General features: G+C 64.5%; 88 protein-coding genes and 10 pseudogenes (1 of these 98 only partly in view). 55 read left to right on the top strand and 43 right to left on the bottom strand.

Features of this window, described 5'->3' with window-relative positions:
• Positions 1-209 carry the beginning of a hypothetical protein gene (locus MPSD_RS00805; protein ID WP_086085610.1) on the bottom strand. 880 nt of this gene lie to the left of the window's left edge, so 209 of the gene's 1089 nt are visible here — the first part of the coding sequence; the start codon lies at positions 207-209; its stop codon lies off the left edge, out of view.
• A gap of 374 nt (positions 210-583) precedes the next feature.
• Between MPSD_RS00805 and MPSD_RS00800 the strand changes: the two genes are divergently transcribed.
• The 3 genes from MPSD_RS00800 to MPSD_RS00790 all read left to right on the top strand — a co-directional run bounded on the left by MPSD_RS00800 (position 584) and on the right by MPSD_RS00790 (position 2938).
• Complete coding sequence (locus MPSD_RS00800; RefSeq protein ID WP_012392160.1) at positions 584-1309, top strand: hypothetical protein; 726 nt, start codon at positions 584-586, stop codon at positions 1307-1309.
• Positions 1310-1320: 11 nt separating this feature from the next.
• Positions 1321-2112: a mannan-binding lectin gene (locus tag MPSD_RS00795; RefSeq protein ID WP_165601480.1), complete on the top strand. Its 792-nt coding sequence runs from the start codon at positions 1321-1323 to the stop codon at positions 2110-2112.
• 247 nt (positions 2113-2359) lie between these two features.
• Entirely contained in the window at positions 2360-2938 is a 579-nt protein-coding gene (locus MPSD_RS00790) for a hypothetical protein (RefSeq protein ID WP_020785348.1), read from the top strand.
• A gap of 162 nt (positions 2939-3100) precedes the next feature.
• Here MPSD_RS00790 and MPSD_RS00785 read toward each other — a convergent pair whose 3' ends face one another.
• The gene (locus MPSD_RS00785; RefSeq protein WP_420811993.1) at positions 3101-4303 is read right to left on the bottom strand and encodes an ISAs1-like element IS2404/ISMul1 family transposase; all 1203 of its coding nucleotides are present in this window, start codon (positions 4301-4303) and stop codon (positions 3101-3103) included.
• A 687-nt stretch (positions 4304-4990) separates the two neighbouring features.
• Here MPSD_RS00785 and MPSD_RS00775 point away from each other — a divergent pair.
• The 4 genes from MPSD_RS00775 (at position 4991) to MPSD_RS00760 (ending at position 10898) form a co-directional block, all read left to right on the top strand.
• Positions 4991-7228 (top strand): NADP-dependent isocitrate dehydrogenase, encoded by a 2238-nt coding sequence (locus tag MPSD_RS00775; RefSeq protein ID WP_020785349.1) that lies wholly within the window; start codon positions 4991-4993, stop codon positions 7226-7228.
• A 113-nt stretch (positions 7229-7341) separates the two neighbouring features.
• A complete protein-coding gene (locus MPSD_RS00770; protein WP_020785350.1) occupies positions 7342-8466 on the top strand; it encodes an adenylate/guanylate cyclase domain-containing protein in 1125 nt (374 codons plus the stop codon).
• A gap of 122 nt (positions 8467-8588) precedes the next feature.
• Positions 8589-9812 carry an acyl-CoA dehydrogenase family protein gene (locus tag MPSD_RS00765; RefSeq protein WP_086085250.1) on the top strand — a complete coding sequence of 408 codons (1224 nt, stop codon included), beginning with the start codon at positions 8589-8591 and terminating at the stop codon, positions 9810-9812.
• A gap of 30 nt (positions 9813-9842) precedes the next feature.
• Complete coding sequence (locus MPSD_RS00760; RefSeq protein WP_232022716.1) at positions 9843-10898, top strand: phosphotransferase family protein; 1056 nt, start codon at positions 9843-9845, stop codon at positions 10896-10898.
• A gap of 21 nt (positions 10899-10919) precedes the next feature.
• Here MPSD_RS00760 and MPSD_RS00755 read toward each other — a convergent pair whose 3' ends face one another.
• Positions 10920-11960, bottom strand: coding sequence for an LLM class F420-dependent oxidoreductase (locus tag MPSD_RS00755; protein WP_015353986.1), 1041 nt, complete (start codon positions 11958-11960; stop codon positions 10920-10922).
• A gap of 58 nt (positions 11961-12018) precedes the next feature.
• A complete protein-coding gene (locus MPSD_RS00750) occupies positions 12019-12450 on the bottom strand; it encodes a nuclear transport factor 2 family protein (RefSeq protein WP_011742421.1) in 432 nt (143 codons plus the stop codon).
• A gap of 127 nt (positions 12451-12577) precedes the next feature.
• On the opposite strand from MPSD_RS00750, the gene MPSD_RS00745 reads away from it, so the two are divergent.
• The 6 genes and pseudogenes from MPSD_RS00745 to MPSD_RS00720 all read left to right on the top strand — a co-directional run bounded on the left by MPSD_RS00745 (position 12578) and on the right by MPSD_RS00720 (position 18514).
• A complete protein-coding gene (locus MPSD_RS00745; protein ID WP_012392152.1) occupies positions 12578-13144 on the top strand; it encodes a PadR family transcriptional regulator in 567 nt (188 codons plus the stop codon).
• A 139-nt stretch (positions 13145-13283) separates the two neighbouring features.
• A complete protein-coding gene (locus MPSD_RS00740; RefSeq protein WP_020785353.1) occupies positions 13284-14501 on the top strand; it encodes a GNAT family N-acetyltransferase in 1218 nt (405 codons plus the stop codon).
• Positions 14502-14578: 77 nt separating this feature from the next.
• Positions 14579-15223 (top strand): annotated as a pseudogene (locus tag MPSD_RS00735) (TetR/AcrR family transcriptional regulator).
• 4 nt (positions 15224-15227) lie between these two features.
• Positions 15228-16439: an acyl-CoA dehydrogenase family protein gene (locus MPSD_RS00730; RefSeq protein ID WP_012392149.1), complete on the top strand. Its 1212-nt coding sequence runs from the start codon at positions 15228-15230 to the stop codon at positions 16437-16439.
• A 68-nt stretch (positions 16440-16507) separates the two neighbouring features.
• Positions 16508-17716 carry a glycosyltransferase gene (locus tag MPSD_RS00725; protein WP_086085249.1) on the top strand — a complete coding sequence of 403 codons (1209 nt, stop codon included), beginning with the start codon at positions 16508-16510 and terminating at the stop codon, positions 17714-17716.
• 54 nt (positions 17717-17770) lie between these two features.
• Positions 17771-18514, top strand: a pseudogene (locus tag MPSD_RS00720) (lysostaphin resistance A-like protein).
• A 21-nt stretch (positions 18515-18535) separates the two neighbouring features.
• Here MPSD_RS00720 and MPSD_RS00715 read toward each other — a convergent pair.
• Entirely contained in the window at positions 18536-19699 is a 1164-nt protein-coding gene (locus MPSD_RS00715) for an AAA family ATPase (RefSeq protein ID WP_020785358.1), read from the bottom strand.
• Between the two features lie 133 nt (positions 19700-19832).
• Between MPSD_RS00715 and MPSD_RS00710 the strand changes: the two genes are divergently transcribed.
• The 4 genes and pseudogenes from MPSD_RS00710 to MPSD_RS00695 all read left to right on the top strand — a co-directional run bounded on the left by MPSD_RS00710 (position 19833) and on the right by MPSD_RS00695 (position 22506).
• The gene (locus MPSD_RS00710; RefSeq protein WP_011742428.1) at positions 19833-20324 is read left to right on the top strand and encodes a MarR family winged helix-turn-helix transcriptional regulator; all 492 of its coding nucleotides are present in this window, start codon (positions 19833-19835) and stop codon (positions 20322-20324) included.
• 30 nt (positions 20325-20354) lie between these two features.
• A complete protein-coding gene (locus MPSD_RS00705; protein WP_012392145.1) occupies positions 20355-20771 on the top strand; it encodes a DUF5313 domain-containing protein in 417 nt (138 codons plus the stop codon).
• A 95-nt stretch (positions 20772-20866) separates the two neighbouring features.
• Positions 20867-21265 carry a Zn-ribbon domain-containing OB-fold protein gene (locus MPSD_RS00700; RefSeq protein ID WP_012392144.1) on the top strand — a complete coding sequence of 133 codons (399 nt, stop codon included), beginning with the start codon at positions 20867-20869 and terminating at the stop codon, positions 21263-21265.
• 30 nt (positions 21266-21295) lie between these two features.
• Positions 21296-22506, top strand: a pseudogene (locus MPSD_RS00695) (thiolase family protein).
• Between the two features lie 8 nt (positions 22507-22514).
• Here MPSD_RS00695 and MPSD_RS00690 read toward each other — a convergent pair.
• A complete protein-coding gene (locus MPSD_RS00690) occupies positions 22515-23090 on the bottom strand; it encodes a TetR family transcriptional regulator (protein WP_011742432.1) in 576 nt (191 codons plus the stop codon).
• A 314-nt stretch (positions 23091-23404) separates the two neighbouring features.
• Here MPSD_RS00690 and MPSD_RS00685 point away from each other — a divergent pair, with 314 nt between their 5' ends.
• The 3 genes and pseudogenes from MPSD_RS00685 to MPSD_RS00675 all read left to right on the top strand — a co-directional run bounded on the left by MPSD_RS00685 (position 23405) and on the right by MPSD_RS00675 (position 27854).
• Positions 23405-24271, top strand: coding sequence for an amidohydrolase family protein (locus tag MPSD_RS00685; RefSeq protein ID WP_020785361.1), 867 nt, complete (start codon positions 23405-23407; stop codon positions 24269-24271).
• Positions 24272-24311: 40 nt separating this feature from the next.
• A pseudogene (locus MPSD_RS00680) lies at positions 24312-26505 on the top strand (acyl-CoA dehydrogenase family protein).
• Between the two features lie 155 nt (positions 26506-26660).
• Positions 26661-27854: an amidohydrolase family protein gene (locus MPSD_RS00675; RefSeq protein WP_086085248.1), complete on the top strand. Its 1194-nt coding sequence runs from the start codon at positions 26661-26663 to the stop codon at positions 27852-27854.
• Positions 27855-27893: 39 nt separating this feature from the next.
• Here the strand turns inward: MPSD_RS00675 and MPSD_RS00670 are convergent, their stop codons facing one another.
• From MPSD_RS00670 to MPSD_RS00655, 4 genes are all read right to left on the bottom strand, one after another.
• Positions 27894-28160 carry a YdeI/OmpD-associated family protein gene (locus MPSD_RS00670; RefSeq protein ID WP_020785366.1) on the bottom strand — a complete coding sequence of 89 codons (267 nt, stop codon included), beginning with the start codon at positions 28158-28160 and terminating at the stop codon, positions 27894-27896.
• A gap of 51 nt (positions 28161-28211) precedes the next feature.
• On the bottom strand, positions 28212-29396 hold the full coding sequence (locus MPSD_RS00665; protein WP_086085247.1) for an MFS transporter: 1185 nt from the start codon (positions 29394-29396) through the stop codon (positions 28212-28214).
• Between the two features lie 158 nt (positions 29397-29554).
• Positions 29555-30274: an NUDIX hydrolase gene (locus MPSD_RS00660; protein ID WP_015353971.1), complete on the bottom strand. Its 720-nt coding sequence runs from the start codon at positions 30272-30274 to the stop codon at positions 29555-29557.
• Positions 30275-30283: 9 nt separating this feature from the next.
• Entirely contained in the window at positions 30284-30598 is a 315-nt protein-coding gene (locus tag MPSD_RS00655; protein WP_015353970.1) for a hypothetical protein, read from the bottom strand.
• A 361-nt stretch (positions 30599-30959) separates the two neighbouring features.
• Here MPSD_RS00655 and MPSD_RS00650 point away from each other — a divergent pair, with 361 nt between their 5' ends.
• Complete coding sequence (locus MPSD_RS00650; RefSeq protein WP_020785369.1) at positions 30960-32054, top strand: GAF domain-containing sensor histidine kinase; 1095 nt, start codon at positions 30960-30962, stop codon at positions 32052-32054.
• On the opposite strand, the gene MPSD_RS00645 is transcribed toward MPSD_RS00650, so the two are convergent.
• A complete protein-coding gene (locus MPSD_RS00645) occupies positions 32026-32604 on the bottom strand; it encodes a response regulator transcription factor (protein ID WP_020727637.1) in 579 nt (192 codons plus the stop codon). The two genes, MPSD_RS00650 and MPSD_RS00645, sit on opposite strands and share 29 nt — an antisense overlap.
• Before the next feature lie 240 nt (positions 32605-32844).
• Here MPSD_RS00645 and MPSD_RS28675 point away from each other — a divergent pair, with 240 nt between their 5' ends.
• From MPSD_RS28675 to MPSD_RS00610, 7 genes are all read left to right on the top strand, one after another.
• Positions 32845-32988: a Methane monooxygenase component A alpha chain gene (locus MPSD_RS28675; RefSeq protein ID WP_020785370.1), complete on the top strand. Its 144-nt coding sequence runs from the start codon at positions 32845-32847 to the stop codon at positions 32986-32988.
• A gap of 10 nt (positions 32989-32998) precedes the next feature.
• Positions 32999-34384 carry a ferritin family protein gene (locus tag MPSD_RS00640; RefSeq protein ID WP_232022715.1) on the top strand — a complete coding sequence of 462 codons (1386 nt, stop codon included), beginning with the start codon at positions 32999-33001 and terminating at the stop codon, positions 34382-34384.
• Complete coding sequence (locus MPSD_RS00635; RefSeq protein ID WP_020785372.1) at positions 34384-35475, top strand: aromatic/alkene monooxygenase hydroxylase subunit beta; 1092 nt, start codon at positions 34384-34386, stop codon at positions 35473-35475. Before MPSD_RS00640 ends, MPSD_RS00635 begins: the two co-directional genes overlap by 1 nt.
• A complete protein-coding gene (locus MPSD_RS00630) occupies positions 35472-35789 on the top strand; it encodes an MmoB/DmpM family protein (protein WP_020785373.1) in 318 nt (105 codons plus the stop codon). Before MPSD_RS00635 ends, MPSD_RS00630 begins: the two co-directional genes overlap by 4 nt.
• Before the next feature lie 8 nt (positions 35790-35797).
• Positions 35798-36820, top strand: a complete 1023-nt coding sequence (locus MPSD_RS00625) for a 2Fe-2S iron-sulfur cluster-binding protein (RefSeq protein WP_012392130.1) — start codon at positions 35798-35800, stop codon at positions 36818-36820.
• Positions 36821-36954: 134 nt separating this feature from the next.
• A complete protein-coding gene (locus MPSD_RS00615; protein ID WP_020785374.1) occupies positions 36955-38064 on the top strand; it encodes an NDMA-dependent alcohol dehydrogenase in 1110 nt (369 codons plus the stop codon).
• 69 nt (positions 38065-38133) lie between these two features.
• Positions 38134-38892: an SCO6745 family protein gene (locus tag MPSD_RS00610; protein WP_020785375.1), complete on the top strand. Its 759-nt coding sequence runs from the start codon at positions 38134-38136 to the stop codon at positions 38890-38892.
• A 31-nt stretch (positions 38893-38923) separates the two neighbouring features.
• On the opposite strand, the gene MPSD_RS00605 is transcribed toward MPSD_RS00610, so the two are convergent.
• Positions 38924-39358 (bottom strand): MarR family winged helix-turn-helix transcriptional regulator, encoded by a 435-nt coding sequence (locus MPSD_RS00605; protein WP_020785376.1) that lies wholly within the window; start codon positions 39356-39358, stop codon positions 38924-38926.
• 133 nt (positions 39359-39491) lie between these two features.
• Here MPSD_RS00605 and MPSD_RS00600 point away from each other — a divergent pair, with 133 nt between their 5' ends.
• On the top strand, positions 39492-40424 hold the full coding sequence (locus MPSD_RS00600; RefSeq protein ID WP_020785377.1) for a quinone oxidoreductase family protein: 933 nt from the start codon (positions 39492-39494) through the stop codon (positions 40422-40424).
• Positions 40425-40479: 55 nt separating this feature from the next.
• Here the strand turns inward: MPSD_RS00600 and MPSD_RS00595 are convergent.
• Positions 40480-43815 (bottom strand): annotated as a pseudogene (locus tag MPSD_RS00595) (LuxR C-terminal-related transcriptional regulator).
• Between the two features lie 153 nt (positions 43816-43968).
• Here MPSD_RS00595 and MPSD_RS00590 point away from each other — a divergent pair.
• Positions 43969-45207: a cytochrome P450 gene (locus tag MPSD_RS00590; RefSeq protein ID WP_020785381.1), complete on the top strand. Its 1239-nt coding sequence runs from the start codon at positions 43969-43971 to the stop codon at positions 45205-45207.
• A 16-nt stretch (positions 45208-45223) separates the two neighbouring features.
• Here MPSD_RS00590 and MPSD_RS00585 read toward each other — a convergent pair whose 3' ends face one another.
• Positions 45224-47566, bottom strand: coding sequence for an FdhF/YdeP family oxidoreductase (locus MPSD_RS00585; protein ID WP_086085246.1), 2343 nt, complete (start codon positions 47564-47566; stop codon positions 45224-45226).
• Positions 47567-47727: 161 nt separating this feature from the next.
• On the bottom strand, positions 47728-49116 hold the full coding sequence (locus MPSD_RS00580) for an ATP-binding protein (protein WP_086085251.1): 1389 nt from the start codon (positions 49114-49116) through the stop codon (positions 47728-47730).
• Between the two features lie 185 nt (positions 49117-49301).
• On the opposite strand from MPSD_RS00580, the gene MPSD_RS00575 reads away from it, so the two are divergent.
• The 5 genes and pseudogenes from MPSD_RS00575 to MPSD_RS00560 all read left to right on the top strand — a co-directional run bounded on the left by MPSD_RS00575 (position 49302) and on the right by MPSD_RS00560 (position 51969).
• Positions 49302-49877 carry a TetR/AcrR family transcriptional regulator gene (locus tag MPSD_RS00575; RefSeq protein WP_020785384.1) on the top strand — a complete coding sequence of 192 codons (576 nt, stop codon included), beginning with the start codon at positions 49302-49304 and terminating at the stop codon, positions 49875-49877.
• Between the two features lie 516 nt (positions 49878-50393).
• Positions 50394-50693: a hypothetical protein gene (locus MPSD_RS00570; RefSeq protein WP_020785386.1), complete on the top strand. Its 300-nt coding sequence runs from the start codon at positions 50394-50396 to the stop codon at positions 50691-50693.
• Positions 50694-51344: pseudogene (locus MPSD_RS28670) on the top strand (hypothetical protein); the annotation flags it as partial.
• Positions 51345-51505: 161 nt separating this feature from the next.
• Complete coding sequence (locus MPSD_RS28665) at positions 51506-51712, top strand: hypothetical protein (protein WP_232022713.1); 207 nt, start codon at positions 51506-51508, stop codon at positions 51710-51712.
• Positions 51709-51969 (top strand): hypothetical protein, encoded by a 261-nt coding sequence (locus MPSD_RS00560; RefSeq protein WP_012392117.1) that lies wholly within the window; start codon positions 51709-51711, stop codon positions 51967-51969. Before MPSD_RS28665 ends, MPSD_RS00560 begins: the two co-directional genes overlap by 4 nt.
• 839 nt (positions 51970-52808) lie before the next feature.
• Here MPSD_RS00560 and MPSD_RS00550 read toward each other — a convergent pair.
• Complete coding sequence (locus tag MPSD_RS00550; RefSeq protein WP_036427044.1) at positions 52809-53690, bottom strand: haloalkane dehalogenase; 882 nt, start codon at positions 53688-53690, stop codon at positions 52809-52811.
• A gap of 349 nt (positions 53691-54039) precedes the next feature.
• On the opposite strand from MPSD_RS00550, the gene MPSD_RS00545 reads away from it, so the two are divergent.
• The gene (locus MPSD_RS00545) at positions 54040-55014 is read left to right on the top strand and encodes a PE family protein (RefSeq protein ID WP_119571690.1); all 975 of its coding nucleotides are present in this window, start codon (positions 54040-54042) and stop codon (positions 55012-55014) included.
• 35 nt (positions 55015-55049) lie between these two features.
• Here the strand turns inward: MPSD_RS00545 and MPSD_RS00540 are convergent, their stop codons facing one another.
• Both MPSD_RS00540 and MPSD_RS00535 read right to left on the bottom strand, forming a co-directional pair.
• Positions 55050-56489 carry an FAD-binding oxidoreductase gene (locus MPSD_RS00540; protein WP_020785392.1) on the bottom strand — a complete coding sequence of 480 codons (1440 nt, stop codon included), beginning with the start codon at positions 56487-56489 and terminating at the stop codon, positions 55050-55052.
• A gap of 159 nt (positions 56490-56648) precedes the next feature.
• Entirely contained in the window at positions 56649-56924 is a 276-nt protein-coding gene (locus tag MPSD_RS00535; RefSeq protein ID WP_232022712.1) for a hypothetical protein, read from the bottom strand.
• Between the two features lie 237 nt (positions 56925-57161).
• Here MPSD_RS00535 and MPSD_RS00525 point away from each other — a divergent pair, with 237 nt between their 5' ends.
• Positions 57162-58364, top strand: a complete 1203-nt coding sequence (locus MPSD_RS00525; protein WP_420811992.1) for an ISAs1-like element IS2404/ISMul1 family transposase — start codon at positions 57162-57164, stop codon at positions 58362-58364.
• Here the strand turns inward: MPSD_RS00525 and MPSD_RS00520 are convergent.
• From MPSD_RS00520 to MPSD_RS00510, 3 genes are all read right to left on the bottom strand, one after another.
• Positions 58361-59101 (bottom strand): hypothetical protein, encoded by a 741-nt coding sequence (locus tag MPSD_RS00520; RefSeq protein ID WP_232022710.1) that lies wholly within the window; start codon positions 59099-59101, stop codon positions 58361-58363. The genes MPSD_RS00525 and MPSD_RS00520 overlap by 4 nt on opposite strands.
• A 123-nt stretch (positions 59102-59224) precedes the next feature.
• Positions 59225-59830 carry a TetR/AcrR family transcriptional regulator gene (locus tag MPSD_RS00515; protein ID WP_015353950.1) on the bottom strand — a complete coding sequence of 202 codons (606 nt, stop codon included), beginning with the start codon at positions 59828-59830 and terminating at the stop codon, positions 59225-59227.
• Positions 59831-59971: 141 nt separating this feature from the next.
• Positions 59972-60985: a glycoside hydrolase family 6 protein gene (locus MPSD_RS00510; protein ID WP_232022709.1), complete on the bottom strand. Its 1014-nt coding sequence runs from the start codon at positions 60983-60985 to the stop codon at positions 59972-59974.
• Positions 60986-61245: 260 nt separating this feature from the next.
• Between MPSD_RS00510 and MPSD_RS00505 the strand changes: the two genes are divergently transcribed.
• Positions 61246-62277: a fused (3R)-hydroxyacyl-ACP dehydratase subunits HadA/HadB gene (locus MPSD_RS00505; RefSeq protein WP_036427045.1), complete on the top strand. Its 1032-nt coding sequence runs from the start codon at positions 61246-61248 to the stop codon at positions 62275-62277.
• 206 nt (positions 62278-62483) lie between these two features.
• Entirely contained in the window at positions 62484-62747 is a 264-nt protein-coding gene (locus tag MPSD_RS00500) for a 2TM domain-containing protein (RefSeq protein ID WP_086085761.1), read from the top strand.
• 104 nt (positions 62748-62851) lie between these two features.
• On the opposite strand, the gene MPSD_RS00495 is transcribed toward MPSD_RS00500, so the two are convergent.
• The 5 genes from MPSD_RS00495 to MPSD_RS00475 all read right to left on the bottom strand — a co-directional run bounded on the left by MPSD_RS00495 (position 62852) and on the right by MPSD_RS00475 (position 74391).
• Positions 62852-64237, bottom strand: a complete 1386-nt coding sequence (locus MPSD_RS00495) for a phenylacetate--CoA ligase family protein (protein ID WP_232022708.1) — start codon at positions 64235-64237, stop codon at positions 62852-62854.
• Between the two features lie 63 nt (positions 64238-64300).
• The gene (locus MPSD_RS00490) at positions 64301-65134 is read right to left on the bottom strand and encodes a hypothetical protein (RefSeq protein WP_232022707.1); all 834 of its coding nucleotides are present in this window, start codon (positions 65132-65134) and stop codon (positions 64301-64303) included.
• 276 nt (positions 65135-65410) lie between these two features.
• Entirely contained in the window at positions 65411-72925 is a 7515-nt protein-coding gene (locus MPSD_RS00485; protein WP_264001298.1) for a type I polyketide synthase, read from the bottom strand.
• Positions 72925-73767, bottom strand: a complete 843-nt coding sequence (locus tag MPSD_RS28660) for an AMP-binding protein (protein WP_106407456.1) — start codon at positions 73765-73767, stop codon at positions 72925-72927. Before MPSD_RS28660 ends, MPSD_RS00485 begins: the two co-directional genes overlap by 1 nt.
• A gap of 27 nt (positions 73768-73794) precedes the next feature.
• Positions 73795-74391, bottom strand: a complete 597-nt coding sequence (locus MPSD_RS00475) for a chorismate--pyruvate lyase family protein (RefSeq protein WP_232022909.1) — start codon at positions 74389-74391, stop codon at positions 73795-73797.
• Between MPSD_RS00475 and MPSD_RS28655 the strand changes: the two genes are divergently transcribed.
• Complete coding sequence (locus MPSD_RS28655) at positions 74281-74565, top strand: hypothetical protein (RefSeq protein ID WP_232022918.1); 285 nt, start codon at positions 74281-74283, stop codon at positions 74563-74565. The genes MPSD_RS00475 and MPSD_RS28655 overlap by 111 nt on opposite strands.
• Here the strand turns inward: MPSD_RS28655 and MPSD_RS00470 are convergent.
• Positions 74562-75083 carry a thioesterase domain-containing protein gene (locus tag MPSD_RS00470; protein WP_020785404.1) on the bottom strand — a complete coding sequence of 174 codons (522 nt, stop codon included), beginning with the start codon at positions 75081-75083 and terminating at the stop codon, positions 74562-74564. The two genes, MPSD_RS28655 and MPSD_RS00470, sit on opposite strands and share 4 nt — an antisense overlap.
• Before the next feature lie 177 nt (positions 75084-75260).
• Between MPSD_RS00470 and MPSD_RS00460 the strand changes: the two are divergent.
• Both MPSD_RS00460 and MPSD_RS00450 read left to right on the top strand, forming a co-directional pair.
• Positions 75261-76061 (top strand): annotated as a pseudogene (locus MPSD_RS00460) (ISAs1-like element IS2404/ISMul1 family transposase); the annotation flags it as partial.
• A gap of 141 nt (positions 76062-76202) precedes the next feature.
• Positions 76203-77405 (top strand): ISAs1-like element IS2404/ISMul1 family transposase, encoded by a 1203-nt coding sequence (locus MPSD_RS00450; protein WP_420811991.1) that lies wholly within the window; start codon positions 76203-76205, stop codon positions 77403-77405.
• Here MPSD_RS00450 and MPSD_RS00445 read toward each other — a convergent pair.
• The 3 genes and pseudogenes from MPSD_RS00445 to MPSD_RS00435 form a co-directional block, all read right to left on the bottom strand.
• Positions 77371-78705, bottom strand: coding sequence for a DHA2 family efflux MFS transporter permease subunit (locus MPSD_RS00445; protein ID WP_232022908.1), 1335 nt, complete (start codon positions 78703-78705; stop codon positions 77371-77373). The genes MPSD_RS00450 and MPSD_RS00445 overlap by 35 nt on opposite strands.
• A 249-nt stretch (positions 78706-78954) precedes the next feature.
• Positions 78955-81822: pseudogene (locus MPSD_RS00440) on the bottom strand (MMPL/RND family transporter).
• Positions 81819-82256, bottom strand: a complete 438-nt coding sequence (locus MPSD_RS00435; RefSeq protein ID WP_020785407.1) for an MmpS family transport accessory protein — start codon at positions 82254-82256, stop codon at positions 81819-81821. The pseudogene MPSD_RS00440 and the gene MPSD_RS00435 overlap by 4 nt, the downstream one beginning before the upstream one ends.
• Before the next feature lie 906 nt (positions 82257-83162).
• On the opposite strand from MPSD_RS00435, the gene MPSD_RS00430 reads away from it, so the two are divergent.
• Entirely contained in the window at positions 83163-83399 is a 237-nt protein-coding gene (locus MPSD_RS00430) for an MbtH family protein (protein ID WP_086085885.1), read from the top strand.
• Here the strand turns inward: MPSD_RS00430 and MPSD_RS00425 are convergent.
• Positions 83365-84567, bottom strand: coding sequence for an ISAs1-like element IS2404/ISMul1 family transposase (locus MPSD_RS00425; RefSeq protein ID WP_420811990.1), 1203 nt, complete (start codon positions 84565-84567; stop codon positions 83365-83367). The genes MPSD_RS00430 and MPSD_RS00425 overlap by 35 nt on opposite strands.
• A gap of 364 nt (positions 84568-84931) precedes the next feature.
• On the opposite strand from MPSD_RS00425, the gene MPSD_RS28650 reads away from it, so the two are divergent.
• The 4 genes and pseudogenes from MPSD_RS28650 to MPSD_RS00405 form a co-directional block, all read left to right on the top strand.
• Positions 84932-85876, top strand: a complete 945-nt coding sequence (locus MPSD_RS28650) for a beta-ketoacyl synthase N-terminal-like domain-containing protein (protein ID WP_232022704.1) — start codon at positions 84932-84934, stop codon at positions 85874-85876.
• A 57-nt stretch (positions 85877-85933) separates the two neighbouring features.
• Complete coding sequence (locus MPSD_RS00415) at positions 85934-88090, top strand: acyltransferase domain-containing protein (RefSeq protein ID WP_020785409.1); 2157 nt, start codon at positions 85934-85936, stop codon at positions 88088-88090.
• Positions 88087-94631, top strand: a pseudogene (locus MPSD_RS00410) (amino acid adenylation domain-containing protein); the annotation flags it as partial. The gene MPSD_RS00415 and the pseudogene MPSD_RS00410, both read left to right, overlap by 4 nt.
• Positions 94613-94945: pseudogene (locus MPSD_RS00405) on the top strand (ISAs1 family transposase); the annotation flags it as partial. The pseudogenes MPSD_RS00410 and MPSD_RS00405, both read left to right, overlap by 19 nt.
• 289 nt (positions 94946-95234) lie before the next feature.
• On the opposite strand, the gene MPSD_RS00395 reads toward MPSD_RS00405, so the two are convergent.
• Positions 95235-95894, bottom strand: a complete 660-nt coding sequence (locus MPSD_RS00395; protein ID WP_086085369.1) for a class I SAM-dependent methyltransferase — start codon at positions 95892-95894, stop codon at positions 95235-95237.
• A 141-nt stretch (positions 95895-96035) separates the two neighbouring features.
• On the opposite strand from MPSD_RS00395, the gene MPSD_RS00390 reads away from it, so the two are divergent.
• Entirely contained in the window at positions 96036-96638 is a 603-nt protein-coding gene (locus MPSD_RS00390; protein ID WP_020727602.1) for a TetR/AcrR family transcriptional regulator, read from the top strand.
• A gap of 147 nt (positions 96639-96785) precedes the next feature.
• On the opposite strand, the gene MPSD_RS00385 is transcribed toward MPSD_RS00390, so the two are convergent.
• Complete coding sequence (locus tag MPSD_RS00385) at positions 96786-98552, bottom strand: GNAT family N-acetyltransferase (RefSeq protein WP_020785415.1); 1767 nt, start codon at positions 98550-98552, stop codon at positions 96786-96788.
• Positions 98553-98642: 90 nt separating this feature from the next.
• Between MPSD_RS00385 and MPSD_RS00380 the strand changes: the two genes are divergently transcribed.
• A complete protein-coding gene (locus MPSD_RS00380) occupies positions 98643-99422 on the top strand; it encodes an alpha/beta fold hydrolase (RefSeq protein WP_036426060.1) in 780 nt (259 codons plus the stop codon).
• Between the two features lie 128 nt (positions 99423-99550).
• Here the strand turns inward: MPSD_RS00380 and MPSD_RS00375 are convergent, their stop codons facing one another.
• The 10 genes from MPSD_RS00375 to MPSD_RS00330 form a co-directional block, all read right to left on the bottom strand.
• Complete coding sequence (locus MPSD_RS00375) at positions 99551-100210, bottom strand: maleylpyruvate isomerase family mycothiol-dependent enzyme (RefSeq protein ID WP_020785417.1); 660 nt, start codon at positions 100208-100210, stop codon at positions 99551-99553.
• Positions 100211-100775: 565 nt separating this feature from the next.
• Positions 100776-102158 carry a replicative DNA helicase gene (gene dnaB / locus MPSD_RS00370; protein ID WP_012392079.1) on the bottom strand — a complete coding sequence of 461 codons (1383 nt, stop codon included), beginning with the start codon at positions 102156-102158 and terminating at the stop codon, positions 100776-100778.
• 531 nt (positions 102159-102689) lie between these two features.
• Complete coding sequence (gene rplI / locus MPSD_RS00365) at positions 102690-103148, bottom strand: 50S ribosomal protein L9 (protein ID WP_012392078.1); 459 nt, start codon at positions 103146-103148, stop codon at positions 102690-102692.
• A gap of 42 nt (positions 103149-103190) precedes the next feature.
• Positions 103191-103445 (bottom strand): 30S ribosomal protein S18, encoded by a 255-nt coding sequence (rpsR, locus tag MPSD_RS00360; protein ID WP_011738471.1) that lies wholly within the window; start codon positions 103443-103445, stop codon positions 103191-103193.
• Between the two features lie 45 nt (positions 103446-103490).
• Entirely contained in the window at positions 103491-104006 is a 516-nt protein-coding gene (locus MPSD_RS00355) for a single-stranded DNA-binding protein (RefSeq protein WP_020785420.1), read from the bottom strand.
• Positions 104007-104097: 91 nt separating this feature from the next.
• Positions 104098-104388 (bottom strand): 30S ribosomal protein S6, encoded by a 291-nt coding sequence (rpsF, locus tag MPSD_RS00350; protein WP_011738469.1) that lies wholly within the window; start codon positions 104386-104388, stop codon positions 104098-104100.
• A 123-nt stretch (positions 104389-104511) separates the two neighbouring features.
• Positions 104512-105150, bottom strand: coding sequence for a DJ-1/PfpI family protein (locus MPSD_RS00345; protein ID WP_020785421.1), 639 nt, complete (start codon positions 105148-105150; stop codon positions 104512-104514).
• Positions 105150-106790 (bottom strand): glycosyltransferase family 87 protein, encoded by a 1641-nt coding sequence (locus MPSD_RS00340; RefSeq protein ID WP_020785422.1) that lies wholly within the window; start codon positions 106788-106790, stop codon positions 105150-105152. The genes MPSD_RS00345 and MPSD_RS00340 overlap by 1 nt, the downstream gene beginning before the upstream one ends.
• Positions 106787-109342, bottom strand: a complete 2556-nt coding sequence (locus MPSD_RS00335) for a transglycosylase domain-containing protein (protein ID WP_106407437.1) — start codon at positions 109340-109342, stop codon at positions 106787-106789. The genes MPSD_RS00340 and MPSD_RS00335 overlap by 4 nt, the downstream gene beginning before the upstream one ends.
• Complete coding sequence (locus MPSD_RS00330) at positions 109317-109751, bottom strand: DUF5318 family protein (RefSeq protein WP_012392073.1); 435 nt, start codon at positions 109749-109751, stop codon at positions 109317-109319. Before MPSD_RS00330 ends, MPSD_RS00335 begins: the two co-directional genes overlap by 26 nt.
• A 112-nt stretch (positions 109752-109863) precedes the next feature.
• On the opposite strand from MPSD_RS00330, the gene MPSD_RS00325 reads away from it, so the two are divergent.
• The 6 genes from MPSD_RS00325 to MPSD_RS00300 all read left to right on the top strand — a co-directional run bounded on the left by MPSD_RS00325 (position 109864) and on the right by MPSD_RS00300 (position 115317).
• Positions 109864-110733, top strand: coding sequence for a DUF1707 SHOCT-like domain-containing protein (locus tag MPSD_RS00325; RefSeq protein ID WP_012392072.1), 870 nt, complete (start codon positions 109864-109866; stop codon positions 110731-110733).
• A 155-nt stretch (positions 110734-110888) separates the two neighbouring features.
• The gene (locus MPSD_RS00320) at positions 110889-111431 is read left to right on the top strand and encodes a PadR family transcriptional regulator (RefSeq protein ID WP_011738463.1); all 543 of its coding nucleotides are present in this window, start codon (positions 110889-110891) and stop codon (positions 111429-111431) included.
• A 61-nt stretch (positions 111432-111492) separates the two neighbouring features.
• Complete coding sequence (locus tag MPSD_RS00315; RefSeq protein ID WP_011738462.1) at positions 111493-112611, top strand: inositol-3-phosphate synthase; 1119 nt, start codon at positions 111493-111495, stop codon at positions 112609-112611.
• 90 nt (positions 112612-112701) lie between these two features.
• Complete coding sequence (locus MPSD_RS00310; protein WP_015353930.1) at positions 112702-113613, top strand: alpha/beta fold hydrolase; 912 nt, start codon at positions 112702-112704, stop codon at positions 113611-113613.
• A 31-nt stretch (positions 113614-113644) separates the two neighbouring features.
• Entirely contained in the window at positions 113645-114442 is a 798-nt protein-coding gene (locus tag MPSD_RS00305) for an LLM class F420-dependent oxidoreductase (protein WP_012392069.1), read from the top strand.
• A gap of 110 nt (positions 114443-114552) precedes the next feature.
• Positions 114553-115317, top strand: coding sequence for a GntR family transcriptional regulator (locus MPSD_RS00300; RefSeq protein ID WP_020727590.1), 765 nt, complete (start codon positions 114553-114555; stop codon positions 115315-115317).
• Positions 115318-115343 lie beyond the last annotated feature (26 nt).

The raw sequence follows: 115343 nt of genomic DNA, 5'->3' as shown, positions 1-115343 counted from the left end.
AGGTCGGACAACAGGGAAAAACCGACCGCGCCGACCAGGAACAACCCCTTGTGGCTACCGGCGGCAAAGAGGACTGCCGACAGGAAGGCACCCAACCCGAATACCAGGAGGATGTCTACCCGTTGTCCGACGAACCACCCTGGCTGCTGCGCCCCATCGCGCGACAGCGGTTTGGCCGCTTCGGTACGACCACTCGCGAGCCCCTCCATGTACACTCACCTCAACCGATTGGTAATGACAATAATTTTCATTTAGCCTGGCACACGATATGGACTCCGCAGTCCGCATGTCAAACGCAGGCCGCACGTCTTCCCGCTTCGCCTCCGGCCCCCGCCGCTAACAGCGCACGCTGGACCGGCGGGCGCTGCGCGTGACCGGGCCGAGCAGGTTCGGCGGCGCTCAGTTCAGCGCGCGATGGCCCGATCGACGGCTCAACCGTTGGCCGAGCTGCGGGGGCCATCTCGGACTCGAAGGTCGGCCTTAGGCGCGTCTGGCAGGTGGCGGATCTTCACCACCCGCCACGGCCTCGTTGTCCCACAGGCAAGAGGTTTATCAGGCTAGCCGTTGGAAAGGAGCCGTTGCCTTGGTCGCCATCACCGGAGACGACGTCGAGAACAGCAACATCACACAACTCACGGATACGACGGATACGACCGAACGTGGCCAACCTGCTATCGCCACTGATGAGCTCGAGTCACCCAGCACGGCCGCGGGGCCCTGCGCCGATGTGGAATCGGGTAACGCTGACGATGTCGACTGCACGGACACCGACGCCCATGCCCCGCGTGCACCCCGGCGTTGGCGTTCCCGGTGGTCGCGGATGCGAGTCAAGCGGGTCCGCGTCGGATTCAACCAGGCAATCCTGGCCGTGATTCTCGCGTCCCTGAGCGTTTCCGCCGTGCTGGGGTGGCACCTGTTTGCGGCGCATCACGCCAACGTGGCGGCCGAGCTGGCTCAGCAAACAGCGATTGGATACGCCCAGACATTAACGAGTATCGACAGCAACAATGTAGATGCAAACTTCAACCAAGTCCTCGACGGCGCGACAGGCGAATTCAAGGATATGTATACGCGCTCGAGTGTTCAGCTCCGCCAGCTGCTGATCGACAATAAGGCCACAGCACACGGAGTCGTGGTTGATTCCGCCATCCAGTCGAAGTCCAAGAGCAGGGTCGTTGTGCTGCTGATGATCGATCAGACGGTAACCAATGCCGCTCGCCCGGATCCCCGAGTCGACCGGAGCAGGATGAAGATCACCATGGAGAAGACCGACGGGCGTTGGCTCGCCAGCAAAGTCGAGCTCTCATGACCGGCCCCGCTATGTCTGGGTGGAAAGCCGCGTTAGCGGCAGGGGTGCTGGTGGCCGGCTGCGCTGTCTCGACCGCCCCCTCGGCATGGGGGTCTGCCCAGTCGTTCTGCGGTGAGCTCGGCGGCGACTTTGACGGCCGCTATTGCCATACCACCGTGACCTCGGTCCGCAAGGCGGACCGAGACATCAGGATGGCAATTCCGGGCGACCTGGTAGACAACGCCGTCAGCGGTCCGGTGGTCCGGGACTACCTGCGGACCCTCTACAACAATTGGAGAGAAAAAGGCGCAGACATGGTTCAGGACAGCTGGGGCGAAGAAAACTACCAGCAGTTCGGCCACCAGAGCGCCGTATCCGTGGTGTTCCATGAGGATTACCATGCCGACGGTCCCAAGATCAACAACGCCTACCGGACCTTCACCTTTGACACGGCCCTCGGCCGGCAACTGCAGCTGACCGACATTGTGAAAGCGGGACTGGATCCTTTGGCCGTCATTCCGCCGCTGGCTGAACCGTTCGTCGCGGCAGCACTCGATCGTGCCGCCCCACCGCACCAGCCGGGAACCTATCCCTTCACCGTCGATCGGTGGACTCCTGACAAGGATCACTCGGGCGGGTACAAAGCGTGGGCATTGACGCCAAGCGAATTGATCCTCTATTTGCCGGACTACCCTGTCGCGCACGACAACCCGATCAACTATGAGCCCGGCATGCCGGTGTGGTCGATGGACGGGGGTGCGGTTGAGGCCCACATCCCGATTGATGTGCTGGCCCCGGTGTTGAGGTCGGGCTATGGAGGGTAAAGACGACGGGTGCATCTCCCCGCAGGAGGGAGGAACCACCCGCAAGCCTCGAAGAGTCGGTCCTGACGCCAAGGCCAAGGCGGGGCGCACTTCAGCTACGACAGATGCCGCCGCCCAACCGGGGCCCGATCCGACCCGAGATCCGGTCTCCGACTCACCCGAGACATGCGGAGGAGACCACGGCGGCAATACGATCGGTCGCGCGCCGGGTGCTGCCGAACCAAGTAGCCAAGAAACGGAATTGGAGGTGGATCACGACGATCTCGATCCCGGCATCCAAGCCTGTGCCGCCGCTGGCGATGGTCCCGATCCTGCCCTCGAGCCAGGACATGACGTAACGCCACAACGTCGGGCGCGATCACGGACAAAGGTCGCTGCCGCACTTGCGGCGGCCGCCGTTCTCGCCGGCACCGCGGCGTTGGGGTGGTTATGGAAAGAGCAGCGTGACAACGAGATTGCTGGCCGACAGGCGCTCAGCGCAGCGCTGCGGTTCACTGAGAACTTGACCACGATCGACAGCGCCAATATTGATGAGAACTTCCGCGAAACCATCGACGGGTCGACCGGAGAGTTCAAAGAGATGTACCTCAAGTCCAGCGCCGCGTTGCAGCAGGCACTGAGGGAGAACAAGGCATCAGCGCACGGAGTGGTCGTCGAGTCGGCCATCAAGTCGACATCACCAGACACGGTTGTAGTGGTGCTGTTCGTCGATCAGTCGGTGAGTAATGCGCGAGCACCCGAACCTAGGCTGGACCGAAGTCGCGTCGAAGTCACCATGAAAAAAGTCGACGGCCGCTGGCTGGCCGCGAAGGTCGAGTTGCCCTGACACGAATCACCGGTGAGCAGTCGGCGTTCCGATCAGGACGAGCCGCTCGGCCTCTGACAGCTTGATCGGGCCCGAGTCGACTGCGAGGTATCAGAAGCGCGCCAAATCGTTGGGCAGCATCAGATCGAAGCCCTCCTTTAGGCAGGGCTCCGGCGTTGTTGATTAGCAGGCTTGTGAGCTGGGGAATTGTGGATTGAGGAGGTCTAGGCGGCGGTTGGCGGTCAAAGCGGTGATCCGGCAGGCTTCGGCGATGTTGTCGGCGCCGTTGAGGCGGTGCAGATTGATCGCGGTGTTGCGTAGCGTTGCTAAGACCTGTGCGCCGTTTCCGGTATGTGCCCTTTGACGGTCTTCGTCGAAGGTGACGTCGCGTATCCAGTGCAGGCTGTTCTCGATTCCCCAGTGTTGACGCATCCAGGTCATGATCGCGGTAGGGCGGGCGTGCTCGAACGGCAGGCTGCAGATGGCATAGACCACCTCCACGCTGCGCTGGTCGGTGGCGGTGATCAAGCGTTCACGAGTGATCCGAATGATTTGTTTTGCGTAGGGGAAGCCGATTCCTCGTGCAGCGGCGATGATTTGCAGGGTGCGGGTCTCGACACGGCCGTGGCCGCGGGAGTCGTCGGTAGCGGCTGCGGGCACCTCGGCCCAGGGCAGCGCGGTGATACGCGCAAATATTTTGGCTTGGTTGGACTTGACGATCATCAGGTAGTGCGACTTCAAGGTGGCGCAGATCAACTTCGCGGTGACGACCTGGGTATGCATCGCATCCACGGTGACCAGCCACCGCAAGCTACCCGGCAGCAGCGTGAGCAGGGCACGTACGCAGGGAATTTCATTGCTTTTCTCGGCGACAGCGAGTTGACCGAGCACCAATCGGGCACGGTGGGCGAACACCGACACGAGATGCGTGGCTGTCGCTTTGGCGCGTAAAGCACCACGCAGCATCTTGCCGTCCAACGCGATCGGCACCAATCCACTGGGGTCGCTGCTGGCCACGTGTGCAGTGAAGTAACTGCCCATCCTGGCGTTGAGGTCGGCGGGGTCTAGCCGAGACAAAACAGCGCGGAAGGTCTTCTCACTGGGCCGCCGGAACCGGACCCCTAATTGGGCCAACACATCATCGGGAGCGGTGGCCGCCCATGTGGCAAAACCAGCATAGCCGCGCATCCCCGCGGCAGTGGCCAGAACCGCGATCGCCAACAAAGCCACCAGCGAATACCTCCGACCGCGTGGGCCCCTCAGGTCTGGCACCGAGGCCAACACATCGAGAAACTCCGATCCGATGAGCTCGCTGCGCTCACCAGGACTCCAGCAGTCGAACACCTCTGGAACCGACGACACAGGCAATACTGAAACGGTAGGCACGGGCAACTCCAGACCAACGACGAACAGTAACCAACTCGATCGTTCTCCAGATAGCCCGTGCCTACACTCCGGCCCCAATAGCGCGGCACCAAAGATCATCAACCCAGCTCACAAGCCTGCTAATCAACAACGCCGGAGCCCTGCTCCTTTAGGCTATTCCACCGCTGCGTGAAATGACGGCTGGAATGCGCGCTTGGCGCCGAGATCAAATTCCCTTTCATGACACGACCGCCCAACTGGTGAAGCTGCGAACACTCCGGCAAACCGACTAGTCACCTGGTTAGTGGCCAAATTCAGCCCCAAAATAGTTCACTCCGACACACTTTCCACATGATGCGCTGAACACAATTCAGCCAGAAATCCGACCGTCGCATGCGCGTAAATCTGATAACCCACTAGCAAAACTACTACGTACGCCTTGCCGGCCGCTATTGCCGCCTCCGCCGAGAACCGCCATGATCGGCGCGTGGCCCACCTTGCCCACCTTGCCCACCCGTGCCGACCGGGCCCGAACGCGGCCCACACTAGGCTTGAGGAGAAGTCGCAGATATCAATGCAGGCGACAAGCTGTATGCCGCCGAGCCGCAGCGGGCTGTCTGCCGAGGACGCCGATCCGCGATACTGGTAGCCGCACCTACAACGCAGAGAACCTCGAAACCGAACCGACAGTGACGCCGGGAGATACACATGAGCGCCGAGCAGCCGACCATCATCTACACGCTGACCGACGAGGCGCCACTGCTGGCGACCTACGCTTTCCTGCCCATAGTGCGGGCTTTTGCCGAGCCCGCTGGCATTCAGATCAAGACCAGTGACATCTCGGTGGCCGCACGCATCCTGGCCGAATTTCCCGACTACCTCACCGACGAGCAGCGGGTCCCGGACAATCTGGCCGAGCTGGGCGAGCTGACGCAGGACCCGGACACCAACATCATCAAGCTGCCCAACATCAGCGCATCGGTGCCCCAGCTCAAGGCGGCGATCAAGGAGTTGGAAGACAAGGGGTACGCGATTCCGGACTATCCGGCCGACCCGAAGACCGACGAGGAAAAGGCGCTCAAGGAGCGCTACGCCAGGTGCTTGGGCAGTGCAGTGAACCCGGTTCTGCGCCAAGGCAACTCGGACCGTCGGGCGCCCAATGCGGTCAAAGAGTACGCCCGCAAACACCCGCACAGCATGGGTGAATGGTCGATGGCTTCGCGTACCCACGTCGCCCACATGCGACACGGCGACTTCTATGCCGGTGAGAAGTCGATAACGCTGGACCGCGCGCACAAGGTGAAGATGGAACTGGTGACCAAGGGCGGCCAGACGCTGGTGCTCAAGCCCGAGGTCTCGCTGGATGACGGCGACATCATCGACAGCATGTTCATGAGCAAGAAGGCCTTGTGCGAGTTCTATGAAGAGCAGATCGAGGATGCCTACAAGACCGGCGTGATGTTCTCCCTGCACGTCAAGGCGACGATGATGAAGGTCAGCCATCCCATCGTCTTCGGCCACGCCGTCAAGACCTTCTACCGGGACGCCTTCGCCAAGCACCAGAAGCTGTTCGACGAATTGGGTGTCAACGTCAACAACGGGTTGTCAGATCTCTACAGCAAGATCGAGACCCTGCCGGCCTCCCAGCACGATGAGATCATCGACGACCTGCATCGTTGCCACGAGCACCGCCCCGAGCTGGCGATGGTGGATTCCGCCCGCGGAATCACCAATTTCCATTCCCCCAGCGACGTCATCGTCGACGCCTCGATGCCGGCGATGATCCGGGCCGGCGGCAAGATGTACGGCGCCGACGGAAAGCTCAAAGACACCAAGGCGGTCAACCCGGAGTCCACGTTCTCGCGGATCTACCAAGAAATCATCAACTTCTGCAAGACCAACGGACAGTTCGATCCGACAACGATGGGCACGGTCCCCAACGTCGGCCTGATGGCGCAACAGGCCGAGGAATACGGCTCACACGACAAGACCTTCGAGGTTCCCGAGGACGGCGTCGCCAACATCGTCGACCTTGACACCGGCGAGGTGCTGCTCACCCAGGATGTCGAAGCCGGCGATATCTGGCGCATGTGTGTGGTCAAGGACGCGCCGATCCGCGACTGGGTCAAACTGGCCGTCACCCGCGCCCGCAATTCGGGCATGCCGGTGCTGTTCTGGCTGGACCCGTACCGTCCGCACGAGAACGAACTCATCAAGAAGGTCAAGACGTACCTGAAGGATCACCACACCGAAGGTCTGGACATCCAGATCATGTCTCAGGTGCGTTCCATGCGGTACACCCTGGAACGCCTGATTCGCGGGCTGGACACCATTGCCGCGACCGGCAACATTCTGCGTGACTATCTGACCGACCTGTTCCCGATCCTGGAGCTGGGCACCAGCGCCAAGATGTTGTCCATCGTGCCCCTGATGGCCGGCGGCGGGATGTATGAAACCGGCGCCGGAGGCTCAGCGCCCAAGCACGTCAAGCAACTGGTCGAGGAGAATCACCTGCGCTGGGATTCGCTTGGCGAGTTCCTCGCCCTGGGAGCCAGCCTGGAAGACATGGGCATCAAGATCGGCAATGACCGGGCCAAGATTCTGGCCAGGACTCTTGATGACGCAATCGGCAAGCTGCTGGGCAACAACAAGAGCCCCTCACGCAAGACCGGTGAGCTCGACAACCGGGGCAGCCAGTTCTATCTCGCCCTGTACTGGGCCCAAGAACTTGCCGAGCAGACCGACGACGCGGAACTTGCCGAACACTTCGCCAAGCTCGCCAAGGCGCTGGCCGATGGCGAGGAGGCCATCGTGGCCGAACTCGCCGAAGCGCAGGGCGAGGCGGTTGACATCGGCGGCTACTACGCGCCGGACAACGAGAAGACAACCGCGGTCATGCGGCCCAGCAAGACGCTCAACGCCGCGCTGGAGGCCGCACAGGGCTGAGGCCCGCCACCCTCTGAATAGCCTGTGTCCGCTGGAAATCCCGGGCCGGGCGGGCCCAGCTGCGCGGCGCTGGTCCCGCTCACGGCCGCGGGTTTCCAATAGAGTGAGCAGCTATGGCCGCAGACGTCGATATCGAGGCGTCAGGCCTGCTCGACGGGCTTGAGGGGACCGCACGCCAAGACCGCGCGGAGCTGATCGCTTGGCTACTCGAGCGTGGGTTCAGTCTCGAGCACATCCAGGCGTCGGCGGCCGCACCGGTGATGCTGCCCGCCTACCGGGTGCTCGGTGATGATGGAACGCTGGTGTCCGCGCGCGAGATCTGCGCGGCAACCGGCATCGAACTCGATGTGCTGCAGCGCCTGCAACGTGCCGTTGGCCTGCCCCGGATCGACGATCCGGACGAGGCCGTCTTGCCGTGGGCCGACGCCGAGGCGGTCAGACACGCGAAGGTCTTTCTGGATATCGGCTACGACCTCGAAGATGCGGTTGCCGTCATGCGGGTACTGGTGGAAAGCCTGGGGCATGCCGCCGCCATGATGCGGGAGGCGGCGCTGAAGACGCTGTTGCGGCCGGGGTTCTCCGAGATCGAGCTGGCCGAGGCGTCCGAGCAGTTGGCCCAGGCAGCGATTCCGTTGCCGCCTCCGATGATGGACGATCTGATGCGCCTGGAGCTGCGCCATTCGGTGGAGACGGAAGCCGTCAACGCGGCGGAACGGGCCGCGGGCACGCTACCGGGCGCCCGACCCGTCACCGTTGCTTTCGCCGATATGGCGGGCTTCACCCGGCTCGGCGAAGTGATGCCGGCCGAGGACCTGGAACGGGTGGCCGCCCGGCTTGCCGACCTCGCCCACGACGCCGCGACCATGCCGGTCCGGTTCGTGAAGTCGATCGGCGACGCGGTGATGCTGGTCTGCCCAGAACCCGCACCGCTGCTGCGGGCGGCGCTGGACTTGGCCGCCGCCGCGGCAAACAACCTGCCACCCTTGAGGATTGGTGTTGCATCTGGGGCTGCGGTCACTCGGGCGGGTGACTGGTTCGGCAGTCCGGTCAACCTGGCCAGCCGGGTCACCTCGATCGCATACCCGGGCACGGTCGTGGTTGCCGAATCGACCCGTGATGCCGTCGGCAACGCTGGTGACTTCGAGTGGTTTTCGATCGGTGCCCAACGGATCAGGGGGATGCGCGCCGAGGTCAAACTCTTCCGGGTAGAGCCGGCCCGCCCCGCTGGGCGCGGCTGACACCGGCTGGGGCGGTCGGCGGCACACCCCGCGGCGGGATCATCGCAAGGGTGTAGGAAGAGATCACGCCACCCTCACATGGCGGGTGGCCGACCCCGTGTCAACAGATGCCAGAGGTTCTCATGTCACTGTTCGATATTTCCGATCGCGCCAAGCAGTACCAATCAGACCTGCTCGAGTTCATGGATTCCCAGGTGTACCCGGCTGAGGCCATCTACGACGAACAGATGCGCGCCGCCGGCGACCCGCATTTCCATCCTCCGATCTTGGAGGAACTCAAGGCCGCGGCCCGAAATCGCGGGCTGTGGAACCTGTTTCACCCGCACCCCGAGTGGGGGCCGGGATTGACCAACCTCGAGTACGCGCCATTGGCGGAGATCCTGGCCCGCAGCCACATCGCCTCGGAGGCCTGCAACTGTAGCGCCCCGGACACCGGCAACATGGAGGTGCTGACCCTCTTCGGTACCGATGAGCACCAGCAGCGCTACCTCAAGCCGCTGCTAGAGGGCAAAATCCGCTCTGCCTTCGCCATGACCGAGCCCGCGGTGGCCAGCTCCGATGCGACGAACGTCGAGATGTCGATGGTGCGCGACGGTGACAGCTACATCCTCAACGGGCGAAAATGGTTTGCGTCCAACGGCATGCACCGTAATTGCAAAGTCTTGATCGTGATGGGTAAGACCGACCCCACCGCGCCGGTGCACCGCCAGCAATCGATGATGGTGGTGCCGATCGATGCGCCGGGCCTCACCGTGCAGCGCAACCTGCCCGTCTTTGGCTACCAGGACCGCGAAGGACATGCCGAAATCGACTTCGTCGACGTACGGGTGCCGGTCAAAGACGTGCTCAAGGGCGAAGGCGAGGGATTTGCCATCAGCCAGGCCCGGCTGGGCCCCGGCCGCATTCATCACTGCATGCGCGCGATCGGCATGGCGGAGCGGGCGCTGGAGTTGATGTGCAAACGAGCCCAATCCCGGGTCACCTTCGGCAAGCCCATCAGCGAGAACGCGAACGTGCGCGACTGGATCGCCGAGGCCCGGATCGAGATCGAGATGATCCGATTGCTGACCCTCAAGGCCGCCTACCTGATGGATACGGTCGGAAACAAGCACGCCCGTACCGAGATTGCGGCGATCAAGGTGGCGGCCCCCAACATCGCGCTCAAAATCGTCGACCGGGCCATTCAGGTGCACGGCGGTGGCGGGGTCACCGACGACTTTCCGCTGGCGATGGCCTGGGCCCACCTGCGCACATTGCGGCTGGCCGACGGCCCAGACGAGGTGCACAAACGAGCGATTGCCACCCAAGAGTTGCGCAAGTACCGCAACGGCGCCCACGGATCGTGAACCCGGTCAACCGCACCGATGCCCGGACCCATGAGTGAGGACATTCCCGGTGTCCACGCCGACGCGGTGTCACGGTGGCTGGTCACGCTGGGGCACCAAGTCGCCGCGCCACTGCGTTTTCAACGCATCGGTCTCGGTCAGTCGAATCTGACCTATCGGGTCACCGATGCCGCTGGCCGCGCCTGGGTGTTGCGCCGCCCGCCGCTGGGGCATCTGCTGGCCTCGGCCCACGATGTGGTGCGCGAGGCCCGCATCATGGCCGGGCTGGCCGAGACCGACGTGCCGGTTCCCCGGATCCTCGGAGTTACAACGGATTCGGAGTTTTCCGAGGCGCCATTGGTGTTGATGGAGTTCGTTGATGGATTGGTCGTCGACACCATGGAGGTTGCCGAGGCGCTGACGCCACGGCAGCGCCGCCAGATCGCCTTGTCGTTGCCCCGCACCCTGGCCAAAATCCACGCCGTCGACCTGGCGAAGGTGGGGCTCGACGATCTGGCCAGCCACAAGCCCTACGCCCAGCGCCAGCTCAAACGCTGGGCGGGACAATGGGAGCTGTCCAAGACGCGCGAGCTTCCCGAACTTGACGACCTGACCCGCCGGCTGGTCGCCGCCGCTCCCGAGCAACGGGAAATCAGCTTGGTGCATAGGGACTTTCATCTGCGCAACCTGATCACCTCGCCGGAGACCGGCGCGGTGGTGGCGACCCTGGACTGGGAACTGTCGACGCTGGGCGATCCGCTCGCTGACATGGGAAGCCTGCTCACCTACTGGATGGAGCCCGGTGAATCTGGCGTCGGTGACTTCGCACCCTCGACCCTCAACGGATTCCCCGACCGCGCCGAAATGACCCGCCTCTATCTAGAGGAGACCGGCCGCGATCCGGCCGCGCTGCAGTACTGGCATGTTCTCGGGCTGTGGAAATTGGCGATCATCGCCGAGGGCGTCATGCGACGGGCGATGGACGAGCCGCAGAACAAGGCGTCTGAGGGGACTCCGACCGTCGCATGGATCGATGCGCGGGTACACATGGCTCGCGAAATCGCCGATGCCGCAGGCATGAACCAAGTCTCCGACTCAGCTTCCTGACCCCGGAAAGGCCCCGAGCGCCTAGTCGACCAGTTGGCGAAGCGTGTCGATGAGCTTCACCCGCTCGGCAGCCGTTTCCGCGATCGGCGCCACATTCAATGTCGTGACCCCGGACTCGCGGAACGCCGCAAGCCGGTCCCTGACGAACCCTGGCGTGCCGATCAGGTTGACGTCTCGCACCAGCTCGTCTGGGACAACCTTGGCGGCGCCGTCCTTGTCCCCGGCCAGGTACAGCTGCTGGATTCGGTCCGCCTCGGCTCCGTAGCCATATCTGGTCGCCAGCATGTGGTAGAAGTTCTTGCCCTTGGCACCCATCCCCCCGATGTAGAGCGCCAGATGCGGCTTCACGAATTCGCGAAGGGATTCCACGTTGTCACCGATCGCCAGCACCGGGCCGGCATACACGTCGAGTTCGCCCAACGCCGGGTCCCGTTTGGCCCGGCCGGCCGCCAGCGCCTGGCCCCAGACATCGTGGGCCTTCTCCGGCAGGTAGAAGATGGGCTGCCAGCCTTCGGCCACTTCGGCCGCCAACTCGACGTTCTTGGGCCCCAACGCGGCTAACAAGATCGGGATACGCTCCCGCACAGGCTGATTGATGATCTTGAGTGGCTTGCCCAGCCCGGTACCCTGGCCGGCCGGTAGTGGGATCGTGTAGTGCTTACCCTGATATTCCAGGCGCTCACGGCGCCACACCTGACGACAAATCTCGATGATTTCGCGGGTACGCGCAATCGGGGCGTCATAGGGCACCCCGTGAAAGCCTTCGATCACTTGCGGACCTGAGGCACCGAGCCCAAGGGTGAACCTACCGTCGGATACATAGTCCAGCCCGGCCGCGGTCATCGCCGTCAAGGTGGGCGTCCGCGTGTACAGCTGCAGGATGCCCGAGGCGAGCTGAACGCGGTCCGTGCAGGCCGCCAGGTATCCAAGAGCACTGACGGCGTCGAACGAATACGCCTCGGGGACAAAGACGATGTCCAGTCCGGCACCTTCGAGGTCGGCCACTTCGGCGGCCACCTCCTTGAAGCCGCCCGCGTAATTGATGGCCAATCCGATTCGCATGACCAACACCCTTCCTCAAATTTGTTCACGCTCGGCGCGGAGCCAAGCGATGAAAGTTCTATGCCCCGGCGAACTGCTGGGCCAGTTCCAGCGCCTCTTGTTGGATCCGGTCGAACTGGGCGCCCATCGCCTCCGACAACGCCATGGCGCCCGACATTGGCCGCACCATCACCATGAAGTCATCGATCAGTCCGTCCTCGTTGAAATGCAGGAAGTCACAACCCATGACTTTCTTACCCGACGCCCCGGAAGCCCCGGCAATCGTCGCCTCGAACACGAAGGCGTGGTCACGTCCGTTGCCGTCGGCGATCTCGCGGATGTAGCGAAAGTCTTCGAACACCCGCAGAACACCGCGCAGCAGCGCTGCGGTGATCGCTTTGCCCACGTACGGTTTGAACACTACCGGGCTGGTAAAGACCACCGTGTCGGCCAGCATCGCCTCAACGGCTGTCACATCACGTTCTTCAACCGCTTTACGGAACGGATGCATCAAACACCTCCACCTAGTGTATTTATCGAATATTCATATTTTCGGGTAGCCGCCGTCGCGCCCATAGCGAGCGAACCACTCACGAAGCCAGTTCGCCAGATCTTGCTTGCCATGTATCATTGGCCAGATGTCACTCCGTGACGCGGTTTTGGCTGCCCTCTTGGAAGGCGAGTCGTCCGGATATGACCTCGCGAAAGAGTTCGACGCCTCGATGGCGAACTTCTGGATGGCCACACCACAGCAGCTGTATCGCGAGCTCGAACGCCTGACCGAGCAAGGGCTCATTCAGGCCCGTGTAGTCCACCAAGAGCGCCGGCCCAACAAGCGCATGCACTCGTTGACCGAGTCAGGTCGTGCGGCGATCCTGCAGTTCACCAGCAAGCCGCCCAAGCCCGCGGTGATTCGCGACGAACTGCTCATCAAGATTCAGGCCTGCGATGCCGGAAACATCGACGCCGTTCGGGAATTCGTTGTCGAGCTACTGCAATGGGCCACGGCAAAACTGGAGCGCTACGAGCGGGCACGCAGGCGCATGCTGGACGGCCGCACCGAGCAGGAATACTTGACCCAGGCCGAACGGATAGGCCCTTACCTGACGCTGCTGCGCGGAATTTCCTTCGAGCAGGCAAATATTCAGTGGGCCGAGCAGACGTTGAAAATCCTGGACTTCCGTCTCGCTACGCAAACGGGATAGAAAACGACTGCACGACCCTGGGGAAAAATTGCCCCAGGCGGCAATTTCGGCCGGACACTCGAGTCCATGCCGTCGGCGCGCATGACCCGATCCTGACGCGCTGCAGACCAGCCTCGCACGGACGCGACATGATGGCCGGGTGAGCACCAACATCCGCGTTCTCGACACCGAGCAAGACCTGATGGCGGCGGGCAAAGTGTTCCGCGTCGCCATGGTCGGCCTACCCCCCATGCCGAACCTGTCGCCGGGCCAGGTCACCACACTTCTCGAGCCCGGGCGAACCGTGGGCACATTCATCGATGAGCAACTGGTCGGTACCGCCGACGCCGCCACCAGCGACCTGACCCTGCCCGGCGGAGCGATCGTGCGCCATGCCGCCGTGACGCGCATCGGTGTGCTGCCGACGTTTCGCCGCCAAGGCATCGCTACCGAGCTGATGAGCCATCAGCTACGCGACTTCGCCGCACGGGGCGAGACGGTGGCGACGCTGCGAGCCTCGGAGGCAACCATCTATGAACGGTATGGCTACGGCGTGGCCAGTTCAGCGCAGAGCGTTGAAATCCAGACGGCACGGGCGACGTTGCGCCCGGGTGTCGGAACCGGCGGACCGGTGCGGCTACTCGACACCGTCGATAGCTGGGACGTCCTTGCCGGGATCTACGCGAGGAATCGGCCGTCGCGACCGGGAACCATTGACCGCCCGGGGGTTTGGTGGCAGTTCCAGCGACTGCGCGCCGAAACATCGCCGGGGCCTTCGTATATCGCAGTCCACGGCGAGCCGGGGCGGGAGACGGGATTCGTTCGCTACCGCCCCATCGACACCGAGAAGTGGTTCGTCGCCGACCAACGCACCATCGTGGTCGAGGACTTCTTCGCGCCGACCGGCGCCGCCTATCTTGGATTGCTGCGTTTCCTGTTCGGACTCGATCTGATTGACCGCGTGGTCTTCTGGATGCTGCCTTTGGACGATCCGCTGCCCTGGCTGCTTGTTGATCGACGGGCCATGAAGGTGACGGCGGTGCATGACGAGACGTGGCTGCGCGTGATCGATGTCCGGGCCGCCTTGGCCGCCCGGCGTTATTACGGCGATGGCACCGTCACCATCGCGATCGATGATCCCTTGCTGGCCGGCAACTCGGGTCACTTCACCATCTCGGGCGACGGGGCCGAACCGACGAGTCGGCGTCCCGCGTTGCACCTCGACGTTGCGGGCCTTGCCGCCGTTTTGCTCGGTGGCGCGCGTTGGCGCGACCTCGCCATGGCAGGTTTAGCCCGGTGCGAGGACCCGACCGCACTTGCCGTTGCCGATCAGCTGTTCGCGGCGCCGGAAGCGCCCCACGCCGGGTTCTTCTTCTAGGGCGTACTGGCGTTCTACCAGGTACTGGTGGCACCGAGCCACTTGCGCCCGACTTGGTGAGTGAGTACTCTCTCACCATGTCCACGTCCGGACGAGATCGCCTGCTCTCGGCGGCACTGAAGCTCTTTGCCGCCCAGGGCTACGCGGCGACGTCGGTCGCCGACATCCAGCGCTGCTCGGGCCTCGCGCCGGGATCTGGCGCGTTGTACAAGCACTTCGGCTCCAAACACTAGCTGCTCGAGGCCGCGGTTGAGCACCGCATCGACAGCATCGTGGCAGCGCGCGAGCAGTACGACGCCGGCGAGCCGGGCGGTGTGGAGCAGGCGGTGCGAACCGCCGGACACCTCATCTGGACCAACCTGAAACAGAGCGAGGATTTGCTCAAGGTGATGCTGCGCGAGCCCGGTGCACTCGGTGACCTCGACGAGAAAACCTGGCAGATCATCACCGACAACGCCTACCAGCGATTCGCCGACGAACTGGCGGCGTCCAACCGGTCGGGCCGCACCCGAATACCCGATCCCGAAGCGGCGTCCAGTGTCGCCATCGCCTCGCTGTCCTACGCCGCGACGCTGCAGGCACTGACCGGTCGCTCGCCCGGAAACATCGATGACAGCCGCTACTTCGAGGCGTGGGTCAATCAGACCGTCAGCATGCTCTCTCAATACACCAACCCCGCGCCCTCCAGAAAACCCTGGGCCGACAACAAATTCCAGGAGTAAGACTGTGACCTTCTCACTAGAACTCAGCGACGACGTGATCGAAGTACGCGACTGGGTGCACAAGTTTTCGGCCGAGGTTATCCGCCCGGCCGCCGCAGAATGGGATGAACGTGAAGAGACTCCCTGGCCGGTAATCCAGGAGGCCGCGAAGGTGGGGCTCTACTCGCCCGACTTCTTCGCCCAGCAGTCCGTCGAGCCGTCCGGGGTGGGCATTCTCGCCGCGTTCGAGGAGATGTTCTGGGGCGATGCCGGTATCGCGATTTCCATCATGGGCACCGGGCTGGCCGCCGCGGCCCTGGCCGCCAACGGAACTCCCGAACAGCTGGGCCGCTGGCTGCCGGAGATGTTTGGCACCCCCGGCGATCCCAAGCTCGGAGCGTTCTGTTCCTCAGAACCCGACGCAGGCTCCGACGTCGGCGCCATCCGCACCCGTGCGCACTTCGACGAGGCGGCCGGGGAGTGGGTTCTCAACGGAACCAAGACCTGGGCGACCAATGGCGGCATCGCCAACGTGCACATCGTGGTGGTATCGGTACACCCCGAACTGGGCACCCGCGGGCAGGCCACGTTCGTGATCCCGCCCGGCACCAAGGGCCTGACCCAAGGGCAGAAGTTCAAGAAGCACGGCATCCGCGCTTCCCACACCGCTGAGGTGGTGCTCGACAACGTGCGTCTGCCCGAGGACGCGATCCTCGGCGGGCGAGAGAAGTTCGAGGCGCGCATCGCTCGGGTCAAGTCCGGCGCCTCTGCGCGCGGGCAGGCCGCGATGAAGACCTTTGAGCGCACCCGGCCCACCGTAGGGGCAATGGCGGTCGGCGTGGCCCGAGCGGCCTATGAGTACGCCCTGGAATACGCCTGCCAACGCGAACAATTCGGGCGCAAGATCGGCGAGTTCCAGGCGGTGGCGTTCAAACTAGCCGACATGAAAGCGCGCATCGATGCGGCGCGTCTGTTGGTGTGGCGAGCCGGATGGATGGCCCGCAACAATCACAACTTCGATTCGGCGGAGGGATCGATGGCCAAGCTGGTGGCAAGTGAGACCGCCGTTTACGTCACCGACGAGGCCATTCAGATCCTCGGGGGCAACGGCTACACCCGCGACTACCCCGTTGAGCGGATGCACCGCGATGCGAAGATCTTCACCATCTTCGAGGGCACCAGCGAGATCCAGCGCCTGGTGATATCGCGAGCGCTGACCGGGCTGCCCATCCGATGAGCATTCGGTGCGGTAGCGCCGACGGCCGTTGATGATCCGGTAGACGTTCGCAGCCGAAATTTCCGCCGATGAAAGCTGTGGTCGCAAGCTACGGAAGCCGCGGCGACGTTGAGCCGTGCGCCGCCGCCGCGCGTGAGCTGCTGCGACGTGGCCATGAGGTGCGGGTGGCGGCCCCACCCAACCTGGTCGGCTTCCTCGAGTCGGCCGGGCTGACCACGGTCGCCTATGGCCCCGATTCACACCAGCAGATGGGCCCCGCCCCGAACCTGGTTGGCGACTTAGCGGCCACGGCCCAGCACCCAATCACCATGGTGCCCAAACTCATTGAACACCTAACCCGGGTGAACGCGGCCAAGAGTGAGACGCTGACCGCGCTGGCGGACGGTGCCGACCTGCTTGTGGTCGGCTTCAACGAGCAGGCGGTGGCCGCCAATGTCGCCGAGTACTTCGGCATTCCGCTGGCCGGGCTGCACTTCTTCCCTGCGCCGGCATTGCCGGCGGGCATGCTCTCGACGCTGGCAACGAAAGCCGCCGACGACGCCCAACGCCAGGCCCTGGGACTGCCGCCGGCATCGGAATCCGTCCCGCAACGGGTCGCGGAACAGGGATCGCTCGAAATCCAGGCCTATGACCAGATCGTCCTGCCCGGACCACCGGGCCGGTGGGTGCAAGCCGATGGCCGACACCCATTCGTCGGCGCGCTGACGTTGCAGTCACCCACCGATGACGATGACGCGATCCTCGCCTGGATTGCCGAAGGAGCCCCACCGATCTACTTCGGCTTTGGCGGCACCCCGTTGACCTCGCCGGCGGAGCAGTTCGCCATGATCAGTGCCGCGTGTGCTCAGCTGGGTGAGCGGGCGCTGATCTGCGCCGGGCCGAACGACTTTGGCCAGATGCCGCATTCCCACCAGGTCATGGTCGCACCGGCGGTCAACCACGCGGCGGTCTTTCCGGCCTGTCGCGCGATAGTTCATCATGGGGGCGCCGGAACCACCGCAGCCGGCCTGCGCGCCGGCATCCCCATGCTGATTCGCTGGCTATGGCTCGATCAGCCGATCTGGGCCGCTGGCATCGAAGAGCTTGGAGTCGGTGTCGGACAGCCCTTTTCGGCAGCCACTTCGGAGTCGCTGGCCGCCGGCCTGGGTAGCATCCTGGCCGCGCAGTACATCGCCCGTGCCCGCACGGTGGCGGACCAGATGACCCCACCCGCCCACAGCATTGCCATGGCGGCCGACCTGCTCGAGCACACCGCTCACGTCGACCGGCGCAGCTGAGGCGGCTAGTGCGCTAGCGTCACGGCAGTGCAAGCAGAACCCGGCGATGACCCGTTGCTGCCCACCTCGTCGAGCACGCCGGATGCGCCTGCCCTTCGGCCAACCGCGGCGCCCGCACATCGCTGGGGGCTGGGCGCCTTCCTCCTGGTAGAGCTGGTCTACCTACTCAGCTCCACGTTGTTGGCGCTCGTCGTGGCGAGCGCGGGTCCCCGGTCCGCCGCGCTCATTTCACTGGCGGTGGCCGCTCCCACGGTCATCGCGGCGGGGCTGGCCGTATTCATCACGATGCGGCGTGGCAATGGTCCCCGCACCGACCTACGCATGGGCGGGACGTGGCGCGACGTGCGCTTGGGACTCGTTTTCGGTCTCGGCGGGCTGGTGGTCAGTGTGCCCGCGTCCATGCTCTACGCCTCGATCACCGGTCCCGACGCGAATTCGGCCCTATACAAGGTGTTTGGTGACGTCCGGGCCTCGTGGCCGTGGGCGGTGGCCGTGTTCATCGTCGTCGTGTTCGTTGGGCCGCTGTGTGGAGAGATCCTCTACCGCGGGCTGCTCTGGGGAGCGCTGGAGCGGCGTTGGGGGCAGTGGGTCGCGCTGGTGGTCTCCACCGCGGTGTTCGCACTGGCCCACTTCGAGTTCACCCGAGCACCGCTATTGCTGGTGATCGCCGTCCCGATCGCGCTGGCCCGGTTGTACTCCGGCGGCCTGTGAGCAAGCATCGTCGCGCACCAAGTGACCAACTCATTGCCCGGCTTGGTACTGATGCTGATATTGACCGGCACCATGCCCGCATCCTGAGCGCGTCCGGCCCATCAGCGGTTAGCGGGGCGGCCAATGCCAGGACGGCTGATCGAGCATGCCCTGACCCACGATCCGGGTTTCACCGAGTTCTTTGGTCAGGCGGATGGTGTGCACCTCCGCGGCCTGCTGCAGACCCGCCACCAGGGGCTCGGAATGGGTAACGACGATTATCTGGCTGCGTTGGGCGGCCGTGGCGATCAGCGACGCCAACGCCGGCAGCAGCTCGGGGTGCAAGCTGGTCTCGGGCTCGTTGAGCACCAGCAACTGCGGCGGCCGAGGGGACAGCAAGGCTGCGCTCCACAGCAGATATCGCAGTGTTCCGTCGGAGAGCTCCGCGGAACCCAATGGCCGCAGCATTCCGGGCCGTTTCAGCGCCAGTTCAAAGCGGCCGTTGTCGCTGGCGACGTCTATCCGACTGCCCTCAAATGCTCGATCGATGGCTTCATCGAGCGCCGCCTCGTCGCCAATCTCGCGAATCGTTTCCAGCGCGGCGGCCAGGTCGGCCCCATCGTGTCCGAGCACCGTGGTGCGGGTGCCGATCCGGGCCTGCCGGGCGGGTGCGTCGGCATCGGTGCGCAGGTGATCATAAAAGCGCCAGTTCCGGATGCGCTCACGCATCTCGATGAGTTCCGGGGCCCGCACCGGATCTGCCAACTCACTGAGCATCGAATCGAAGGGCCGCAGCGCGTCGGTGATCAGGTGCCAGTTGTCGTCACCGTCGCGCAGCCGCGCGACCGGGCCACCCCGTTCGGCAATCGCCGTGGCGCTGCGCCACACCGGCCCGACCCAGAGCGCCTCCACTTTGACTTCGGGATCGAGTTTGAACTTGCTGATCGACGCCTGCGGCAGACCAAGATCCATCGCATAGCCGAAATCGGATCCGGCGAAGCCGAGTTTCAAACTAACCGAATCGGTGCGAACCGTCCCCTGGACCTGGTGGCGCCCCTGACGCACCGATTTGCCGATCACCGCCGGCCCGGCCCACATGGTCGAACTCAACCCGCCTTCGCGGGCCAACGCGGCCACCGCCCCGTTGCGGGCCGAGTCGGCCATCAGGCGCAACGCGCGATAGAGATTGGATTTGCCGCTTCCGTTGGCACCGGTGACCACATTGAGCTGGTGTAGCGGGACCACCAGCTGGCGCAGCGACCGGTAGTTCTCCACCGCGACAGTCACCAGCACCTGGCCACGCTAATCCAAAACCGGCACGGCGCGCCCGAGCACCCCCGGGCGCACCCCATCGCGGCCGCTCAAGCCCAGAAAGTGACCAATGGCCCTATTGCTAGTGCACTAACTATTAGGGCACGATGTAGATATGGCCGCACCAACGACGCCGCAGGCCGATCCACTTGCCCTCGAACAGCAGGTGTGTTTCGCGCTCGCGATCACCAATCGGGCCGTCCTGGCCGTCTATCGCCCGCTACTGGAACCGCTTGGCCTGACCCACCCACAGTATCTGGTGATGCTGGCCTTGTGGGATAACCAGAGAACATCATCGGGACAGGGTTCTGCGCTGGCGGTCAAGCAGATCGCCGCGACCCTGCAGCTGGATTCGGCCACGCTGTCGCCGATGCTCAAGCGCCTCGAAGCACTCGGCCTGGTCACGCGGACCCGAAACGCGACCGACGAACGCTCCACCGACGTCAAGCTCACCAGGTTCGGTATCGCACTACGCGAACGGGCGGCTGAGGTACCCGCTGCCGTAATCGCGCGCCTGGGCGTCGACCCGACCGAACTCGAGCAACTCCACCGTGTGCTCACCCGTATCAATGTGGCGGCCTTGGCGGCTGACGCACCGCAGTCCTAACAGTTCGAAATTGTCCCTATAGGAGTCCTGATGGCCGCCGACAAACCGAATTTCTGGCAGTACATTGCCTACTCGTATGGGAAGTGCCTACCCGATTCGATGCGCAGCTGGGTTGCCAACGACCTAGCCGGCAAGGGAGCCATCCGCCGGCACATGATCAGGTGGGCGCTTCCCCCGATTCTGATCCTCGCCCCGTTGTGGCTGTTGCCGGCCTCGCTGTATGTGCATTCCGAGATGACGGTGCCGCTCTACATCTGGTCGCTGTTGATCTCGCTGGCCCTGAACAAGGTCTGGCGCCGGCACCGACTGGCCCAGCACGGTCTGGATCCGAACCTGGTTGACGTGCTCAAACAGAAGAAGCAGGCGCGGATGCACGAGGACTACGCTCGCCGCTACGGCCCGCGGCCCGAAGAGGCGCACTGGCAGTCCAACAGCAGCCCGTTCTAACCGCCTCGAGCGCGGCCGTCGCCGCATCTGTCGCTGATGGCGCGCACCCGCTACGGTCGGGATAGACCGGGGATAGACATGGCGGAGGTGCTCACATGACCAAGCAGATCCCGTTGGTCGACTACCTGGTGCTCGACGACGGCGATCCGCACCTCATGGCCCGGGAATGCACCCACTGCGGCGCCCGCTTCTTCGACCGCCGCAACGCGTGCGCCAACTGCTTTGCCACCGAGTTCACCACCGTGCCGGTGCCAACCGAGGGCACGGTGCGCACGTTCACCATCGTCACTTTCGCCGCACCCGGGATCCCCACCCCGTTCATCGCGTCCGTGGTCGACTGCGACGGCACCCAGGTCCGCGCCAATCTCATCAACATCGACCCCGATCCCGAGCACGTGCACGACGGGATGAAGGTGCGCCTGGCCACCTACGCGATCGGCACCGACGCGCAGGGGACCGAAGCGATCGGCTTCGGCTTCGAGCCCGCTACTTGACCATCCGGCACCGCGGAAAGGGCAACGACGATGAGCGCCAGCGACGAGATTTGGATCCTCGGGATCCGGATGACCAAGTTCGGCAAGCACCCCGACCTCGACACCGTCGACCTGGCGGCCCAGGCCGCGATGAGCGCGCTCGATGACGCCGGCGTGAGCATGGCCGACATCGGCGTACTCGCGGCCGGCAACCTGATGGCCGCCAACGCCGGGATCGGTCAGCAGCTGCAAAAACAGATCGGCCAGACCGGCATCCCGGTGTACAACGTGGCCAACGCCTGCGCCACCGGGGCCACCGCGTTGCGGACCGCCATCATGGCGGTGAAGGCTGGCGAGGTCGACTACGGCATGGCTGTCGGGGTCGAAAAGTTGTCCGGCGCCGGGCTGCTCGGTGGGGGAGGTAAGAAGAAGAGCGACGCCGACGTCTGGACCCCGGCCGGTCGCTACGGCGCGGTCGCGCCGGTGGATGGGCGGATCGGCACCGAGACCATGCCGGGCGTATTCGCTCAGATCGGCACCGAATACGGACACAAGTACGGCGGCACCAGCTTCGAGCTGTTCGCCAAGATCAGCGAGAAAAACCACGCCCATTCGACACTGAACCCGCTGGCCGCCTATCAGAAGAGGTTCACGCTCGAGCAGATCATGAACGACGTCATGATCGCCTACCCCAACACCCGGCCGATGTGCTCGGCCAACTGTGACGGCGCCGCCGCCGCGATCGTGTGCAATGGCGAGACGCTGAAGTCTCTGTCCGCACGGCAGCGTCGACGCGCGGTGAAGGTTTCGGCATCGGTGCTGACCACCGATCCCTACGAGCCGGGCTGCCAGGTCCTGCCAACGTCAACACGTTGACCCGCAACGCCGCCAAGACCGCCTACGAGCAGGCTGGCGTTGGACCCAGCGATCTCGATCTAGTCGAGCTGCACGATTGCTTCGCCACCGCCGAGTTGGTGCATTACGACAACCTGATGCTGTGCGAACAGGGCGGTGCCGCAGACTTTTTCGAGTCAGGCGCCCCGTGGCGCGACGGCTCCACGCCGGTCAACGTGTCCGGCGGGCTGCAGTCCAAGGGCCATCCCATCGCGGCCACCGGCATCGCCAACGTCTGGGAGATCTGCCATCACCTGCGCGGCGAGGCCGGCGACCGTCAGATCGACAACGCCAAAGTCGGGCTGGCTCACGTGATCGGTTTGGGCTCTGCGTGCGGCGTGCACATCCTGGAAAGGTCGGCGGCCTAACGCCCGCTTCACGGATGCGGCCGGCCTTCATCGAGCAGAGCACGCGCGACCCACTCGACATGGCCAAGCGCTTCCTCCAAGGTCAGCCTGCTGGTCAGCAACCCGGTCAGCGCACCGCTAAGTGCGGCGTTGAGAGCGAAGCTGACATTCGAAATGTCTGCTGGGGCAACACCGTGCAGCAGGCGATTGAACATCTCGACGTTGGTGCGATCCATCTGATCGATCGTCGCTTTCGCGTCCCGATCGGTAGAGGTCATCATCTGAAGCATCAACGCCGTCATCTCGGGATTGCGATGAAAGGCGCGCAACGCGCGGCGCAGGTAGTCCAGGATGCCGGGCAGCGGGTCTTGATCGGGTGAGCCACTGGCGCTCAGAATGCGGCGGGTCAGCCGCATCTGCCAGTCCTGAAGCGCCGCCGCCAACAGGTGCTCCTTGGAACTGAAGTAGCGATAGACGGTGGCCAGGGCCACTCCCGAACGCTGGGCCACGTCACGCATCTGCACCGCGTCGGCGCCGACATCGGCGATCAGATCGATCACCTCTTCGATCACTTTTGCGCGACGAAACAGCTGGCTGGCGGTCATCTCCGCCAGCGGAACGACGTCGGGGTTGGCGCGATTGATCCGCGAGCGGCCCTGCGCCGCCTCGGGCGACAGTGTCAGGCCGGGGGCTGATGTACCGATGGCGCGACCTCCGATTCAACCCGACGGCAAGAACGGGCCCCGTTTCCAGAACACCCTTCTTTGTGTTGACCAAATGCTACGGCATACAAACGGCATATCCGGCCTGTTATCCCAGCTTTTGCCCACCACCGTCCTTGACGTGGGTAGAACCTGGTTTCACTATTGTGTCAGGCGCGGTGCTAGTGTCGAAGACTCGCGCCTGATCGGAGGACGCAATGGCCGGACCTGTCGGTTTGCCGGTGATCGACACCATGATCGGATTCCCGCACGAGGGGTCCGCCCAATATGACTTCATTCGCAAGCAGACCAAGGACCGTGAGTCCAAGGAGAACTTCGAGTTCCCCGTCGAGTACATGTTCAAGGACGTGCCCAAGGGCCTGCCCACCGATGATCCGGTGTCCCTGGTGCTGCAGCAGATGGACCGGTTCAACATCGAGAAGGCCATGATCGGGGTCCGGGAGGACTCCGCGCAGCTGGCACTCAAGACATTCCCCGACCGGTTCATCCCGTCCGGAGCGATCGCCGATCCGAACGATGTGATGGGGTCGGTCGCCGCGATCCGTCGGGAATACGAGCAGTTCGACATCCGCGCGACCTCAGTGTTTCCGGCCGGCACCTTCCCCCAAGTCCCCATCGATGATCCGAAGATGTATCCCATCTATGCCACCTGCGTCGAACTCGGCATACCCATCTTCGTCTGCGCCGGCATCCCCGGCCCGCGGCTTCCTTTCCGGCCCCAGGAGGTTTCCCGGATCGACATCGTGATGTTCGACTTTCCCGATCTGGTCTTCGTCACCCGCCACGGCTGCGAACCCTGGGAGGAGCTAGCCGTCAAGCTGGTGCTGAAGTGGCCTAACCTGTATTACTCCACCTCTGCCTTCACGCCCAAGTACTACCCGAAGGCCATCATCGACTACGCGAATTCGCGCGGCGCGGACAAGGTTCTCTACGCCGGCTACTTCCCGATGGGGTTGTCACTGGAACGGATATTCAGCGAGCTGCCCAAGGTCGGCCTCAAAGACGAAGTCTGGCCAAAGTTCCTCTACGGCAATGCCGCTCGCATTCTGGGCTTGACGGGCTGACCATCCAGTGGCGCTGGCGATCACGGCCGAACAAGAGTAACTGGCCCAGGCCGTCGCTCAGTTCGCGGCCCGGCATGCGCCGATAGACAAGACCCGGGCCGCATGGGACTCGATCGCGGCCGGCGAATTGCCGCCGTGGTGGGAGGAATTGACCGCGCACGGCTTTCATGCGGTGCATTTGAGCGAGGACGCCGGCGGCCAGGGCGGCACGCTTGGCGGACATGGCCTGCGTGCTCGAGGCAGCCGCCGCGGCGTTGCTGCCGGGGCCGTTGTTGAGCACCGCGACGGCAAGCGCGGTCGCGGGGTTGGCGGACACATCCGCGGCAGCACTGATAGCGGAGCTGGCTGGCGGCGCGACCGCGACCGTCGTGCTGCCCGAACATTGCGACGTGCGCGCCGCCCGGGTCGCGGCCGGTTGGCGCCTTGATGGCTCGTCTCAAACGACGCTGGGAATCTGTGCGGCGCAACGTGTTCTGCTAGCCGCACGCTCCGAAGACGGCGCCCAGCTGTGGTTCGTGCTGGACCCGCGATCGCCGGGTTCGGGCCTTTCAGTCCAGCCGCAGCGCGGCACCGATCTGTGCACCGACGTGGGTGTGCTGACCCTCGCCGACCATGTCGTCGCGGCCGAGTCACTGGTGTCTGGGATCGCGACCGAGCGGGCTCGCTGCCTGGTGGTGGCCCTTGCGGCATGCGCCGCGGCGGGGACGGTACGCCGCGGCGCCGAAGCCGCCGTGGACTATATCCGCACCCGCGAGCAGTTCGGCAAACCCGTTGGGGCCTTTCAGGCCCTGCAGCACAAAGCCGCTGTGCTGCTGGTCAACGCCGAACTGGCCGCGGCAGCGGCCTGGGACGCGGTGCGCGCCGCCGACGAGCCCCTCGAGCAGCACCGCCTGGCCGCTGCGTCGGCCGCCCTGGTGGCGGTGGGTCCGGCCCCCGACCTGACTCTCGATGCCCTGCTGATGTTTGGCGCGATCGGCTACACCTGGGAACACGACATGCACCTGTACTGGCGCCGCGCGATCAGCCTGGCCGCGTCGCTGGGGCCGACAACGCGCTTCAGCCGTGCGGCCGGCGAGCTGGCCCGCACGCCGAGTCGCTCTACCGCAGTCAATTTGGGCAACGTCGAATCCGAGTTCCGGGCCCGAGTAGCGGCCACACTGGACCGGGCACAAGCGCTAGCCAACGAGCACCCCACCGATGACTCCAGGAATCCCGGCCTGGCGCACGGGTCACAACGGGATCTGCTGGCCGAGGCGGGTCTGGCCGCCCCACACCTAGCCAAGCCGTGGGGCCTGGCCGCGACGCCGGTGCAGCAGGTGATCATTGCCGAGGAGTTCAGCAAGCGCCCCGGCGTGACCAAGCCGTCCCTGGGTATCGCGGAGTGGATCTTCCCGACGATTCTCGACCGAGGATCCGACCTGCAACGCGACCGGTTCGGGTGGCCCATCCTGCGCGGAACCCAAAGATGGTGCCAGCTGTTCAGCGAACCGGGAGCCGGTTCAGACCTGGCGTCGCTGCGCACCCGCGCCGTCAAGGTCGACGGGGGATGGCTGGTCAGCGGGCACAAGATCTGGACCTCCCACGCCGACCGGGCACAGTTCGGGGCGCTGTTGGCGCGCACCGACCCCGACGCGGCGAAACACCGAGGGATCAGCTACTTCCTCGTCGACATGGCGTCCCCGGGCATCGAGGTCTCACCGATCAAGCAGGCCAGTGGCCGGTTCGACTTCAACGAGGTCTTTTTCACCGATGTGTTCGTTGCCGACGACATGCTGGTCGGAAATCCGGGCGACGGTTGGGATCTGGCGGTGGCAACCATGGCCGTCGAACGCACGGCGATAGGTAATTACGTCAATATCGATCGCACGCAGGTACTTCGACACGTGGCGATGGCCGATGGTCTCGACCAGGACGCGGCGCTGCGGGCAGTCGGAGATGTCGAGTCCCACACCACCGCCATCAAGGCAATGGTGTTGCGCTAGACGCTGCGACAGATCCAGGGACAAGTTGGCGGCCCGACCTCCAGCATCGCCAAGTACGCGATGGTGCTGCTGCTGCGGCGGGTCTGGACCGCAACGCTGGGCCTGGCCGGGCGCGTCGCAATGCTGGAGGACTCGGATCCGGCCGTACTCGGGCCGTACTTCGACATGCCTTCCGAGCTCATCGGCGGGGGTACCGCGGAGATCCAGCTCACCGTCATCGCTTCGATGATCCTCGGCCTTCCCCGCAAATAGCTTCACCTAAACAGAACACTGTTCTTGCCTTTTCCCGGATAAATGAGCACTATAACGCGCATTTGGCCTGTACAAAGTGAAACATCGTTCTAGCCTTCGATGATGCGGCCTGGCTCGGATGGATCGGGTCCGGCCACGGAAAGGACACGACGGCGATGAAGACCGAGCTCGGGTTCACGTTCTTCGACTGCGACAACCACTACTACGAGGCGGTGGACGCGTTCACCCGCCACATCGAGCGCGAATACAAAAAGCGTGCCATCCAGTGGGCCCAGCTGGACGGCAGAGCGCGGCTGATCGTCGGGGGCAGGGTAAACAGGTTCATCCCGAATCCGACCTTCGACCCGGTCGCCAAGCCCGGCGCGCTCGACGAGTACTTCCGCGGCCGCAATCCCAGAGGCGCCGACCTCAACGCACTGTTCGGCGACTTGGAGCCGATTCGTCCCGAGTACCGTGACCGCGACGCTCGGCTGGCGGCCATGGACGAACAGGGCATGCAGGGCTGCATCATGCCGCCCACCCTCGGGGTCGGGATGGAGCAAGCGCTGCTGCCCGACCTGGAGGCCACGGCGGCGACCTTCCGCGCCTTCAATCGCTGGATGCAGGAGGACTGGGGATTCGCCTATCAGGAAAGGATTTTCGCCGCCCCCTACATCACGCTGTGCATACCGGATAACGCTGTGCGGGAGCTCGAGTGGGCGCTGCGCCACGACGCGCGCTTCATCGTCATGGTTCCCGGACCGGTCACCACCGAGGTCGGCATGCGTGCGCCCGGTGATCCACTGTTCGACCCGTTCTGGCAGTTGGCCAACGACTCCGGCATCACCGTGTGCTACCACTCGGGCGAGACCTACTACTCGAAGTTCATGCCGGCCTGGGGCGAAGCGGACTACATGATGTCTTTTCAGGCGCTGCTGGGCTTTCGGTCGTTGTTCTCCGGGGATCCGTTGCAGGACACCTTCGCCAACCACTTGCACAAGGGCCTCTTTCACCGGTTCCCCAACCTGCGGATGGCCTGCATCGAGAGCGGTTCGGCCTGGGTCTTCCACCTGTTCGAGAAGCTGGCCAAGTCCTACGGCCAGATTCCCTTCATCTATCAGGAAGACCCCCGGGAGACCTTCAAACGTCACGTCTGGGTGTCCCCGTTCTATGAGGACGAGCTGGCGGACCTGCTGAAACTACTGGGTGCGGATCACATCATCATGGGTTCGGACTACCCCCACGTCGAAGGACTGGCCGAACCCGCCTCCTACATCAAGGATCTGCAGAACTTCGACTACGCGCCCGACCAGTGTCGCGCCGTCATGCGTGACAACGGCCTCGAATTGGCTCTCCGCCGGCCGGTATGACAGCCGATCGGTCCGGCCCGGAGATTCAGCGCGCCGGGCTCACTTGCCGGTGCGCTCGCGATGCTTGCACCCCGGCCAGCAGCAGGGCCGGCGCTGGCCTTCTTCCAGCTCTTCGCGTGTCCGGCGAATACGGCGCTCACGCGTCTTCTGTTGCTTGGCATCCTCGACCCAGCAGATGAACTCGTTGCGGGCCAAGGGCGTAATGTCGTTCCAGGCGGCCAGCGCGGTGGAGTTGGCCACCAACGCCTCACGCAGGTCTGGGGGCAGCGCGTGTACCACCCCACCGGGCACTTGCTTGCTGCTCACCAGGTCAGCGTAACCCGGTGCGCGCTGCCCCGGTCCGGACTCGAACCCCGATCACCTCGCCCGTCGCCGCGTACCGGCCGCGGCGGCCAGCAGCGCGAGCGCGAACACCGCTCCGGCCCCACCCGAGATCAGCAGCGGCAGCCGCCCGTCCACACCCCACAGGAACCCGGCCCACAGTCCCGCCGCCAGCACCGCAAATCCGCTCAGGCCCTGGAACACACCTTGGGCGCTGGACTGTAGCTCCGCACTGACAATCGCCGAGATCCAGGCCTTCCCCACACCGTCGTAGCAAGCGGTAAACAGCCCGTAGGCCGCGATCAGCGCCCATGCGGTTGCGGTGTCGGTGGTGATGCCCAGCCCGAGATAGCCGACCGCGAAAAACACCAGCCCAAACGCGTACACCACCGGCCGGCCCAAGCGGTCGGCAAGCACCCCCACCGGAAAACTCGCCAGTGCGTACACCGCGTTGTAGCCGACGTAGGCCATGATGACGCCCACCACCGAGAAGCCGATCTGCTTGAGCCGCAACAGCAGCAACGCGTCCGGGAAATTGGCGATGCTGAACAAGACCAGAAACGAGACCACCGCCCAGTATCGACGGGGCAGCCGCCGAGTCCCGTCGAGTATCGATGCAGGCTTGGCTTTCGCAAGATTGCGCGGTGGTTCCCGAACCCAGGCGATGAGCAGCACGCTGAGCACAGCGGGAATCACAGCCAGGTAGAGCACCGGGCCGATCTGGTGGTCGAACAGTTCGTATCCGGCCAGCCCGAGCAGCGGGCCGATGACCGCGCCGAGCGTATCCATGGTGCGGTGAAACCCGAATGCGCGACCGCGCTGCGCCGGCTCAACGCCGTCGACCAGCAACGCGTCGCGAGGCGCACCGCGCAGTCCCTTGCCCAATCGGTCCACAACCCGACCGGCCAGTACACCGGGCCAGGCGCCGGCGGCCGCGACGATGAGCTTGCCCAGCGCCGCCATCCCGTAGCCGCTCGCGATCAGTGGGCGCCGGGCGAACCGGTCGCCCAGCGGGCCCGACACGATCTTGGTGAGTGAGGCGGCCCCCTCGGCCGCGCCTTCCACCGCCCCAACCACCGATGGCGGCGCGCCCAATACGGTCGTCAGATAAATCGGCAGCAGCGGGTAGAGCAGCTCGCTGGCCGCATCTTGCAGCAGCGACACCAGCGAGAGCACCCGCAGGTTTCGGGTGAGCCATTGCGGCGCGCTACCGGAAGTCATCGGCGGTCACCTGAAGTCGCCCGCCGCAGGCATTCCCAAGGGGGGCAGCTGGTGCGCTTCGGTGTGTTGAGTGTGCATTTCGAATGAACTTACTGGCGATCCGAAGCCAGCGCCGGGTGTGCGGACGCCACACCGCAGCGGCCTGATTACCCACCGACCTATTTCCAGGCGAAGACCGGTTGTTCGAGTTCGTCGACCGGATCGTCTCGCCCTTCCAGGCACAGCCAGCGCACCTGCAGCAGCACGGCACCCGTCGGCGCATGAATGAGGTCGTTTCCCAACGGGACTTGAACGACCGGCCTGGGGCTCTCCGGGATGGCGACAAACCGCGGCGAATCCTGACGCTGCAGTTGGTGCAGGCCCACCCGGTAGACCGCCACCACCTCGTCGGGCACCGGGTGCGGATCGAGGCGGCCCCCGCCCCAGATCACCACCGGGGTGATGACATATCCCGATCGGGTCGGGTAGTCATCGAGCAGGCCCAGCACCGCCGAGTCCGGCAGCCTGATGCCGATCTCTTCGTCCAATTCGCGCAGCGCGGCCTCGATCGCGTTTTCTCCCGGGTCCACGCGTCCGCCCGGCAGTGCCCACTGGGCGGCATGCGCACGGAGCCGAGATGCTCTGCGACACAAGAAGAACGCCGCACCCCCTGACACGTCGACCATGCGGCCGTCGAGTCCGGGCTCCGGCATCGGGCGCCCCCCGATCCACTCGTCGACCGGCGCCGGATCCACCCGGTCCTCGCCGACTTCGGAGTCCACCAGCACCACCGCAACCGCCGCGTGCCGCTTGGTCGGATCGGTGACGGCGCGGCGCTCGTGCGACGTCAGGCGGGCCCGAATCCGCAAACGCAGCGCCTCGTCATAGGTGATCGTCACCGGTCGACCCTATGCCCGGCCACCACCCCGGTGGCTTACCCGTTGCGCGTGGGCGTCCAACATCTGGCGGATCCGATCGACGGCGTCGCGGATCTCCTCGGCGACGCGACGCTCGGGCTGGCCTTGACCCGCGGGCAGGAATCGGCGCCAACTGCCCCACCACGTGCCCAGGCCGGGACCGGATTCCCGGGCGGTGACATCCCAGACCGTCTCCAGCACGGCCGCCCCGGCACGCGGCGGCGCCACCACCTTGATGGTGATGTCCACGTCATCGAAGTGGAGATAGGCGGCGGCCTTGTGATCCGAACCTCCCGCACGCCACAAAGCTGGGCGGTATCGATGCTGGGCATCTCGGCATGGCTTTGCATACGGTGCACGGACCAAACATCGCACGAAGTCATCGATGCGCGACACCTCCGATCGGAGGTTTGACCACCGGCGTCTCGGCCCCCGCTCGGACATTCACCCGATTCGTCGGTGTCGGCCGCGAAGGCCGCCGCGGGCGGCGACAGCCGGGGCAACCCCAGCTGGGTTCCGGGATTCCAGACGGCGCTGCCCCAGCATCGGGGAGGACATATTGCCCGAACGGGACGCAGGAGATTAATTTCGAGTCAACCAGCGCCAACGACGGCGAAGCTGGCCGAGGAGGTCCACGCACCTGGACACCAATCCTGAGTTCAACGCGGTGTTGGCGCTGCTCGACAGAACAGCGGCGCTGCGCCATGGTGCCGATGTCGTGCACCGGCGCTTGGGTGCAGACCTGGCGGCCGGAGCCAATCGGATCGCCGAGGACGACACCATGGAAGTGGTCGCGGTCGTGGGCGGCCGCACCGAAGAACTCAACGGCTTGGTCATCGGGCCGCAGGAAGGGCTCGGCGGGCAGGCGGCGGTGCTCCGCCGAACTGTCGCGGTGCACGACTACTGCATGAGCCGAGACATCACCCACCACTTCGACCACGCGGTGCGCGCGAAGGGTCTGCGGGCGGCGATGGTTGCCCCGATCGTGCGTGCCCACCGGCTCTACGGGCTGCTCTACGCGGCCCGGCGGTCGCCGGTGGCCTGGACCGACCGTGACCGGGCGGAGCTGCTTTCCCTGGCGCGGCAGGCGGCAGTCGCCATGGAGGTTGCCGACAGCGCACGGGAGATGGCCGAGGTCGCCGCGTTCGGCGAACGCCAACGCCTGGCGATCCGGTTGCATGATTCCGTCGGCGCGACGTTGTTCAGCCTGCGGGTGGCGTTGATGTCGGCGCAGGAGGAAACCGAGCCCGGCCGTCGCGAAGAGCTGCTGTCGGATGCGCTGGTGCTCACCGAACGCGCGACGTCGGAGTTACGGGCTCAGACCTTGTCGTTGCATGACCTGCCGGAGGACAAGGCGCTGGCAGTCACGCTGGAAGGTGATTGCCGGGACTTCGCCACGCGCACCGGTACCGCCGCGGAACTGGTGGTCTTGGGCGACCTGCCGCTTCTGGATTCGGCCAGGACCGATGCGCTGCGGCGCACCGCCCGCGAAGCCCTGCTCAATGTGGAAAAACATGCCGGCGCTCACTCGGTGGTGGTCAGCCTCTACCGCGCAGAAGACGGTGTCGGGCTGACCGTGGCCGACGACGGTACGGCCCCCGACATCGCGTCCGAGCACCGGCGCGGGTTGGGGCTGCGGGCCACCGTCGAGCGCATCGAACGGGTGGGCGGGTGGTTGTCGTGCACGGCCAATGAGGAGGGCGGCGGCACCGTACAGGCGTGGGTTCCCGCGGCTAGAGCATTCCGGCCTGTTGGGCCTTGATCACCGCGTCCAATCGGTTGCGGGCATCGAGGTGCGCCAACAGCGACTGCACGTAGGACTTCACGGTGTTGGGTGCCAGCTGCAGCTTTTGGGCGATCTGCGCGTTGGTCTCGCCGATCGCCAGCCGCTCTAGCACCTGATACTCGCGCCGGGAAAGCTCCAGCGGATTGCCGGTGCTGATCACCGGGTCGCAGAATCGCCGTCCGGCGGCGACCTCTTCGATCGCGGTGACCAGTACGGCGCACGCGTTGTCCTTGTGCACCACCGCGTCCATCCCGACCAGTCCCGCAACCTGACTCACCGTCGGCTTGCTGTCCCCGGTGAACAAGATGAGCTTGACGCCCAGGCAAGCCCCTCGCAGCGCGGCGGCGGCTTCCGGCAGCGCCATGTCGGGCAGATGCAGATCCAACAACACCACGTGCGGCCGTTCGGCAGCGGCGACCGCGACGCCGGTTTTCACATTGCGTGCGCCCGTGCACATCTGGACCCTCGGGTTGCCCTGCACGAGCCGCTCCACGCCCAGATGCACGATCGGATGGTCATCGACCACGAGTACGCGCACCGCCTCAGGGGCTGTGTTCGCGGCAGCGGAATGCACAAGTGAGCCGTCCTGGCTTCCTCCGTGCGGATGCACAATTCGACTGTAGCCCCATGCCGGTTGGCTCCCGGGCAAAAGCCGTCGTCGCGACCTCCGATCGGAGGTAGTGCAGACCGGCGGGTGGTGTGATCCTGGTCTCAGCAGTGCTGAACTGCGCACGGGCTTGTACATAGGGGCAAGAGGAGAACGCCAATGACGGCATCGATCACAACCCAGCACGAGAAGATCAAGTCTTTCGACTGGGAGCCCAGCTACTTCCATCGAGACGCGTTGTACCCGACCAAGTACAAGATCCCGCCAAGGACCAAAGACCCGTTCCGCACCCCTGGTGCGTGAGTACGTGGGCATGGAGGAGGAAAAAGACAGCCGCCAATATGGTGCGCTCGAAGATGCGTTGAGCCGGATGAACAACTCGGCTCAGGTCGAGCCGCGTTTCATGGAGGTCTTGAAGCCGGTCCTGGCCTTCGTCGACTTCGGTGAGTACCCCGCGATGAAATGCACGGCCATGCTCATCGACACGGTGGAAAACCCCGAACTGCGCCAGGGGTACCTGGCCCAGATGATCGACGAAGTGCGCCATACCAATCAAGAGGCGTACTTGATGCGCTACTTCGCCAAGCACGCGCCCGACCCCGCCGGGTTCAATTCCGGCTTCGAGATGCGCGCCAACGACCCGATCGGACGACCGGCGCGGGCCGTGTTCGAAGCGTTCATGAACGACGACCCGATCACCAATTCGCTCAATCTTCAGGTCGTTGCCGAGACCGCCTACACCAACCCGCTGTTCGTGTCTTTGACCGAGGTGGCGGCCGCGAACGGGGATCAGGCGACCCCGTCGGTCTTCCTGTCGGTCCAGTCCGACGAGGCGCGGCACATGGCAAACGGCTATGCGACGCTGGCGGCGGTACTGAGCGAACCCGACAACTTGCCGATGCTCCAGGAAGACTTCGACACGGCGTTCTGGCGTCAGCACGCCTTCATCGACAACTTCCTCGGTGGCGTCAACGACTACTTCTCGAAGGCTCGGGTGAAGTCCTACAAAGAGTTCTGGCAGCAATGGATCTGGGAGGACTGGGCCGGTAGTTACATCGAGCGGCTGGAGCCGTTCGGCCTGCATGTGCCCCGGTGGATGGACGACGCCAAACGGCACGTGGAATGGGGCGGTCACACGGCGGCGATGGTGTCCGCAGCGTTGTGGCCGGTGCATGCCTGGCGGTCGGACTACATGACCGACGAGGACTTCACCTTCTTCGAAGACAAGTACCCCGGCTGGGAGAAGTACTACGGCGACTTTTGGCGCGCGTACCGGCAGATGGCCGATCCCCGCAACGGCCAACTCGCGCTCGGACTGTTCCCGGCCATGCCCCCGATCTGTCGGGTATGCCAGATGCCTGCGGTCTTCCCCAGGATTGACGTCAACGAGATCCGGCTATCGGTCGACAAGGCCGGCCAGCGGCACGCATTTTGCTCGCAGGCCTGCCAGCACATCTTCCGCCAGGCCCCGCATCGGCACACCGGCAAGACCTGGTGGGAAGTCAATGACGGCATCGAGCTGTGGCGCTACATCGAGATCAATCATCTGCTTCGATCCGATGGCAAGACGCTGATGGGGCAGCCGCACGTGCACACCGACGAACGCTGGCTGTGGACCATCGACGACATTCGGCGCACCGGGGTCGCCATCCAGGATCCGCTCAAAGCGGCTCCCGCCGAAGCCTTCACGGAGATCTGATGACAACCGGAGCAATTTCCGAAGGCGCGACTCCCGAGGCTATTGGTGAGGGGTTCTACTCGGAGCGCGAGCTGACCTACATCCAGCCCCAGAAGCGCCGACTGTCCGAATACGAGGCCGTCATCTGCAACGCCCAGCCCGACATGGGCCAGTTCGACTCCGGCGGTTGGTATCTACTGCGCCCGGACGGGCTGGGCTGCCAGGACACCCGGACCACCGCACTGGTCCACCCGAATTGGTTCGACTATCGCGACCCATCCGGGCTGTGGCAGCGGTCCTACATCAACATGGCGGCCCAACAGGAACGGTCCATCGCCGGGGCAAGTTCGTCGGCGAAGGCCAACGGCGCATTGGGCGAGATCGCACCGGACTGGCTGCACCTCGTGGCGCGCTACTACGAGGCGTACGGCTCCTTCGAGTGGGGGATGTTCAAGGCGCACGCGTTCGTCACCAGGGAGGCCTTGTCGGACACGCTGTCGATGACATACACCTTCAGCGCGATGGACCGGCTTCGGCACCAGCAGGACATCGCCCTCTACAGCCTGGGCCTCTACGAACAGGCGCCCGGCTACACCGAAGGGGCCGGCCGGGAGGCCTGGCTCAACGACCCGGCCTGCCAGGGGGCCCGCCGCCTGGTCGAACGGCTCCTTTCGCTGCGGGACTGGGGCGAGATGGTGACGATGACCAATCTGGTGGTGGAGCCGCTGATTGCCACGGTGATCGGCAGCGAGTTCTTCCGCCGGCTGGCCCCGTTGCACGGGGACCCGGTCACCGCGGTGATCGAGATGACGGTGGAGGCCGACCGGCGTCGCAACCGTGCCGCAACGCAAGCGCTGGTCAAGATGCTCACCGCCGACACCGACCGCGCGGGCCGGCCGGTACCGGCGGCAGAAAACCGCGACCTCATGCAGCGCTGGGTGGATTCCTGGTATCCGGACGCGTTGGCCGCCGTCGATGCGTTCTTGCCGGTCTTCGACGCCGCCCCGGTCGGCTCCGGTGGTGGTGAACAGGCCAAACGGCGCGTCGTCAGCGCGACCGCAGACATCCTCGAGCTGGCGGGCCTGCGCGCGCCGGTGGAGGTGACGTCATGAGCGCCAGCGAACAGCACGCGTCCACGACCGTCGGCATCGTCTTGATGAAGAGCGAAGAGGCCGACGCGACCGTCGCCTACTTCACCACGGAATGCCCGCAGGTCCGGATCCAGGACAGACACACCTTCTACCTGTGCGAGACCGAGGGCATGATCCGCATCCCGTTGGCCGAGGTCGAAGAGTTCCTCGGGAAGCCGCTGACCATGTCGCGTTTTCTGGTGGTCATGTCGAGCTACTACGGGCGCGCCCGGGTCGAGGACGACGCGTTCGTCATCACCTCCGAGATGTCCCAGCTCGAACCGGCGAGCAGCTGAGCAGCACCATGGCGCGGGTAACCCTCGAGCCCGGAGCCGAGGAATTCCTGGTCGGCCCCGACGAGGACATTCTGTCTGCGGCCCTGCGTAGCGGCATCAATCTGCAATACGGATGCCGGCACGGCAACTGCTCATCGTGTAAGCACTGGCTCATCGACGGTGACGTCGATGACTCGGCGGCCTCGGTGTACGCGATCCCGCGGGACGAACGCGAGAACGGGGCGATTCTGCTCTGCTGCACGTTTGCCCGCAGTGATCTGGTCATCGAGATCCACCAGAACGACGGCGCCGAGGCGCTGCCACCGATGACCCCGCCCAGCCGAAGGCGGGCGAAGGTCCTCGGGCTGCGGACCCGGACCTCGAACCTGATCGAGCTGCGGGTGGAACTCGACGATCCGCTGAGCTTTCGCGCCGGTCAGTATGCGGAGTTCACCCTGGATAGCGGTGAACGCCGCTCCTACTCACTGGTCAACCCGCCGAGTTCGGCGCGCGAGCTGACCTTCTGCATCAAACGCGTGCCGAATGGCTTGTTCAACAAGGTGCTGGACCGGATCGAACCGGGCTCCACGCTGCATCTGGAAGCGCCGTTCGGCACCATGTTTCTGCGCGACACCGAGCATCCGGTGATCGCCGTCGCGACCGGCTCCGGGATCGCGCCCATCCTGTCCATGCTCACCGATGCCGCCGAACAGCACCCGGACGTGCCCTTCCGTTTCTATTACGGAGCACGCTTCGTCCGCGATCTGGTGTACCTGGATGAGATCGCGGCGCTCTCGACGCGATTGAAGGATTTCCGGTTCATTCCGTGCCTGTCGCAGCAGGCGCCCGACCCGGTGCCCAACGGTCGATCCGGGCGCGTCACCCGGGCCATCGCCACCGACATCAGGGACGCCTCACCCTATGCCGCCTACCTGTGCGGCGCGCCCGAGATGTGCAACGACGTCGGCCGGCTCCTAGAGGCGAAGGGCCTGCCCGAGGCGCGCATCCACGCCGACAGGTTCTATCCGGCCGTGGAATCGATCTCGGTATGACACCGCGCACCACCAAACCGGCGAACCACCTTGACCAGCAACGTGCCGGGGGTATCTGATGACAACCATGGCCACGCCGTCCACATAGCCCTCTAAGAAGCTCTCCAACAACGCAATTCCATCAGGAGCGCATCATGAAGACCACAGCAGCCGTGTTGCTGGAAGCGGGCAAGCCCTTCGAGATCATGGAACTCGAACTCGACGGCCCCCGCGTCGGCGAAGTACTGATCAAATACACCGCCGCGGGTTTGTGCCACTCAGACCTGCACCTGACCGACGGCGACCTGCCACCGCGGTATCCGATTGTCGGCGGCCACGAAGGATCGGGCGTCATCGAGGAAGTCGGTCCCGGGGTCAGCAAGGTCAAGCCCGGGGACCACGTCGTGTGCTCCTTCATCCCCAACTGCGGCACCTGCCGATACTGTTCCACCGGACGGCAGAACCTTTGCGACATGGGCGCGACCATCCTCGAAGGATGCATGAGCGATGGCAGCTTCCGCTTCCACCGCAAGGGGGTGGACTTCGGTGCGATGTGCATGCTCGGCACCTTCTCCGAGCGCGCCACCATCTCGCAGCACTCGGTGGTCAAGATCGACGACTGGCTGCCACTGACCACCGCGGTGCTGGTGGGCTGCGGAGTTCCGACCGGCTGGGGTACCTCGGTATATGCCGGGGGCGTGCGGCCCGGCGACACGACGGTCATCTACGGCGCGGGCGGGCTGGGCATCAACGCCGTACAAGGAGCGGTGAGCGCCGGAGCCAAACACGTCGTGGTGGTCGATCCGGTTGCGTTCAAGCGGGACACCGCGCTGAAATTCGGCGCTACCCATGCCTTCCCCGACGCGGCCAGCGCGGCCGCGAAGGTCAACGAAATCACCTGGGGCCAAGGCGCGGACCAAGCGCTCATTCTGGTCGGCACGGTCGACACGGAAGTGGTCAGTGCCGCGGCTGCGGTGATCGGCAAGGGCGACACCGTGGTCATCACCGGGTTGGCGAATCCGGAGAAGCTCACGGTGCAACTGTCGGGCCTGGATCTGACCCTCAACGAGAAGACGATCAAGGGCACACTGTTCGGATCGGCCAATCCCCAATACGACATCGTGCGCCTACTCCGGCTCTACGACGCCGGCCAACTCAAACTCGACGAGCTGATCACCACCCAATATCGACTCGAAGATGTCAACCAGGGCTATCAAGATCTGCGCGACGGCAAGAACATTCGCGGCGTGATCGTCCACGACTGAGGTCAAACATTCATGCTGGGCCAGCGCACCGCATTGGTAGGTTGGAAACCCCCGCGAAGGAGAATTTTCATGAGCGATAGCGACATGTTCGACGCCGCCCGTGCCGCGGGCTCACCCATCGAACAAGCGGTCGCGGTGTTCATGCTGCACCCGGACACCTTCGCCGAAAGCATCGAGGCCGGATACGAGCACCCGTTCGCGGGATATGTGGCAGGCCGCGCCGGTGTACTGGGCGAGACCACCGGCGTCACGGTGCATTCGGTCTTCGCGGTATTCGAACCCAATTTCATCCATGGGATGTGGGAAACGGGCATCGCGGTTCGCGGCGCGATCGGTGCGGCCGAGCTCTACTGGGACCAGGTCGCCGGCTTCGCCCGCAAGTATCTGGCCGCCGCCACGGGGCTGGATCGCATCGCGGCGCTGGGCGAGAAGATCATCGCGGCGACACCGGACGCGGGCCTGCCGCTGTATGCCGGGTGGCGCACCATGGCGTTGGCCGACGACGCCGCAGCGCGGGCGCTGCAGGTGATGTTTGTCTTGCGGGAGCTGCGGGCCGGTGTTCATTTCAACGCCCTCACCATTTCCGGCATCACCCCGGTCCAAGCACACATGCTCAACAAGGGACATGAGTACACGACCATGTTCGGCTGGCCCGAGCCGTTCGCCGATGGCACGGACAAGAAGGACCGCTACGCCGCGGTCGAGGAGGCGACCAACCGCCGGATGGCCGAGATTTTCGGTGCCGCGCTCGACGGTGGCGAGGCCGACGAGCTGGCCCGATTGAGCACCGATGCCCTGGCGACGCTGAAGGCCAGCGCAGCTAGCTGAACGGGCGCGTTTGCGCGGCGCGACCGCAACATCAGCGCTCCAGCGTTTTACTCAGCAACGCCGCCAGGCGCTGCTGTTCCCTGGTGCTCAACCGCCCCAGCATTGGTGCGATCCGCTGCTCAATCGCCTTGGTGGTTTCCCGCTCCAGGCGGCGGGCCCCAGTGGTGAGGTTCACCCGCACCGCGCGGCCGTCGTTCTCATCGGCGGTCTTGACGACCAGGCCACGCGCCGCCGCGCGCTCGATCAGCCCACTGACCGTGGAGCGCTCCAAGCCCGTGTAGCTCGCCAGCTCGCCCATCGTCGGTTCGCGATCGCGCATGATGCCCAGCACGCGCAACTGCGTCAGCGACAGGTCGTGTTCGGCGGCCACTTCGGTAAGCACCGCCATCAGCGCAAAAGATGTTTGCACCAGTGCATCTCGCAGATCATCCGCGAGTTGTTTGCCGGGCGAACCGCCACCACTCATGGCGACAACCATATCCAAATAGATTGGATTGCGAACTATAATAGTTCGTAATACCATATTTTTACTCGAATCCACCCCTGGCAATCGCGCGGAGTCGCCCGCGCCGCGCAAGACCGGGGAGAAAATGGACACCATGAAAGCCGCGATCGTCCGCACCTTCGATGAGCCGCCCCACTTCGGGGACTTCCCCGATCCCACCTCAACCAAGCCGGGGGAACTGATCGTCGACGTCGTCGCCACGGCACTGCATCCGCGCGTTCGCGCCCAAGCCGACGGTTCGCACTACACCAGCACCGGCGAGCTTCCGTTCGTGCCCGGTATCGATGCCGTGGTCCGCGACGCCGAGGGCACGCTCTACTACGCCCATCTCGCGGACACCACGCTGGGCACCACGGCGCAGCGGACAATCATTGACCAGCAGTGGGCCGTCGCGCTGCCCGACGACGCCGATCCGGTCACGGTGGCCGCCGCGGTCAACCCCGTGCTCTCGTCGTGGGTGGCGCTACGAAATCGGATCAACTTCAAACCCGGATCACGAGTCCTGATCCTCGGCGCGACAGGCAGCTCCGGGGGCATGGCAATCCAGGTCGCGAAACGTTTCGGAGCCGCGGAGGTCATCGCCGCCGGACGCAATCGTCAGCGGCTCAACGAACTGACCTCGTTGGGCGCCGACCGCACACTCACCCTTGACCAGCTCGGAGCGGCCGGCGATGTCGACGTCGTCCTCGACTACGTGTGGGGACCGCCCACCGCCAAAGGCATGGTCGACCTGGTCACCAATCGTCGCGACCCGCACGAAGAGCTCATCTGGATCCAAATCGGCTCGACGGGTGGCCCCAGCGCCGATATCGTCTCGGCGGCCCTGCGCTCCACTCGCCTGCAGATCGTCGGGAGCGGCATCGGCTCCGTATCCGAACGCGACATCCGCAACGACATTCCCGGGATCGCCCAAGCCGTCGCCGCGGGCGAATTCGAGGTCCGTACCCAGGCGATGCCACTAAGCGACGTAACCTCGGCCTGGACGCGCCCGCTGGGCGCGGACCGGCGCGTTGTGTTTCTTCCCTAGACCGCCAACAGCGCGATACCTCCGTCGGCGCCCGCGTCGCCCGCCGTGACCCGGATCAGGCGTGACGGGCGACCGCATGAACGAGCTGGATCCGCGAGGTCAGCCCGAGTTTGGTGTAGACGTGGGTGAGGTGGGTTTGCACGGTACGCGGTGAGATGAACATCCGCGCGGCGATGTCCTTATTGGACAGCCCTTCCTGAACCAGTCGAACGACGTCATGCTCGGTGGGGGTGAGCGAACCCCATCCGCTGCTGGGCCGCCTGCGCGTGCCCCGGCCACGCCGCACATAGCTGATCACCTCGTCCGTCGAGATGACCGCGCCCTGTCCCCACACCGCGGCAAAGTCCTGCTCCCCCAACTCGTTGCGAAGTTCGGCGAGAACGACTTCGCAGTGCGCGTCGAGGATTTTCAAGCGGACTTCGCCGGTGCGGTGCCGAATCGCCTCAGCGGAAGCTAGCCACCGGGCGGCCTCTCGGCGATCGCCCTCAGTGGCTGCCAGCTCGGCGAGACATTCCAAGGTGTCGGCGACTCCTAGAGTCGTCCCGTTGGCCGCGCTACACGACAGGGCGGCATGGCTATCCCGATCGGCCTGCCCCAGTTCACCCTGCGCCAGCGCGACCCGCGCCCGGGCCGTCAGCGCCACCGATAGGTAGCAGCCGTAGCTGGTCGACACGACGTCGTCGGCCCAACGGCGCGCCGCGCTCAGGTCCCCACTCACCAACGGCGCCAACGCCCCAAAGGGAAAAACGCCGGCCATCTGCGGGTCCATACCCACGAGTTCGCGGGCCTTCTGATAGGCCTGCCAGGCCGCCGTCGCATCCCCTGCGGCCTGGCACGCAATTGCGGCTGTCGCATAGCCGAGCCCCTCGTTGGCGCCCACCAGCTCCGCCGAACTGGTGAAGACGGCATCCGCGCAGGCGCACGCACCGTCTGCGTCACCGACGTAGGCATAGGTAAATCCCTGCACCACTTGACTTATCATCAGCAGCAACAGATCGTGGGCCGCGCTGGCTTCAGCGATTGCCTCGCCGAGTTGGTGCAGTGCTCCGATTGGATCTCCCCGCCAGGCCCGCACCCAGCCGAGCGCACCGCGGCACTCCCGAGACGTCGTGCGATCGCCGATCGCCTCCGCGATCCGCAGCCCCTCCTCGCCCGCCGCCTCGAGCGCAATCGGGTCTCCGGCGGCCATCGCCGCCCGGGTCTGCAGGCTCAGGATCTGGCTCAATCACCAGGAATCCCCGAGTTCACGCGCGAGCTGGGCCGCCTCATCGAAGTAGGGGCGCGCGACGTCGGCGTCGTAGGCCGTGATCACTCCGCGGGCGACGAGCGCGCGGATCAACAGTGCGGGGTCGGCCAGCTCTCGCGCAATCGTCAGGGCACGCTCGGTGTCATCAAACCCTGCCATCGACCCCGTCCACGCCAACAACGTCACTTTGTCGGCGAGCGCGCGCGCCAGGGTTGAAGGAGAAACCTGGACATCCTCATTACCCAGCCCAGCTTCATTACCCAGCCCGGCTTCCAACCAGGCCAGTCCCTCTCGGCCCTGGCCGCGCGTCATCCACACCGGGTGAAGCGAAGTGGCCAGCTCCAGTGCGCTGTCGAAGTCGCGCGTCTCCAGGCTCCATCCGAACGCGCTTCGTAGATTGTCGAGCTCCTCCTCGGCCTGCGCGAGCCTGCGTTCATGGTCGGCGCCTGTGGGCGCGTCCAACAGCTTCGCCACTGACTTGTAGTAAGTGACGTGGCGCGAGCGAACCGCCTCGACTTCGCCGGATTCCGCGAGCTTCTCTTGGGCGTATTGACGCACGGTCTCGAGAAGCCGGTAGCGCGTTGGGCCCCCGCCGCTTTCGGCGATCACAAGCGACTTATCGACGAGCAGCGCGAGTTCGTCGACGACCTGGTAGCGCTGCACCTGCGAGTCACCCGCGACGGCTTGGGCGGCGTCGAGGTCGAAGCCACCGAGAAAGACTGCGATTCGGCGGAACAGCACCCGCTCCGGCTCGGTCAGCAGCGCATGGGACCAGTCCACCGACGCCCGTAGGGTCTGCTAGCGACGCACCACGGTTCGTGCGTCACCGGTGAGTAGCCGAAACCGGTCATGCAGGCCCGTGCGGATCTCCTCGATGGACAGGGCTCGGACTCGCGCGGCGGCCAGTTCGATCGCCAACGGCATGCAGTCCAGCCGATTGCAGATCTCGGTGACCGCGGTCGTGTTGTCGTCGGTCACCGCGAAGTCCGGGCGAACGCGCCGCGCCCGGTCGGTGAATAGCTCAGTGGCTTCGGTCACCGACAGCGACGGCACCAGGAACGTCACCTCGCCCGGCACACCGAGGGGTTCTCGGCTGGTGGCGAGTAGCCGCACTGCCGGACAGCGGCCGGTCAATTCCAGCAGCAGGGCAGCCGTCGCATCCAGTAGGTGCTCGCAGTTGTCGAGCACGACGAGCACCTGGTGCTCACCGATGAACCGAGCGAGCGCATCGACCGTTGAGCGCCCCGGTTGATCGGACAGGCCCAGTGCGCGGGCCACCGTCACCGGAACGGCCTCGGCGTGGCTGACCGGCGCGAGGTCGACGTACCAGAGGCCATCACCGAATTCGTCCACCGCGCTGGCCGCGATCTCCACCGCGAGGCGTGTCTTGCCAGCACCCCCAGCGCCGGTCAACGTGACGAGCCGGTTGTCCGCCAACAGGGACCGCACGTCCGCCATCTGCGCGATACGCCCCACGAACCGGGTCAGTCGCGCCGGCATCCGGTGCACAGCACTGGATTTGGTAGTCCGCAGCGGTGGGAAGTCATTTTGCAGGCCGGAATGACACAGCTGCACCACGCGCTCCGGCCGGGGCAGGTCCCGCAGCGGGTGCAGCCCTAGATCAGCCAGCCAGGCCCCATCCGGCAGCTGGTCGACAACCAGCAGTTGCGTGGCACCGGATATTACGGTTTGGCCGCCGTGGGCCAGTTCGCGTATGCGTGCGGTGCGATTGATGGTGGGTCCGATGTAGTTGGTCGGGTCATTGGGGTCGCGCAACTGGATATCGCCGGTGTGTACGCCAATGCGCAGCCGGATCGGCCCCAGCGGTGATCGCTGCAAGTCCAACGCGCATGCGATGGCCTCGCGAGCGGAAGCGAAGGCGACCACGAAGCTGTCACCCTCACCCTGCTCGACCGGCCGCACCCCATGATGAGTCGCGACGGTCGTGGCCAGCACGGAATCAAGGTGCGCGACGGCTGCCGTCATCGGCTCGAGCTGGTTCTGCCACAGCCGGGTAGGGCCTTCGACATCGGCGAGCAGCAAGGTGACCGTTCCGGTCGGCAGCAGCTCGCCCATGTCGACATCACTCCAGTCCACCAGCGGTGCTTCCGCGCGTGGGTCGATCTCGCTCATGCTAGCCAGCATCGCTGGGGTGTAGGTGGCGAAACATCGGCGTCAGCGCGTAGGTGCGCTCTCGGCACTGCGCAAATCTACGACCCCGCTGGCGCAGATCTACGCGTCGTGGCCGAGTCCGCACAGCCTCATCGTTGAGCCCGAGACGCGCCCGAGGAGGAGATCATGACCAGCACCGTTGACCGCCAGGTCGCCCCGAATGTCTTTGCCGCCGGTCTGCCGAACATTGACTACCAGAACGCGCAGAGCCCCGATGAGGCCCACCAGATCCTCGCCGAAGCGCGGCGCCGGTCGCCGATCGCCCTCGGCCCGCATGGGCCCGAACTCTTGACCTACGACTTGGTGCACACCGTGCTGCGCGACCCTCGATTCCGGATGCCGCCGGGCATGTTCCTTGCCGCCCAGGGCATCACGTCCGGACCGCTGTGGGATCGTCTTGCCGCCAACCTGATCAGTCTTGACGGCCCCGCGCATCATCGGCTGCGCCGGCTGGTGTCGCAGGCCTTCACCCCCCGCGCGACCGGGCGGTTGAACACCACGATCACCGAGGTCATCACCGATTTGGTCGACCGCTGTGCCGATCGTGGACGTTGTGATGTGGTCGCCGATATCGCTCGCCGGTACCCGATCCCGATCATCTGCGCGCTGCTGGGAGCACCGGCGGGTGACTGGAAACTGTTCTCCGGCTGGACCGACGACATCCTCAAGGCCTTCAGCTGGGATGCCGCCGCCCAGCAGCCAGCCATCCTGGCGGCCTGGGACGAGCTCGACGCCTACATCGACGACATGGTGGCCGCGCGGCGCGGCAGCTTGACCGAGGACCTGATCTCCGCGCTGATCCGCGCCGAAGACGACGGTGATTGCCTCAGCTCCGACGAGTTGCGGATGCTCGTCGCGGGGCTGCTCATCGGCGGCACCGACACTACGCGAAACCAGCTCGCCGCCTCGGTGCAAGCCCTATGCGATCACCCTGACCAATGGGTACTGCTGGCCCAACATCCCGACCTGGCGGCCAACGCCGCCGAAGAGACGATGCGCCACTCGCCGATCACCTTCAGCACATTGCGAATCGCACTGGACGACGTCGAATTGGCCGGCGTGATGATCCCGACCGGCACGCTGGTGATCGCCAACACCGGCGCCGCCAACCGCGATCCGGCGCTCTACCGTGATCCCGACCGGCTAGACATCAGCCGCCCGATCGCGGGGCCCATCCAAACCTTCGGTGCCGGTATGCACTACTGCCTGGGCGCCAATCTCGCCCGCCGCGAACTCACCGAAGCCCTCCGGATCATCACCCAGCGCATGCCCGGAGCCCGGCGCACCGGCGCTGCCCCATGGAAGTCGCTGACCGGGCTGAGCGGACCGACAACGTTGCCGATCGAGTTCGACGCCGGGCATTGAGCCGCGCCGAGCCGCACTACCGGCGGTCTTCGCCACCCGAGGCCGGCTCCACCCGCACGACGATCGCCTTCGAGACCGGGGTGTTCGACTTTTCCGCGGTGTGGTCCAGCGGCACTAGTGGATTGGTCTCCGGATAGTAGGCCGCCGCGTTGCCGACCGGAGTCGAATAGCCAATCACCAGAAAGTCTTTTGCCCGCCGCTCCTGCAGATTGCCGCCCGCATCGTGGTATTCCGACACCAAATCGACACGCTCCCCCGCCGTCAGTCCCAGCGCTTCGATGTCGGAGGGATGCAGGAACACCACCCGCCGGCCACCCTTCACCCCGCGATAGCGATCATCGAGCCCGTACACCGTGGTGTTGTACTGGTCGTGGCTGCGCAGCGTTTGCAGGATCAGTCGTCCCGGTGGCACCGGAACCCACTGCAGTGGGCTGACCGAGAAATTCGCTTTTCCGGTGCTGGTGGGAAATTCGCGGGCATCGCGCGGCGGATGGGGCAGCTGGAAGCCATCGGGCTGACGCACCCTGAGGTTGTAGTCCGCACATCCGGGCACCACGGAGGCGATGGCGTCGCGGATGGTGTCGTAGTCGCTCGCGAATCGCTCCCACGGAACCGGATGCTGCGCTCCGAGTAGGGTGCGTGCGAGCTGGCAGACGATCTGAACCTCGCTGCGCACCTGGTCGCTGGGCGGATGCAGGCTGCCGCGGGACAGCTGCACCATCGACATCGAATCCTCCACCGACACCACCTGCTTACGGCCGTCGCGAAGGTCGCGGTCGGTGCGGCCCAGGGTCGGCAGGATCAGCGCCGTGCTGCCGTGCACCAGGTGGCTGCGGTTGAGTTTCGTCGAAATCTGCACGGTCCGTGCGCAACTGCGCAAGGCCGCTTCGGTGACGGCGGTATCTGGAGTGGCCGATGCGAAGTTGCCACCCATCGCCATGAACACCGCCGCCTGCCCGTCGCGCATGGCCCGGATCGCGGCCACGGTGTCGTAGCCGTGTTTGCGCGGACTGTCGATGCCGAATTCGCGATCCAGCGCCGCCAGGAATTGTTCGGGCATCTGCTCCCAGATGCCCATCGTGCGGTCGCCTTGCACGTTGGAATGTCCGCGCACCGGGCACACACCCGCGCCCGGCTTGCCGATCATGCCGCGCAGAAACAGCAGGTTGGTGGCCTCGCCGATGGTGGCCACCGCGTGGCTGTGCTGCGTCAAGCCCATTGCCCAGCAAATGATCGTGCGCTGCGAGGCCATCACCATTGCCGCGATGCGCTCGAGCTGCGGCGCGCCAACGCCCGTCGCGGCCAGCACGGTGTCCATCTCGATCTGCAAGGTACGACGCCGATATTCATCGAACCCGGCGCAATGCTGGTCGACGAAGGCCTGGTCGACGACGGTGCCCGGGGCGCGTTCCTCGGCTTCCAGCAGCAGCCTGCCCAGCCCGGCGAACAACGCCATGTCGCCGCCGATGCGGATCTGCACGAACTCGTCGGCGATGGGCACACCGTGCCCGACCACCCCGTTCATCTTCTGCGGGTCTTTGAACCGGATCAACCCGGCCTCGGGTAGCGGATTGATGGCAATGATCTTTGCGCCGTTGGCCTTTGCCTTCTCCAGCACCGTCAGCATGCACGGGTGGTTGGTGCCCGGGTTTTGCCCGGCGATGATGATCAGGTCGGCATGCTCGACGTCCTCGACGGTGACCGATCCTTTTCCGATCCCGATTGATTCGCTCAGGGCCGACCCCGAGGATTCATGGCACATGTTCGAGCAATCGGGCAGGTTGTTGGTGCCGAAGCTGCGGACCAGAAGCTGGTAGCAGAAGGCGGCCTCGTTGCTGGTACGCCCCGACGTATAGAACAGCGCCTCATCCGGGCTTCCCAGCGCCTTGAGGTGCTCGGCGATCAGCCGGTAGGCCTCGTCCCAGCCGATCGGCCGGTAATGGTCGTCGCCGGGCCGCAGGACCATCGGATGGGAAAGGCGGTCCTGTTGGGAAAGCCAGTATTCGGGCTTGGCCAACAATTCCGTGACCGAATGCCGGGCGAAGAATTCCGGCGTGACGGTGCGCCTGGTGGCCTCCTCGGCAACGGCCTTGGCGCCGTTCTCGCAGAACTCGGCCAGTTTGCGGCCACCGGGCTCTTCGGGCCACGCGCAGCCCGGGCAATCAAAGCCGTTGCGCTGATTCAGGCGGGCCAGCGCGGCCGCGGTACGAAATGCGCCCATCTGTTCCAGGCCACGCTGTAGCGACACCAGCACCGCGCGCACACCCGCGGCTTCGCGTTTGGGCGAGGTGACCGTTATCGAGTCCTCGTCGTATTCGGCGGGAACGTCACCAGATGCTGCCGAGCGCTGGAAGGCCACCTCGTCAAACTACATCGCCGGGCGCGTCCATCGGCGGACCAACCGGCCGCGGCGAAACTCGCCGCCGCGCCCTTCGCACGCCAGACCGGGCTAATGTCCACTGAAGCAATGGCTTTCGCCGAGGCGGTGGTGGCGAACCGGCACCAATCCCGCCCGCGGCTCTACAGGTACATCCCGTGCGGCACCGTCGCCCGGTAGCGCCCGCTGCCCAGTTCAGCCAGCAGCGCTGCCGTGCTCACGGAGCCGCGATCGCCGGCCAGCACGGCGCGGCGGACGACTTCGCGGATATCGCTACCGCTGGTCCGCTCGGGGAGTGCGGCCACTACCGCCGCCGTGTCGACGGCCGCTCCCCCGGGAATGTCGCGGATCAGCGCCGCCAGAATGCGGGCGGCGTCGGCGCGGTTGGGGTAGCCGACCTCGACGATGGAGTCGTACCGCCCGGTGCGCACCGCCGCCTTGTCCAGGGTCTCGGCGTCGTTGGTGGAGGCCAGGGTCAGGATGCGGGCCTCGAGCCGAATGTCCATTGCCGCCAACAGCTCCGAGAGGCCGCCATCACCGGCCCGGCGGTCCCGGCACCACAGGTCGACGTCTTCCAACACGATGAGCACCGGACCGCCGAGGCGCTGGGCCTCTTCCACAACGGCGGTCAGCAGGTCCGCCCCCGCTTTGGCCTCGACGTAGATGACGGTGAATTCACCGACCACCTCGGCCGCCACCACCGCGCTGACCGCCGACTTGCCGGTGCCGGGCGGGCCGCACAACAGCACACCGCGCCGTGCTCCCAGGCCGTGCGCGTTGAGCAGGTCGTGGCGGTCGCGCACCGAGGCGACACCGAGATCTACCTCGGTCCACACCGCGTCGGGGACGATGACGGTGTCGCGGGTCGCCGTCGATGGCAGGTCGATCACACTGAAGTTCAGGCCGCGGTTGTTGGTCGCGCGCACCGCTTCGCCCCGGTATGGGTTGAGTTCGTTGGCCCGTTCGGCGAGCCGATCCAGCACGGCGCGGGCATGGGCCTGGTTGTCCGGCGTTGCGTACGCGCTGACCTCGGCGGAATGCATGACCGTCTCGCGCGCCTCGATGTGGATGACGCAACCCGTCTCAGCCAGCAGCGTCCCGGCCGGAAAGTGCACGCACAAGCACAGTGGGTGGCGGTAGCGGCGGCCACCGATCTCGGTCTGGGTCCACTTCGGCGGGTAAGCGTGCTCGCCCGGGCCGACTTCGCAGGCGTGCGCGTGTTGCTCGATCCATTCGGCCAGCGCCAGCGCGGTGGTCAACCGGGAAACGGGATTGAGATCGCGTTCTTCGTCCAGAAGGTGCCCGGAATCCGGCACGCCCAGACAGCGTGCGATGAAGCGATCGGCGTTCTCGCAACCTTCGCGCTCGGCGGCGCCGATCAGCAACTCGCCGAGTGCGCGCAGCGCGGGCCGGACGCCGTACTCCAGCCCGTCCAGCCACGCGTTGACGTCCGTGATGGGCTGGCGGCGCGCCTCATCACCGCCGTTTAGGCCGGTGGTCAGGTCGGTCAGTTCATCGTTGGTCAGGGTCATGGCTGTCTGCTGATCGGGTACCGGGTTGGATACTGGTCGGGCAATGGTCAACGGACCAGGATCACACCCGGCCAGCAGACGGTCAACCGATTTTGTTGCGGCCCGGCGCCCTCGGCCCGCCCGAGATGCTGTTCAGCTCTTGGGATCAGCGATCCAGCTCACGTCATAGTGCGGCACGTCCGCAAATGCCCAGATATATCGACGTCGATGGCCTATTCGACATTACGGTGACGGTTTTCGCCGAGTGCGGGTACCGGGCTACCACCACCCAGGAGATCGCCCGCCGGGCCGGCGTCAACGAGGTGACGCTGTTTCGCCGCTACGGCAACAAGGCCACGCTGATCAACAGCGCGCTCACCCACGCTTTGGCGAACTCCCCATTCGCGCGAGTGATGGCCACCGACGATATCCGGGGCGACCTCCTTGCACTGGTGACCGCCTATGCCGAGACCGTCCAGAAGTATGGGGGCGCGGTGGTGACCCTGGCGGTCGAGGTGCCCCGCAATCCCGAACTCGGTACGGCCATGGCGGCGCTGATACCCAACCTGCACAACGCGGCGCAGGTGATCGAAACGCACCAGACCCAAGGCCAACTGGCACCCGGCGACCCCTACCAAAAGCTGGTGATGCTGCTTGGACCGCTGATGGCCGCCGGCCTGTGGTCGCGCACCGGGGCCGAAGCACTGGCATCGCAACTAGACTTCGGCGCCCTGGTCGCGGCATTCCTTGATGGACACCGCGCACCAGAAGACCGTCGGTAGCCGAGTCCGGTTAGCCGCCCGCGAGGGCCCCGTTGTGCCGTGTCGGGAAACAGCGCGGCCCATCGCCGCTGAAAGCCCAAGGGGTCGTTACGTTCACCGAAGATGGTCAGCAACCGACGATCGCTACGCCCCCCATGCCGGCCAACGCCAAAGCCCGTGCCGTCATCCGCGGCAAAAGGGCGTCACCACATCGATTTCGCGCACCGATGCACTACCCATCAGGGCCAGCATCCGCCGGAAGAGCGCGCCGGTCGGCCGCCAAAAGCAGTTGATCGCCGACCTAGCTAGGACAACCGCCAACGCCGTTGGCCGGGCCAGCGATACTGCGGCCCGCCCGCCTGGCCGATGCACCGCTCTCCCCGGCCGCCGCGGCGGCATAAACCTACGACGACAGAAAAGCCACGGCAGGTGCGTCCAAACCTGGTCAACACGCGCACAACGTCACTGGTCACGAATCCAACGAGCGCGCATGAAGCTAAATGGCGTCCCCGCGGCCCTGGCTTTAGACTCGCGCGGGTGGGATCGGATGAACTGCATGTCAAACTTGGTCAGCTGGGAGTTACGGCTAGTCAATGGCAGGACCTTCGCGCCCAACTCGCTGCCGGGGCAACGCCGCCGGCACCGGGCCAGCCGTTTCAAGCCACTGCGGCGGCGGTCAGTGGTATCGGCGCAGCGATCGGCGGTACCGGGGTGGCCTTGGCCACCCGAACTCAGGCTACGGCTGCCGCGGTGGCCGCAGCTGCCGCAGGTTACGCCAACCAAGAGGCGACCGCAGCGGGCGAGATGGCCGCCGTGACGCAGGTGAGGGTGGTGTAGATGCCGGCCACCCTGTCCCCAGTCCGGGCATGGAGCACCGAGCACCTCATCGATGCGGCCGGCTACTGGACCAAGACCGCCGATCAGTGGGAAAACGCGTTCTTCCAGATGCGAAACCAGTCCTATGCCCTGGGCTGGAGCGGCGCTGGCGGGGACGCGCTACGGGAACGGACCAGCGCCGAACTGCCGATTGTCGGCGCAAAAGCCGATATGCTGCGCCAGGCAGCCGGGATCGCGCGCAATGGTGCCAGCGACATCAGCGCAGCCCAAAGACGAGTTCTCTATGCTGTCGAGGACGCCCACAACGCGGGATTCACTGTCGGAGAAGACTTGTCTGTCACCGACACCCACAGGAGCGGCACGCCCGCCGAGCAGGCCGCTCGACAAGCCCAGGCGCAAGCATTCGCCGGTGACATCCGGCTACACGCCCGACAGCTCGACGGGGCCGACGCCAAGGTGGCGGGTCAACTCACCGCCGCCACCGCTGACCTAAGCAGTGTCGGCTTTGCGCAAAACCCGATCCCCGCGACGCAAGCCCCAACCACCCACCCCAACGGGGTCCAGTTAGTCGACTTCAAACAGAACGGCGGCGAGCCACCTCCGTTTGCGCCGTGGGACACCCCTGATGGAACGCCCCCACCGGGAGCGCCCGGCCTGAGCCCTGAGCTGCAGCAAATGATCCTCGGTGGCGACCCAGCCAACCTCACCGGCCAGGGTCTTTTGGACAACCTGCAACAGCTCGTGCAGTCACTGCCCGAAAACGACCCCCGCACCGCCTGGTTGCGCGCCAGGTGGCGGATCTACAGGCGCACATGAGCGACATCGACTACGCCCGCACCCATTGCACTACGAGCGACTGGTTCGACCGGACCACCCTGTTCGCCAGCGGTCTGGTCAGCACCGGCATCTTGACGCTGACCGCAGAGACCGGGGTGGGGGGCGTCGCCGCCGTGGCCAGCGGCTTCGGCACCCTCGTCGCGGGCAAGAATCTGCTCGGATGCCTGGTAGGCAGCAAATGACAGACCTGCTCGTTGCTGCGATCCTGGCTGGCGCGTTTGGGCTGGCACTGTGGGGCGCTGGCGCGTTCGGGCTGGCGCGTCGCCCGCACTACCCTCTGGCGTCCTACCTCGCAGCCGGTGGTGTGGTCGTTGCGCTGATCGTGGTCCTGCTGACCACCGGCCGGACCGACTGGGTCATTGTCTCGGCCGGCGCGCTGGCCCTGTTCATTCCCTTGATTGTCATCAGAGAACGGCGAGCAGAGCGTAAGCGCCGCTGATGCCTGCGGCTGCGTAGGCCAGCCGCGCGGTGTTCCAGAATCGGTTGATATTGGGACACTTTCAACACGTGAGCCGTGACGTGCAGAAGCGCAGCACGCCCGGCCTCCCATACTGTATGCCTGAAATCCTTTTCGCGACCGGGAGATTGGTACACCGTGGAAGCACATACGTAGCTACTAAATGTACGGATCTGCTGAAAGCCTTCCGGTCAGTGTTCTGGGCCGTAATGCTCGTGAAATGCGCTGGAGTCGTGCTGCTCGTGGTGTGCCGCCTGGCTTGATCTCGGCGTTGTCCACGCAGGCCCAGTCGAAGATGTAGGTGAGACGGCGCAGTGGCTGGAAGTAGTACAACCGCTTTCTCGCCCACGTGTTGCTGATGCACGCCAGCCAACCACCATCGAAGCACCCCGAGTGGCAACGGCGACTGTGCATGGACCGGCTATTGCCGGAACTCGTCACGATCGACGTTGGCCAGGCGATCGTGGAATCACGCGGCCTCAAAGATGACCAAAAAGACCATCGAACCGTGGGCAATCTGCGCAGGAAACGCGCTTCGGAGGTCGTCTGCACCTTGATCACGTCGGTGGTCCCGCTAAGCCCATGCTGTGGATTCCCGACGCCTGTTGCGGCGCCGTCACGCAGCATCGTTGTGGCGATTCCGAGGACTACGCCCTGATCGAATCCCAAGTGACGATGATAGAAACCCGGGCCTGAAAAGCGCCAAACCCCAGGCCCTGTCTTCCGGCAGGAACTCCTGGGGTCCACTTCTGATAGCACCACAGTGCCTCAGCTGCTAGCTAGCGCAGGCAGTGCGCGCACTGCTCGGCGGTGCTGCGCGTTCAGCCGAGACTCGACAGCCAGTCAGCGATCGCCTGGCCGATCTCATGCGGGCTGTCCTCTTGGATGAAGTGGCTACCGGGCACCGTCACTTCGGTCAGGTTGGTCCAACTTCGGCAGAACTCGCGTTGCGGTCCGGTGAGAATGGCACCGGGTTCGGCGTTGATGAACAGCTTTGGGAAATCCGCGGTGGGCAGCCACTGGGCGTAGTCGGAAACGATCTGATGCACGTCGGCAGGCTCACCCTCGATTGGTATCTCACGCGGCCAGCTCAGCGTCGGCCGGCAGTGTCGCGGCTCGACGAACGGGCGCCGGTACTCGTCGTGTTCGGCGGGGGTGAGACCGCGCAGGACGGAACCGGGCAGGACCGCCTCCACAAACAGGTTCTTGTCAATGACCATCTGTTCACCCGCATCCGAGCGAAACCCCCGAAAGATTCCCGCTGCGGACTCGGGCCACTCCGCCCAAGTCACCGGCCGCACAATGGCCTCCATGAAAGCGATGCCGCCGATCCGCTCGCGGTGGCGATTAGCCCAGTCGAATCCGAGGGCCGAGCCCCAGTCGTGGATCACCAAAACGACATCATCGCCGAGGTCGAGCTGGTCAAGAAGGCCGTCGAGGTAATGCCGATGCTCAACGAAGCGGTAACTGCCCGGTCCGGTGTCATCGAGCTTGTCCGAGTCACCCTGCCCGATGAGATCGGGAGCGATACAGCGTGCGCGATCGGACACATGCGGAATGATGTTGCGCCACAAATACGATGAGGTCGGATTGCCGTGCAGGAACACAACCGAACGGCCCTCACCGCTTTCGTGGTACGCCATTTGCTTGCCGTCGACGGCCAGGCGGCGTTTGGTGAGTGGAGTGGGATCGATCTCGGTCATCGGAGCCTCCAAGTGGGTCGGCGAGAATGCCTGGACTCGAGCGTAGTAGCCGGGCAGGCCGTATCGGCAGTCGATCGGTGGCGCCCCGGCCGGCACTGGGCTCAAGTCCCTTCTCCCACAACGCGGCTAACCCGACGGTTCGGGCCTTCAACATTGCCCGTACCCGGGCATGCCGTCAGAGCCACTCCCAAATGAATGGTGATTGAACGGCGTTGCCGGAAAACGCGCGGGACCAAATTGCCCAATCAGTCAAAAATCAGTTTTCCCACCCGGCGAGCTGACGTGCCGTTACGCTCATTTTCGCCCTTATCATCGGGCACCCACGGTAATGCGTCGATGGGAGAAGGAAATGTCCTTTGTACTCGCGACACCAGAGCTGATGACGACGGCGGCCCAAGACTTGGCGGCTATTCGTTCCACGTTGGGAGAGGCAAGCGCGACCGCAGCCGCCCCCGCAACACCATTAGCGGCCGCGGCCGAAGATGAGATATCGACCGGGATCGCGGCGTTGTTCGGCGCCTTCGGCTCCGACTACCAAGCGATCAGCGCCCAGGCGCAGGCCTTTCACGAACAGCTGATCGATCTATTGACCGCTAGCGGTGGTGCCTACCTCAGCGCCGAGACCGCAGCTACCGCCACCGTCACTACCGGCGGTTTCCCGAGCCTGGTCGCCAACACCACCGCCAATCTGCAGACCATTGCAGACACCTGGACCAACCAAACGGTGCCCATCCTGACACACGCCGTCACCGGGTATCCGCAGCTGATTTCCAACTCACTGGCCAGCGGCAACGTGCTGCCGCTGCTGGCGATACCGGCAAACCTCGCACAGGGCTCCGCCACCCTGTATCAAGCGTTCAGCAGCCCGGTCTCGCTGTCGTTGACGTCGCTGACTCCGTCGGGCATATCGCTCGGGGTCGGGCTCGGGCTACCGCAGCTTCTGGCCCTCAACGCTTTGGGCGCCCCCGTCAATGCGAGCCTGGCCGTCGGAGCAAGCGGCACAGCATTTTTCGGGGCGCTACAGGCCGGCGACACGATGGGTGCAATCAGCACGCTCGCCGACACCCCCGCCAATATCGCCAACGGATTCCTCAACGGCAGCCAGACGCTATCGATGCAGCTGTCGCTTCCCGGGCTGTCCGTGGCCGCTGACATTCCGTTCTCCGGTCTGCTCAGTCCCCTACAACCACTCTCCCTGACGGCGACGACACCGGTACTCCCCCTGCTGAATTCACTGACCATCACCGGCCCACCGGTCGGCGGCCTCGTCCCGAGCCTGGTGCAGTATGTGCCGGAACTGCTGGCGACGTCGCTAGGCCCCTAGCCATCGGGCAGCCCGGGATTGCCGCCACTTGGCCGCTAGAGATTCAGTCCGGAGAACATCACCCGGCCGGGATCGTACTTCTGCCGAACGGCGCTCAGCCGGGACAGGTTCGGACCGAAGTAGCGCGACGCCGGCTGGTTTGCCTCCAGATAGTTCACGTAGCCACCAGCCGAATACGGTTGCACTGCTTGATGTGCCGTGTTGAGCCAGCCGCTCGCCGCGGCCGGGGAGCCCGGGGTTTCGACATACCACTGCACCAGCGCCGACTGCCGGCGCCACGGAAAGGCCGTGGCCCCCGGCGCCACCGTGGCCAGGGCACCGTCAAGTGCGTGCATGATCGCTAAAGCGCGGCCCGCACCGCGCGGGAAGGCGTCGATCGCCGAGGCGATCCCTTTTGCCGCACCCGCGTTGATGGTGGGCAGCACGTCGGACCCGCCAACGTAGCCAAGCGGTGCGGGGTTGAGGTTCCCGACGGCCAAGTACCGCACCAGATCCAGGTAGTTGAATGTGTGGTGGTCGGTACCGATCGGTTGCACCCCGACGGCGGAGGTGATGGCCGAAGCCACGCTGCCACCTGACCCCACCGGACAGGTGGCAAGAATCCGGCAATGCGTGCCCATCGGGTCGACGGTGGCGTCCGCCAGCGCCCAGTTGTTTCGATCGGCGGTGCGCAGCCATTGTTGCCAACCCAGCAGAACCTGCGCGAAGGCCTCGGGCGGGAAGTCGAGGTTCACCACGTCGAGGTCTTTGGTGGCGAATGTGGCAAAGGTCAGCGAGGTCGTGACGCCGAAGTTGCCGCCACCGCCGCCGCGCAAAGCCCAGAACAGATCCGGGTTGCTCGCGGCGGACGCGGTGACCGCCTGGCCGCTGGGCAACACCACCGCCGCCGAGGTCAACGCGTCGCAAAGCAGGCCCGCGTGCCGGGAATGAGCGCCCAGGCCTCCGCCCAACGCGTGCCCGGCGGCGCCGACGCTGGGGCAGGTGCCCGTCGGGATGCCTCGCCCCGCCCCGGCCAACACCTGGTGCATCTCATACAGACTGGTCGACGGTGTCACGGTGACCTGCCCGGTGGCGGCGTCGTAGTTGATGTCGCCGGGAAGCTGTCGCAGGTCGAGGACCATGGCACCGTTGGCGGTGGACGCGCCGATGTAGGAGTGTCCGCCACTGCGCGGGGCGACCTTGAGGTTGTGGGCGGTCGCGAAGGCCATCGCCTTCTGCACGTCTGCCGCCGATGTCGGGGTCACGACCGCCGCGGGCGTGAAATCGTTGTAGTTCGTGTTGAAAACCTGTTTGGCCGTTGCGAACTGGGGTCCATCGTCGGGTCGTAGAACCTTCCCGCCGAGGGCCGAAGAAAGCCCCTCCCAGCCGGAGGGATTCGGCTCGGCGGCGGCGCGGACCGAACCAAACACCGCACCGGCGGCCAACGCACCGGCGGCGCCACGCAAGAACGCCTGGCGCGAGATCTCACGCGCCAATGTCAGGCCCCCGCCGCGTGCGGGCCGGCCAATTGCCTCATGCCCGCATTGTTCAAGCAGCACCACCAGGGCACCGAACGACCTGTCGCGTCACGACCGAAACGTGCTCGAACCGTTACCCCGCCCGACTAGTTGAGCGCGGGCACTGGCGCCAAGAACCTAGCGCGCCCCCAGCACACTCGTGGCCGCCTCAGCGGATCCGGCGGCGGCCGCCAGGATCGGCCCAAATCCCTCGGCTTGCATCCGACGGATCATCTTGGTGGTCGACGGGCGATGCTCCAGCAGGGCGTTGACCGCCTCCTCGGCGGTATCGACCACCCGAATCAACCGGCCGAATTCCTCGGGCGTCAGCTTCGCATTACCCACGAATAGGCCTTCAAGAACCGGCAGCACCGGTAGTTTTTCGGTCCAGAATTCCCTGCCGTAGAAGATCATCGGAGAAAATTCCTGGCCGGATCTCGGGTAATAGTTTTGGGCGGCGTTCTGGAAAACCTCCTGCAGTGTTCCCGATGCGCCGGGGGTATATATGCAGGGCTCCGGCGTTGTTGATTAGCAGGCTTGTGAGCTGGGTTGATGATCTTTGGTGCCGCGCTATTGGGGCCGGAGTGTAGGCACGGGCTATCTGGAGAACGATCGAGTTGGTTACTGTTCGTCGTTGGTCTGGAGTTGCCCGTGCCTACCGTTTCAGTATTGCCTGTGTCGTCGGTTCCAGAGGTGTTCGACTGCTGGAGTCCTGGTGAGCGCAGCGAGCTCATCGGATCGGAGTTTCTCGATGTGTTGGCCTCGGTGCCAGACCCGAGGGACCCACGCGGTCGGAGGTATTCGCTGATGGCTTTGTTGGCGATCGCGGTTCTGGCCACTGCCGCGGGGATGCGCGGCTATGCTGGTTTTGCCACATGGGCGGCCACCGCTCCCGATGATGTGTTGGCCCAATTAGGGGTCCGGTTCCGGCGGCCCAGTGAGAAGACCTTCCGCGCTGTTTTGTCTCGGCTAGACCCCGCCGACCTCAACGCCAGGATGGGCAGTTACTTCACTGCACACGTGGCCAGCAGCGACCCCAGTGGATTGGTGCCGATCGCGTTGGACGGCAAGATGCTGCGTGGTGCTTTACGCGCCAAAGCGACAGCCACGCATCTCGTGTCGGTGTTCGCCCACCGTGCCCGATTGGTGCTCGGTCAACTCGCTGTCGCCGAGAAAAGCAATGAAATTCCCTGCGTACGTGCCCTGCTCACGCTGCTGCCGGGTAGCTTGCGGTGGCTGGTCACCGTGGATGCGATGCATACCCAGGTCGTCACCGCGAAGTTGATCTGCGCCACCTTGAAGTCGCACTACCTGATGATCGTCAAGTCCAACCAAGCCAAAATACTTGCGCGTATCACCGCGCTGCCCTGGGCCGAGGTGCCCACAGCCGCTACCGACGACTCCCGCGGCCACGGCCGTGTCGAGACCCGCACCCTGCAAATCATCACCGCTGCACGAGGAATCGGCTTCCCCTACGCAAAACAAATCATCCGGATCACTCGTGAACGCTTGATCACCGCCACCGACCAGCGCAGCGTGGAGGTGGTCTATGCCATCTGCAGCCTGCCGTTCGAGCACGCCCGCCCTACCGCGATCATGACCTGGATGCGTCAACACTGGGGAATCGAGAACAGCCTGCACTGGATACGCGACGTCACCTTCGACGAAGACCGTCAAAGGGCACATACCGGAAACGGCGCACAGGTCCTAGCAACGCTACGCAACACCGCGATCAATCTGCACCGCCTCAACGGCGCCGACAACATCGCCGAAGCCTGCCGGATCACCGCTTTGACCGCCAACCGCCGCCTAGACCTCCTCAATCCACAATTCCCCAGCTCACAAGCCTGCTAATCAACAACGCCGGAGCCCTGGGTATATATGATCCCGTTGGCGGCCAGCGAGAGCAGCATGTCTTCGCGGAGGCTGTTCTGGAAATACTTCGCCACATGGGTCGCCAGCGGTGTCAGCGGTTCGCAGCCGTAGTGCCAGGTGGGAACGGCCAGACTGCGCCCTCCGGCATCGGTGAATGTCTGGGCAATCTCGAAGGCGGGCTTGGCCCAACTGTGCAACTGGCGCACGATCGCGGTGTCGACCTCACCGGTCTGCGAGACCACCGACGTGGTGTCGGGCAACGTCGGCCACGACCTCAAGTGCTGCACCGCATCTGCCACGTCCTGATCCGAGGCGGTCGCCAGCAGCGCACCTAGGTGGGTGGCTTCCATCGTGCCGGGTCCACCGCCACTGGCGACCAGGCATCCACCTTGGGTCAGGGTCCGCGCAACGTGCACGACATCTAGGTATCTTGCGGCGCTACGCGGCACGTCGTGACCGCCCATGATCGCCACCGTGGGCACCTCGACGCTGGTGAAGAACTTCGATATTGCGCGCATGATCGAGTGATCGTGCAATGCCTGCATCATCCCGGCGTAGGGGTCATTCGGGCACGCGCCGCCATTGGCGGTGAAGTAACGATAGGTGTGAAAGTCCAACGTTTCGGCGGCGCTGAGTGGCCGTTCCGGATCGAAGCCGCTCATCAGCTCTAGGGACGTGTACAACGAATTTCGCAGCGGCTGAAATAGAATATCCATATTCGGCATGCCCACTCCCGGATAGTGAAGAAGGACTGACGCGTCACGGTACTACTCAGGCTGCGGACTCGTCACGTTTCGCCGAACTCCATAAATTCGCCAGCCTCCGGTCTCACCGCACCATTAGCGACTTGCGTCCCATTCGGCGCGTTTGGCGCGGACGCCATCGACAACGGTGCCTAGTGCCGCGGCCACACGGGCCCGGTCATTGCTGGCAAGCAGGTCGAATTGCAGGCCGCGCAACTGGGCGATGAGCAGCGTGGCGAAATTCTCGGCCTCTTCACTGGGGCATCCGGCCTGCACAGCGTGCTGACGGATCGTTTCGATCCAGTCCGTGACGATGCGGTCGAGGAACCCGCGGTACTCGTCTGGGTGGCGCACTGCCTGCGCGTAGGCCTCGAAAAGCAGTTGAGACCGCCGCTGCGCTCCCGGCTCGTTCCAACGCCGCCACAGCGCCTCGACATCATCGGCGCCGAGCTGCTCCGGAATCACGATCCGAGTGCCGATCGCGCCAAGAATTTCGACCAGCAGCTGGTCCTTGGTGCCGAAGTGGTGGCGCAGCGTCACATGCGATACGCCGACCGCGGCGGCCAGCGTGCGAAACGACAGACCGGTAATCCCGTGTTCGAGCACATGGGCCATGACCGCGTCGAAGATTTCGCCGCGCCGGTGCTGATAGCGCAGCTGACGGCCGTCGGCACGCCGCTCGGTCCCGCTGGTGGAGATCATCGCACTCGCCCCCTATCCCGCCCTCACAGAGGAATAGCCATACCATTTGGTAGGCCTAATCCGGAAAGATAGACCTACCACATGGTAGAGTCAGGCGGCAACGGGACCGGCCGGCCCGGCATGGGCCGGTACGTGAGACCGCTACTGGCCCGCGTTGTGGGCCAGGTCGATGGCGTACTGGCTGACGAAGTGACCCGCCTGAGGCTCACCGCGGTCGCATGACCCGTCGGACTCACCCGGACGCTTGATCCACAAGTACGCGTCGGCATGCGCGCCGGCGGTGGCGGTGGTAGGCGCCACGCCCAGGGCGCGGCCGTCAGGGTTGCACCAGTTGAGCGGGGACTCCGGGGCCGGGCCGACACCATTTCGGCCCGTGTCGATCACGTAGTGCGAACCGTTCGTCATCCCCGATATCGCCTCGCCGTAGCCGATTTCCTCATCGGTGGTGTAGAAGTTCGAGATGTTGAGGCTGAAACCCCGCGCGTGGCCCACATCGACCTGGTTGAGCCGGGCAGCCATCTCCTCGGCGCTCACCCAGCGCGAATGCCCGCCATCGACGTAGACGGCAGCGGCCGGATCACGGGTCAGCGTGTTGACGGCGTAGCGCACCAAGTCGAAGCGTTCCTGGCGCTGGTCGGCCGAAAGGCAGTCGGCCATGGCCAGCGCATCGGGTTCGACGATGATCGCCGCGGGCGCCGAGCCCAGGCCCGACGAGATGGCGTCGATCCATGCGCGGTAGTCGGCACCCGTCGCGAACCCACCCGATGCGTAGCTTCCGCAGTCACGATGCGGGATTCCGTAGAGCGTCAGAATCGGCATGGCGCCGGCGGCCTGCGCGGCACCGGTCTGCCTGGCAACCGTGCCGCCGACGGTGGAGGCCGGGAACGCTTGGTCGAGCCAGTAGGACTGTGGGGTGTTGGCGATGGCGTTCAGCTCAGGACTCGGCGGGTTGGCGTTGCGCGCCGCGACCATTGCGGCCGAGCCGGGATCGACGTAGAAAGGCTGCCCGGCCAGCGGGTTTGCCCCGTCGACCAGGGTCATCGGCGGGGCCGGAACGACCGGCGCCGGGGCGGCAAAAAACGCCAGGTATGCGGCGGCCGAAACGGCCAGGAAGGGGGCGATCCGGCGAGCGAGTGCGCCAAAAGCTGAGGACATCACCCCAGCAAAATAGTGCCACAATTCGACAAACGCCAATTAGGGACCGCAGCGCGGACGGAACAGAAATTCTCGATGGCGCCGCCGGGGTGGACCACATGGACGGCGTGGCGGGCTGATCAGGCCGGTCATCGGCACACCCCCGCCGTCGGCCACAGCAGCCAGGCAAACGCCATCGGTGTCTATTAACGCGGCTTTGGCGCGTTACTGTGCTCTGGTCGGCCACACCGAACAAGCCGATAGAAAAGTTGAGCAAATTCATGACCGCAGCAGCAGAAGCGTCGGCGATGGAATCGCGGGTCGGCCACTACTACCGGCTGGACGAAACCTACCGGGTCGGCCGCGAGAAAGTGCGCGAATATGCCCGCGCCGTGCAGGACTACCACCCTGCGCACTGGGATATGGCCGCCGCCGAAAAGCTGGGCTACTCCGGTCTGGTGACGCCGCTGACCTTCACGTCGATACCGGCCATGGCCGCCAATCGCTACCTGTTCGAGTCGGTGGTCGTCGGCTACGACACCTACATGCAGACCGAAGAAGTCTTCGAGCAGCACCGCCCGATCGTGGCCGATGACGAACTGCACGTGGATGTCGAACTGTCCTCGGTACGCAGGATTGCCGGCCGAGACCTCATCACCGTGACCAACACCTTCACCGACACCGCCGGCGAACGGGTGCACACCTTGCACACCACCGTCGTCGGCATCACCGCCGAGGATGTCGATCCGGCGATCAAGTCGGCCGTGCAGAACACGATCATGCACGACGTGAACATCCTCGAGATCGCCGCAGCCGATGCCGCGTATCAGAAGACGGTGCGCCCCGAGGGCGAGATTCGCATCGCCGACGGTGGCACGACCCGGACGCCGGGTACGCCGTCCTTCGATGACGTGCAGGTGGGCGACGAGCTGCCGGTCCGCCACGCGCGACTGTCCCGCGGCGACCTGGTCAACTACTCTGGCGTCGCCGGCGACGCCAACCCGATTCACTGGGACGAAAACATCGCCAAGCTGGCGGGGCTGCCCGATGTGATCGCCCACGGGATGCTGACCATGGGTTTGGGTGCCGGATTCCTCTCCGCATGGTCGGGGGACCCGGGCGCGGTTACCCGCTATGCGGTGCGGCTGTCCCAGCCCGCCATCGTGTCCGCCGCCGAAGGCGCGGACATCGAATACAGCGGCCGGATCAAGTCGCTGGACCCGGCGACCCGCACCGGCGTCGTCATCGTCGCCGCAAAGTCCGGTGGCCGCAAGATCTTCGGCCTCGCGACTCTGAACGCTCGCTTCAGCTGACCGCGGCCGCGGTGGACCCCACGCGGTAGGGCATCTGGACCACTCACCCGGGCAAGCGTTTTCGGGCCACAGCCGACCAGCCGGTGCGCGCACCGGCTACGTCACTGCCGGCAAAGGGGCCCCGACCTCGAGCAAGGCACTACGTTTCCGTCGAGCCTGCCCGTATGCTCGAGGACATTGGAGATTGCCGGCTCGAACGAGGCGATATGACCGATGAACAGCGACGCCAGGCGCTAGCCCGCATCCATGCGAAGCGCAGTTTCTGGTGGCACCTGGGCGCTTACATCCTCGGCAACGCGGCGCTGATCGCGATCTGGTTTTTTACCTCCGGCGGGTACTTCTGGCCGATATGGCCCGCGCTGGGCTGCGGGATCGGCCTCGTCTTTCATGGCCTCGGCGTTTTCCTGCGCATGCGACCGATAACCGAAGAGCAGATTCAGCGGGAAATCGACCGGGGCCATCTGTCGTGACGAAGCGGCGTAGCCCTGTTGACCCAGCGTCGCCGTTGCCTTCACCTGCCGGGCATGACCGCAAACATGTTGCATTCGAAAAGAACTCGCGATGGTGGTGACGATCAGTGCGCTGACCATACCTGGCGGAACTTGCCGCTGCGCGGGTCGACGGCGGGCGGTTCGACCGCGTGTTCCACCGCAACGGGTGCGGTTTGCTGCGCGGCGAAATACGCGTGCAACCGCTCGTCGACCGCACGCCACACCTGGCCCGGGTCCGTGTCGGGTGACATCTCCAGCCGCACCGTCAGGGCCCGTGGACCGGTGCGGATGGCCTGGCACCGGTGCACACCCGGGGTTTCTTCGATTACGGTCACCAGGGCCAGCGGCAACACCGTGATCGCGGTCCCATCGGGCGCCTCGAATAAGAGCAGATCGGCGGCGCGCCCTTCTACCGTGATGGCCGGCAGCCGATTGCCGCACGCGCACGGGGTGCCGGTCAGTTTCACCCGGTCACCCAGGTCATAGCGGATGCGCGGCTGCACCCGATTGGCCAGGTTGGTGACCAAAACGGTGTGGGAGACAGCCCCCGCTGCCACGGGTTGGTAGTTCTCATCGACCGGCTCGAATAGATACCAGTCGGTGTTGACATGCAATGACCCGTACCGACATTCCATCGACAAGCCGGGGAATTCGGCTGAGGCATAACGGTTTTGGATCGGGCAGCCGAACGCGGGCTCGATGTCGGCGCGCAGCGCGGGCGTCAGCTGTTCGCCTGCGGTGATCGCCAGCAGGGGCTCAATCGCTAGCCGGCCAGCGCGTTGTTCGCCGGCCAGCAGCGCCAACGCGCTCGGGTAGCCCTCCACGATCGTTGGCTGAAACTCGTTGATTTCCCGCACCAGATCCGGCACCGGTCGCAGCACCGAGAAGACCCGTGCGCGGCTGGCCAGAAAGGCGCTGCGGCGTCGCGCAGCGGCCAACGCGGCCGAGGCACCGATGTGCCCGTCGGCGACGAACAGCGCCGCCGCACGCAAACCGCGCCGCAGCACCCCCGACAGCAGCTCTCGTCGAGCGATGAACCGCGATTCGCCCCGGCGGCCCACGAACTGGAACACCGCCCACGACGCGTCATCGTGAATCAGGATGGCCGGCTCTCCGCTCGTTCCCGATGTAGTCGCGACGTGGTAACGGCCCAGATAGCGGGCCCCCAGCAGCGAGTGGTCGGACAAGAAGTCGCGCCGCAGGGACTCGATGGTGATGTCCGGGTCGGTCACCCAGTCGTCGAAATGCGCCATGAGGTCGCGCTTGGACACGACGGGCAGTGACGCCAGCGGGACCTGCCCCGAAGGAATGTCCCGGTACAGGCGGCGATAGTACGGGGACGCCGTTCGCGCATGCCGAACCAGCGTCTGCAAACGGGCCCGTTGACGCCGCGAGATCGCCGCGCCGTCACCGCGCCGGAAACGCCAGGCCTCCCAGGCAATCAGCGTGGTGCACTCCCCCACCGCCATCACCTACGGGCTCGCCAGGCGGACACCATGGCTTAGCGGGGGTGTGCCGGTGCGCCGGTCGACTCACTCATCGACGCCAGCTTGGTCCGTGGTGCGCTTGGCGCGCACCGCCGGCCGCGTCGACCGCCGCCGCGGAATGCGATCGGTGATGCCGCTGAGCGAGTTGACCATCTTGTTGAGGGTGACGACAGCGGACTCGAGGGTGTCGGTGGTGGGCGTCAACTTGTCCACGGCGGGCGCGAGCTGGCTCAGGATTTCGGCGGCTTCGGTGAATTGCTCGAGCGGCCCGTTTTTGACCAGCAGCTTGTCGATGACGCCGTCCGCGGCGAACATCCGCTCGATAATGCCGTCCGCGGCGAACATCCGCTCCAGCGGCCCGTCCTCAGCGAGCAGCCGATCAGCGAGCCCCCCGGGCGCCAGGATCCGCTCTAGCGAGGAACTGTCTGCAGCGGATACCCGATCGAGTAAACCCCCGGGTGCGGTCAACAGGTCAACAATCCCACCCGGACGCATCAGCTTGTCCGCCGCCCCGCCCCGGACCAGAGCGCGCCCCATCGCCCTGTCGTTTTCGGTCAACTCGGCAACCCGGTTGGCACCCACGATTGCGCCGCGCAGCGGAAATAGGTCGGTGATCGGGTCTACCGTCTTCGGGCTTTCCTCACCCAAGGATTGCTTCACAGCCCCGAGCGCGACGGTCGCAACGCTGAGTCCTGCGTCGGCCACCGCGACGCCGGCCCGGATAGGTGCTGTCGCTACGCCGACGATGGCCTTGCTGATGTTCACGCGGCAAGTGTGTGGCTCGGCGGCGCTTCGTGGGCCTGGCTCCATCCCATCAAAACGCTGCGCCGCACGATCATGCTGCCCCGTATCCCTTTCTTTTGAAGGCAACGCCCCCAACGCAAACATGTATTTCAAGCCGGGGTTGCACCCCGATGACGTTGACCACAGCGAAAACTTGGAAACGTGGCGGGAGAAATATTTGGGTCGACTGGCCTATTGCCCAAGCGCCGGTGGCTGACAACTGTGACCCGCTGAGTTTGAGCGCGCTAGGCCGGTCGGTGCTCGGCTGGCACCTTGACGAACGCGCCGCATCGAGCCACGCCCTATCCGGCTGCGACAGCTGACCGCGAGCGCACTTCGGACCCAGTTGTTGCATCGCATCGGGCCCGCGGGCTAACCGCCACTATCCATGCGATTGCCGCCGGAGGGCTCGGCGAGCGCCATCGCTACCAATTCTTCGGGGCTTAGTGAGTTGATCATGCCTTCGAGTTCCTGCTGCTTGGTTCCTACGTTGTCCACCCGGTCCACCCGGAGATTTGGATCGGGGTCTTTCCGCAGGCGTAGCAGTTTGTCCAGCAGGCCGGCATCTCGCAGATCGGCAACCGAGATCGTATTGAGCACGGACCGCAGCTTTTCGTCCTCAGAATCGGCGGGCGCCATGGCGTTGTGAGATTCGTGCTGATGGGTGGCGCACAACTGTTGGCCGAGGTGTTGGGCGAGCGCGCTCGGGGCTCGGTGATCGAAGATCAAAGTGGGCGGCAAAGTCAGCCCGGTAACGGTTTTGAGCCTGTTGCGAAGCTCGATAGCTGTCAGCGAGTCGAACCCGAGGTCGCTGAAGGTAGCGTTTGGGTCGATGTCGGCGGCGTTGAGCCGGCCCAGCACCATCACCGCTTGGGCACACACAACTTCGGTCAGCAGGTCGTGCTGCTCATCCTGGGTCATCATGTTCAAGCGGTTGACGAGCGCCAATTCCGTTGGCGTGCAGTCGTTATCGACGTTGCGCCGCATGGGCCGAGTAATCAAGTCGCTAAACAGGGTCGGCAAGTCGGCATTGAGCGCCGGGTTTTCCAACGCTCTGCGATCGAGACGGGCGGCCAGTACCGTGGGTTGATCCACAATCAGCGCGGCGTCGAATAGATCGAGCGCCTGCTGGGCGGATATCGCCGCGAACCCGCCGCGACTGAGCCGACTCACATCGCTGCCGCGCAGATGTTTGGTCATGCCGCTCGCCTGCTCCCATAACCCCCACCCCAACGACACGCCCGCCAAGCCGTGTGCGCGCCGGTCTGTGACGAGCGCATCCAAAAACGCGTTGGCCGCGGCGTAGTTCCCCTGACCGGGAGCCCCAACCACGCCCGCAATCGAGGAGCACAACACGAACATCGACAGCCCTAGACCACGAGTCGCGTGGTGTAGATTCCACGCCCCGTCGACCTTGGCCCGCAGCACCGAATCGACTTGATCCGGTGTCATCGAGGTGATTACCGCATCATCGAGCACCCCGGCCGCATGAATGACCCCAGTTAGCGCCGGATACTCCCGGCCCCAGCCGACTATCAATTTCTCCACCGCACTCTGATCGGCCACGTCGCAAGCGGCCACCAGCACACGGGCGCCAGCTTCGGAGAGCTCATCCACCAGCTCGGCCACACCCGCGCCCTGTTCGCCCATGCGGCTGACCAGCACCAGATTCCGCACGCCGTAGGCACTGACCAAATGGCGAGCCAACACCGAGCCGACCAGCCCGGTGCCGCCAGTGATCAATACCGTGCCTGCCGCCAGCGCATCGCGCAGTTCCGTTGGTGTGGAGAGGACCACTTTGCCGATATGACGGGCCTGACTGACGAACTGATAGGCCTGCGGAGCGCACCGCACATCCCAGCTCTTGACCGGCAGCCGATGCAGCTTCCCGGCCGCAAACAGCGTCATCAATTCGGCCAGCATCTGCCCAAGGCGTTGCGGCGCAACCTCGTTAGCCAGGTCGAATGCCCGATAGCTGACGCCAGGATGTTCTTGAGCAACCTCCTGGCCGTCACGGATATCGGTCTTACCCATCTCGATGAAGCGCCCCCCGTCGGCCAGCAACCGCAGCGAGGCATCGGTGAACTCTCCCGCAAGCGCGTTCAGCACAACATCGATTCCACGGCCGCCGGTAGCCGCCGAGAACTTCTCCTCAAACTCCAACGTGCGGGAGTCCGCGATTTGATCATCGTCAAAACCCATTGCGCGCAATGTGTCCCACTTGCCGCGGCTGGCAGTCACAAAGACCCGCGCCCCCCATAGCCGCGCCAGTTGAATCGCTGCCATGCCCACCCCGCCGGTGGCCGCATGGACCAACACCGACTCTCCACGACGAAGCCCCGCCAGATCCGACAACCCGTAAAAGGCCGTCAGGAACACGATCGGCACGCTGGCCGCCTCAGCAAACGACCACCCTGCCGGTATCGGAACCAACAGCCGCTGATCAACCACACACTCCGAACGGCCGCTCATCAGTCCCAGGACGCGATCACCGGGTTCCAGCCCGCTGACTCCCGGGCCGACCTCGACCACCACCCCGGCGCCCTCGCCGCCGAGGGTGGGCTTATTGCCGGGATACAGCCCCAACACCACCAGCACGTCCCGGAAGTTGACCCCAAGCGCAGCCAATGCGACCCGCACCTGGCCCACCGCCAGTGGTTCATCCGACCGCGGGCACGGCTCCAACACGACGTCATCAAAGGTGCCCCCGCCGGTGGCGGCCAGCTGCCACCCTTGGCCCGCGTCCGGTGTGCGCAGCGCCGCCCTGCCTCGGGCAAGCCGGGTGGCGTACACATCACCCGCGCGCACCACCAACTGCGGTTCCCCTACGCCGATGACTGTGGGCAGGGCCATCGATGTGTCGGTGTCGATCAGCACAATGCGACCCGGGTGTTCGGTCTGGGCCGACCGCACCAACCCCCACACCGCGGCCCCGGCCAGGTCAGTGTTGGCTTCGCCGGCGAGCCCCATCGCCCCCCGCGTACACACCACCAACACGGCGGGCAGGTCGTCAGCCAACCAGCGCTGCAGTACCTCTAGGACTCGGTGGGTGGCCGCATACACCGTGTTCACCACCGACTCAGCGCCGCCGGACTCCCACTGCCACACAACCGCAACGTCCCGGTCAAGGTCCCGCGCAGCCGCACAACGCCCGGCAAGGAAGTCATCCCAGGAGACCACCCGGCGTTCGCCTTCGCGCTGAACGCTGTCGCGCTCGAACGTGATCGGCGTCCACACCACATCCAACAGCTCCCGGCCGGTGCCATCGCCTCCCGCTGACATCGCGGCCCGTAGCTGCGCGGCGCCAACCGGGCGGGTAGTTAGCGAACCCACCGATAGGACCGGAAGACCCGCACCATCGGCCAACTCCACCGATACCGCGCTCGGTCCAGCCGGCGCGATGCGAACTCGCAGCCGCGAAGCGCCCGAGCCGTGCAATGACAAGTGCTGCCAGGAAAATGGCAGCACCGTCGCCTCGCCGTCGCCACCGAAGCCACCCACACACAGCCATGCGTGCAATGCCGCATCCAGCAGTGCTGGGTGGATCCCGACGTCGGTCAGGTCCAGGCCCTCGTCGTTGGGCAGGCCGACTTCGGCGAAGACGTCGCGGCCGCGCCGCCAGACCGCGCGCAGTCCCTGAAAGGCGGGGCCATACCCATAGCCGCGTCGCGCCAGCCGTTCATAGAGGCCACCGATATCGACCGCCTCTGCACCGGCCGGGGGCCGGGTCGACAGCTCCGCCGAGGCGGCCGGGGCCGGCTGCACCGCTGCGGGTGCCACACTGCCTTGCGCATGCAACACCCAATGCTGATCGGGTTGGTCCGCGCGGGAGTACATCGACACCAACCGCTGCCCCGACTGCCCGGCACTACCCACCACCACCTGCACCTGTACCGCGGTGCCGGCATTGAGTACCAACGGCGTCGCCAGCGTCAACTCCTCGACCACACCACATCCGACTTCATCACCGGCACGAATGGCCAGTTCCACGAATCCGGTGCCGGGGAACAGCACCGCGCCGCCGACCAGGTGATCGGCCAGCCATGGCTGACGCGCCAACGACAACCGTCCGGTCAGCACCACGGCACCGGTATCGGGCTGCTCAACGACCGCACCCAACAACGCATGCCCAGCCGCTACCAGCCCCGCCTCGCCCACATCGGCAGCGCTGGACGAGCCGTCCAGCCAAAACCGCCGCCGCGCGAACGCATACGTCGGCAACCCCACCTGCCGACCACCCGAGCCCGCAAACACCGCCGACCAATCCACCCCCACCCCGGCCACCCAGGCCTGGCTCAGCGACATCCAAAACCGCTCTACGCCGCCTTCATTGCGGCCCAATGTCGGAATCACGATCACCCCAGCGGAATCGGGCCGCCCGATCCCCTCGGCCAGCGATTCTTCGATACCGCCCAGCAACACCGGATGGGGACTGGCCTCAACGAAGGTCCGGCACCCTTGCTCGTGGCAGTAACGCACCGCTCGATCGAAGCGCACCGTCTGCCGAATGTTGCGATACCAGTAGTCGGCGTCCAACGAAGCGCCATCCACCGACGCACCGGTCACCGTCGAGACAAATTCGATGTCTGACGAACGCGGCCGCACCCCGGCCAGGGCTTCCACCAGGCTAGAACCGATCGACTCCACTTGCGCGGAATGCGACGCATAGTCCACCTCGACACGGCGCGCCCTCATGCCCTCGGCCTCACAACGCCCCGTCAATCCGTGCAAAGCTTCGGCTTCGCCGGAAACCACCACCGCCGCAACACCATTAACCGCAGCCAAGCTCAGCCGATCTCCGTAGTCGGCCAGCAACTCGCGCACCCGCTCGACACCGCATGCGATAGCCACCATGCCGCCGGTGCCAGCCAGATCTACCAACGCCCGACTACGCAAGGCCACCACAGCCGCGCCATCCCGCAGCGACAAAGCCCCGGCCACACACGCCGCAGCAATCTCACCCTGCGAGTGCCCAATCACCGCGTCGGGGACCATGCCCATCGAGCGCCATAACTGGGCCAAGGACACCATCATCGCCCACAAGACAGGCTGCACCACATCTACCCGATCCAGCGTCGGCGCCCCCGCGACGCCGTTGACCCCATCGAGCAACGACCAATCCACGAACTCGCCCAACGCCTCTGCGCACAAGCGCATGTGCTCCGCGAACACCGGCGATGCCGCTAACAATTCGCGGCCCATTCCCGGCCATTGCGAGCCTTGGCCGGGAAATACCATGACGGTCTTGCCTACCGTGGCGGCTCGGCCGTTGAGTACTGTTGGGCCGGGCTGCCCGGCGGCCAGTTCGGTCAATCCCGATATCAGTTGCTGACGGTCCTCGCCCAGGACCACGGCCCGATACTCAAACGCCGTGCGCCGTGCCAAGCTGAAGCCCACATCGAGCCGATCGAGGCCTTCATCGGCTTGCACGGCAGCAAGTAGCCGCTTTGCCTGCGCGGCTACCGCCGCCTCCGACTTGCCCGAAACCACCCACGGCAGCGAATCCGGGGACACATCAACGGCTTCGGCCACCACCGCAGGGCAAACCTGTTCCACGATCACATGCGCATTGGTGCCGCTGATCCCAAATGACGACACCCCCGCCCGACGCGGCCGGCCATCCACCGCCGGCCAGGGCCGCGGCTGGGTCAACAACGACACCGCCCCCGAGGACCAATCCACATGCGGGGAAGGCACATCCATATGCAACGTCGCCGGCATCAGCTCATGGCGCATCGCCTGCACCATCTTGATCACCCCAGCGATTCCCGCCGCGGCCTGAGTATGGCCCATATTCGACTTGATCGAACCCAGCCACAACGGCCGATCGGCCGGGCGAGCCTGCCCGTAAGTCGCTAACAGCGCCTGCGCCTCAATAGGATCACCCAACGTGGTGCCCGTCCCGTGGCCCTCCACCACATCCACATCCGCAGCGGTCAACCCCGCGTTAGCCAACGCCGCCTCGATCACCCGCTGCTGCGCAGGCCCATTGGGTGCGGTCAACCCATTAGAAGCACCATCCTGATTCACCGCCGATCCCGCGATTACCCCTAACACCGCAAGGCCCCGCCGCCGCGCCTCCGACAACCGCGTCAGCACCACCACCCCAGCACCCTCAGAAAACCCCGTCCCATCCGCAGCCCCCGCGAACGCCTTACACCTCCCATCAGCCGCCAATCCCCGCTGCCGAGAAAACCCCACAAACGTTGCCGGCGTGGCCATCACCGTCACCCCACCCGCCAACGCCACATCACACTCCCCCGACCGCAACGACGCCGCCGCCAAATGCAACGCCACCAACGACGACGAACACGCCGTATCCACCGACACCGCCGGACCTTCTAGCCCCAACAAATACGCAACCCGCCCCGAAGCCACACTCGCCGCCGCCGACGTCAACCCATAACCCTCCAAATCCCCAGACACCCGCCCCGCCCCATAATCAGAACTCATCAACCCGGTAAACACCCCAGTCACCGAACCCCGCAACGACACCGGATCAATCCCCGCGTCCTCCAACGCCTCCCAAGAAAACTCCAACAACAACCGCTGCTGGGGATCCAGCGCTAACGCCTCACTAGGCCCAATCCCAAAAAACCCCGCATCAAACCGATCAGCACCATCCAAAAACCCACCCAACCGGCAATACGTCTTACCCAACGCATCAGGATCCGGATCAAAAACCCCCTCCACATCCCAACCCCGATCAACCGGAAACCCCGAAATCACATCCCGACCCCCCACCACCACATCCCACAAACCCCCCGCCGACTCCACCCCACCCGGATACCGACACCCCACACCCACAATCGCCACCGGCGCCCCACCAACCACCGAAGGACCCGGCTTCCCCCGGCCACCCGATCCAGCTAGCTCGGTCTCCAAATGCGCTGCCAGCTGAGAAATCGAGCCATAGTCCCACCCGACCGTCTCCGGTAGCCGCAACCCGGTCACCGCCGCCAACCGATTACGCAACTCAACCGTCATGCGCGAGTCAAAACCCAGCTCGGCGAAGGCCACGTCGCGGTCTATTCGCTCAGCGGCCGGGTCCCCCAGGATCTGGGCCACCTCTGCGCTGACTGTGTCGGCGATCAGGCGGTGACCTTCTTGCTGTAGAAATGCCAGGCGCTCGTCAAGTGTTACCGGGCCGACTCTCGGGCCAACCTTGTAGTTGGTTTGCGTTTGGGGATCGCGCTGCCCATCCGAGTCGGACGTCCCCACCGTGGACCGGCGCTCCCAAACTGGCTGCGCCGCAGGCTGCGTGCGGAGTTGGCCGCGCTGTAGTTTGCCGGACGCGGTTCGGGGGAGCCGCTCTGCGATCTCGAATCGATGCGGTACCTTGTGCGGCGACAAGCTGCCAAGCAGCCGCCGATGAAGTTCTTTGATCGCCGATTCACCAAGCGACGCGCCACTTTCGGGCACCAGAAACGCTTGAAGCGACGATTCGCCGGTGGCTTCCCGTACGGAAACGACCGCCGTCTCGGCCACCAGGTCGTCTTCGAGAATGAGCTGTTCAATCTCGCGCGGATTGATGTTGATGCCGCCGACGATTTCTATGTCGTCCGCGCGGCACCGGTAAGTTACCCATCCGTGGGCGTCGACGCACACCCTGTCCCGCGTGTCGAGCCAGCTATCGCTGATCGACGGAGGCTCGGTAGGTCGATTCCAATAGCCGGCGGTCAGCGACGGTCCGCGGACCCAAAGGTCTCCCTCAACCCCGGGTGCGGCGGTGGTGCCATCCGGTGCCACCACACGTATCTCGTAGGGGGGCAGAACCTTTCCTAGAGTCCCGAGGCGCCATTCATCGACCGTGCTCGAGATGAACGTTTGCCCAACCTCGGTGAAGCCTATTCCATCGAGGAGGGGGATACCGCCAAAGAACTTCATCAGTCGCTGGGCCAGGCCGAGCTCAAGTGCCTCGCCTGCGGAGAGACCACACAGCGCAACGACCGGAACGCATCGGCGGCGCAGGTGTCGGCAACTCTCGCAAGAAAGGTTGGCACGCCATACAGAACCGATGGCGAGAACCTCTCGCTGAGGTTGGCCGCCGACTCGGCGCCCAGCGGCGAACGACTGATCACCGCAGAACTGCCGGTGGCCAGTGGAAACCACACCGAATTGCCTAGACCATAGGCAAAATACACGCGCGCGATGCTTAGCCCGACGTCGTCGGGACTGAGCCGTAGTGCATTGCGACACATGGCGTCGATGAATGCCCACACGTCGCCGTGCCGATGCAGCGCCGCCTTGGGGGCGCCGGTGGTACCGGACGTATAGGTGCCGTAGGCAAGGGCATCGCCGATCAACGGCTCGTAGGCCGCCGGTTTGGCCTGGTTGGCTTCCGCCCACAGCTCCCCCGGATCCACGATGCCGGACCGCGCAAACCTGTCGCGCAGAGCATCAGTGGTCACCACAAGTGCCGGCTGCGTGTCCTGCTCCTGGAATGCATGGTCGTCGGGGCGCAGCTCCGGATTCGCAATGAACGCCACAATCCCCCGAGCAAGACAGGCCAGCAGTAACTGCACCAAATCGGTTGAGTCCGGGAGGCACAGCAGGACACGGTCGCCAGTGCACAGACCCCGGGAACCAAATACGTTGCCGAGGCGCGCCGCACCCTCATGGATTTGGGCGTGGGTCACGATGTTCGGCGCGTAGTATGCCGGCGAGGACGCCCATTCTGACGCCAATGCTTGGTTGGCAAGCAGCCACGCTAGATTGTTATTTCGCATGCCGAATGACCCTGTCCTGACTCGCCACTATGAACACATTCGTTTCCCCGCATGGCGCAGGGATGCAGGCCCTTGTCTTAAGGCAGACCTACACGTGAAGAAGTTGGAACTTCCTACAGTCGGCTGGTGCCGATGCCGCCGCTTCAAGTCACTGTTTGGGCCTTGGTGCCGATATAGGCCGAATGTCCTTGTTGATCGCGATGTCGTTGTTGAGACAGCAGATGAATATCTCGGAAGGAAATGCTCCGTGATGACTATCGCCGGTTGACCCGAGATGATGATCGTGTATCGGCGGGCGAGGGCTTGATGTTGTGAGATTCGGTATTCCGGAGCCACGATCCACTCCGGCAACTCGCCGATCCAGACTTCCGGCGCTTCATTGAAGAACTCGATGCGACTCGCCACCAGCAACTCGCCAATCGGGCGGTCAGTGTTCATCAGGCTTTCTATGAGCTCGGGCGGGACTCGATCGACGACGATCGAAGTCTCTGCGGCTACGAATGAGCTCCCGGAATGCCTGCATTGGAGCACTACATTGCGCAGCAGAGTTCGGCCTTTGGGCAACTGCGCGCGGTCCGGCGGAGTCGGCGCGTCGGGCAGAATCTCCTGATCGATGTTCTGGATGACGATCTCGTCGGCGGTGACGATATTGAGAATCCTGGTGAGAGTGCCATTTGTCGTGACCAGTATTCGGAGGTCTCGGTTCAGGCCTTGTATCTCTTCATCCGACAAATAGCGGCGGTTCATTGGTCGTACCTCCAGTATCAGGGCGAGTCGGTCTTATTGCCGTTCAACTAATGCAGGTAGATAGCGATCCGCTCTCCGAATAATTGCAGTGATTCGATGTTCAACATCGACTCGTGCGTGCAATCGACGGGATATTCCGTGATATCGCCGGAAACGTATGGCCGCCAACTGTCTGCGAGTGATCGGCCGCCGCTGCCCCGCTTGGCGGAGAAGACGATCATGTCACCGTCAAATACATCCGGGACATGCTTCAATCTCATTGATTGATTGGCGTTCATGTTGTCGAGCATGATTTCTACAATCCGCCTGGGCGGGAGCGAGAACTCGATCGGTGTGCGTTGGTTGAGTAGTGCTTCTGCCTGCCGATAGGTAAGGGGCCGGGGGTGTGCCGCGATATCGATTCCCGCAGCGACCAAAATCAGTTCCAGGACATCGCTTTCGGATGCTGGCTCGGCAACGCTGTCGGCGCTATCGACCTCGCCGGTCGCGTCCAGAACGATGAGCCGGCCGACCTCGCATCCTCGCCGGCGGAGCTCAACGGCAATCTCATGGGCGACCACGCCCCCCATGGACCAACCGAGAAGGTTGTAGGGGCCATCAGGGCAGGGCTCCGGCGTTGTTGATTAGCAGGCTTGTGAGCTGGGTTGATGATCTTTGGTGCCGCGCTATTGGGGCCGGAGTGTAGGCACGGGCTATCTGGAGAACGATCGAGTTGGTTACTGTTCGTCGTTGGTCTGGAGTTGCCCGTGCCTACCGTTTCAGTATTGCCTGTGTCGTCGGTTCCAGAGGTGTTCGACCGCTGGAGTCCTGGTGAGCGCAGCGAGCTCATCGGATCGGAGTTTCTCGATGTGTTGGCCTCGGTGCCAGACCCGAGGGACCCACGCGGTCGGAGGTATTCGCTGATGGCTTTGTTGGCGATCGCGGTTCTGGCCACTGCCGCGGGGATGCGCGGCTATGCTGGTTTTGCCACATGGGCGGCCACCGCTCCCGATGATGTGTTGGCCCAATTAGGGGTCCGGTTCCGGCGGCCCAGTGAGAAGACCTTCCGCGCTGTTTTGTCTCGGCTAGACCCCGCCGACCTCAACGCCAGGATGGGCAGTTACTTCACTGCACACGTGGCCAGCAGCGACCCCAGTGGATTGGTGCCGATCGCGTTGGACGGCAAGATACTGCGTGGTGCTTTACGCGCCAAAGCGACAGCCACGCATCTCGTGTCGGTGTTCGCCCACCGTGCCCGATTGGTGCTCGGTCAACTCGCTGTCGCCGAGAAAAGCAATGAAATTCCCTGCGTACGTGCCCTGCTCACGCTGCTGCCGGGTAGCTTGCGGTGGCTGGTCACCGTGGATGCGATGCATACCCAGGTCGTCACCGCGAAGTTGATCTGCGCCACCTTGAAGTCGCACTACCTGATGATCGTCAAGTCCAACCAAGCCAAAATACTTGCGCGTATCACCGCGCTGCCCTGGGCCGAGGTGCCCACAGCCGCTACCGACGACTCCCGCGGCCACGGCCGTGTCGAGACCCGCACCCTGCAAATCATCACCGCAGGGCTCCGGCGTTGTTGATTAGCAGGCTTGTGAGCTGGGTTGATGATCTTTGGTGCCGCGCTATTGGGGCCGGAGTGTAGGCACGGGCTATTTGGAGAACGATCGAGTTGGTTACTGTTCGTCGTTGGTCTGGAGTTGCCCGTGCCTACCGTTTCAGTATTGCCTGTGTCGTCGGTTCCAGAGGTGTTCGACTGCTGGAGTCCTGGTGAGCGCAGCGAGTTCATCGGATCGGAGTTTCTCGATGTGTTGGCCTCGGTGCCAGACCCGAGGGGCCCACGCGGTCGGAGGTATTCGCTGGTGGCTTTGTTGGCGATCGCGGTTCTGGCCACTGCCGCGGGGATGCGCGGCTATGCTGGTTTTGCCACATGGGCGGCCACCGCTCCCGATGATGTGTTGGCCCAATTAGGGGTCCGGTTCCGGCGGCCCAGTGAGAAGACCTTCCGCGCTGTTTTGTCTCGGCTAGACCCCGCCGACCTCAACGCCAGGATGGGCAGTTACTTCACTGCACACGTGGCCAGCAGCGACCCCAGTGGATTGGTGCCGATCGCGTTGGACGGCAAGATGCTGCGTGGTGCTTTACGCGCCAAAGCGACAGCCACGCATCTCGTGTCGGTGTTCGCCCACCGTGCCCGATTGGTGCTCGGTCAACTCGCTGTCGCCGAGAAAAGCAATGAAATTCCCTGCGTACGTGCCCTGCTCACGCTGCTGCCGGGTAGCTTGCGGTGGCTGGTCACCGTGGATGCGATGCATACCCAGGTTGTCACCGCGAAGTTGATCTGCGCCACCTTGAAGTCGCACTACCTGATGATCGTCAAGCCCAACCAAGCCAAAATACTTGCGCGTATCACCGCGCTGCCCTGGGCCGAGGTGCCCACAGCCGCTACCGACGACTCCCACGGCCACGGCCGTGTCGAGACCCGCACCCCGCAAATCATCACCGCTGCACGAGGAATCGGCTTCCCCTACGCAAAACAAATCATCCGGATCACTCGTGAACGCTTGATCACCGCCACCGACCAGCGCAGCGTGGAGGTGGTCTATGCCATCTGCAGCCTGCCGTTCGAGCACGCCCGCCCTACCGCGATCATGACCTGGATGCGTCAACACTGGGGAATCGAGAACAGCCTGCACTGGATACGCGACGTCACCTTCGACGAAGACCGTCAAAGGGCACATACCGGAAACGGCGCACAGGTCCTAGCAACGCTACGCAACACCGCGATCAATCTGCACCGCCTCAACGGCGCCGACAACATCGCCGAAGCCTGCCGGATCACCGCTTTGACCGCCAACCGCCGCCTAGACCTCCTCAATCCACAATTCCCCAGCTCACAAGCCTGCTAATCAACAACGCCGGAGCCCTGAGGGGGATCCCCCGTCTGGTCGCGCTTTCGTTAAGGGCTTCGAGGCGGTTCGCCGCGGCAATGTTGGCGCTGCGATTGAACTGGCTGGTCAGTATGACCGACATCAGTGCGGTGCTTGCCGAGGCGGACAGCTGTTGATTGACGCTAACCAGGGTCGAACCCCGCGCGATTTGGTGCGGGGCCAGGGTCTGCACCGCCACCGTGGTGAGTTGCAGCATGATGGAGCCTATGCCCATACCCACGATCGTCAGCCCGATAAGCAGGGTGGGTACGTAAGCGGCGTGCTCGGCGGCGCCGAACGCGAGAGTGCCCATGCCAACGCTGATCAGCGTTACGCCGCCCAACACCACCTTGCCGGCGCCGTGTCTGTCCATCAAGACGCCGGAGGTCGGTATGGTCACCGCGGCACCGAGCCCAAGCGGAATCATGTGTATGCCGACCTGCAACGGTGTTTCACGCAACAGCTGCTGAAAGTAACTTGGCACCAGCAGCACGGCCCCGGAAAACCCCGCGGCGACAAAGACTATCGTCGCATTGGCGACGGTCACCACCCGGTTCCTGAACAGCCGCAGATCTATCAGCGGACGGTCGGCGCGATAGAGAGCATGAAAGACGAAGGCGCCCATCAGAACCAGCCCGGCGGTCGCCGGTATCAAGACATGGCGATCAGCTACGGTCCCGCGGGCTGGAACAGTCGACAATCCGTAGAGAAATGTTGCCAGCCCGGGTGACAGTAGCAGCATGCCGACTATGTCGATGGTTTCTGACGGTGCTGTGTGATCTCCGGGAAACGCGATGGCTGCAAGGGCTACCGTGATCAAGCCGATCGGCACATTGATCCAGAAAATCCACTGCCACCCGTAGTCGTCGATGAGCCAGCCGCCGAGGATCGGCCCAGCCATCGGGCCAAGTAGTAGCGGTATGCCCATCACCGACATGAGCCGAGCGAGTCGGTTGGGGCCCGCCTCGCGAGCCAAGATGGTAATGACCAGTGGCATCAATATGCCGCCACCACCGCCCTGAACCGCGCGGAAGATGATCAGACACGCGATGTTCGGGGCGACAGCGCACAACACTGAACCTAGGGTCAACCCCAACACCGAAATCATGAAGAGTCGCTTGGTGCCGATCCGGTCGGCCGCCCAGCCTGACAACGGGATAGCCGCGGCTTCGGTCAGTGTGTAGGCGGTCACCGTCCAAGCGACGACGGCTTGATTTGAGCCAAAGGTGACGATCAGACTGCGCTGCGCGACACTGACGGCAGTATTGGCCAAATTCACTGCGACCGAAGCGAACACGCAGATTCCAGCAATCCGAAGCAGCGAACCGTCGAGTCTATCGGCGGCGCTCTCCCGCCGCCACTGAACTCCCCGTGCTCCCATCGGGCCGTCCCGGCAGATTCTGTTGCAACGCGGTAGCTTTCGCAGGAGTGGTATTCATCGGCAGCCGCTATACGCACGGCCTGGACAGCATCGGACCACCCAGGTTCGGCGGCTCGGTAGCGTGAACCAACATCGAATGACGCCCGGCTACACGCGCGCCGCTGCCGGCTCTTGCGAGACGGACGTGAGTAGTCGCTGACGCGTTAGCCGAGGGGGCCGTGAGCGGATGTTTAGTGGCCACCAGAACCAGCGGCCGAGTAGCGCGGCGATAGATGGGGTCATCAAGGAGCGCACAATCAACGTATCGAACAGCAGACCCAGGCCGATGGTCGTCCCGATCTGGCCTATCACAATCAGATCGCTGACCGCCATGGACGCCATCGTCAAGGCAAACACCAGGCCGGCCGACGTCACTACCTTGCCAGTACCGCCCATCGCCCGGATGATTCCGGTCTTTATCCCGGCCCCGACTTCCTCCTTGAGCCGGGATACCAGCAGTAGGTTGTAGTCGGAGCCCACGGCCAATAGAACGATGACGGACATCGCGAGCACGAGCCAATGCAGTTCGATGCGGAGCAGGTGTTGCCACAGCAACACCGAGAGACCAAACGATACGCCTAGCGATAGCGCAACGGTTCCCACGATCACTAACGCCGCGACGAAACCTCGCGTGATAAGTAGCATGATGATGAAAATCAGGCACAGCGAGGAAAGCCCCGCAATTATCAGATCGTATTTCGAGCCGTCGGCTATGTCTTTGTAGACCGCGGCGGTACCGGTGAGGTAGATCTGGGCGTCCTCCAACGGGGTACCCTTGAGCGCCTCCGCCGCCGCGATATTTATCGCGGAGATACTCGATATGTCCTCGTATCCCGCCGCGTTTCCTCTGTGAAAGATAAATAGCCGGGCCGCCTTCCCATCTTGGGGCAAAAACATCTTCATTCCCCTTTTGAAATCGGGGTTGTTAAAAACCTCTGGAGGCAGGTAGAACGAATCGTCGTTCTTAGCGGCGTCGACTGCTTGGCCCATCGCAGTCGAGTTCTTGCTCAATTCATCCATCTGATCGTAGATCCCGGACATCGTGCTGTGCATTGTCAGAATCAATGTCCGCATACCCTCCATGTTTTGGATCATCTGCGGAAATGTCGCAACGACCTGAGGGAGAATCCGATCCATGTCGGTTAGGTCTCCCGTGAGGGTGGTGAGCTGTTCGGAAACCTGGTCGACGCCGTCGAGGGCATCAAATATCGACCTTAGCGACCAGCAGATAGGGATGTCCGCACAGTGTTTCTCCCAGTAAAAATAGCTCCGAATAGGCCGCCATGTGTCTTCGAAGTCCGCGATGTGGTCACGCAATTCGTCGGTGACGCTCTTCATTTCGAGCGTATCGCCCACCATTCGATGCGTAGTTTTCGACATCTGCAGCATCAGATCGTAGGTCCGCTTCATTAGCGCGATAGTGCTCGTCAGCTGGTCCGCCTGCGTCAGCATGTCGTTCATGCGGTCGCGCTGGTATTTCATGTTTTGCAGCTGACCCGCATTCTGCATGCTGATCTGGAACGGTATCGACGTATGCTCGATGGGCGCGCCCTTGGGCCGAGTTATCACCTGTACTCGGGAGATTCCCGGCACATGAAAGATGCCTTTGGCCAACTTGTCCAAGACCAGGAAGTCCGCAGAATTCCTCATATCGTGCTCGGCGACGATCAGCAAGACGTCCGGCTTCATTCGGGACGGAGGAAAGTGACGATTTGCCGCGGCGTATCCAGCATTGGCCGGGATGTTGTCTGGCACATAGGTCTGGTCGTCGTAATTTGTCTGATACCCGGGCAGGGCGATCAGGCCAACCAGTGAGACGGCACAGGTTGCCGTCAGGATGGGAGCGGGCCACCGTACGACAGCGGTGCCAATCCGGCGCCAGCCGCGCGTCTTGATCTTCCGCTTCGGATCGAACAATTCGAAGCGGCTGCCCAATGCGAGAACTGCTGGGCCCATCGTCAGCGCGGCGACTACCGCAACCAGCATGCCTGCGGCACAAGGGATCCCCATGCTCTGGAAATAGGGCATCCGCGTGAAGGTCAGGCAATACATCGCTCCGGCGATGGTCAGGCCGGAGCCTAAGATAACGTGAGCAACGCCTCGGTACATCGTGTAGAAGGCTGTTTCCGCGTCCTCGCCGGCCTGCCTAGCCTCCTGGTAGCGGCCGATGATGAATATGCTGTAGTCCGTACCGGCGGCGATGGCCATGGTTGTGAGCAAGTTAATGGCATAGGTCGACAAGCCAATAACCCCGTGCCACGCCAAAAAGGCGACGACTCCCCGCGCCGCTGTTAACTCGATTCCAATCGTAATGAGCAAAAGTGTCACGGTGACGATTGAGCGATAGACCAGCAGCAGCATGGTGAAGATCACCAAGATACTTATCATCGTGACGATGACGAGTGACTTATCTCCGGTGCGACTCATATCGGCGGTGAGTGCCGACGGGCCGGTGACGTACACCTTTATGCCAGGAGGGGGCGGCGTGCGCGCCAGGATCTGCCGCACAGCCTCGATGGACTGGTTGGCCAGCGGGCCCCCCATGTTGCCGGCGAGGTTCAGCTGCACATACGCGGCTTTGCCATCGGTGCTCTGCGCCCCTTCCGCCGTCAGCGGATCGCCCCAAAAATCCTGAATGTGCTGAACGTGCGTTGTATCGCTGCTCAACTGACGAACGAGGTTGTTGTAGTACTAGTAATGCGCGTTGTCACCCAGCGGCTGGTCGCCCTCCAAGAGGATCATCGCTGTGTTGTCGGAATCGGACTCCTTGAACAGCTCCCTGATGCGCCTCATCGCAACCGCCGACGGGGCATCTCTGGGATTCATTGAAACCGAATGCAGCTGCCCAACCACCTCAAGTGGTGGCAAGCCCACAGTGAGATACGCACTCAATGCAATCCAGCCGATGACGATGGGAATGGACAGCCTACGGATCGCGCAGGAAAGCGACTGCCGCACTGGGCGTTTGATGGTCACGCCGACTTTACTATGCAGAAGGTGTACGCGTTGACTTCTTGTGATAGTCGCTCGGCCTTGATGACGCCGTCTACGATTATCCGGCATCCCAATCTGTTGCTATCACCCTGCGCCACAATGTTTCCCGTCAGTGATGCCGACGTTGACTTGATTTCCAGCGACCAGGGCAGATGCGCTCCATCAACCCGGCGCGGCTGGGCGTTGACGTCGAAATAGTCGATATCGGCGACCGTTCCAGCTGGCCCGAAGATTTCATACGTCAGCTGTTTTGGGTTGAAGGGTGTGGCGTCGTCACTGGAGCCGTCGGTATAGAGCTCGGGCTTTTGTGAACCGAAGAACCCGTGAACACGCGATACGCTGAATGCGGTGACGCCGACCACCGTGACGATCACCAGTGGGATCCAAAGTTTGCCAAGAATCTTGAGAGCTGTCATCAGTTCACCTAGCCGCAGTTCTGCTGTTCGAGGACCGCGTCAGTCGGGGGATTCTTCGGCGCGGTTCTGGGGATGAAAGATGGGACTTCGCGGGTGCGCCCTCCGCGTCGAAACCTGGTCGACGGCCGGAGCGGAGCGGCCCGACGGTCGCGAAGGTGGTGTGCTGGGTGATCGGCTCGCTGATCACTGGGGCCCCTAACGATCGGGATTGTTGTCAGCACTGATTTCTGGCTACCCACCTAGAAAACTGAAACCAATTCGCTTTTAAGCGTTAGGAATTCGTGCGGTTACTAGGTGCTGTAGTAGGTAGAACGTCAATAGCGGGCTCAACCGTACTGTCGCCCTTGGGGGTTGGCAACCCCGCCGAAATTGCGTGAATCCTGTGAGTTGGCTTAATAGCCTTTCGGGCCGAGATTGATGGAATCGCAAGACGGCGAACAAATGTGACGTGTACTCGCCTTTTCGGGCGGAAACCACCCCAGTGCTTGGGAAACGCGTCGCGCACCGGCACCCATGTGCGACAGGAACAACCGGCCAATGTTTGGAAAACGCCGTTCGTCGGTTGCCCGCAGTGATCGAGCGCCGCGAGTCGTTCAGCTGCGGGTTTGTGAATACCTACCGGTAGGGAATTGGTCGCGGCCGCCGGCGGGGGTCGCGTATTCAATTGACTTGTAAAGCTCAGTCGCACAACGTTTCAGGTGCTTTGCCGACTGCCAGTGGTGGCGACGAGATGTCGAGCCGACCGGTTGAGCTGCGGAGACTGCGGCCGCGGGCCGGCCTCATTACCCGCCCCGCCCTGGCTGACTCCTGTGAGTTCACTGAGAGGGGTTGCGAAAGCACTTCGGCGGGCGTGAAATATGCGCTTGGCGCCGACGTTAAAACGTCGACTCGAAAGTTGTAATGCTAATGACTATCAGTCCTTTTGACGACGATAATGGCGCATTCTTCGTTCTGGTCAACCACGAGGAGCAGCACAGCTTGTGGCCGACCTTCGCTGAGATCCCTGCCGGATGGCAAGTGGTCTATGGCGAGGAGGAGCGCACAAAGTGTCTGGCATATATCGATGAAAACTGGCCTGACATAAGGCCCAGGGCTCCGGCGTTGTTGATTAGCAGGCTTGTGAGCTGGGGAATTGTGGATTGAGGAGGTCTAGGCGGCGGTTGGCGGTCAAAGCGGTGATCCGGCAGGCTTCGGCGATGTTGTCGGCGCCGTTGAGGCGGTGCAGATTGATCGCGGTGTTGCGTAGCGTTGCTAGGACCTGTGCGCCGTTTCCGGTATGTGCCCTTTGACGGTCTTCGTCGAAGGTGACGTCGCGTATCCAGTGCAGGCTGTTCTCGATTCCCCAGTGTTGACGCATCCAGGTCATGATCGCGGTAGGGCGGGCGTGCTCGAACGGCAGGCTGCAGATGGCATAGACCACCTCCACGCTGCGCTGGTCGGTGGCGGTGATCAAGCGTTCACGAGTGATCCGGATGATTTGTTTTGCGTAGGGGAAGCCGATTCCTCGTGCAGCGGTGATGATTTGCAGGGTGCGGGTCTCGACACGGCCGTGGCCGCGGGAGTCGTCGGTAGCGGCTGTGGGCACCTCGGCCCAGGGCAGCGCGGTGATACGCGCAAGTATTTTGGCTTGGTTGGACTTGACGATCATCAGGTAGTGCGACTTCAAGGTGGCGCAGATCAACTTCGCGGTGACGACCTGGGTATGCATCGCATCCACGGTGACCAGCCACCGCAAGCTACCCGGCAGCAGCGTGAGCAGGGCACGTACGCAGGGAATTTCATTGCTTTTCTCGGCGACAGCGAGTTGACCGAGCACCAATCGGGCACGGTGGGCGAACACCGACACGAGATGCGTGGCTGTCGCTTTGGCGCGTAAAGCACCACGCAGCATCTTGCCGTCCAACGCGATCGGCACCAATCCACTGGGGTCGCTGCTGGCCACGTGTGCAGTGAAGTAACTGCCCATCCTGGCGTTGAGGTCGGCGGGGTCTAGCCGAGACAAAACAGCGCGGAAGGTCTTCTCACTGGGCCGCCGGAACCGGACCCCTAATTGGGCCAACACATCATCGGGAGCGGTGGCCGCCCATGTGGCAAAACCAGCATAGCCGCGCATCCCCGCGGCAGTGGCCAGAACCGCGATCGCCAACAAAGCCATCAGCGAATACCTCCGACCGCGTGGGCCCCTCGGGTCTGGCACCGAGGCCAACACATCGAGAAACTCCGATCCGATGAGCTCGCTGCGCTCACCAGGACTCCAGCAGTCGAACACCTCTGGAACCGACGACACACGCAATACTGAAACGGTAGGCACGGGCAACTCCAGACCAACGACGAACAGTAACCAACTCGATCGTTCTCCAGATAGCCCGTGCCTACACTCCGGCCCCAATAGCGCGGCACCAAAGATCATCAACCCAGCTCACAAGCCTGCTAATCAACAACGCCGGAGCCCTGACATAAGGCCGAAGAGCCTCCGCGAGAAGCTGGCACGAGGTAGTCACGGCCACACCTGAGCCGCTGGCAAGCTCCCGAACCGAACTCGATCTGACGCGGTTCGCCAGGTTCGGTGACTCGGTGATGTCACGGCGAGGCTGGTCACGGCCTGGCGGCCAATTTGTGGTCGCCGGCTGCCCGGTTCACCAAATTAGGGGACCCGCTCTAAGAAAGGCATTTCGATGGCAAGCCAAGAGAAACTTCACACCTATCTCAAGCAGGTCGTCTTGGAACTCGAGAAGACGCGTAGGCGTTTGCGCGAGGTTGAGATGGGGGCTCGGGAACCGATCGCAATCGTGGGTATGGCTTGCCGCTACCCGGGCGGGCTGGAGTCACCCGCAGATCTGTGGTCGGCCGTTGCCGAAGGCCGTGACCTGATTTCGGAGTGGCCGTCGGATCGGGGGTGGTACGGCGAGCCCTATTTCGACGGGGAGTCTCAGACCAGCAGGTTGGGCGCACCGATCGGGGGGTTTCTGGCCGATGTGAGCGCCTTCGACGCGGAGTTTTTCGGACTCAGTTCGAGTGAGGCCTTGGCGATGCATCCACATCAGCGGCTCGCGCTCGAATGCGCCTGGGAGGCGTTCGAGCGCGGGGGTATCGATCCCTCGAGCGTCCGAGGTAGCGACACCGGGGTCTTCCTAGGTGTTACGTCGATTCCGTACGAAACACTGGGCGAAGGGGTGGACGGCGATAGTCCACTGATGGTGGCGGGCCATATGACGAGTATGGCTGCGGGGCGAATTTCCTATCTTTTCGGGCTCGAGGGACCAGCCATGGCGCTGGATACCGCTTGCTCGTCGTCGCTGGTTGCGATTCATCAAGCCGTCGGATCATTGAGATCGGGTGAGTGCTCGATGGCGCTTGCCGGGGGCGCATCGATCATGATGTCGCCACCGAGCTTCTTTGCCTTGGCGCAAGGCATGGCGTCGGCGAGCGACGTGCGGTGCAAGTCGTTTTCAGCGTCGGCCGACGGTGCCGGTTGGGGCGAAGGGTTGGGCCTGCTCCTGCTGGAGCGCCTGTCTGACGCCCGGCGAAATCAGCATCCGGTGTGGGCCGTGGTGCGCGGTAGCGCCGTCAAGCATGACGGCGCATCGAACGCTCCGCGGGCGCCCAACGGTCTTGCCTAGCAGCGGATTATCCGGCGAGCGCTACAGAATGCTGGTTTGGAGGAGGCCGGAGTCGACGTGGTCGAGGCGCACAGCCCGGGAACGCCGGTGGGCGATCTGGTCGAGGCCGAGGCGCTGATGGCGACATACGGTCAGCACCGGCCAGAGGGACGGCCGCTGTGGTTGGGTTCGCTCAAATCAAACACCGGACACACTTTGGCTGCGGCCGGCGTTGGCAGCGTCATCAAGATGGTGGAAGCGATGCGGCACCGCACCATTCCATTGACTTTGCACGTGAACGAGCCGACTCCGTATGTGGACTGGGCATCAGGGCGCATTCAGTTAGCGACTGAAACTCAGGAGTGGCCGCGACCGGACAACGCGCGCCGGGCCGCGATATCTGGCGTTGGAATGGGCGGGGTTAACGCACACATCATCATCGAAGAGGCCGTCGAGGAGCCCATGCCAGTGGGTCGGACGGCCTTATCGGACAGTGGCTGGGACGCAGCCTCTCCCGTCGGCCCGTGGATCATCACCGCAAAGTCCCCGGAGGCGCTGCTGGCGCAAGCCGCTCGGACGGTAGCGCATCTTGAGGATGATCCCGACCTACGGGCCATCGACATTGGATACTCGCTGGCTAGCACTCGGGCACAGTTTGCACATCGAGCGATAGTCGTCGGACGCGATCGCAACGAGTTGCTCAACGGGGTGCGATCACTTGTGGCTGGCGAATCTGACCCGGCGGTGGTGCGTGGTGTGGCTGGGCCGTCCGCCAAAACGGCAGCGTTCTTTCACGGCGAAGGGGCGCACTGGCTGGGCATGGGGCGCCAGCTGTACTCAATCTTCCCGTTGTACGCCAAAGCAATCGACGAAACCTGCGAAATACTGAGCAGTCTGATGGGCACGCCAGTTCGTGACCTCCTTTTTGCGTCGGCCGACTCGGAAAAGGGCAGCTTGCTGAGGCGACCCAGCTGCGCTCAGCCCGCACTATTTGCCGTGGAGACGGCGTTGTACCGGCTGGCGCAGTCCTGGGGTTTTCACCCCGACGTCGTTATGGGGTGTTCTGCGGGTGAGATCGCGGCCGGACATGCGGCGGGCCTGTGGTCATTGCAGGACGCGTGTGCTCTCGTGGTGGAGAGTGGCCGCCTGAGGCAGTCAATGGGTGATGCCGACACCACTGCTGTCAGCCCTGCCGCGGAGCTCTACGCAATTCCTCCGTTGGGTGCCAGCGAGCGTAGTGCCAACGGTGCGTCAGGCAACCACACCGGGGCGCAGTCGTCTGATGGGCAGGAAGCCACGTCCACCGAGCACCAGCAGGCGTCCTCCGCTGACGCGCTGCGAGCAGGCCTTTTCAAGCTCTGCGAGCGGCTCGATTACCGCCTTCCGGATACGCCCATTGTCTCAGCGCATACAGGAACGGTTGTTGATCCTAGCCTGGTCCGCACGCCGGAATATTGGGTAGAACAACTGATTTCACCGGTGCATCTCAAGAAGGCGATACGCCGGGCACGGAGTAGGGAAGACATCACCACTTTCCTGCAAATCGGTCCCGGGGTTCATCCTGCCGCCATGATCCACGGGATTTTCGAAGATGCTGATGGCAGTTCCTCCGGCGTCGTGATTCCGCCGTTGTTGCAGCCAGGCACGGATGAAGATGTCTCGTTTGTGAGCGGGCTGGCCACGGCGTACGCGAACGGGGCGCCAATCGATTGGGCTGGCGTGTACCGCGGTGCGGGAGCACGGCGAGTACCGTTGCCGACCTACGCTTTTCAGCGCACGCGACTATGGCTTGATGCGCAAGGCGGCGCAGGCCTGGCCGGGGCGGTCGATGCTCGGGCGTCGGCGGGACCGGTGCACGATGGTGCGCCCGTGTGCACCGAAATCGAGCGGACTGTGGCCGCGGCGATTGGGCAGGTTCTGGGCATCGCCCAAGGCAGCCGCGACGACGGGTTCCTGGCCCTCGGCGGCGACAGTGTCTCTGCAATGCGGCTGGCCGCGCGGGTTCGCGCGGAGGGCCTGCCGCTAACCCCGGAGCTGCTTTTCGAACACGCCACCGTCAGACAGGTCGCAGCGGCGCTGGAGGAGGCCGCCAACCAGGCCACGGACTGTGGCGCCCCGGGGTGCCTCGCCGCGGACCGCCAGTTCGAGGCCATGAGCGTGTCGGGACTGTCATCCGCGGAGCTGGCCGCACTGCCAGGACTGTTGGCGATGCTCGACCAGCCGAGGTCAGCATGACGCAGCCAACCAAGCCCGTCGTCGACATCGAGGACGTGATGACGCTCAGCCCACTTCAGCTGGGGCTGTTCGCGCTGGCCATGGCGAGTGGAGCCGCGTCCGACGACCCGTACACCGTCGCACTCGGCATCGATGTGCATGGTTCGCTGGACGTCGGCCTGTTACGCAGTTGCGCGTTGGCGATGCTGAAGCGCCACCCGAATTTGAGGGCTCGATTCCTCGGCCGCGGCTTGCCGCATCCAGTGCAGGTGGTGCCGTCCGAGGTGCAGTTGGAATGGGCGCGTGTCGAGGCCACGGCGGAGACGGCGGGTGCGCTGGAAGCGCAGGAGCGCAATCGCGGATTCGACCTGGAAATGGGTCCGGCGATCCGATTCTTGCTGATCGAGCTACCGGGCGACAGGTGGCGATTCTTGATTACCGCCCACCACATCGTGATCGGCGGCTGGTCCATCGCGCTGTTCGTCGATGAGCTACTCACGCTGTATGAAGCCGACTGCAACATCGACACGTTGCCGGCGCAGCCGCGACCGTATCGCGACTACATCGGTTGGCTCGAGCGCTGCGACGTTGAGCAAGGGCAACGGCAGTGGCGCGAGCATCTCGCCGGCCTGGCGGCGCCTACCCTGCTGGCGGCGGCGCCGCTCGGTAGCAGCGGTGTGCAGCCGGACAGCCTGCCCAAGAGTGCGCAGCTGACCCTGGACGAAGCGGCCACGACATCTTTGGTCGACGGTGCCCGCAGCCGCGGCGTGACGGTCAATACCCTGACGCAGCTGGCCTGGGCGCTGATGCTGTCGACGCTAACCGACCGCCGCGACGTGGTTTTCGGCGTCACGGTGTCGAGCAGACCCGCCGAGTTGGCCCGGGTGGAATCAATGGTCGGGCTTTTCGTCAACACCGTGCCACTGCGTGTGCGTCTCGACCCGAAGACCACTGTTGCCCAGCAATGCGCGTTGATACAACGCGATGCCGCCCGGCTGCGTGAGCATGCCTATCTGAGCCACTCGCAGATCCGGGCACTGGCCGGCATGGGCGACCTGTTTGACACCCTGCTGGTATTCCAGAACTTCCCATCCCTGGGTCTGGCCGACGGGAAGGCGCGAGCCGTAGGCGCGGCGAGGTTTGACTCCCTAACCGTGCAGAGTCCTACGCACTTCCCCGTCTGCATCACCGCTGAACTCACCGATGCTCGTTTGTCGCTGTCAATAGCAACAAATGCCAACGCATTCGGCGACATCACCGAATCGGCCCTGGGTGATCGCTTGGTGGTAGTACTGCAACGACTGTTGCCGATGTGGGACCGTCCGCTGCGCGACGTCAGCATGCTGCTTGACGGTCAGACCGACGGCGATACGGCCGTATCCGAGCATGCGCGGCTGGATGTGGTGGGTAATCGGGCGGTGTTGGCGGAGCCGTTGGTGGAGCCGGTGTCGGTTCCGGGGTTGTTCGCCGCGCAGGTGGCCAGCCGTGCTGAGGTGACGGCGTTGGTGTGTGGGGATCGGTCGTTGACCTATCGCGAGCTTGATCGGGCGGCTAATCGGTTGGCGCATTTGTTGGTTGATCAGGGTGTGGGTCCTGGTGATGTGGTCGGGTTGTTGTTGCAACGTTCGGTTGAGGCGGTCATCGCGATCTTGGCGGTACTCAAAAGCGGTGCAGCGTATTTAGCGATCGATGTCAATCATCCTGATGGGCGTATCGGGTTCATGATCGAGGATGCCGCGCCGGTAGCGGTGATCAGTACCACGGGGTTGGCGCAGCGGTTGGCGGGTTATCCGGTGGCGGTGATCGATATCGATGATCCCGCGATCGCGGCGTGCTATCCCGGCCATGAGTTGCCCTTTCCCAGCGCAGACAACATCGCGTATCTGATCTATACCTCGGGCACGACCGGCAAGCCCAAAGGCGTGGGGATCACCCACCACAACATCACCCAGTTGTTCACCTCGGTCGCCGCCACCGGATTCACCCCACCACCGGGACAAATCTGGACCCAATGCCACTCCTACGCCTTCGACCTGTCGGTCTTTGAAATGTGGGGTGCACTGCTGCATGGGGGCCGGTTGGTGGTGGTGCCCGAGTCGGTCACCGGCTCCCCGGCCGATCTGCATGCTCTGCTGGTGGCCGAACAGGTCGATGTGCTGGCGCAAACCCCCTCCGCAGTGGCGATGCTGTCGACGCAGGGTCTGGAATCGACGACGTTGGTGGTGGGAGGCGAGGCGTGTCCGGCCGAGGTGGTCGACACCTGGGCGCCCAGCCGCATGATGGTCAATCAATACGGCCCCTCGGAGACCACGATGTATGTGTCGATGAGTGCTCCGCTGGTCCCGGGCTCGGGGCCGGCGCCGATAGGTGTGCCGGTGCCCCGCGCCGCACTATTTGTGCTGGATGGCTGGTTGCGGCCGGTGCCGGCGGGGGTGGCCGGGGAGTTGTATGTGGCTGGTGCCGGGGTGGGGTGTGGGTATTGGCGCCGGTCGGGGTTGACCGCGTCGAGGTTTGTGGCGTGCCCGTTCGGGGCTGCGGGTGCGCGGATGTATCGCACCGGTGATGTGGTGCGTTGGGGCCCAGATGGGCAGTTGCAGTACGTGGGGCGCGCCGATGAACAGGTCAAGATCCGTGGCTATCGCATTGAGTTGGGCGAGGTGGCAGCGGCGTTGTCGCAGTTGGACGGGGTGGATCAGGCGGTGGTGATCGCTCGTGAAGACCGGCCCGGGGATAAACGGTTGGTGGGCTATCTCGTCGGTGGGTTAGAGCCGGGTCAGGCGCGGGCGGCGTTGGCGCAGGCGTTGCCGGCCTATATGGTGCCCGCCGCGGTCGTGGTGGTCGACAGTTTGCCGTTGACGGTCAACGGCAAGTTGGAAATTCGGGCCCTGCCGGCCCCGCACTACGGCGCCACCGGCAGTTACCGCGCCCCGGCCAGCCCGGTCGAACAAGTCCTCGCCGGCATCTACGCCCAAGTACTCGGACTAGACCGAGTCGCGGTAGACCAATCCTTTTTCGACCTGGGTGGGGATTCGTTGTCGGCGATGCGGGTAGTCGCTGCGATCAATAAGTCCTTGGGTGGGGATTTGTCGGTGCGGGCGTTGTTCGACGCGCCTACCGTCGGTGAGTTGGCGGCGTGTATCGGTCAGGGTTCGGGGCAGTGGACGCCGTTGGTGGCTGGTGAGCGTCCGGCGGTGGTTCCGTTGTCGTTTGCCCAGCAGCGGTTGTGGTTTATCGATCAGTTGCAGGGGCCTTCGGCGGTCTACAACATGGCGTGGTCGGCGCGGTTGTCCGGTGAGCTCGATGCCGCGGCGTTGGGTGCGGCGTTTGCTGATGTGGTGGGCCGTCATGAGAGCTTGCGGACGGTGTTTCGTGCGGTGGCGGGGGTGGCTGAGCAGTTGGTGCTGGGCGTCGAGCAGGTCGATGTGCGGTGGCAGATCATCGATGCTCAGGGTTGGTCGTCAAGGCGGCTGGCTGCGGCCCTCGAACAGCAAGCACGGCATTGTTTTGATTTGGCGGTCGAGATTCCGTTGCGGGCGAGCCTGTTTCGCGTCACTGACGACGAGCACGTGTTGGTGGTGGTGGCTCACCATATCGCCGCTGACGGGTGGTCGCTGCGGTCGCTGGTCACTGATTTGGGAGTGGCTTATGCCAGTCGGTGTGCGGGGCGGGCGCCGGGTTGGGCGGGGCTGGCGGTGCAGTATGTCGATTACACGTTGTGGCAGCGCACCAACCTGGGTGAGTTGACCGATAGCCACAGTGGTATCGCCGGGCAGCTGAGGTATTGGGAAAAAGCTCTCGAGGGGATGGCCGAACGGTTGCAGTTGCCCACCGATCGGGCCTATCCGCGGGTGGCTGACCATCGCGGTAGCGGTGTGGATGTCCAGTGGCCCGCCCAGCTGCAGCAGCAGGTTGCCCGGGTAGCGCGTGAGCATCACGCGACGAGCTTCATGGTGATCCAGACCGCCCTGGCGGTGCTGCTGGCCAAGCTCAGCGGCAGCTCTGATGTGGCAGTCGGGGTTCCGGTGGCCGGCCGTGGAGATCCGGCCCTCGATGAGTTGGTGGGCGTGTTCGTCAACACGGTGGTGCTGCGGGTTCAGGTGGCCGGTGACCCCACCTTCGCCCAACTGCTAGCGCAGGTACGCACCCGCAGCTTGGCAGCCTTCGAGCATCAAGACGTGCCCTTCGAGGTGCTGGTGGAGCGGCTCAACCCGGTGCGGTCGTTGACCCATCATCCGCTGGTCCAGGTGGTGTTGGCGTGGCAAAACGACATATCGGCGGAGCTGGTGTTAGACGGTCTCGACGTCGAATTCGCGCCGGTACACACCCAAACCGCCCGGATGGATCTGGTGTTTTCACTGGGTGAACGTTTCACCGATACCGGTGCACCCGCCGGGATCGGCGGGGGTGTGGAGTTTCGCACCGATGTGTTCGACGCGGCCAGTATCGCTGCGTTGATCGAGCGGTTGCAGCGGGTGGTGGTGGCGATGGTCGCTGATCCGGATCGGCGGTTGTCGTCGGTGGATCTGCTTGATGCGCCGAGCATGCGCGGCTGGATGTGGTGGGTAATCGGGCGGTGTTGGCGGAGCCGTTGGTGGAGCCGGTGTCGGTTCCGGGGTTGTTCGCCGCGCAGGTGGCCAGCCGTGCTGAGGTGACGGCGTTGGTGTGTGGGGATCGGTCGTTGACCTATCGCGAGCTTGATCGGGCGGCTAATCGGTTGGCGCATTTGTTGGTTGATCAGGGTGTGGGTCCTGGTGATGTGGTCGGGTTGTTGTTGCAACGTTCGGTTGAGGCGGTCATCGCGATCTTGGCGGTACTCAAAAGCGGTGCAGCGTATTTAGCGATCGATGTCAATCATCCTGATGGGCGTATCGGGTTCATGATCGAGGATGCCGCGCCGGTAGCGGTGATCAGTACCACGGGGTTGGCGCAGCGGTTGGCGGGTTATCCGGTGGCGGTGATCGATATCGATGATCCCGCGATCGCGGCGTGCTATCCCGGCCATGAGTTGCCCTTTCCCAGCGCAGACAACATCGCGTATCTGATCTATACCTCGGGCACGACCGGCAAGCCCAAAGGCGTGGGGATCACCCACCACAACATCACCCAGTTGTTCACCTCGGTCGCCGCCACCGGATTCACCCCACCACCGGGACAAATCTGGACCCAATGCCACTCCTACGCCTTCGACCTGTCGGTCTTTGAAATGTGGGGTGCACTGCTGCATGGGGGCCGGTTGGTGGTGGTGCCCGAGTCGGTCACCGGCTCCCCGGCCGATCTGCATGCTCTGCTGGTGGCCGAACAGGTCGATGTGCTGGCGCAAACCCCCTCCGCAGTGGCGATGCTGTCGACGCAGGGTCTGGAATCGACGACGTTGGTGGTGGGAGGCGAGGCGTGTCCGGCCGAGGTGGTCGACACCTGGGCGCCCAGCCGCATGATGGTCAATCAATACGGCCCCTCGGAGACCACGATGTATGTGTCGATGAGTGCTCCGCTGGTCCCGGGCTCGGGGCCGGCGCCGATAGGTGTGCCGGTGCCCCGCGCCGCACTATTTGTGCTGGATGGCTGGTTGCGGCCGGTGCCGGCGGGGGTGGCCGGGGAGTTGTATGTGGCTGGTGCCGGGGTGGGGTGTGGGTATTGGCGCCGGTCGGGGTTGACCGCGTCGAGGTTTGTGGCGTGCCCGTTCGGGGCTGCGGGTGCGCGGATGTATCGCACCGGTGATGTGGTGCGTTGGGGCCCAGATGGGCAGTTGCAGTACGTGGGGCGCGCCGATGAACAGGTCAAGATCCGTGGCTATCGCATTGAGTTGGGCGAGGTGGCAGCGGCGTTGTCGCAGTTGGACGGGGTGGATCAGGCGGTGGTGATCGCTCGTGAAGACCGGCCCGGGGATAAACGGTTGGTGGGCTATCTCGTCGGTGGGTTAGAGCCGGGTCAGGCGCGGGCGGCGTTGGCGCAGGCGTTGCCGGCCTATATGGTGCCCGCCGCGGTCGTGGTGGTCGACAGTTTGCCGTTGACGGTCAACGGCAAGTTGGAAATTCGGGCCCTGCCGGCCCCGCACTACGGCGCCACCGGCAGTTACCGCGCCCCGGCCAGCCCGGTCGAACAAGTCCTCGCCGGCATCTACGCCCAAGTACTCGGACTAGACCGAGTCGCGGTAGACCAATCCTTCTTCGACCTAGGCGGCAACAGCATCCTGGCGATGCGGGTGGCGTCCGCGATCGAGAAGTTTCTGGGTGTGGACCTGCCGGTGCGGCTGATGTTCGAGGCTCCAACTGTTGAAAGCCTCAGCAGACAGTTGGAATTACCCTACAGCTCAGTCGAATTGGCTCCCGTCGAGCTGCTCAAGCAGGGCGCTGGAACGCCCCTGTTTTGCCTGCCGCCTGGTGGCGGGCTCAGTTGGATATATCGGAATCTGGGCGCCTATCTGGACTGCCCGATCATCGGCATTCAACAAGTTCCGTCAGATCAGGAAGTAGAACCCAGATCGGTTGGGGACATGGCACGACGCTATGTCGACATGATTCAGGCGAATCACCCTGATGGCGCACCGACCAGCGCAGCGTGGAGGTGGTCTATGCCATCTGCAGCCTGCCGTTCGAGCACGCCCGCCCTACCGCGATCATGACCTGGATGCGTCAACACTGGGGAATCGAGAACAGCCTGCACTGGATACGCGACGTCACCTTCGACGAAGACCGTCAAAGGGCACATACCGGAAACGGCGCACAGGTCCTAGCAACGCTACGCAACACCGCGATCAATCTGCACCGCCTCAACGGCGCCGACAACATCGCCGAAGCCTGCCGGATCACCGCTTTGACCGCCAACCGCCGCCTAGACCTCCTCAATCCACAATTCCCCAGCTCACAAGCCTGCTAATCAACAACGCCGGAGCCCTGGGATCCCCCTGGCCCCTTCGCAGATACCGCCGCGAACCCTCAATCCCGATTTTGGGGCCAACCTGTTGCACGACCTGTCTCAGGCGTACACCGTGGTGTTCGTATACGCCAGCGTGGTCATGCTAGTGACTTTTCTCCCTGCGGTGTTTCTGCCCATGAGGGCCGCCATCACGTCGGCCCCATTGCGTGAGCCCATAGACCCGGAGTTCCCTGAGATGGCGGCCCGTGGGCGTCCGAGGTGAATGCGTTCTCGGGTGGCTCAGTCATCCTCAGCCCTTGTGCGCGAGGAGAAGAAATCCCGGGAACATCAACCGGCCCTTGTCGTCTCGCTGCGCCTCGACGCCCGGCGCAGACCCCGCCGCCAGCTGCACATCATTGGCATAGAGCGTGGCCGGGCGCACTTCATCGACGGTCCATTGCGTTGCCACCGTGTCGCGCAGCTCTTCGGCGGTGAAACCGTTAGGACCTGGCATCCCATCGCCAAATGGCCGCTGGGCAAACGCCAGGATGAACAGTCCCGCACCCGGAGCCGCCGCCCGGTGGATGGCCTGCACGTAGGCCTGGCGGCGCTGCACGGGCAGGGCGTGCAGTAATCCGCTGTCCATCACCGTGTTGAACCTGCCGTCGTATCCGTCGAAGGCAGTGACATCGGCCGCAGCGAAGGTGGCCGTGGTCAGTCCTCGCTCGGCCGCCGCCGCACTGGCGGTGGCGATGGCGGTCGCGCTGGCGTCGAGGCCCACGACCGAATACCCTTGCGCGGCAAGCGCAAGGGACAGTTCAGCCTCCCCGCATCCAGCGTCGAGAACCTCGCTGCGCACCTTGGCCCCTTCGATGAGAGCGGCCAGTTCCGGCTGCGGTGCACCGATGCTCCAGGGCGGCCGAACGTCTTGCCGGTAGGTGCTGTCCCAATCCATCCGCGGTTCTGTCACGTGGGGGTCCTTCCCTAGCGGGTTTCTTCGGTCTGACGGCCACGTAGGGGCCTTCCGCAAGGGTGGACGATTTCGCACCGATTGTCTACTTTTACTGATCCGGGGCATAATCGCTCACACAACGACGCGGAAGAGGCACTGGTGACTATCGGAGAACAGGTTCCCGAAGGCCCCGTCGAATCCGTACCGAGCACCGAACGCAAGGGGCAACGGACCCGGCGGCGCATCCTCGATGCCGCTCGCGCTGTCTTCGCCGAGGTCGGCTACGAACGCGCCACGATACGGGGCATCGCCGCCGCTGCGGGCGTGGACAAGTCCTCGATCATCAAATACTTCGGCACCAAGCAGGCGCTGTTTCACGAAGCCGTGCATTGGGACATCCCGGTGGCCGAACTGAGCACCGACGACGCGGGGCAAACGACCGAAAACTACGCACGCGCCATGCTTACTGCCTGGGCCGCCGATCCCAATAGCCCCATGGCCGTGCTGCTGCGCACCAGCATGACCAGCGAAGACGCCGCTGACATCCTGCGCAGGCACATCACCACGCAGGGCGTGGACGCGGTAGCGGCCACCATCGACGCCACCGACGCCAGGCTGCGTGCCGCGGTGGCCGGCGCCATCTTGATGGGCATCGCCAGCCAGCGGTTCATTCTGCGGATGCCCGATTTGGTCAACGCCGACATCGACGACATCCTGCGACTTGTTACACCGCTGCTGCGCTCGTTGATCGACCCCGAATAACCGGGTGAATAGGACCTCGGAGCTACCCTCGCGCCCCCTGACATGGCGACGCAGCCTTGCTGCGGATCGTGGCGCATGTCATCGAAGAATCGCTGGTCGCACCGGTGTCTTCAAGAACCCCACCGAGCACGAGCGCAGACACCGGACTCAGATGGTGCGTTTCAGCCCGACGTGGGCAGCGTGGTACCCGAGCCGGCGATAGAACGCCCGAGCCCTTTCGCGTGCCTCGTCCGTGGTCACCTGCGCCAACTGCGCCCCGTGAGCTCGGCCGTAGTTGTGTGCCCACTCGACGAGTGCGGTACCGAGGCCCTGTGCGCGTTCGGCTTTGGCGACCCGTAATCCCTCGATCTGCAGCCGAGTGGCGCCGCCGCGGGACAGGCCGGGAATGATGGTCAATTGCACGGTCGCGACGACCATGTCGGAACCGTTCAGGACGACTCCGAGATAGTTGGATCGGTTGCGGACGAGGACGTCGTAGGCCGCCTCGTAGCGTTCGAGTCCGGCGCCTTCGCGATCCTGACCGAATTCGTCGTCGGAGAGCAGCTCGGCGATCACTCCCACGTGTTCGCGCGTCGCGCGCTGCACCCGGAAGGTGCGCCCTGCTACCCGCAACAGTCCTCGCACCGAGGACTGCGCCAGTGCCTGCAGGCGCGCCACCAGCAGGTCCAGCCAGGACCCCACGTTGGTTCGCGCCTCCGCGTTATCTGGGTAGCGGCATCGCAGATGCAGGCCGGATTCGTCCTGAATGAACCAGAGCATGACGCCGTCGGTGTGGATCCTCGCGCTCACATACTGGGCGTCGAGTCCGACCGAGTCGATGCGCACCGGAAGTCTAAGTTGGTCCAGCCAGGAGATGGCGAACATGCCAGGCGCCATTGGCATTCCGCCCCACGGAGCCAGTACGTCGGCGAGTGGCCAGGAACCAAGCTGCACCGCTTCTTTGACGGCGGCGGCCGCGGCGTTCGGCTCGACGACCGCGGACTCCAGCACCGAATTGGTGATGAACCAGCCGACCGAGTCGTGCCACTTTTCTTCAAATCGGCTGTGCACGGGGAAGACTGCGCGCAGCGGCGCTCCCGCCAACTCGCGGGTTACCGCAGTCATGGCGACCACCGCGAGTGCCAACGTCGAGACGCCGTCATTGCGTGCCTGCGCGGCGAACGCGGCGCCGTCATCGACATCGAACACATCACGCACTTCGACGCGTTCCGGATGCGGCCCAGACTCACCCAACGGCAGCGGAAACCGCGGCATGACCCCACCACTGTCGCTGATGATTTGGGCCCACCGCGCACGCACGCGATCCGGCGCCGGGGGACGGTCCAGTAGCGCTTGGGTGTGCACCACAAACGCGGGCCGCGGCTGCAGAGACGACGTACGTCCGGTCCTCGCGTCGGCGAGCATCGACAACAGGTCCCGGGCAATCACGAGCATCGACCACATGTCCACATGTGCGTGGTCGGCAGCGATGACCACCGTCAATCCGGCGGCAGTCTCCAACACGCAGAGCCGATGTGAGGGCCGCTGATAGGGCGAACACGTCGCGTTGAGAACTACTCGCAGTGCGTCGTTGACCTCCTGGCCCGCGGCGATCTCATGCTCGACCCACTTGCCGGGTTGAACATCGATCTCATGCAGCTGCGGATCGCCGTCCGCCCCGAGTGTGAATGCCGTTCGCAGAGTGCCATGGCGGGCGATCACGCCCAGCCACGCATCGGCCAGCGATTGCCGGCTGACCCCAGCCGGCAATCGAATGGACAGAGCCATCCAGGAGCCGGGTCGCGCACCCTCGGCTACGTGTATGCGCTGGTCAAAAGACATCGGAAGCTGCCGACCGAGGTCAGACACCGACACGTCATAGCCCCAGAGTCGTCCGAACGGTAGCCGCAAGTGCGCCACGTTGGTCAGCCGCATGGCGGCACCCTAACGCCCCAGATAGCCTGAATGCTCAGTCAGCGCGGTCGGCTCCGGGACGAGTCGGCCGATCGTGAAAAGAGTCGCGCGATGTCCACTTTCGTGGTATCGGGAGCAGAGCTTGCGGTAGAGCTGAGCGACGAAGGTGGTCACCCGGTAGTTCAACTGCACGGACTTACCTCCAGCCGGGCGCGTGACCGGGTGCTCAATCTTGACCTCGGCAGGGGGCTCAGCGGGACCCGCTTGCTGCGCTACGACGCACGCGGCCACGGCAAGTCGACCGGGCGCAAGGTTCCCCAAGATTACCGGTGGGAACGCCTTGCCGAGGATCTTCTACGGCTGCTCGACAAATGGTTTCCCGGCGAACAGGTACATGGGGTCGGCCCATCCATGGGTACCGGCACACTGCTGCACGCTGCCGCCCGCGAGCCGGACCGCTTCGCCGGTCTCACGCTGATGGTGCCGGCCACCGCGTGGCACACCCGGCCCGCGCAGGCCGCCAATTACCGGGTGGCGGCCGAGATCATCGAAACCGAGGGAGTCGGGGCATTCATCGCCTGGGGGCGTGCGGCGACTCCGCCACCAGCCACGGTCGGCGCGCCCGAAACAGTTCCCGATGTCACCGAGGCGTTGCTGCCATCACTGTTTCGCGGTGCGGCTCTCAGCGACCTTCCCACCAGTGAAGCCCTAGCACGAATCGATGTGCCGACCACGATCCTGGCCTGGATCAACGACCCGGCGCATCCGCTGTCGACCGCGGAATCACTTGCCGCACTGCTGCCGCAGTCGACGCTCACCGTGGCGCACACCCCGGCCGATGTCGTGACCTGGCCCAAGATCCTCAGCCAAGACGTCGCCCGCAGAGGCTGACACCGCCGCGCGCTCAGGTCAGGAGCCGTCTCGCCCCAGCCGCGCCATCACCAGGGGGGTCACCGCAACGCGCTCGTCGGATTGAACAACCCGCGTGCCGCACGGAATTGGCGGATCCGCTCTCACTGCTACCGCGGACGAGACCGCGCGCGATCATGGGTCCGGCGTTGTCTGCGGGCGAGCCGCCGAGCCAGCACCTGCTGCCCGGGGCCGGCCAGCTCCCCGATGGCACTGTGCCGACCGGAGACCGCCATCAGCACGGCTTCCGCCGATCCGGTCAGCTCTGGTCCGCTGCCGTGACTCCAGTCCAGGTCGCTCGTGGTCAGGCGTACACCGCGGGCCAGGTGCCACCCTGGCAGCTCGGGGGTGCGCAGGCTGTCACCCAGCACGCAACGCAGCCGTTCGGCCGGGATCTGGCGCGGCAGACCGAGCGGGCGGCGGATGTCTTGATGATGGATGGTGACGTCGAGCAGCGCGAGCCGGCCTCCGAAGGTCGTGGCCAGCCCCCGCGGCCGCAGCCGAGCCCGCAGTTGGTCGAGCAGCTGTTCGGTGCTCAGCGATGCGAGTTCGTCGACCCACACCTGGTTGGCGTCAATGATCCGACCGCGGATGACACGGCCAAACATGCCGAGCAGACTGGCGTCGTCGAAGCTCATCACATGAGCGACCACGTCGCGCACCCGCCAGCGCTCACACAATGACTGCGCCTCCCACTGCTCGGGCGTCAAAGTCGCCAGCAGATCGGCCAGCTCTGTCCGCTCGGCGGTGGCCATCTCGAGACCGTCCACGGGATCAACTCTGCCACGCCGACCCTCGGTGGCCGTCCGATAAGTGCTCCTGCCCTGCGCGCCAGCGGAATTCACGCCACGGATACGCCGCTGCGAGGGCAGCGAGCCCGGATTTCATCCTCGCCGTGGGTACGGCCTGCCGCGCCTACCGCACAACAACTGGGCTGCTGGGCACGCAGAGCCGCTAAGCTCCCTGTCATCCCCGCGCACAGCCATCACTCATCGCCCCCCCTGACACTGCAGATCGGGCGCATCGAGCGCGGACGTCCCATGGCAGTCACAGCCGCCGGCGAGCGAGTCCTCGATTCAGCCGCGTTGACAAGTTCGTCGATCCTGGCCGCAGTCCACTGAGCCACTGGTGGTCGACGCATTGCCTCCATTGCGACCCAGGGCGATCACCTCGGCCCGGCAATCGAATCAAGCTGCTTCGGTGAGCTGATCGTCACATGGCTGCGGGCGAGGCCCTCGGATTCGTCGACCCGCCGGCGTGCTTCACGAACTTGGCGGATCCGCCATCGCGCGCGAGATTCCGCCACGATCCGTGAGACCAAATAGCTGCCGCGGCTCATCTGGCCATGTTGGCAAAGCGCGACAGGTGCAACTGGTGCGCGACGGTCACCGTCTTAGTCGGACCGTTCCGGTGCTTGGCCAGAATGAAATCCGCTTCTCCCCCACGTGGGTCGTCCCGCTCGAATGCATCCGGGCGGTTGAGCAGAATGACCATGTCGGCGTCCTGCTCCAGCGAGCCCGACTCACGCAGGTCCGAAAGCATCGGCTTCTTGTCGGTACGTTGCTCGGGACCACGGTTGAGCTGGCTGATCGCGACCACCGGGACCTCGATCTCTTTGGCCAAGAGCTTCAGATGCCGGGAGAACTCCGAGACTTCCACCTGCCGCGACTCGTGCTTCTTGCCGGAGGTCATCAGCTGCAGATAGTCGACGACCACGAGCTTCAGGTTCGCCTTCTGGCGCAGTCTGCGCGCCTTGGCCCGGATCTCCATCATGGTCAGGTTCGGCGAGTCATCGATATACAGCGGCGCCTCGCTGATCTCGCTCATCCGACGCGCCAGCCGGGTCCAGTCATCGTCGGTCATCCGGCCCGAACGCATGTCGGCGAGTTTGATTTTCGCCTCCGCTGACAGCAATCGCATCACGATCTCGGTCTTGCTCATTTCCAGCGAGAAGATGACGCTGGCCATCTGGTGCTTGATCGAGCAGGAGCGCATGAAGTCCAGGCCCAACGTGGACTTGCCCACACCCGGCCGCGCCGCGACGATGATCATCTGCCCCGGGTGCAGGCCGTTGGTCACCTCATCGAGTTCGGTGAATCCGGTCGGCACACCGCGCGAGATCCCACCGTTGGAAGCGATGGCGTCGATCTCGTCCATCGTTGGCTGCAGCAGATCTTCCAGCGGCACGAAATCCTCGGACAGCCGCCGATCGGCGACGTCGTAGATCTCGGCCTGCGCGCGGTCGACCACCTCGGCCACATCGGCGCCCTCGGCACCGGCATAGCCGTATTGCACCACCCGCGTGCCGGCCTCCACCAGACGGCGCAGCAGCGCCTTCTCGCCGACGATGCCCGCGTAGTAGCCGGCGTTGGCGGCGGTCGGCACCGTTGAGATCAGGGTGTGCAAATAGGGCGCACCGCCGATACGCCGCAGCAGGCCGCGCCGATCCAACTCGGCGGCCACCGTCACCGCGTCGGCCGGCTCCCCGCGCCCATAGAGATCCAGAATGGCGTCATAAATGTTCTGGTGAGCCGGACGGTAGAAGTCACCGGGCCGCAGCCGCTCCAGCACATCGGCGACGGCGTCCTTGCTCAACAGCATCCCGCCCAGCACCGACTGCTCCGCGGCGAGATCCTGCGGCGGCTGCCGGCCGAAGTCTTCACTCGGCGGCGGGGCATCCATGTTGTCCGAGTGCGCGAGGTCGTCAACGACAGCCATTGGCTCTCACCTCCTCCGAAATAAGCATCCGAACGTACATTCGATCGCTGAGTTTCAGAGCGTAAGTCACCGCACCGACAACCCCCACTCCCACACACCCATCGCCTTGCGACGGGACGATGGTAGACGTTGCTGGCGAGTACTCCAAGTGCCTGCTGTTTATGAACCTGTGCATCGTGTGTGCATATCCATTGACGCCGGTGGTGAGGGGGGTATGGAAAACCTGTGGATCAAGGCCGACCTTCTATACATCACTGCAGGTGACCGCTATCCAACGCCAGACATTCAGTGTGGACAAGAATCTCTTCGGCGTGTCGGGTCAGGTTACTGCGTCGGGCGTGTTGGTTTTCGCCGAGATTTTCCCCAAGTTAATCAGTGGTAACGAGGCACGTCCGAAACCATGCTCTGGAAAGTTCGCCAGCCGGGCACCGCCGCATCGCGCTTCCCAGCTATCTCGGATATGGCTCCGAGCAGCACAAAACCCGGTGGCGGCCACTGGCCGCCACCGGGGACATTGCTTGTTAGTGCGGGCTAGCTTTCCGCGACCACGTCGACGGAGAGCTCCACCTCGATCTCGGGGTGCAAATGCATCACCACGGGATGGGTGCCCACCGCCTTGATGTGGGCCTTAGGCAGCCGCACGATCCGCTTGTCGAGGTTCGGCCCGCCCGCCTTCTTGATGGCGGCCACGACGTCACCAGCGGTGACCGAGCCGAACAGCTTGCCGGAGTCGGCAGCCGTCTTCACCGGCAACGCGACCGAGCCGAGCGCCTGGATGGCGGTCTTGATCTCGTTGGCGTGTTCGCGGTCGCGTACCGCCTTGGTCTCGCGGGACCGGCGGATCTCATCGGCCTGCTTCTGCGCACCTCGCGAGGCGACGATCGCCATCCCGCGCGGTAGTAGGAAGTTGCGGCCGTACCCGTCCTTGACCTCGACTGTGTCGCCGACGGAACCGAGGTGGTCGACGTCAGCCGTCAGTATCAGCTTCATCGTTATACGTACTTTCGTTGGGCTTTCAGCGATTACCGTCGATTACCGCGCCGACGAGGTGAAGGGCAGCAACGCGACCTCGCGAGCGTTCTTCACCGCCAGGGCGATGTCACGCTGGTGCTGCACACAGTTGCCGGTGACCCGGCGGGCACGGATCTTGCCGCGCTCACTGATATAGGTCCGCAGCAGCGCGGTGTCCTTGTAGTCGATTGCTTGGTCTTTCTTGGCGCAAAAGACGCATTTGCGCGTCTTGACCGGCTTCTCCGGAGCCGGACGACGCTTGTTGGACTTGGCCATGTGTCTGTTTCTTTCCGTTTCTTACTGGTCTGAAATTCTGTTGGTTCAGAAGGGCGGTTCGTCGTCGCCGCCGAACGAACCCGATGCCGGGGCACTGCCCCACGGGTCGTCGCCCCCTGCCGGGCTGCTGGCCTGCGCGGGCGCCTGACGCGCCCCACCGCCACCGCCACCGCCGAAGCCGCCACCACCGCCGCCGCGGCTGGCCTTGTTGAGCTTGGCGGTGGCGTACCGAAGCGACGGTCCGATCTCCTCGACCTCGACCTCGACGACGGTGCGCTTCTCGCCCTCACGGGTTTCGAAGGACCGCTGCTTGAGCCGCCCGCTGACAATCACGCGCGCTCCCCGGGTAAGGCTTTCTGCGACGTTCTCAGCGGCCTCACGCCAGATGTTGCAGCGCAGGAACAGCGCCTCGCCGTCCTTCCACTCACCGCTTTGGCGGTCATAGATCCGCGGCGTGGAAGCCACGGTGAAATTCGCGACGGCCGCACCCGATGGCGTAAAACGCAATTCGGGGTCAGCGGTCAGGTTTCCAACAACGGTGATAGTGGTGTCACCAGCCACAATTTCCTCCTGGATCCGCCTGGCGGGTAGTCATGAGCATGTCTTAGCGAGCCTGCACACGAGCCTATGCAACGGCGCTGACAGCGGACAGTCAGCGCTTGTCGGCGCGCATCACCTTGGTGCGCAGCACCGACTCGTTCAGGCTCAGCTGGCGGTCGAGCTCAGATACCGTCGCCGGGGCGGCCTTCACGTCGATGACAGCGTAGATGCCTTCGGCGTGCTTGGCGATTTCGTAGGCCAGGCGCCGCCGGCCCCAGATGTCGACCTTGTCGACCGTTCCGCCGTCTTTCCGGATGACATTCAAGAACGTCTCCAGGGACGGGGCAACAGTACGTTCGTCGAGCGTTGGGTCAAGGATGACCATGATTTCGTATGGACGCATGGGAACCTCATCACCTCCTCTGGTCTGCACGGCCACGGTAGTTCCGCGGCAGAAGGGTCGCCTGCGTCGGCAACCGCATCAGGCTACCGGACGCGGCTTAACCTGCGAAATCGGATGGACCGCTCACTTGCGGGAGTCGAGGAATTCGATCGCCCCGGCCCTGACCCCTTCGTCGGCCTTGGCCAGCGATCCGGCATCGAACGGCGGCTCGGGGTCGTACTCGATCAGCAGTTGGGTGGCCTGCGCGGCCTCGCGATCCACCAGCAGCTCGACCAGCCGCAATCCCATGTCGATCCCGCTGGACACCCCGGCGGCGGTGATGATCCGTTGCGGCAGGTGCTCGACCACTCGTTGCGGCACATACCGTGCACCCAGCCCGTTGAGCAGTTCGGCGGCCCGCCAGTGCGTCGTCGCGGTCAATCCGTCCAGCAAGCCGGCCGCGGCGAGCAGCAGCGCACCGGTACACACCGAAGTGGTGAATCTGGTGTGCGGGTGCACCGCCTGCAGCCAGCCGCGGATGGTTTCGTCTTCGAGCAGTCCCCGAGTGCCGATGCCACCGGGAAACACCACGACATCGGGCGCATCGACTTCGTCGAAGGTGGCATCGCAGGTCACGCCGAGCATGCCGTTTTCGGTGCGCACCTCACCACGCTGGTGCCCGATGAACACCACATCGATCGACGGAATCCGTTGCAGAACTTCATAGGGGCCAACCGCGTCCAACGCGGTGAACCGGGGAAACACCGGGATCGCGACCTGCATCACCGGCCCCCCACCGTGACCGGTTCGGGCGCGGCCGCCACCGTCACCCGTCGTGAATGCACCGGGCGCAGCCAACCCGGCAACCACCCTGGAGGAGCATCGGCGGCGCGATCAAAAGTGCCCCCCGCCGGATCGTCGATTCGGCCGTCCCAACGCACCAAGTCCTCCTCGGGCCGGTAGATCTGTCGAATCACCAATGCACACAGCGCCATCACCGCGATGTCACGGAGCAGCACCGTTGTGGTGAACCACTGTTCGGGCAACGAACGGCTGGCATTGCCATAGAGGTAATACATCCGCGGTACCCACACCAGTGCGTCAATTGTCATCCACGCCAGCAGAACCCGTCGATGCGGCAGCGCCAGCACGGCCAGCGGGACCAGCCACAGCGAGAACTGCGGACTCCAAACCTTGTTGGTCAACAAGAAGGCGGCGACCACCAGGAATGCAACTTGGGCCAGCCGCGGCCGCCGCGGCGCGGTGAGCGCAATGTAGACAATGGCCGCACAGGCCAGCCCAAACAGCGCCGTGACCACGGTGTTGAGCACCACCGGCGGCTCCCAGAAGCCCAGCGAGGGATCGAAACCGCGCCAGCCGGTGAACGACTTGATGACGTTGTACAGCGAATCCATGTCTTCGCCGCGCCGGGTGTTGAGCCGGAAGAACTCCGACCAGCCCCGCGGATAGAGCACCATGACCGGCAGATTCACCATCAGCCAGGTTGCCGCGGTCGCCAGCGTGGCGCGCAGCACGCCACCGAGTCGTCCGGACCGGATACCCAGCACCGCCAGCACGCCCAGGAACAGCAGCGGATACAACTTGGCAGCAGCGCCCAATCCGATCAGCACACCACTCAGCCATGGTTTGCGTCGCGCCCAGGCCAGCAGGCCACCCATCGCGAATGCCGTTGCCAGCGCATCAAAATTGGTGAATATCTGAAAGATCACCAACGGTGAGGCCGCCACCAGGGCCGCGTCCCAGATCCGTCGGCCCGCCAGCCCGGCGGTGGCCCAGACGGTGGCCAGCCAGGCCAGTGCCAGGCCCAAGGCCGAGGCATTGAAGAACATCACCACTTCGGCGATCACCGGCAAGGGGGCCACCTTGCTCAATGCGGTGTAGGTCTTGGCCAGCGCCATCGACAGGTACTGGTAGACCCCGGTCAAAACCGGGTATTCCATGTAGCGCACCGCAATTCGGCCGTCGTACTGAATCTGGGGAGTACCTTCGCCGTTGGTCTCGATCCAGCTCGACTTGTACGGGAATTTGCCCTGATTCAACAGTTCGGCCCCGTAGAGCGGCACCGTATCGGAATAGCACAGTTCGTAGTAGGCACGCTGGTTGTCCCAGTTGGCTACCCGCTCGTCGCCCGGACCGGTGCCGGTGGTCTGTAGACAGGCCGCCTTGGTTGACCATCCGAGCGCCAGAAAAACCAAGGCCATCAAGAACATCACCCGCACCGGGGTCATGAATCGGGCGCGACCGATCAGCGCGTGGCGGCCTACCGGTCCACTGATCACACCCGCCAGCGCGGACCCCAAAACATCAGTGCGGCTGGGGAAATCGCGGTAGTCGGCGCTACGCAGATCCCTGGCTAGCGGTTCGGGCGAGGTGGCGCAACGTGGTGTCCGTGCGTCCGTCACGGTGGCGGATTGTCGGCGGGTGGCGCCCCCGGTGGCGGAGGGGGAGCAAGAGTGATGGTGGTTGGCGGCCCGACGGGAATCGTGATCCCGGGCGCTATCTCGACCGTGGGCTGGATGACGGTCTCCGAGGGCGGCGGCGCCTCCGGTGGAGGTGGAGGCGGTGCCGGCACGCCGGCGTAGCCGCCGATCTCGGTGGGCTTGGGGAAGCTCTCGACCTCGGTGCCCTTCAATGCACCGTCCATGGTGGCTTTCCAGATGTCCGACGGCAGGCCCGAGCCGTAAATCGGTGCGCCCGAGGCGGTCACCAACGGCTCGTCACCCTTGACCGTTCCCACCCACACGGCCGTCGACAGTGACGGGGTGTAACCGACCATCCAGGCGTCTCGGTTGGCGCTGGTGTCGCCCAACTGCACCGTGCCGGTCTTGGAGGCCGACGGCCGGCCGCCGGCCAGGTTGTGACCACGCGAATATCCGGCAATGGGTTCCATTGCCGCGGTGACGTTGTCGGCTACCGCCTTGGGGATGCGCTGGTCACCGGTGTTGTCTTCGGTGGAGGCGTCGAAGAGAACCCGGCCGTCGGCGTTGACGACTTTCTGCACGAAATGTGGCCGGTGATAGATCCCGGATGCGGCCAGCGTGGCGTAGGCCGAAGCCATGTCGATCACCCGGGTCTGATACTGGCCCAGCACAATCCCGTTGTTGGGCGGTCCGCCCTTGCCGTCCTCGGACAGCGTGTGGGGCACGCCCGGGAAGCTGGTGGCAATGCCGGCCTGGTGCGCGGCGTCGGCGACGGCCTCCGGGCCGCCCTTCAGTTTGAGCATCAGCCGGTAGTAGGAGGTGTTCAGCGACATCTTGAGCGCCTGCGCGATGTTGCAGGTACCGCAGCTCTCGCCTTCGACATTGGTGATCTTGATGCCGTCCACCGTCAGTGGCGAACTGTCGACGTCATAGCCCAGGCCAATTCCCTGTTCAAGGGCGGCCACCAGGGCGAATACCTTGAACGAGGATCCCGTCTGCAGCCCGGCCTGGGCGAAGTCGAACCCGTTGGCGTTGTCGCCGCCGTAATAGGCGCGCACGGCCCCGTTGTGCGGGTCGATGGAGACCACCGCGGCCCGCATCTCGGGATCCTGCCCGTCGAGGTATTTCGCTACCGCCTTTTCGGCCGCCTGCTGCGCTTGGGCATCGATCGTGGTCGTGACCTGCAGCCCCTGCGTGTTCAGGGTCTGTTCATCGATGTTGAACAGCTCCAACAACTCTTTGGTGACCTGGCGTTCGATCAGCCCGTTGGGCCCGGTGGTCTGGTTGGCCGCGCGGGCTTGATCCGGCGGCACGGTCCTGGGAAATACCTGCTCGGCCCGGTCTTTGGCGGACAACGCCTTGGTATCCACCATGCCGTCGAGCACCCAGTTCCAGCGCGCCAGCGCCCCATCGGGATCCACCGCCGGGTCCAGCGTGGAGGGCCGCCGAATCAACGCCGCCAGCAGGGCTCCCTCCGACACGGTGAGCTGCTCGACCGGCTTGTCGAAGTAGGCCTTGGACGCTGCCGAAATCCCGTATGCGCCGCGGCCGAAGTAGATGATGTTGAGATAGGCCTGCAGGACATCGTCTTTGGACCACTCCCCCGACATCTTGGTGGCGATGACGAGTTCCTTGGCCTTGCGCATCAGGCCGCTCCACCCGTGTTGCGCCGAGCCGACCAACGCGTTCTTGACGTATTGCTGGGTGATCGTGGAGCCGCCTTGCAGGTCACCGCCGAACAAGTTGTTCTTTATCGCTCGCGCGAAGCCGCTGAAGGAGAACCCCGGGTTGGAGTAGAAGCCGCGGTCTTCGGCGGCGATGACCGCGGCGCGGACATGCTCGGGCACCTGACTGAGGTTGACGTCGACCCGATTGCCTTCGGGGGGAACGATCTTGGCGATCTCGGAGCCGTCGCTAGCCAGGATCGTGGACACCTGATTGGTGCGGATGTCGCCCGGCCTTGGCACATCGACGATGAAGTAGGCCATGGTGAAGGTGACGATGGGCAGCAGGATGACCACCGCCGCGGCCAGGTAGGCCGAGCGCCGCACCCATTTCCAGTTGATCCGGCGCAGCCAGTCGCGCTGTGTCGTGGACCGGTGGGACCGGGCGCGAGAGCGACCTGTTGGACCTGAAGGCCCCGCGGGACCCGCGGGTGGAGGCGCCCCGCCATCGGGCGGAAGCCCACCGCCGCTGCGCCGGCTGCGGATGGGCCGCGTCGGCGGGGCGTCGAGCGCGGCCTTGACCTGATCGAGTCGATCACGCTGCAGGGGCGTCGAGGGCGGACTGTCCAGGGCGGCCTTGACTTCCTCGATCGGGTCGGCGTGGCGAGCTGAGCGAGGATCCGACACCGCAGGAATGATCGTGGTCATCCTGTCGTCGGGAGGAACCGCACGACGCGGAACCGGCGCCGAACGCGACCGTTCGTCGTTGCCGGATTGGCCGCCCATGTCGTCGCCCGCTGGACCGCCCCGAGCGTCGCTGGGCGGCTGGTGGTGGCGCCCTTCGTTACTCGCTGGCAGTGCGGGCTCCATTGCGCGCCGTGCGCTTGCCACCGGTTCCCCGCGGGGGACGTGCGGGACGTGCCGCACCCAGGACATAGGACTTCACCAGGTGATTCCAACTGCAGGTGCGGCACACCTCCACAACGTGCACCGCGAACTCGGAGAACCGGGTGGTCAACATGATCAACTCTTCGGCGGTACGCGCCGAACCCGACACCGGGCCCAGGTGGTCACCGAACACCCAAGACACCAGCGTGAGCTGCTCTTTACGGCAGATCGGGCAGATCACCTGACTTTGTTTCCCGTGAAACTTCGCCGCGCGCAGCAGATAGGGATTCGCGTCGCACACCTCGGAAACACCGGTGCGCCCCGAATACACCTCGGCCAGCAGTGAGCGCCGCCGAAGCGCGTAGTCCACTACCTGTCGCTGCAGTCGCACGCTGACCAGAGTACGTCGCGATCCGCACCACCGATACGCAACAATGCCGTTATCGCGCGTCTCCTGGGTATTCGTTGACCACCTGCCGGCGGGGACTTCTACGATCATCGGCGTGGCGAAATGGCTAGGCGCATCACTCGCGCGTGGAGGCTCGGCGGCGACCCGGGCCAAGGACACCGACCGGCAAGACGCCTGCCAGATTCTCGACAGTGCCCTCAGCGACGGCCAGCTCTCGATGGAGGAGCATCGCCAGCGGGTCGCCACGGCAACCCAGGCGGTGACGTTGGGTGACCTGCAGCACCTGGTCGCCGACCTGCAATCCGAGAGTGCGCCCGCGGAGGTGCCGGCCCTCAAGTCCCGGGGTCAGCGCAACAGCCTTGGCCTGCTGGCGGCCGCGTTGGGTGTCTCGATCTTGTTAGGTGTTGCGATCGGCTGGGGCCTGTACGGAAACACCCGTTCGCCGCTGGACTTCACGACGGACCCGGGCGCCAAGCCCGACGGGGTCGCGGCGGTGGTGCTGACACCGCCCAAGCAATTGCACTCGTTGGGCGGGCTGACCGGGCTGCTGGAACAAACCCGCAAGAGGTTCGGGGACACGATGGGCTACCGGATGGTGATCTATCCCGAGTACGCGGTGCTGGACCGCAAAGACCCCGCCGACGAACGCAGGATCTTGAGCTACACCTACCGCGGCGGCTGGGGGGATCCCACCGGCAGCGCCCGAAGCGGCGCCGACACCGCACTCGTCGACCTGGGCAAGTTCGACGTGAAGACGGCAGTGGGCATCATGCGCGGGGCCGCGGAGACCCTGGGGATGAAGCCGAAAGACGTCACCAACATGTACCTGTCCATCAACCCCGCGAGCGACCCGACCACCCCCGGGGCGATATCGCTACAGTTATACGTCTCGAGCGACTACGGCAGTGGATACATCGCCTTTGCCGGCGACGGCACCATCAAACAGGTGAACTACCCGTCCTAGCCCGAACGGGCTCGTCGTTCAGCGGGTTTTCCCCGCCAACCAACTGTGACTAACACCGCACCAACGGTAGGTTGTGTCGTGGCGAATATATCGCGACGATACTATGGCGCGAGGCGTCGGTTCGTCGTAACCAGGCATGCAAAGGAGGTGGTTCGATGCTGGAGCTCGCCATCCTGGGCCTGCTCATCGAATCGCCGATGCATGGCTATGAGTTGCGCAAACGCCTGACCGGCCTGCTCGGCGCATTCCGGGCATTCTCCTACGGCTCGCTGTATCCCGCGCTGCGGCGCATGCAGGCCGAAGGGTTGATCGCCGAGAACGCCGCCCCCACGGGGATGCCGGTGCGGCGGGCCCGGCGGGTCTACCAGCTCACCGATGCCGGCCGTCGGCGCTTCGGCGAGCTGGTTGCCGACACCGGCCCGCACAACTACACCGACGATGGCTTCGGGGTACACCTGGCGTTTTTCAACCGCACCCCCGCCGAAGCGCGGATGCGCATCCTGGAAGGCCGTCGCCGCCAGGTGGAGGAACGCCGGGAAGGCCTGCGTGACGCGGTGGCCCGGGCTAGCAGCTCGTTCGACCGCTACACCCGCCAGCTGCATCAACTCGGACTGGAGTCCAGCGAGCGTGAGGTCAAGTGGCTCAACGAGCTCATCGCCGCCGAACGCGCCGCACCCAATCACGCTGAACAGACCTGAACCCCCGCAAACCAACAATGCCTAGACACCGCAGAAGCAATGAGGTTAGGAGAACGCCCGAATGAGTGAGAAGAAGCCGCTAGGCGCGCCGGGTGCGCAGCCTGAGGTACGAGTCGCCATTGTCGGCGTCGGCAACTGCGCGTCCTCGCTGGTCCAGGGCGTCGAGTACTACCAAAATGCCGACGACAACTCGATGGTGCCCGGCCTCATGCACGTGCGGTTCGGCCCGTACCACGTGCGCGACGTCAAGTTCGTGGCGGCTTTCGACGTCGACGCCAAGAAGGTCGGCTTCGATCTGTCCGACGCGATCTTCGCCTCGGAGAACAACACCATCAAGATCGCCGACGTGGCGCCCACCAACGTGGTGGTGCAGCGCGGCCCGACGCTCGACGGCATCGGCAAGTACTACGCCGACACCATCGAGCTGTCCGACGACGAGCCGGTCGACGTGGTGAAGGTCCTCAAGGACAACAAGGTCGACGTCCTGGTGTCCTACCTGCCGGTGGGCTCCGAGGAGGCCGACAAGTTCTACGCCCAGTGCGCCATCGACGCCGGCGTGGCGTTCGTCAACGCGCTGCCGGTGTTCATCGCCTCCGACCCGGCCTGGGCCAAGAAGTTCAAGGACGCCGGCGTGCCGATCATCGGCGACGACATCAAGAGCCAGGTCGGCGCCACCATCACCCACCGCGTGATGGCCAAGCTGTTCGAGGACCGCGGGGTCACCCTGGACCGCACCTACCAGCTCAACGTCGGCGGCAACATGGACTTCAAGAACATGCTCGAGCGCGAGCGCCTGGAGTCCAAGAAGGTCTCCAAGACCCAAGCCGTGACGTCCAACCTCACCGGCTCGCTGGCCGGCAAGGTCGAGGACAAGAACGTCCACATCGGCCCGTCCGACCACGTGGCCTGGCTCGATGACCGCAAGTGGGCCTACGTGCGCCTGGAAGGCCGCGCCTTCGGTGACGTGCCGCTGAACCTGGAGTACAAGCTCGAGGTGTGGGACTCGCCGAACTCGGCGGGCATCATCATCGACGCGGTGCGGGCGGCCAAGATCGCCAAGGACCGCGGCATCGGTGGCCCGGTCATCCCGGCATCGGCCTACCTGATGAAGAGCCCGCCGAAGCAGCTGGCCGACGACGTTGCGCGCACCCAGCTCGAAGAGTTCATCATCGAGGGCTAACCCCTTCTTACCGAGCGTCACGCCAGCGTGGCTTTCTGCGCCGAGCGTCACCCCAGCGTGACGCTCGGCGCAGCTCGTAGAGTCGCAGGTGTGACCGACTCCTTCCCCGACGATCTGACCGGCCTCACCGAGTTCGACCTGCTGGCCGAGAATGCCGAACAGGCCGGGGTGACGGGTCCGCTTCCGGAAGTGGAGCGCATCGAAGTCGGCGCGGCCGAGACCAGGATCAGCGCGTTGCGCTGGGGCGGCCGCGCCCCGCGGGTGATCTTTCTGCATGGCGGGGGGCAAAACGCCCACACCTGGGACACCGTGATCGTCGGTCTTGGCGAACCAGCGCTGGCGGTGGACCTTCCCGGCCACGGCCATTCGGCCTGGCGTCAGGACGGTGACTATTCACCCCAGCACAACGCGGACGCACTGGTACCGGCGCTGCGCGAGCTGGCACCCGAAGCCGAATTCGTTGTCGGGATGTCGCTAGGCGGGCTGACCGCGATACGGCTTGGCGCCCTGGCACCCGAACTCGTCGACGAGCTGGTGCTCATCGACGTCACCCCCTCTGCCTTGCAGCGCCACGCTGAAATGACCGCGGAGCAGCGCGGCACGGTTGCCCTGATGCACGGAGAGCGGGAGTTTCCCAGCTTCCAGGCCATGCTGGATCTGACGGTCGCCGCGGCACCACATCGCGAAGTAAAGGCTCTGCGCCGCGGCGTGTTCCACAACTCTCGGCGGCTGGAGAACGGCAACTGGGCATGGCGTTATGACGCCATCCGCGCTTTCCCCGACTTCGCCGTCCTCTGGGACGTCGATGCGTTGGCAGCGCCGGTCACCCTGGTGCGCGGCGGTAAGTCGGGCTTCGTCAGCGACGAGGACATCGCCGAGCTGCGCGGGCGTGCGAAGGGTTTTCGTGGCGCACAGACGGTCGAGAACTCGGGTCATTCGGTGCAAAGCGACCAACCCCGGGTCCTGGTCGAGATCCTGCGTGGGGTGCTCGGCGGGCGCTGAGCCCGCGCCGCAACGCGCCTACGGTGGTCTCATGACCTCACCCGTACATCCCGATCGACCTTTGCGTATCGGCGTTCAGCTGCAGCCACAACACGCCTCGCACTACGGCGATATCCGCGATGCCGTGCGCCGGTGCGAAGACATCGGTGTCGACATCGCCTTCAACTGGGACCACTTCTTCCCGCTGTTCGGCGACCCCGATGGAGCCCATTTCGAGTGTTGGACCATGCTGGCGGCCTGGGCCGAACAGACCTCGCGCATCCAGATCGGCGCGCTGGTGACCTGCAACTCCTACCGCAATCCGGAGTTGCTGGCCGATATGGCTCGCACCGTCGACCACATTTGCGACGGCCGGCTCATCCTGGGGATCGGTTCGGGCTGGAAGCAGAAGGACTACGACGAATACGGGTACGAGTTCGGCACCGCAGGCAGCCGTCTCGACGATCTAGCCGGCGCCCTCCCCCGGATCAAGACGCGGCTGGCGAAGCTGAACCCGGCGCCTACTCGCGACATTCCGGTCCTGATCGGCGGCGGGGGCGAACGCAAGACGCTACGGCTGGTCGCCGAACACGCTGACATCTGGCACAGCTTCACCGGCGTTGACGAGTTCCCGGCGAAGTCCGCGGTGCTCGCCCGGCACTGCGCCGACGTCGGTCGGGATCCGGCCACCATCGAGCGTTCTGCCGCGCTTCAGGACAGCGGCAGGCTCAGCGCCGACGCCGACGCACTCGCCGGTCTGGGAGTCACACTGCTGACCGTCGGGTGCGATGGGCCCGACTACGACCTGGCAGCTGCCGAGGCGTTGTGCAGATGGCGTGACAGCCGCTGACTTTCGAGAACGTAAATTTAATCGTCAAATCTGAGAATTTGCGTGCCCAGTCGTGAGAAACTTCCAGCGCTGATTGCCGGACCGGGCCGAAAAGAGACTCGACGAAACCGATGCCAAAGAAATATGGGGTCAAGGAAAAAGACCAGGTTGTTGCGCACCTCCTCAACCTGATTCTGACTGGCAAACTACGAAGCGGCGACCGTGTCGACCGCAACGAGATCGCAGGGAGCCTCGGGGTCAGCCGGGTCCCCATCCAGGAGGCGTTGGTCCAGCTCGAACACGACGGAGTCGTGTCCACGCGCTATCACCGAGGAGCGTTCGTGGAACGCTTCGACCAATCGACCGTTCTCGAACACTACGAGCTCGAGGGCGTGCTCAATGGCATGGCGTCCGCGCGCACCGCGGCCAATCCCACGCCTCGGATTCTGGGAGAGCTCGACGGGCTGATGCGAACGCTTCGCGCCGCCAAGGACGCTCGGATCTTTGCCGAACTCACCTCGGAATACCGCAGAACGATCAACGAGGAGTACGCGGGACCACGACTGCAGGCCCTCATTCGCGCGTCGCAAAACCTGATACCCGGCGCGTTTTGGGCGAGCTACCAGTACCGGCGCGAAGACATGCTGCCCTTCTACGAAGACGAGCATTCGGCGATACATCGACGTGACCCGCAGGCCGCGCGCGCGGCCTGTAGCGGCCGCTCCGAGTTGATGGCGCAAACGATGCTGACCGAACTGTTTCGGCGCCAGGTGTTCACCCCGCATGAGCAAGCGTGCCGCAACAACGGCCATGCAACGGCCGCGCCGGTAGCGCCGCTGCCGTCGCGGCCCAAAATTGTTGTCGAGACCCCTGAGGCGACCCGGCTCGCATTCTGAGCAGCACACACCGCCCGCTTGATCGA

The organism is Mycobacterium pseudoshottsii JCM 15466 (assembly GCF_003584745.1).
Classification (GTDB): Bacteria; Actinomycetota; Actinomycetes; order Mycobacteriales; family Mycobacteriaceae; genus Mycobacterium; species Mycobacterium marinum.
Note: the sequence above shows the minus strand (reverse complement) of the source record. Positions and strands in the feature narration are given on the sequence as shown.

Excerpts from the sequence above, each read along its gene's own strand:
- MPSD_RS00430 (WP_086085885.1), top strand. The coding sequence starts at position 83,163 with ATGACTATCAGTCCTTTTGACGACGATAATGGCGCATTCTTCGTTCTG.
- dnaB (WP_012392079.1), bottom strand. The coding sequence starts at position 102,158 with ATGGCTGTCGTTGACGACCTCGCGCACTCGGACAACATGGATGCCCCG.
- MPSD_RS00535 (WP_232022712.1), bottom strand. The coding sequence starts at position 56,924 with ATGATCTTCTACGGCAGGGAATTCTGGACCGAAAAACTACCGGTGCTG.
- MPSD_RS00665 (WP_086085247.1), bottom strand. The coding sequence starts at position 29,396 with ATGACTTCCGGTAGCGCGCCGCAATGGCTCACCCGAAACCTGCGGGTG.
- MPSD_RS00590 (WP_020785381.1), top strand. The coding sequence starts at position 43,969 with ATGACCAGCACCGTTGACCGCCAGGTCGCCCCGAATGTCTTTGCCGCC.
- MPSD_RS00705 (WP_012392145.1), top strand. The coding sequence starts at position 20,355 with ATGGCCGCCGACAAACCGAATTTCTGGCAGTACATTGCCTACTCGTAT.
- MPSD_RS00605 (WP_020785376.1), bottom strand. The coding sequence starts at position 39,358 with ATGAGTGGTGGCGGTTCGCCCGGCAAACAACTCGCGGATGATCTGCGA.
- MPSD_RS00435 (WP_020785407.1), bottom strand. The coding sequence starts at position 82,256 with ATGACAGCTCTCAAGATTCTTGGCAAACTTTGGATCCCACTGGTGATC.
- MPSD_RS28675 (WP_020785370.1), top strand. The coding sequence starts at position 32,845 with ATGACGGCATCGATCACAACCCAGCACGAGAAGATCAAGTCTTTCGAC.
- MPSD_RS00580 (WP_086085251.1), bottom strand. The coding sequence starts at position 49,116 with ATGACCCTGACCAACGATGAACTGACCGACCTGACCACCGGCCTAAAC.
- MPSD_RS00500 (WP_086085761.1), top strand. The coding sequence starts at position 62,484 with ATGACCGATGAACAGCGACGCCAGGCGCTAGCCCGCATCCATGCGAAG.
- MPSD_RS00725 (WP_086085249.1), top strand. The coding sequence starts at position 16,508 with ATGAAAGCTGTGGTCGCAAGCTACGGAAGCCGCGGCGACGTTGAGCCG.
- MPSD_RS00315 (WP_011738462.1), top strand. The coding sequence starts at position 111,493 with ATGAGTGAGAAGAAGCCGCTAGGCGCGCCGGGTGCGCAGCCTGAGGTA.
- MPSD_RS00635 (WP_020785372.1), top strand. The coding sequence starts at position 34,384 with ATGACAACCGGAGCAATTTCCGAAGGCGCGACTCCCGAGGCTATTGGT.
- MPSD_RS00470 (WP_020785404.1), bottom strand. The coding sequence starts at position 75,083 with ATGGGGGGCGTGGTCGCCCATGAGATTGCCGTTGAGCTCCGCCGGCGA.
- MPSD_RS00575 (WP_020785384.1), top strand. The coding sequence starts at position 49,302 with ATGCCCAGATATATCGACGTCGATGGCCTATTCGACATTACGGTGACG.
- MPSD_RS00385 (WP_020785415.1), bottom strand. The coding sequence starts at position 98,552 with ATGCGGCTGACCAACGTGGCGCACTTGCGGCTACCGTTCGGACGACTC.
- MPSD_RS00710 (WP_011742428.1), top strand. The coding sequence starts at position 19,833 with ATGGCCGCACCAACGACGCCGCAGGCCGATCCACTTGCCCTCGAACAG.
- MPSD_RS00745 (WP_012392152.1), top strand. The coding sequence starts at position 12,578 with ATGTCACTCCGTGACGCGGTTTTGGCTGCCCTCTTGGAAGGCGAGTCG.
- MPSD_RS00765 (WP_086085250.1), top strand. The coding sequence starts at position 8,589 with ATGTCACTGTTCGATATTTCCGATCGCGCCAAGCAGTACCAATCAGAC.
- MPSD_RS00345 (WP_020785421.1), bottom strand. The coding sequence starts at position 105,150 with ATGCAGGTCGCGATCCCGGTGTTTCCCCGGTTCACCGCGTTGGACGCG.
- MPSD_RS00300 (WP_020727590.1), top strand. The coding sequence starts at position 114,553 with ATGCCAAAGAAATATGGGGTCAAGGAAAAAGACCAGGTTGTTGCGCAC.
- MPSD_RS00795 (WP_165601480.1), top strand. The coding sequence starts at position 1,321 with ATGTCTGGGTGGAAAGCCGCGTTAGCGGCAGGGGTGCTGGTGGCCGGC.
- MPSD_RS28650 (WP_232022704.1), top strand. The coding sequence starts at position 84,932 with ATGGCAAGCCAAGAGAAACTTCACACCTATCTCAAGCAGGTCGTCTTG.
- MPSD_RS00690 (WP_011742432.1), bottom strand. The coding sequence starts at position 23,090 with ATGACCGCCAGCCAGCTGTTTCGTCGCGCAAAAGTGATCGAAGAGGTG.
- MPSD_RS00610 (WP_020785375.1), top strand. The coding sequence starts at position 38,134 with ATGAGCGATAGCGACATGTTCGACGCCGCCCGTGCCGCGGGCTCACCC.
- MPSD_RS00615 (WP_020785374.1), top strand. The coding sequence starts at position 36,955 with ATGAAGACCACAGCAGCCGTGTTGCTGGAAGCGGGCAAGCCCTTCGAG.
- MPSD_RS00335 (WP_106407437.1), bottom strand. The coding sequence starts at position 109,342 with ATGGAGCCCGCACTGCCAGCGAGTAACGAAGGGCGCCACCACCAGCCG.
- MPSD_RS00755 (WP_015353986.1), bottom strand. The coding sequence starts at position 11,960 with ATGCGAATCGGATTGGCCATCAATTACGCGGGCGGCTTCAAGGAGGTG.
- MPSD_RS00380 (WP_036426060.1), top strand. The coding sequence starts at position 98,643 with ATGTCCACTTTCGTGGTATCGGGAGCAGAGCTTGCGGTAGAGCTGAGC.
- MPSD_RS28655 (WP_232022918.1), top strand. The coding sequence starts at position 74,281 with ATGCCTGCATTGGAGCACTACATTGCGCAGCAGAGTTCGGCCTTTGGG.
- MPSD_RS00320 (WP_011738463.1), top strand. The coding sequence starts at position 110,889 with ATGCTGGAGCTCGCCATCCTGGGCCTGCTCATCGAATCGCCGATGCAT.
- MPSD_RS00560 (WP_012392117.1), top strand. The coding sequence starts at position 51,709 with ATGACAGACCTGCTCGTTGCTGCGATCCTGGCTGGCGCGTTTGGGCTG.
- MPSD_RS00775 (WP_020785349.1), top strand. The coding sequence starts at position 4,991 with ATGAGCGCCGAGCAGCCGACCATCATCTACACGCTGACCGACGAGGCG.
- MPSD_RS00760 (WP_232022716.1), top strand. The coding sequence starts at position 9,843 with ATGAGTGAGGACATTCCCGGTGTCCACGCCGACGCGGTGTCACGGTGG.
- MPSD_RS00305 (WP_012392069.1), top strand. The coding sequence starts at position 113,645 with ATGACCTCACCCGTACATCCCGATCGACCTTTGCGTATCGGCGTTCAG.
- MPSD_RS00770 (WP_020785350.1), top strand. The coding sequence starts at position 7,342 with ATGGCCGCAGACGTCGATATCGAGGCGTCAGGCCTGCTCGACGGGCTT.
- MPSD_RS00600 (WP_020785377.1), top strand. The coding sequence starts at position 39,492 with ATGAAAGCCGCGATCGTCCGCACCTTCGATGAGCCGCCCCACTTCGGG.
- MPSD_RS00640 (WP_232022715.1), top strand. The coding sequence starts at position 32,999 with ATGGAGGAGGAAAAAGACAGCCGCCAATATGGTGCGCTCGAAGATGCG.
- rpsF (WP_011738469.1), bottom strand. The coding sequence starts at position 104,388 with ATGCGTCCATACGAAATCATGGTCATCCTTGACCCAACGCTCGACGAA.
- MPSD_RS00515 (WP_015353950.1), bottom strand. The coding sequence starts at position 59,830 with ATGATCTCCACCAGCGGGACCGAGCGGCGTGCCGACGGCCGTCAGCTG.
- MPSD_RS00510 (WP_232022709.1), bottom strand. The coding sequence starts at position 60,985 with ATGTCCTCAGCTTTTGGCGCACTCGCTCGCCGGATCGCCCCCTTCCTG.
- MPSD_RS00520 (WP_232022710.1), bottom strand. The coding sequence starts at position 59,101 with ATGGATATTCTATTTCAGCCGCTGCGAAATTCGTTGTACACGTCCCTA.
- MPSD_RS00685 (WP_020785361.1), top strand. The coding sequence starts at position 23,405 with ATGGCCGGACCTGTCGGTTTGCCGGTGATCGACACCATGATCGGATTC.
- rpsR (WP_011738471.1), bottom strand. The coding sequence starts at position 103,445 with ATGGCCAAGTCCAACAAGCGTCGTCCGGCTCCGGAGAAGCCGGTCAAG.
- MPSD_RS00550 (WP_036427044.1), bottom strand. The coding sequence starts at position 53,690 with ATGACCGAGATCGATCCCACTCCACTCACCAAACGCCGCCTGGCCGTC.
- MPSD_RS28660 (WP_106407456.1), bottom strand. The coding sequence starts at position 73,767 with ATGCGAAATAACAATCTAGCGTGGCTGCTTGCCAACCAAGCATTGGCG.
- MPSD_RS00485 (WP_264001298.1), bottom strand. The coding sequence starts at position 72,925 with ATGAAGTTCTTTGGCGGTATCCCCCTCCTCGATGGAATAGGCTTCACC.
- MPSD_RS00750 (WP_011742421.1), bottom strand. The coding sequence starts at position 12,450 with ATGCATCCGTTCCGTAAAGCGGTTGAAGAACGTGATGTGACAGCCGTT.
- MPSD_RS00700 (WP_012392144.1), top strand. The coding sequence starts at position 20,867 with ATGACCAAGCAGATCCCGTTGGTCGACTACCTGGTGCTCGACGACGGC.
- MPSD_RS28665 (WP_232022713.1), top strand. The coding sequence starts at position 51,506 with ATGAGCGACATCGACTACGCCCGCACCCATTGCACTACGAGCGACTGG.
- MPSD_RS00625 (WP_012392130.1), top strand. The coding sequence starts at position 35,798 with ATGGCGCGGGTAACCCTCGAGCCCGGAGCCGAGGAATTCCTGGTCGGC.
- MPSD_RS00630 (WP_020785373.1), top strand. The coding sequence starts at position 35,472 with ATGAGCGCCAGCGAACAGCACGCGTCCACGACCGTCGGCATCGTCTTG.
- MPSD_RS00545 (WP_119571690.1), top strand. The coding sequence starts at position 54,040 with ATGTCCTTTGTACTCGCGACACCAGAGCTGATGACGACGGCGGCCCAA.
- rplI (WP_012392078.1), bottom strand. The coding sequence starts at position 103,148 with ATGAAGCTGATACTGACGGCTGACGTCGACCACCTCGGTTCCGTCGGC.
- MPSD_RS00505 (WP_036427045.1), top strand. The coding sequence starts at position 61,246 with ATGACCGCAGCAGCAGAAGCGTCGGCGATGGAATCGCGGGTCGGCCAC.
- MPSD_RS00675 (WP_086085248.1), top strand. The coding sequence starts at position 26,661 with ATGAAGACCGAGCTCGGGTTCACGTTCTTCGACTGCGACAACCACTAC.
- MPSD_RS00495 (WP_232022708.1), bottom strand. The coding sequence starts at position 64,237 with ATGGCGGTGGGGGAGTGCACCACGCTGATTGCCTGGGAGGCCTGGCGT.